General features: G+C 31.4%; 105 protein-coding genes and 1 pseudogene (2 of these 106 running past the window's edge). 76 read left to right on the top strand and 30 right to left on the bottom strand.

Annotation, left to right across the window (positions count from 1 at the left end; genetic code table 11):
* The 3 genes from J3477_RS15620 to J3477_RS15610 form a co-directional block, all read left to right on the top strand.
* Positions 1–760: the final stretch of an EAL domain-containing protein gene (locus J3477_RS15620; protein ID WP_206870896.1), read on the top strand. It extends 2,204 nt beyond the left edge of the window; 760 of the gene's 2,964 nt are visible here — the last part of the coding sequence; its start codon lies beyond the left edge, outside the window; the stop codon is at positions 758–760.
* A 413-nt stretch (positions 761–1,173) separates the two neighbouring features.
* Complete coding sequence (locus J3477_RS15615) at positions 1,174–2,223, top strand: DNA polymerase IV (RefSeq protein WP_206870895.1); 1,050 nt, start codon at positions 1,174–1,176, stop codon at positions 2,221–2,223.
* Between the two features lie 96 nt (positions 2,224–2,319).
* The gene (locus J3477_RS15610; protein WP_206870894.1) at positions 2,320–2,892 is read left to right on the top strand and encodes a class I SAM-dependent methyltransferase; all 573 of its coding nucleotides are present in this window, start codon (positions 2,320–2,322) and stop codon (positions 2,890–2,892) included.
* 100 nt (positions 2,893–2,992) lie between these two features.
* On the opposite strand, the gene J3477_RS15605 is transcribed toward J3477_RS15610, so the two are convergent.
* The 3 genes from J3477_RS15605 to J3477_RS15595 all read right to left on the bottom strand — a co-directional run bounded on the left by J3477_RS15605 (position 2,993) and on the right by J3477_RS15595 (position 6,185).
* On the bottom strand, positions 2,993–4,294 hold the full coding sequence (locus tag J3477_RS15605) for a transglutaminase domain-containing protein (protein ID WP_206870893.1): 1,302 nt from the start codon (positions 4,292–4,294) through the stop codon (positions 2,993–2,995).
* A gap of 32 nt (positions 4,295–4,326) precedes the next feature.
* On the bottom strand, positions 4,327–5,199 hold the full coding sequence (locus J3477_RS15600) for a magnesium transporter CorA family protein (protein WP_206870892.1): 873 nt from the start codon (positions 5,197–5,199) through the stop codon (positions 4,327–4,329).
* A 275-nt stretch (positions 5,200–5,474) separates the two neighbouring features.
* A complete protein-coding gene (locus J3477_RS15595) occupies positions 5,475–6,185 on the bottom strand; it encodes an HAD family hydrolase (RefSeq protein WP_206870891.1) in 711 nt (236 codons plus the stop codon).
* A 280-nt stretch (positions 6,186–6,465) separates the two neighbouring features.
* Between J3477_RS15595 and J3477_RS15590 the strand changes: the two genes are divergently transcribed.
* The 6 genes from J3477_RS15590 (at position 6,466) to J3477_RS15565 (ending at position 15,013) form a co-directional block, all read left to right on the top strand.
* Positions 6,466–7,902 (top strand): glycoside hydrolase family 1 protein, encoded by a 1,437-nt coding sequence (locus J3477_RS15590; protein WP_206870890.1) that lies wholly within the window; start codon positions 6,466–6,468, stop codon positions 7,900–7,902.
* Between the two features lie 480 nt (positions 7,903–8,382).
* The gene (locus J3477_RS15585; RefSeq protein WP_206870889.1) at positions 8,383–9,699 is read left to right on the top strand and encodes a hemolysin family protein; all 1,317 of its coding nucleotides are present in this window, start codon (positions 8,383–8,385) and stop codon (positions 9,697–9,699) included.
* Positions 9,700–9,892: 193 nt separating this feature from the next.
* Positions 9,893–12,028: a family 2 glycosyl transferase gene (locus tag J3477_RS15580; RefSeq protein WP_206870888.1), complete on the top strand. Its 2,136-nt coding sequence runs from the start codon at positions 9,893–9,895 to the stop codon at positions 12,026–12,028.
* 1 nt (position 12,029) lies between these two features.
* Complete coding sequence (locus J3477_RS15575; RefSeq protein ID WP_206870887.1) at positions 12,030–12,437, top strand: response regulator transcription factor; 408 nt, start codon at positions 12,030–12,032, stop codon at positions 12,435–12,437.
* Between the two features lie 10 nt (positions 12,438–12,447).
* Positions 12,448–13,614, top strand: a complete 1,167-nt coding sequence (locus J3477_RS15570) for a HEAT repeat domain-containing protein (RefSeq protein WP_206870886.1) — start codon at positions 12,448–12,450, stop codon at positions 13,612–13,614.
* A complete protein-coding gene (locus J3477_RS15565) occupies positions 13,607–15,013 on the top strand; it encodes a glycosyltransferase family 2 protein (protein WP_228731292.1) in 1,407 nt (468 codons plus the stop codon). Before J3477_RS15570 ends, J3477_RS15565 begins: the two co-directional genes overlap by 8 nt.
* 116 nt (positions 15,014–15,129) lie before the next feature.
* On the opposite strand, the gene J3477_RS15560 is transcribed toward J3477_RS15565, so the two are convergent.
* From J3477_RS15560 to J3477_RS15545, 4 genes are all read right to left on the bottom strand, one after another.
* Positions 15,130–16,968 (bottom strand): urease accessory protein UreH domain-containing protein, encoded by a 1,839-nt coding sequence (locus J3477_RS15560; RefSeq protein WP_206870884.1) that lies wholly within the window; start codon positions 16,966–16,968, stop codon positions 15,130–15,132.
* A 177-nt stretch (positions 16,969–17,145) separates the two neighbouring features.
* Entirely contained in the window at positions 17,146–17,589 is a 444-nt protein-coding gene (locus tag J3477_RS15555) for a MarR family winged helix-turn-helix transcriptional regulator (RefSeq protein ID WP_206870883.1), read from the bottom strand.
* Positions 17,590–17,592: 3 nt separating this feature from the next.
* Positions 17,593–18,075, bottom strand: coding sequence for a glutathione peroxidase (locus tag J3477_RS15550; RefSeq protein ID WP_206870882.1), 483 nt, complete (start codon positions 18,073–18,075; stop codon positions 17,593–17,595).
* A gap of 166 nt (positions 18,076–18,241) precedes the next feature.
* The gene (locus J3477_RS15545; protein ID WP_206870881.1) at positions 18,242–18,787 is read right to left on the bottom strand and encodes a glutathione peroxidase; all 546 of its coding nucleotides are present in this window, start codon (positions 18,785–18,787) and stop codon (positions 18,242–18,244) included.
* Positions 18,788–19,048: 261 nt separating this feature from the next.
* On the opposite strand from J3477_RS15545, the gene J3477_RS15540 reads away from it, so the two are divergent.
* The 12 genes from J3477_RS15540 (at position 19,049) to J3477_RS15485 (ending at position 34,099) form a co-directional block, all read left to right on the top strand.
* Positions 19,049–19,465, top strand: coding sequence for an RrF2 family transcriptional regulator (locus J3477_RS15540; protein WP_206870880.1), 417 nt, complete (start codon positions 19,049–19,051; stop codon positions 19,463–19,465).
* Between the two features lie 253 nt (positions 19,466–19,718).
* Positions 19,719–21,014, top strand: a complete 1,296-nt coding sequence (locus tag J3477_RS15535) for a hemolysin family protein (RefSeq protein WP_206870879.1) — start codon at positions 19,719–19,721, stop codon at positions 21,012–21,014.
* Positions 21,015–21,470: 456 nt separating this feature from the next.
* Positions 21,471–22,676, top strand: a complete 1,206-nt coding sequence (locus tag J3477_RS15530) for an argininosuccinate synthase (RefSeq protein ID WP_206870878.1) — start codon at positions 21,471–21,473, stop codon at positions 22,674–22,676.
* Between the two features lie 10 nt (positions 22,677–22,686).
* On the top strand, positions 22,687–24,069 hold the full coding sequence (gene argH, locus J3477_RS15525) for an argininosuccinate lyase (RefSeq protein ID WP_206870877.1): 1,383 nt from the start codon (positions 22,687–22,689) through the stop codon (positions 24,067–24,069).
* 119 nt (positions 24,070–24,188) lie between these two features.
* The gene (gene argC / locus J3477_RS15520) at positions 24,189–25,232 is read left to right on the top strand and encodes an N-acetyl-gamma-glutamyl-phosphate reductase (RefSeq protein WP_206870876.1); all 1,044 of its coding nucleotides are present in this window, start codon (positions 24,189–24,191) and stop codon (positions 25,230–25,232) included.
* 86 nt (positions 25,233–25,318) lie between these two features.
* A complete protein-coding gene (gene argJ, locus J3477_RS15515) occupies positions 25,319–26,542 on the top strand; it encodes a bifunctional glutamate N-acetyltransferase/amino-acid acetyltransferase ArgJ (RefSeq protein ID WP_371876607.1) in 1,224 nt (407 codons plus the stop codon).
* A gap of 120 nt (positions 26,543–26,662) precedes the next feature.
* A complete protein-coding gene (gene argB / locus J3477_RS15510) occupies positions 26,663–27,520 on the top strand; it encodes an acetylglutamate kinase (protein ID WP_371876603.1) in 858 nt (285 codons plus the stop codon).
* 232 nt (positions 27,521–27,752) lie between these two features.
* Positions 27,753–28,925, top strand: a complete 1,173-nt coding sequence (locus J3477_RS15505) for an aspartate aminotransferase family protein (protein ID WP_371876606.1) — start codon at positions 27,753–27,755, stop codon at positions 28,923–28,925.
* Between the two features lie 115 nt (positions 28,926–29,040).
* On the top strand, positions 29,041–29,973 hold the full coding sequence (gene argF / locus J3477_RS15500; protein ID WP_206870873.1) for an ornithine carbamoyltransferase: 933 nt from the start codon (positions 29,041–29,043) through the stop codon (positions 29,971–29,973).
* 219 nt (positions 29,974–30,192) lie between these two features.
* Complete coding sequence (locus J3477_RS15495; protein WP_206870872.1) at positions 30,193–31,773, top strand: spore germination protein; 1,581 nt, start codon at positions 30,193–30,195, stop codon at positions 31,771–31,773.
* Positions 31,774–31,785: 12 nt separating this feature from the next.
* Positions 31,786–32,973: a Ger(x)C family spore germination protein gene (locus tag J3477_RS15490; protein ID WP_206870871.1), complete on the top strand. Its 1,188-nt coding sequence runs from the start codon at positions 31,786–31,788 to the stop codon at positions 32,971–32,973.
* 16 nt (positions 32,974–32,989) lie between these two features.
* A complete protein-coding gene (locus tag J3477_RS15485) occupies positions 32,990–34,099 on the top strand; it encodes a GerAB/ArcD/ProY family transporter (protein ID WP_206870870.1) in 1,110 nt (369 codons plus the stop codon).
* 282 nt (positions 34,100–34,381) lie between these two features.
* On the opposite strand, the gene namA is transcribed toward J3477_RS15485, so the two are convergent.
* Positions 34,382–35,395: an NADPH dehydrogenase NamA gene (gene namA, locus J3477_RS15480; protein ID WP_206870869.1), complete on the bottom strand. Its 1,014-nt coding sequence runs from the start codon at positions 35,393–35,395 to the stop codon at positions 34,382–34,384.
* A 145-nt stretch (positions 35,396–35,540) separates the two neighbouring features.
* On the opposite strand from namA, the gene J3477_RS15475 reads away from it, so the two are divergent.
* On the top strand, positions 35,541–35,876 hold the full coding sequence (locus tag J3477_RS15475) for a winged helix-turn-helix transcriptional regulator (RefSeq protein WP_206870868.1): 336 nt from the start codon (positions 35,541–35,543) through the stop codon (positions 35,874–35,876).
* Between the two features lie 87 nt (positions 35,877–35,963).
* On the opposite strand, the gene J3477_RS15470 is transcribed toward J3477_RS15475, so the two are convergent.
* The 12 genes from J3477_RS15470 to J3477_RS15415 form a co-directional block, all read right to left on the bottom strand.
* Entirely contained in the window at positions 35,964–37,142 is a 1,179-nt protein-coding gene (locus J3477_RS15470) for an acetyl-CoA C-acetyltransferase (protein ID WP_206870867.1), read from the bottom strand.
* A gap of 172 nt (positions 37,143–37,314) precedes the next feature.
* The gene (locus tag J3477_RS15465) at positions 37,315–37,893 is read right to left on the bottom strand and encodes a TetR/AcrR family transcriptional regulator (protein ID WP_206870866.1); all 579 of its coding nucleotides are present in this window, start codon (positions 37,891–37,893) and stop codon (positions 37,315–37,317) included.
* A gap of 105 nt (positions 37,894–37,998) precedes the next feature.
* Positions 37,999–38,841 carry an alpha/beta fold hydrolase gene (locus tag J3477_RS15460; protein ID WP_228731291.1) on the bottom strand — a complete coding sequence of 281 codons (843 nt, stop codon included), beginning with the start codon at positions 38,839–38,841 and terminating at the stop codon, positions 37,999–38,001.
* Positions 38,842–38,843: 2 nt separating this feature from the next.
* Positions 38,844–39,320 carry a helix-turn-helix domain-containing protein gene (locus tag J3477_RS15455; protein ID WP_206870865.1) on the bottom strand — a complete coding sequence of 159 codons (477 nt, stop codon included), beginning with the start codon at positions 39,318–39,320 and terminating at the stop codon, positions 38,844–38,846.
* Between the two features lie 624 nt (positions 39,321–39,944).
* Complete coding sequence (gene queC / locus J3477_RS15450) at positions 39,945–40,601, bottom strand: 7-cyano-7-deazaguanine synthase QueC (RefSeq protein ID WP_206870864.1); 657 nt, start codon at positions 40,599–40,601, stop codon at positions 39,945–39,947.
* Positions 40,602–40,630: 29 nt separating this feature from the next.
* Entirely contained in the window at positions 40,631–41,221 is a 591-nt protein-coding gene (gene folE / locus J3477_RS15445) for a GTP cyclohydrolase I FolE (RefSeq protein WP_206870863.1), read from the bottom strand.
* A gap of 3 nt (positions 41,222–41,224) precedes the next feature.
* The gene (gene queE / locus J3477_RS15440; RefSeq protein ID WP_206870862.1) at positions 41,225–41,890 is read right to left on the bottom strand and encodes a putative 7-carboxy-7-deazaguanine synthase QueE; all 666 of its coding nucleotides are present in this window, start codon (positions 41,888–41,890) and stop codon (positions 41,225–41,227) included.
* 1 nt (position 41,891) lies between these two features.
* Positions 41,892–42,323, bottom strand: coding sequence for a 6-carboxytetrahydropterin synthase QueD (gene queD, locus J3477_RS15435; protein WP_206870861.1), 432 nt, complete (start codon positions 42,321–42,323; stop codon positions 41,892–41,894).
* Positions 42,324–42,338: 15 nt separating this feature from the next.
* Entirely contained in the window at positions 42,339–43,100 is a 762-nt protein-coding gene (locus tag J3477_RS15430) for an acyl-CoA dehydratase activase (protein ID WP_206870860.1), read from the bottom strand.
* A complete protein-coding gene (locus J3477_RS15425) occupies positions 43,100–44,098 on the bottom strand; it encodes a 2-hydroxyacyl-CoA dehydratase family protein (protein ID WP_206871156.1) in 999 nt (332 codons plus the stop codon). Before J3477_RS15425 ends, J3477_RS15430 begins: the two co-directional genes overlap by 1 nt.
* Positions 44,099–44,496: 398 nt before the next feature.
* A complete protein-coding gene (locus tag J3477_RS15420; RefSeq protein ID WP_206870859.1) occupies positions 44,497–44,949 on the bottom strand; it encodes an ImmA/IrrE family metallo-endopeptidase in 453 nt (150 codons plus the stop codon).
* An 11-nt stretch (positions 44,950–44,960) separates the two neighbouring features.
* A complete protein-coding gene (locus J3477_RS15415) occupies positions 44,961–45,401 on the bottom strand; it encodes a helix-turn-helix domain-containing protein (RefSeq protein ID WP_206870858.1) in 441 nt (146 codons plus the stop codon).
* 224 nt (positions 45,402–45,625) lie between these two features.
* Between J3477_RS15415 and J3477_RS15410 the strand changes: the two genes are divergently transcribed.
* The 17 genes and pseudogenes from J3477_RS15410 (at position 45,626) to J3477_RS15335 (ending at position 59,668) form a co-directional block, all read left to right on the top strand.
* Complete coding sequence (locus J3477_RS15410; RefSeq protein WP_206870857.1) at positions 45,626–45,808, top strand: sporulation protein Cse60; 183 nt, start codon at positions 45,626–45,628, stop codon at positions 45,806–45,808.
* A 226-nt stretch (positions 45,809–46,034) separates the two neighbouring features.
* Complete coding sequence (locus tag J3477_RS15405) at positions 46,035–46,469, top strand: sigma-70 RNA polymerase sigma factor region 4 domain-containing protein (RefSeq protein WP_206870856.1); 435 nt, start codon at positions 46,035–46,037, stop codon at positions 46,467–46,469.
* 228 nt (positions 46,470–46,697) lie between these two features.
* Positions 46,698–47,069 (top strand): ribosomal maturation YjgA family protein, encoded by a 372-nt coding sequence (locus J3477_RS15400; protein WP_206870855.1) that lies wholly within the window; start codon positions 46,698–46,700, stop codon positions 47,067–47,069.
* 562 nt (positions 47,070–47,631) lie between these two features.
* Positions 47,632–48,117, top strand: coding sequence for a hypothetical protein (locus J3477_RS15395; RefSeq protein ID WP_206870854.1), 486 nt, complete (start codon positions 47,632–47,634; stop codon positions 48,115–48,117).
* 19 nt (positions 48,118–48,136) lie between these two features.
* Entirely contained in the window at positions 48,137–48,478 is a 342-nt protein-coding gene (locus J3477_RS15390; protein WP_206870853.1) for a DUF6673 family protein, read from the top strand.
* The gene (locus J3477_RS15385) at positions 48,478–49,077 is read left to right on the top strand and encodes a bacteriophage Gp15 family protein (RefSeq protein ID WP_206870852.1); all 600 of its coding nucleotides are present in this window, start codon (positions 48,478–48,480) and stop codon (positions 49,075–49,077) included. The genes J3477_RS15390 and J3477_RS15385 overlap by 1 nt, the downstream gene beginning before the upstream one ends.
* Before the next feature lie 30 nt (positions 49,078–49,107).
* Positions 49,108–51,828, top strand: a complete 2,721-nt coding sequence (locus J3477_RS15380; protein WP_206870851.1) for a phage tail tape measure protein — start codon at positions 49,108–49,110, stop codon at positions 51,826–51,828.
* On the top strand, positions 51,821–52,669 hold the full coding sequence (locus tag J3477_RS15375; RefSeq protein ID WP_206870850.1) for a phage distal tail protein: 849 nt from the start codon (positions 51,821–51,823) through the stop codon (positions 52,667–52,669). The genes J3477_RS15380 and J3477_RS15375 overlap by 8 nt, the downstream gene beginning before the upstream one ends.
* Positions 52,670–52,682: 13 nt before the next feature.
* Positions 52,683–53,339, top strand: coding sequence for a hypothetical protein (locus J3477_RS15370; protein ID WP_206870849.1), 657 nt, complete (start codon positions 52,683–52,685; stop codon positions 53,337–53,339).
* A gap of 13 nt (positions 53,340–53,352) precedes the next feature.
* Complete coding sequence (locus tag J3477_RS15365) at positions 53,353–54,696, top strand: siphovirus ReqiPepy6 Gp37-like family protein (protein WP_206870848.1); 1,344 nt, start codon at positions 53,353–53,355, stop codon at positions 54,694–54,696.
* A gap of 117 nt (positions 54,697–54,813) precedes the next feature.
* On the top strand, positions 54,814–56,379 hold the full coding sequence (locus J3477_RS15360; RefSeq protein WP_206870847.1) for a hypothetical protein: 1,566 nt from the start codon (positions 54,814–54,816) through the stop codon (positions 56,377–56,379).
* Entirely contained in the window at positions 56,379–56,591 is a 213-nt protein-coding gene (locus tag J3477_RS15355; RefSeq protein ID WP_206870846.1) for a hypothetical protein, read from the top strand. Before J3477_RS15360 ends, J3477_RS15355 begins: the two co-directional genes overlap by 1 nt.
* 13 nt (positions 56,592–56,604) lie before the next feature.
* Entirely contained in the window at positions 56,605–57,582 is a 978-nt protein-coding gene (locus tag J3477_RS15350; protein WP_206870845.1) for a hypothetical protein, read from the top strand.
* A 124-nt stretch (positions 57,583–57,706) separates the two neighbouring features.
* A complete protein-coding gene (locus J3477_RS15345; RefSeq protein ID WP_206870844.1) occupies positions 57,707–57,889 on the top strand; it encodes a hypothetical protein in 183 nt (60 codons plus the stop codon).
* Positions 57,890–57,894: 5 nt separating this feature from the next.
* A complete protein-coding gene (locus tag J3477_RS26325) occupies positions 57,895–58,011 on the top strand; it encodes a CD1375 family protein (protein ID WP_284692001.1) in 117 nt (38 codons plus the stop codon).
* Positions 58,012–58,057: 46 nt separating this feature from the next.
* A complete protein-coding gene (locus J3477_RS15340; RefSeq protein WP_206871155.1) occupies positions 58,058–58,489 on the top strand; it encodes a phage holin family protein in 432 nt (143 codons plus the stop codon).
* Between the two features lie 139 nt (positions 58,490–58,628).
* A pseudogene (locus J3477_RS15335) lies at positions 58,629–59,668 on the top strand (N-acetylmuramoyl-L-alanine amidase).
* 15 nt (positions 59,669–59,683) lie between these two features.
* Here the strand turns inward: J3477_RS15335 and J3477_RS15330 are convergent.
* From J3477_RS15330 to J3477_RS15310, 5 genes are all read right to left on the bottom strand, one after another.
* Complete coding sequence (locus J3477_RS15330) at positions 59,684–60,115, bottom strand: hypothetical protein (RefSeq protein WP_206870843.1); 432 nt, start codon at positions 60,113–60,115, stop codon at positions 59,684–59,686.
* A gap of 30 nt (positions 60,116–60,145) precedes the next feature.
* Positions 60,146–60,781, bottom strand: coding sequence for a hypothetical protein (locus tag J3477_RS15325; protein WP_206870842.1), 636 nt, complete (start codon positions 60,779–60,781; stop codon positions 60,146–60,148).
* 92 nt (positions 60,782–60,873) lie between these two features.
* Complete coding sequence (locus J3477_RS15320) at positions 60,874–61,515, bottom strand: hypothetical protein (RefSeq protein WP_206870841.1); 642 nt, start codon at positions 61,513–61,515, stop codon at positions 60,874–60,876.
* Between the two features lie 129 nt (positions 61,516–61,644).
* Positions 61,645–62,046, bottom strand: coding sequence for a DUF5412 family protein (locus J3477_RS15315; protein ID WP_206870840.1), 402 nt, complete (start codon positions 62,044–62,046; stop codon positions 61,645–61,647).
* A gap of 183 nt (positions 62,047–62,229) precedes the next feature.
* Positions 62,230–63,462 carry a chitosanase gene (locus J3477_RS15310; RefSeq protein WP_206870839.1) on the bottom strand — a complete coding sequence of 411 codons (1,233 nt, stop codon included), beginning with the start codon at positions 63,460–63,462 and terminating at the stop codon, positions 62,230–62,232.
* A 1,021-nt stretch (positions 63,463–64,483) separates the two neighbouring features.
* Between J3477_RS15310 and J3477_RS15305 the strand changes: the two genes are divergently transcribed.
* The 4 genes from J3477_RS15305 to hisJ all read left to right on the top strand — a co-directional run bounded on the left by J3477_RS15305 (position 64,484) and on the right by hisJ (position 67,816).
* Positions 64,484–64,642 (top strand): hypothetical protein, encoded by a 159-nt coding sequence (locus tag J3477_RS15305; RefSeq protein ID WP_206870838.1) that lies wholly within the window; start codon positions 64,484–64,486, stop codon positions 64,640–64,642.
* Positions 64,643–65,134: 492 nt separating this feature from the next.
* On the top strand, positions 65,135–66,415 hold the full coding sequence (locus J3477_RS15300; protein ID WP_206870837.1) for a helix-turn-helix domain-containing protein: 1,281 nt from the start codon (positions 65,135–65,137) through the stop codon (positions 66,413–66,415).
* Positions 66,416–66,501: 86 nt separating this feature from the next.
* On the top strand, positions 66,502–66,645 hold the full coding sequence (locus J3477_RS15295; protein WP_206870836.1) for a hypothetical protein: 144 nt from the start codon (positions 66,502–66,504) through the stop codon (positions 66,643–66,645).
* Between the two features lie 328 nt (positions 66,646–66,973).
* Positions 66,974–67,816, top strand: coding sequence for a histidinol-phosphatase HisJ (hisJ, locus tag J3477_RS15290; RefSeq protein WP_206870835.1), 843 nt, complete (start codon positions 66,974–66,976; stop codon positions 67,814–67,816).
* Between the two features lie 117 nt (positions 67,817–67,933).
* On the opposite strand, the gene J3477_RS15285 is transcribed toward hisJ, so the two are convergent.
* Complete coding sequence (locus J3477_RS15285) at positions 67,934–68,779, bottom strand: tetratricopeptide repeat protein (protein ID WP_206870834.1); 846 nt, start codon at positions 68,777–68,779, stop codon at positions 67,934–67,936.
* A gap of 503 nt (positions 68,780–69,282) precedes the next feature.
* Here J3477_RS15285 and J3477_RS15280 point away from each other — a divergent pair.
* The 12 genes from J3477_RS15280 (at position 69,283) to J3477_RS15225 (ending at position 85,083) form a co-directional block, all read left to right on the top strand.
* Positions 69,283–69,645: an ArsR/SmtB family transcription factor gene (locus J3477_RS15280; RefSeq protein WP_206870833.1), complete on the top strand. Its 363-nt coding sequence runs from the start codon at positions 69,283–69,285 to the stop codon at positions 69,643–69,645.
* A gap of 122 nt (positions 69,646–69,767) precedes the next feature.
* Positions 69,768–72,131 (top strand): heavy metal translocating P-type ATPase, encoded by a 2,364-nt coding sequence (locus tag J3477_RS15275; protein WP_206870832.1) that lies wholly within the window; start codon positions 69,768–69,770, stop codon positions 72,129–72,131.
* 490 nt (positions 72,132–72,621) lie between these two features.
* The gene (gene ilvN, locus J3477_RS15270; RefSeq protein WP_206870831.1) at positions 72,622–73,149 is read left to right on the top strand and encodes an acetolactate synthase small subunit; all 528 of its coding nucleotides are present in this window, start codon (positions 72,622–72,624) and stop codon (positions 73,147–73,149) included.
* A gap of 270 nt (positions 73,150–73,419) precedes the next feature.
* Entirely contained in the window at positions 73,420–75,015 is a 1,596-nt protein-coding gene (gene cimA, locus J3477_RS15265; RefSeq protein WP_206871154.1) for a citramalate synthase, read from the top strand.
* 14 nt (positions 75,016–75,029) lie between these two features.
* The gene (leuC, locus tag J3477_RS15260; RefSeq protein ID WP_206870830.1) at positions 75,030–76,289 is read left to right on the top strand and encodes a 3-isopropylmalate dehydratase large subunit; all 1,260 of its coding nucleotides are present in this window, start codon (positions 75,030–75,032) and stop codon (positions 76,287–76,289) included.
* A 14-nt stretch (positions 76,290–76,303) separates the two neighbouring features.
* Complete coding sequence (leuD, locus tag J3477_RS15255) at positions 76,304–76,792, top strand: 3-isopropylmalate dehydratase small subunit (RefSeq protein WP_206870829.1); 489 nt, start codon at positions 76,304–76,306, stop codon at positions 76,790–76,792.
* Positions 76,793–76,870: 78 nt separating this feature from the next.
* A complete protein-coding gene (leuB, locus tag J3477_RS15250; RefSeq protein WP_206870828.1) occupies positions 76,871–77,950 on the top strand; it encodes a 3-isopropylmalate dehydrogenase in 1,080 nt (359 codons plus the stop codon).
* Between the two features lie 38 nt (positions 77,951–77,988).
* On the top strand, positions 77,989–79,647 hold the full coding sequence (gene ilvD / locus J3477_RS15245; RefSeq protein ID WP_206870827.1) for a dihydroxy-acid dehydratase: 1,659 nt from the start codon (positions 77,989–77,991) through the stop codon (positions 79,645–79,647).
* Positions 79,648–79,656: 9 nt separating this feature from the next.
* The gene (gene ilvB / locus J3477_RS15240; protein ID WP_206870826.1) at positions 79,657–81,318 is read left to right on the top strand and encodes a biosynthetic-type acetolactate synthase large subunit; all 1,662 of its coding nucleotides are present in this window, start codon (positions 79,657–79,659) and stop codon (positions 81,316–81,318) included.
* A 164-nt stretch (positions 81,319–81,482) separates the two neighbouring features.
* Entirely contained in the window at positions 81,483–83,009 is a 1,527-nt protein-coding gene (locus tag J3477_RS15235) for a 2-isopropylmalate synthase (RefSeq protein WP_206871153.1), read from the top strand.
* A 1-nt stretch (position 83,010) separates the two neighbouring features.
* Entirely contained in the window at positions 83,011–84,012 is a 1,002-nt protein-coding gene (gene ilvC / locus J3477_RS15230; protein ID WP_206870825.1) for a ketol-acid reductoisomerase, read from the top strand.
* Positions 84,013–84,510: 498 nt separating this feature from the next.
* Positions 84,511–85,083 carry a manganese efflux pump MntP gene (locus J3477_RS15225; protein WP_206870824.1) on the top strand — a complete coding sequence of 191 codons (573 nt, stop codon included), beginning with the start codon at positions 84,511–84,513 and terminating at the stop codon, positions 85,081–85,083.
* Between the two features lie 460 nt (positions 85,084–85,543).
* Here J3477_RS15225 and J3477_RS15220 read toward each other — a convergent pair whose 3' ends face one another.
* Positions 85,544–86,065, bottom strand: a complete 522-nt coding sequence (locus tag J3477_RS15220; RefSeq protein WP_206870823.1) for a ferritin — start codon at positions 86,063–86,065, stop codon at positions 85,544–85,546.
* A gap of 473 nt (positions 86,066–86,538) precedes the next feature.
* Here J3477_RS15220 and J3477_RS15215 point away from each other — a divergent pair, with 473 nt between their 5' ends.
* The 6 genes from J3477_RS15215 (at position 86,539) to J3477_RS15190 (ending at position 92,285) form a co-directional block, all read left to right on the top strand.
* Complete coding sequence (locus J3477_RS15215; protein WP_206870822.1) at positions 86,539–87,174, top strand: redox-sensing transcriptional repressor Rex; 636 nt, start codon at positions 86,539–86,541, stop codon at positions 87,172–87,174.
* Between the two features lie 253 nt (positions 87,175–87,427).
* On the top strand, positions 87,428–88,210 hold the full coding sequence (locus J3477_RS15210; RefSeq protein WP_206870821.1) for a short-chain-enoyl-CoA hydratase: 783 nt from the start codon (positions 87,428–87,430) through the stop codon (positions 88,208–88,210).
* Positions 88,211–88,376: 166 nt separating this feature from the next.
* Entirely contained in the window at positions 88,377–89,516 is a 1,140-nt protein-coding gene (locus J3477_RS15205; RefSeq protein WP_206870820.1) for an acyl-CoA dehydrogenase, read from the top strand.
* Between the two features lie 21 nt (positions 89,517–89,537).
* A complete protein-coding gene (locus J3477_RS15200) occupies positions 89,538–90,317 on the top strand; it encodes an electron transfer flavoprotein subunit beta/FixA family protein (protein WP_206870819.1) in 780 nt (259 codons plus the stop codon).
* Between the two features lie 20 nt (positions 90,318–90,337).
* Entirely contained in the window at positions 90,338–91,342 is a 1,005-nt protein-coding gene (locus tag J3477_RS15195; protein WP_206870818.1) for an electron transfer flavoprotein subunit alpha/FixB family protein, read from the top strand.
* A 94-nt stretch (positions 91,343–91,436) separates the two neighbouring features.
* Positions 91,437–92,285: a 3-hydroxybutyryl-CoA dehydrogenase gene (locus tag J3477_RS15190; RefSeq protein ID WP_183278948.1), complete on the top strand. Its 849-nt coding sequence runs from the start codon at positions 91,437–91,439 to the stop codon at positions 92,283–92,285.
* A 702-nt stretch (positions 92,286–92,987) separates the two neighbouring features.
* Here the strand turns inward: J3477_RS15190 and J3477_RS15185 are convergent.
* Entirely contained in the window at positions 92,988–93,878 is an 891-nt protein-coding gene (locus J3477_RS15185; RefSeq protein WP_206870817.1) for an IS1/IS1595 family N-terminal zinc-binding domain-containing protein, read from the bottom strand.
* A 624-nt stretch (positions 93,879–94,502) separates the two neighbouring features.
* Here J3477_RS15185 and J3477_RS15180 point away from each other — a divergent pair.
* Both J3477_RS15180 and J3477_RS15175 read left to right on the top strand, forming a co-directional pair.
* Positions 94,503–95,669 carry an iron-containing alcohol dehydrogenase gene (locus J3477_RS15180; RefSeq protein WP_206870816.1) on the top strand — a complete coding sequence of 389 codons (1,167 nt, stop codon included), beginning with the start codon at positions 94,503–94,505 and terminating at the stop codon, positions 95,667–95,669.
* A 250-nt stretch (positions 95,670–95,919) separates the two neighbouring features.
* Complete coding sequence (locus J3477_RS15175; protein WP_206870815.1) at positions 95,920–96,861, top strand: DNA-3-methyladenine glycosylase family protein; 942 nt, start codon at positions 95,920–95,922, stop codon at positions 96,859–96,861.
* Positions 96,862–96,981: 120 nt separating this feature from the next.
* Here J3477_RS15175 and J3477_RS15170 read toward each other — a convergent pair whose 3' ends face one another.
* Positions 96,982–97,278, bottom strand: a complete 297-nt coding sequence (locus J3477_RS15170; RefSeq protein ID WP_206870814.1) for an HNH endonuclease — start codon at positions 97,276–97,278, stop codon at positions 96,982–96,984.
* Between the two features lie 710 nt (positions 97,279–97,988).
* Between J3477_RS15170 and J3477_RS15165 the strand changes: the two genes are divergently transcribed.
* On the top strand, positions 97,989–98,720 hold the full coding sequence (locus J3477_RS15165) for a TVP38/TMEM64 family protein (protein WP_206870813.1): 732 nt from the start codon (positions 97,989–97,991) through the stop codon (positions 98,718–98,720).
* 23 nt (positions 98,721–98,743) lie between these two features.
* Positions 98,744–101,347, top strand: coding sequence for an O-antigen ligase family protein (locus J3477_RS15160; RefSeq protein WP_206870812.1), 2,604 nt, complete (start codon positions 98,744–98,746; stop codon positions 101,345–101,347).
* Positions 101,348–101,528: 181 nt separating this feature from the next.
* Here J3477_RS15160 and J3477_RS15155 read toward each other — a convergent pair whose 3' ends face one another.
* The gene (locus J3477_RS15155) at positions 101,529–102,221 is read right to left on the bottom strand and encodes a TIGR01906 family membrane protein (protein WP_206870811.1); all 693 of its coding nucleotides are present in this window, start codon (positions 102,219–102,221) and stop codon (positions 101,529–101,531) included.
* A gap of 409 nt (positions 102,222–102,630) precedes the next feature.
* Here J3477_RS15155 and groES point away from each other — a divergent pair, with 409 nt between their 5' ends.
* From groES to J3477_RS15100, 11 genes are all read left to right on the top strand, one after another.
* On the top strand, positions 102,631–102,915 hold the full coding sequence (groES, locus tag J3477_RS15150; RefSeq protein WP_200267758.1) for a co-chaperone GroES: 285 nt from the start codon (positions 102,631–102,633) through the stop codon (positions 102,913–102,915).
* A 20-nt stretch (positions 102,916–102,935) separates the two neighbouring features.
* Positions 102,936–104,558: a chaperonin GroEL gene (gene groL, locus J3477_RS15145; protein ID WP_206870810.1), complete on the top strand. Its 1,623-nt coding sequence runs from the start codon at positions 102,936–102,938 to the stop codon at positions 104,556–104,558.
* A gap of 670 nt (positions 104,559–105,228) precedes the next feature.
* Positions 105,229–105,972: a prepilin peptidase gene (locus tag J3477_RS15140; protein ID WP_371876605.1), complete on the top strand. Its 744-nt coding sequence runs from the start codon at positions 105,229–105,231 to the stop codon at positions 105,970–105,972.
* A gap of 330 nt (positions 105,973–106,302) precedes the next feature.
* Positions 106,303–107,994, top strand: coding sequence for a GspE/PulE family protein (locus tag J3477_RS15135; protein WP_206870808.1), 1,692 nt, complete (start codon positions 106,303–106,305; stop codon positions 107,992–107,994).
* Positions 107,995–108,027: 33 nt separating this feature from the next.
* A complete protein-coding gene (locus tag J3477_RS15130; RefSeq protein ID WP_206870807.1) occupies positions 108,028–109,230 on the top strand; it encodes a type II secretion system F family protein in 1,203 nt (400 codons plus the stop codon).
* A gap of 41 nt (positions 109,231–109,271) precedes the next feature.
* Positions 109,272–109,706, top strand: a complete 435-nt coding sequence (locus J3477_RS26320) for a prepilin-type N-terminal cleavage/methylation domain-containing protein (RefSeq protein ID WP_206870806.1) — start codon at positions 109,272–109,274, stop codon at positions 109,704–109,706.
* A 225-nt stretch (positions 109,707–109,931) separates the two neighbouring features.
* Positions 109,932–111,083 carry a type IV pilus assembly protein PilM gene (gene pilM / locus J3477_RS15120; protein ID WP_206870805.1) on the top strand — a complete coding sequence of 384 codons (1,152 nt, stop codon included), beginning with the start codon at positions 109,932–109,934 and terminating at the stop codon, positions 111,081–111,083.
* 13 nt (positions 111,084–111,096) lie between these two features.
* On the top strand, positions 111,097–111,660 hold the full coding sequence (locus tag J3477_RS15115) for a PilN domain-containing protein (RefSeq protein ID WP_206870804.1): 564 nt from the start codon (positions 111,097–111,099) through the stop codon (positions 111,658–111,660).
* Entirely contained in the window at positions 111,657–112,910 is a 1,254-nt protein-coding gene (locus tag J3477_RS15110) for a hypothetical protein (protein WP_206870803.1), read from the top strand. The genes J3477_RS15115 and J3477_RS15110 overlap by 4 nt, the downstream gene beginning before the upstream one ends.
* An 11-nt stretch (positions 112,911–112,921) precedes the next feature.
* Positions 112,922–113,788, top strand: coding sequence for a prepilin-type N-terminal cleavage/methylation domain-containing protein (locus J3477_RS15105; RefSeq protein WP_206870802.1), 867 nt, complete (start codon positions 112,922–112,924; stop codon positions 113,786–113,788).
* 17 nt (positions 113,789–113,805) lie between these two features.
* Positions 113,806–115,343, top strand: the 5' portion of a protein-coding gene (locus J3477_RS15100) for a hypothetical protein (protein ID WP_206870801.1). The gene runs 691 nt beyond the window's last position; 1,538 of the gene's 2,229 nt are visible here — the first part of the coding sequence; its start codon is at positions 113,806–113,808; its stop codon lies off the right edge, out of view.

Genomic DNA, 115,343 nt, shown 5'->3' with positions numbered 1-115,343 from the left:
ATTGAGATTGGCACTAAATAAGGATGAATTTGTACTTCATTTTCAACCTAAAATATCATTAAAAGATTCACGAATAGAAGGCTTTGAAGCTTTAATAAGGTGGAACAGTGAAACTTTAGGGTTTGTCTCACCTTATAGATTTATAACATTAGCTGAAAAAACGGGTATAATCATACAAATTGGTAAATGGGTATTAGAGAAGTCCTGTGAGTTTATAACAAAAATTCATAATCTAGGCTACAAGGATATAAATATATCATTAAACGTATCAGTAGTTCAGCTTCTGCAAGATGATTTCTTAAACATGGTAGAAGGTATTATTGCTAAGTCGATGGTTGATTCTCAATTTATTAATTTAGAAATTACAGAAACTATACTAATGGAATCTATAGATAAAAATATAACTAAGTTAAATAAGCTTAAAGAAAAATCAATAAAGATATCTTTAGATGATTTTGGAAAGGGATACTCCTCCTTAACTTATTTAAAAGATATGCCTTTTGATACTTTAAAGATAGACAAGGTGTTTATAGATGAATTATGTTCAGAAGATGCAAGTAAAACAAATGAAAGTATAGTTGGTGTAATAATACAACTTGCTCATCAAATGGGATTAACTGTAGTGGCTGAAGGCGTAGAGACAGAAGAACAATATAATTACCTGATGAATAATAAATGTGATATTGTACAAGGTTATTATATATCCAAGCCAGTACCTGAAGAGCAAGCACTAGAACTTTTAAAGAAATATAATTCTTAGTAAAGCTAAAAAGTTCCTATATTTGGTCTGTTTTGTATATGTAAATGTACAAAATATAGATTAATATAGGAACTTATATCTATTTAAAAAAGGCTATGTTAAATAATATTGTTCAAATTAAATGGTAAACTATTTAATTTCAGCACATTACTTTAATAGACTAAAAAAAATTAAAATTATGTGGAAACATGTGTTCTTTTTGGTATAATAGTTATGTTATGAAATGAAAAATTCGATAAAGCGAACTTCTTTAGTGAATTTTTTGCGCATCTGCCTTTTCTGAACGAAGTGAAGAAATTCTGGCAGGCGATATATTATTGTTTTTTATTCTTTAACTTATATTATGTTTTAAGTCGTTACACATATTATCTACAGATATAATTACCTAAAGAATAAAAAAAGGGAGTGTTTAAGTGGATACTGTAATAATTCACGTAGATATGGATGCTTTTTTTGCTTCAGTAGAAGTGTTAGATAATCCTAGTTTAAAAGGTAAGCCAGTTATTGTGGGAGGAACGTCAAATAGAGGAGTAGTGGCTACATGCTCTTATGAAGCAAGACGGTTTGGTGTCAGAAGCGCTATGCCTATATTTATAGCAAAGGAATTGTGTCCTAATGCAGTGTTTGTTAAACCAAGATTTTGGAGATACAAAGAAATCTCTAATAAGATATTTGATATATTTCGTGATATTACTCCTTACGTGGAACCATTAAGCATAGATGAAGCTTATTTAGATATAAGCTATATAAATAAAAATCCTATAGATATAGCAAATTATATAAAAAATAAAGTTAAAAATGACATTGGACTTACTTTATCTGTTGGTATATCCTACAATAAGTTTTTGGCTAAACTTGCATCTGATTGGAATAAGCCTAATGGTCTTAAAATCATAAATAAAGAAATGGTACCAAAAATCTTGTTTCCGCTATCTATAAACAAGATATATGGTCTCGGATCAAAGTCTGTTAAAAAGCTAAATAATATAGGGATTTTTACTGTGGAGGAATTATATAAACTCCCTGAGAATATATTTATAGAATACTTCGGTAAGTTTGGACATGATATCTATGATAGAATAAGAGGTATAGACAATAGAAAGGTAATAACGTCTAGAGAGAGAAAGTCTATAGGAAAAGAGACTACACTTAGAGTTGACACAGATGAGATAGAGGAACTTAAAGAATATATAAAAGAGTTTTCTTTAGATATAAGTTCTATACTTAAAAATAAGAATGTTAGTGGAAAGACTATAACACTTAAGATAAAAACAGCATCATTCGTTAACCATACCAAAAGCAGAACTCTAAACAGCTATATAAGGGAAGAAAATGATTTGTATAACGAAGCTATAGATATATTAGAAAATCTACAATTAGAAGAGAAAATAAGGTTAATAGGATTATCAATATCATCCTTGAAAGAGGATACAATCGAGCAAATGTCTTTTTGGAGTAAATAAAATTATATTTAGTCTATAAATATGAAAAGATGGAGATAATCGTTATAGGATATTTGCATCAGAAATTATAAACTTCTTGGGAAGGGGATTTTATATATGGAACATAAATTAAATATAGAAAGCGGTGTTACACATCAAAATGATTTGACAAAGCTTGAAGCTTCGCCTTTTGAGATTTTGATGAAATTCGGTGTAAGTGAAGAAGATGTTATTGCGGATATAGGTTGTGGAAGAGGGAATTTCACTATACCTCTAGGAAAAATAATAAATAGAAATAAAATTTATGCTTTAGATAACTCAGAAAAGATGTTAGATGAAGTTGACAAAAGAGCTATGTTAAGTGAGTTGAATAATATAATAACAATAAAAACTGATCATAACGATCTTAAACTTGAATCTTCTTCGATTACTTTCGCATTAGCCTGTAATGTAATTCACGAAGTAGAAGATAAGCAAGCTTTCTTAGATGAGATTAATAGGATGCTAAAGAGAGAGGGGAAACTTGCTCTTTTAAATCATTCAATTCAATGTGAAGAACACCAAATTACAGCTAAAGATCTAATATCAATAGAAGTAATAAAAGAGTTATTAGCTATGACTGGGTTTAAAGTTCAAGAAGTTTTTAATTTCGATGGAACGAGTTATGGAATACTGGCAACAAAGCTATAAAACAGAGAGACTGAAGTCATAAAGATTTCAGTCTCTTTTCATATTATGAATTTAATTTCATAATATAGAGGTTTATCTATTTACTACAACAAATCATTCATTATTTATAGCTTACGAAAAACTCCATTACAAAGGCATTTTGATCGTAACTGTAAGAAAAGCCTTTAGAATTGTTTATATAATTTAATTCAGGGTGTTTAGATATTACATCTACTAATGCATTTGGTGAGAAAGTATTAGTATCATAGCTACTTGTCTTACACATTATTGTAGTTTGTTTTTTTGATAGTCCGTTATAAATTATATTATAAAAGTCATTTTGATTATTAGCGAGTAGGTTATTAACTTTAAAGTAGTTTGCGGCTGTATTATTGCAAGCAGGGTAATTGTTTTTAGTCCAACTGTGATCTCTAGATATCTGAGTATCTGTTACGTTAAAGTAGTTATAGCTTAAGAGATTTCCAGATTGGGATATTGGATCATCAAAGGTTGCATCCAGGTGATAGTAAGCTCCGTTTATACTAACAAGATTCCACGCATGGGGCACACCATTGGCAGTTCCAGTAATGATTTTATTACTTACTCCTGCTGCACTTAAAAGTCTATACATAGCCTCAGAGTAACCTTCGCATACTGCAACCTTTTTAAGGAATACTCCATAGGCTGTAAAAGAATCGTCAGGAAGAGAATTAAGTTCAAGATTTTTATAGTCATAAACAGTGTTATTTACTACATAATTATGAAGAGCTAATTCTTTTTCATAATCATTCATTCCTTGTTTTATAACTGAAGAAACTATGGATTGAACCTTTGAATTAACAGAGTTTATTTGCGAAGTAAAACCATCTTTTCCTGCTTTATAGTTGAAGTGTAAAACTATATTATTTCCATTAGTATTATACTGAACATTTTCAAGATAACCTGCATAACCTGTTTCACTAGCAACCTTTAAAGCAAAGTCAACAATACTTCCGTTTATTGAAAGCTTAGATAAATCAACCGATATATCAGTTCCAGTTTCAATACCTTTTTTTATAGCATCATATAGAGCTGATTCTGTTGAAACATTAACTTTTGAAGCATTATTAGCATTAATATTAGACGACTTGCTTGAAGTTACTGATTTTACAGCTGATGCAGAAGTATTTTTATCAACTGGCGGTTGAGCAGTATTAGTTGAATTATTTACATTTGAATTGCCATTTTTATTAGAAGTTGCAGAATTATTTGTAGTTGTACTTGTTTTTGAAGAATTATCCTCAGGTGGATCGTACTTTATGATGTTAGGTTCGTTGCTTGTATTAGTACTTGTTGCTACAACTTGATTTTTTGTACAACCATATAATAGAGCATTTAATGTTAATAAAGTGCAAAATATTAAAGATAATTTTTTTATATTCATCTACAGTTCACCTCTTTAATACCTATATTTAGTTATAGATATTTCTTTTTTTTAAAATATAAAAATTCAAGGATAGCTATAACAACTGCTAATAAGGAGGCAAGTAAAAGACCAAACTTATTTGAAAGCAAAGGCATATTCTCGAAATTCATCCCAAAGACTCCGGTAATTATGGTCAATGGAAGAGTAAATACTGTTATAAAGGTTAAAAGCTCCATGGTTTTATTCATTTTGTTAGCAGAAATAGAGTTGTATATATCAATGCAAGAATATATAGAACTTTCAACGTCTTCTACTATTTGAAGGGTATGATCGAAAGAAAAAAATACTTTATTAAACATTAGTTCTTCAGAAAGCTCGTCCTCTAAATAATTGACCATAGATTTATAATAAGTGGTGTATCGCTTAATAAGTGATACAATCTTTTTTTTCTTAAGAATTTGCTCCATTTCTATTGTTTTATCTGAAATTGCATTTTCAAAAAGTTCCTCTATAGCTTCATTTAATTTCATTAACTTATCGCTATAAACAAATGATAGATATTCAAATAAATGAAGTAATAGCGACTTAGAATTTATATTTATGTCAGTAACCAATTTTTCTTTTAAAAATTCAATACAAGACTTGTCTTTTACATTTAAAATCAAAGTGTTTTTATATAACACAGCTTCTAATATGTATTTACTATGTGTATTCAAATATGGAATACTTAAGAATATGGTATTTTTATCTTTATGAATTATATCTCTACTTATTGTGTTTGTATTATTTTTATGAGGACTCCTAAAAAAGGCCTCACTTTTATCTTGTGATATATATAAAAGTATATTTTCATCAATATCTTTTAGATTATCTATTGTTGTATTATCTACGGCATGTCCATCTATATAAAAAATATGAGCCATTGTAAGCCTCCCAAAAGAGAATGTGTCCACTATCAGATTTTCCTCAGGTACATTCGGAAAGTCAGATGCGTAAAAAAACTCACTGAAGAAAATCGCTTCAGAGACTTTTTTATGTGGTATCTCTATAGATAATTATATGATAAATATAATTTAGTAACAACTATGATTATTATGGGAGTTAAGGATATAAAACAAAAAAGTTTTTTTATTAAATAATTAAAAATCCTCACAGGATAATATGCTCTATTAATCATGTGAGGATTTCAATATATAAGTTAAATTAAGTTTGGAAGACTTGCAGAAAATTTATAAAAGTCTTCGTAAGTACCTTTATGGTCTGCATTAGCTTCGTCTTCAGACCTTTGTAGTAAGTTATCAGTTATTAGATAAGTCTTAATTCCTAACTTACCAGCAACCATATCTTCTTCTACGTCATTACCTACCATCATGCAGTCACTAGCCTTTTTTCCTAAATCATTTAATATTTCTTCATAAAATTTAACTTGTGGTTTACAGTAATGATTTTTCTCATATGAAGATATATAGATAAAGTCACTGGCATTTAAGCCTGCCCATCTTATTCTATGAAGTATTGCCTTAAGAGGAAAAAGTGGGTTTGTTGCGATAACCAGTTCATAGCCTTTTTCCTTTAGTAATGCCACGCTTTTTTGTATATAATTATTCTCATATACAGCTTTTTTTACATTTAAAAAACCTGTATCATAAAAACTATAAAATCTTTCTTTATATGTATTTATGTCTGTATCTATTCTAGCTGCAAAGTCTTCCATAAATACTTCTTCATTAGTTTTGAAATCTAAATTCCTTACCATAGCTTCAGTAGAGGCCCATATATTTTTAGCTAGAGTTTTTCCATCAATAAGATCTGAAAGGTATATAGCCATTTCAGTAAAGTATATTTTGGTAAATTCATCTGTATCCATAGGTAGTAAAGTTCCATCTAAGTCAAATAATATAGTATTCATAAAATTCTCCCATCTAACCTTTATTTATTTATGTGTTGAAATTAAGGCGTAAAAAATCAAACGCTTTAATAAAGCTTATAAATAGCAATATATGCTTGTATAAACTAAAAGAAAGCATAATAAATATTATAATAAAATAATTTTATTAATACAATCTTTTGTAACAGCTTGTTTTTAGAAAAAACAAAATGTCTATACTAGTTAACATGTTACTATTGTCTGTGCAAATGTTTACTGATAAATTTTTTAATTATAAAATGAGGTAAAAGGAGTGGTGATTGTGATATACGAAAAATTAAGTAAATTTCCAGATAATTTTCTTTGGGGATCAGCTTCAGCAGCATATCAAGTAGAAGGTGCATGGGATAAAGATGGCAAAGGACCTTCTGTGTGGGATATATATACTAAACTACCTGGAACTACATATATGGGAACAAATGGTGATGTTGCAGTAGATCATTATCACAGATATAAAGAAGATGTTGCCCTGATGAAAGAAATGGGATTAAAAGCCTACAGATTTTCTATAGCTTGGAGCAGAATTTATCCAAATGGAAAAGGCGAAGTTAATGAAGCAGGCTTAAAATTCTATGATGATCTTATAAATGAATTGATTGAAAATGATATAGTGCCTCTTGTAACTATATACCATTGGGATGTTCCTCAAGCATTAATGGATGCATATGGTGCATGGGAATCAAGAGAAATAATAGATGATTTTAATGAATATTGCGTTACTTTATTCAAGGCTTATGGAGATAGAGTAAAACATTGGGTTACTTTAAATGAACAAAATGTATTTATAGGTCTAGGATATGGTACAGCTTTACATCCACCTGGAGTAAAGGATCAAAAGAGACTTTATGCAGCAAATCATATTGCATTTTTAGCAAACGCTAAAGCAATACAATCTTTTAGAAAAATAGTTCCAGATGGAAAGATTGGACCAAGTTTTGCTTATTCACCAACATATCCAGCAAGCAGTAAACCAGAAGATATATTAGCTTTTGAAAACCATGAAGAGCTAACTAGTCATTGGTGGATGGATGTATATGTTAAGGGAGAATATCCAAAGGCTGCATATAAATATTTAGCAAGCAAAGGCTTAGCACCAAAAATAGAAGAAGGAGATATAGAACTTCTTAAGAGTGGTACTCCTGATTTTATGGGTGTTAATTACTATAGAACAGCTACTGTGGAAATGAATCCACTTGATGGTGTTGGAGAAGCTAAGATGAATACTTCAGGTAAAAAAGGAACTACTCAAGATAGTGGTATCCCAGGAGTATTCAAAACTAAGAGAAATGAGCATTTAGAAGCTACTAACTGGGATTGGGAAATAGATCCACAGGGCTTAAGAATAGGACTTAGAAGAATAACTAATAGATATGGATTGCCTATATTGATAACAGAAAATGGACTTGGGGAATTTGACAAGTTAGAAGAAAATGATGTTATTAATGATGATTATAGAATAGCTTATTTAGAGGCACATGTTAAAGCTTGCAAAGAAGCAATAACTGATGGGGTAGATCTTATAGGTTACTGCACTTGGTCTTTTACAGATCTTTTAAGCTGGCTTAATGGGTATCAAAAACGTTATGGTTTTGTCTATGTAAATAAGGATGAAACTGGAGACAAAGATTTAAGAAGAATCAAGAAGAAGAGTTACTATTGGTATAAAGGAATAATAGAAGCCAATGGTGAGAATGTATAAAAGTATCACTTCACAATTAGAGAAAGGTTTTTAAATTCTTTCATATGAATTTGTGAAAGATTAGAAAGTACTATATCTATGAAGTGAAAAATTATAAATAGCAAACCCTTATAGTTAATATATAATAAGTTCCAAACTTGAACTTGCACCTATTAGAGGTAGTCTAAGAATACTATATTCTTATCTACATCTAGTAGGTGATTTTTTCGTTTATGGATGTACAACTTCGTATTAGAATTTATATTTTAAAACTCTATCACCAGAAACTGTGAGAGTTTTAAAAATAGGTTTCGGTCCGAACTGGTACATATATAGTACCTACTTGAATTATGAACTAGATTTAGAAAGTGTAAGCAGGATAAATTGTATAGTAGGCTTTTAAGATAAATTATTAGACAATTCTAAGAATTTTTCGAATTTGAAAGATTTTATTAGCTATGATATCATTATAGTTATAATGTTTTAGGAGGTATTAAAAGTATGGACCCGAGCCCGTATGGTAGTATTTTGTTTCAATTATTATTAATAGTGTTTTTAACACTTATAAATGCATTTTTCTCATCTGCAGAAATGGCTATAATTTCTTTGAATAAGAACAAGGTTAGAAATCTTGCTGAAAAAGGAAATAAAAAAGCCGTATCTTTAATAAAACTTTTGGACGAACCTAGTAACTTTTTGGCAACTATACAAGTGGGTATAACCCTTGCAAGCTTTTTTGCTAGTGCATCTGCTGCTACAGGAATAAGTGGTGAGTTTTCTGTATTCTTAGATAAGTTTAATATACCATATAGCAGCCAAATATCTTTAGTGGTAATAACTATTTTATTATCATATTTCACACTAGTATTTGGAGAACTGTTCCCAAAAAGAGTTGCGCTTCAGAACTCAGAAGCAATAGCTATGTTTTCTGTAATGCCGATTGTATTTGTTTCAAAGATAAGTAGTCCTTTTGTAAAATTCCTTTCAGGATCCACCAATTTATTGCTAAGACTTGTTGGAATTGATGGTAAAAACTTAGAGGAAAAGGTTTCTAAAGAAGAGATAAAGTCCTTAGTTCAAGTTGGACAAGAGCATGGTGTTATAAATGAGACCGAAAAGGAAATGATAGAAAGTATAATAGAATTTGATGATAAGCTTGCAAAAGAAGTAATGACTCCAAGAACGGAAGTATTTTTATTAAATATAAATACTCCTATAAGAGAAATATCTTCTAAGCTATTAAATGAAAACTTTTCTAGAGTTCCAGTTTATGAAGGTCATATTGATAATATAATAGGTATACTATATATGAAGGATTTCTTCTTCCAGGCAAATAAGACAGGTATAGATAAGATCAACATAAGAAGTATCTTAAGAACTCCTTATTTTGTTCCTGAAACTAATAATATAGATACACTATTTAAAGAACTGCAAGACTCTAAAAATCATATGGCTATCCTTATAGATGAATATGGTGGATTCTCAGGAATAGTATCTATAGAAGACTTAATAGAAGAAGTTATGGGAAATATCTTCGATGAGTATGATGAGAATGATAATGAAAGTGAAATTAAAAAGTTAGATAATGACACTTATTTAATAGATGGACTTCTATCAATAAATGATGTTAATGAACATCTTCATTTAGATATAGCAACTGACAACTTTGATACAATTGGTGGATTTCTTGTAAGTATGATAGGGAAAATACCTAAAAGTGACGAAGAAAAAATAGTTGAATACAAAAATGTAATGTTTAAGGTAGAAGAAGTTGGAGATAAAAGAATTAAAAAGATAAAAGCATGCATGACAAGATAATATAGATTTTTTAAATTAGTTAAAAACCTTTGTTGAAAAACAAAGGTTTTTTTATTTTTTATTATCATTACATGGACTAATATGCTTTAGAACATAATAATATTAGCTCTGTTAAAGTACGGAGCTTGTATAAAGAAGTTTATCTATATTTAAACGCAGTGCTTTAACAGTAGAGGTATAAGGGGGATTTGGAATGAAGAAATTTTTAGCAGTAGTGATAACCTTAGCGATTCTTAGTTTTTCAATATGGAAGTTTGGATATATAGTTAGAAATAAGTTCTCTGTATATAAAGAAGAGGATATCAAATTCATTACTAAGGTAGATACTAAAGATTTCTATATCTATGAACTAGGAAAGTGGAAAAAAAGCTTTATTAAAGGCGTCAATATAGGTGCAGCTAAGCCTGGTAGCTTTCCAGGAGAACTTGCAATAACTAAGGAAGAATATAAAAGGTGGTTTAAATATATAAGTGAAATGAATGCTAGTAGTATAAGAGTATATACTATTCTAAAACCAGATTTTTATGAAGCACTTTATGAATACAATAAGGAATCTATTAAGCCATTATATCTATTTCAAGGTGTTTGGGTTAATGAAGAAGATATTTCAAATATAAAAAATGCAGAAGATCAGAAAATAAAAAAGCAAGTGAAAGCAGATATAAAAACATTAGTAGATATAATTCATGGTAAGGCAGAATTGCCAGAAAAAAAAGGCTATGCCAGTGGTATCTATAAAAAAGATATTTCTGATTATGTAGCAGGATGGATACTTGGCATAGAGTGGGATCCAGAGTTTGTATTAAATACAAATGCAATTAATAAGGATAATGCTAGTTATGATGGGAAGTACCTATATACAAGTAATGCATCTCCTTTTGAAAAGTTTCTTTGTGAGTTAGGGGATTATGCTATAGAGTATGAGTCAATAAACTATAAGATGCAAAGACCAACTAGCTTTACAAATTGGGTGACTACAGATATGTTATCGCATCCAAATGAACCATTGGCAAAAGAAGATATAGTAACTGTAAATACAGAGCATATAAAAGCGAAACAATCTTTTAAGCCAGGTTTATTTGCATCATATCATATATACCCTTATTATCCAGATTTTATGAATTACCAACATGAATATGCACAGTATAAAGACCAAAGTGGAATAATAAATACTTATAGAGCTTATTTAAAGGATCTCAAAAAGCAACATACAACTCCAGTTCTTGTAGCTGAGTTTGGTATTCCTGCATCTAGAGGAAAGGCTCATGAAAATATACATATGGGATTTAATCAAGGATATATTGATGAAAAAAGCCAAGGAGAAATGGATAAGTTTATGCTGCAAAATATATATGATGAAGGATATTGTGGAGGATTGGTATTTACCTGGCAAGATGAGTGGTTTAAGCGAACTTGGAATACCATGGATTTTGATATACCGGAGAGAAGAGCTTATTGGTCAAACCCTCAAACTAATGAGCAGGAATTTGGAGTTTTAGCCTTTGATCCTGGAAAGAAGGACAGTGTATGTTATGTTGATGGCAAGCCCGATGAATGGGAAAATAGCAAGCTTTTAGCTAAAGGGAGTGATTTTAGCGTATATGCTAAGCAGGATGAGAAATATTTATACCTATATGTAAAAGTTGATAATTTTAATTTAGAAAAAGATAAGTTTATTATTCCGATAGATGTAACTCCTAGTTCAGGGAGCTTATCACTTAAAGATACTGATATAAGCTTTCAAAGACCAGTAGACTTTATTGTAAATATTGACGGTAAAGGTAATTCTAGAATCTTGGTACATAGCTATTACGATTCTTTTTATTATCTTTATGCAAAACAGTTGAAGATGATTGAGAGAAATACAGTATTTGAAAATAAAGATAACAATATATTTAATCCAATGTATCTATGCCTTAATAAGGAATTATTTCTTCCTCAAGATAAAGTTGTTATACCTCTGTCAAAGTATGAAACTGGAAGACTAATTTTTGGTGATGGAAATCCGAAACACGATACATTTAATTCATTAACAGATTTTAATGTTAATGGAGATAATATAGAAATAAGAATTCCATGGCAATTATTAAACTTTATGGATCCATCTACAAAAAGTATAATGAATGACTTTAATATTTATGGAATAAAGGCTCTAAAAGTTGATGGGATATATTTAGGAGGAACTCATATAACCAATAAGAGAGTAATAAATAGCAATGAGATGGGATATTTCAGCTTAAGTGAGTGGAATAATCCAAGTTTTCATGAGAGACTTAAGCCTTCCTATTACATATTAAAAGAGGCATTTAAAGTTATAGGAGGACAATAGATTGAAGAATAAATCACTTTTAATGGCCGGCAAAGATGACAAAATGACCAAAGGAAGAATTTTAATTGTGGATGATGATGCATCCTTAACCTCAATATTGGTTAGTAGATATAAGAATAAGAATTATTCTGTTGCAGTTGCTGATGAGGCAAATGAAGCTTTAGTATTAATGAAGTATGCCGTGTTTAATCTTCTTATAATCGATTTTTATATGGATACAATGTATGCAGATGAATTTATAAAAAAAATTAAAAGGCTAGATAATAATATTAACATAATAGTCTTGTCTGCTCAGAAATCAACTGAAAATATAACTTACCTTTTAGAGATAGGAGCAAATGAAATTGTGAAAAAACCATTTTCACCAAAAGAGATGGATGAAATCATAAAAAAGTATATAAAAGAATGATGGTGAATTCATGGAACAGTATATATATTATTCTATAATTTTTTTTAGCACTATAGTGGCATTTCTTTATGTGTATATAATAGTAGAAAAAAGTATAGAAAAAATAGCTAAAAGGCAGAGAGCTAGATATGAAAGACAATTAATTCCTGAGATAGATTCTATAATTAATAAGATAATAGATACTGGAAATGCAGATGATATTAGTATTGATAGAAAGAAACTAAAAAAAATACTAAGGAATAGTATAAGAAGGGACATAGTAGAAGAAAGAATAAGCTATTATCTTGAAAACTTCACAGGAGAGTTTAGGGAAATCTTAATACAATTTTGTGAAAATTACAAGATTGTAGAAGACGAATTGAAACACTTAAATACAAAAAATATATATAAGAAAGCATTGTGCTGTAAGAAGTTAGGGGAATTAAGAAGCAAAAAGTCTATAAAAGATTTATTAGAGCAAATTCCAATATCTATACAAGATATAAAATATAATGCTCTTTTAGCTTTAGCTAAAATAGGGGATGAACAAAGTTTTATAGATGCTTTCTCAAGGATAAATGGATCAATTCTTCTAAGTGAAAGGAGTCTCATTGAAATAATAGATAGCTTTGAAGGTAATAAAAGTTTTGTATATTCAAAAATGATAGATTCAGAAGATGAATTTATAAGTTCGTTATTTATAAAATCTGCTGGAAATTCATTAGAGTATACTTTGATAGAACCAATAGCAAGATATTTAGACAGTAGTTCTAAAGAGAGAAAGATATCAGCTATTAAGGCTTTAGGTAATATGAAGGATACACGTTATATAGATAAAATTTCTAATCTGTTAAATGATGAAAGCTGGGAAGTCAGAGCTTTAGCTGCTAAAACTTTAGGAAGATATAGTGATACGAATATTATATCTAAATTAATTGATAAGCTATCTGATAGGCAATGGTTTGTAAGATATAATTCTGCTGTTTCTATACTTAAGTTAGATGAAAGTTTAAAGTATGTGCACAAAGTATTTGAAGGTCAAGATAGATTTGCTAAAGATATAATAATATCTGCTATGGAAGATATGGATTTAATGTCAAGGATATTTGATGATGAAAACCATAAATACCATGATGAAAAATTAGCTATGTTTATAAAAAACTATATCGATAATGGTGGTGAAACAAAAGATGGGTAATATTTTAAGGGAAGTAATTTTGGCCTTCAACCACTTTATCTTATATTATGTCCTTATTGTTAATGGAGTCTATTTTATTCAGCTTATATTATCGAGCTTTAACTTATATGATTATATAAGAAAGATGAGATATTCTAACCATAAAAAATATACTGAATCAGATAACATGATTCCTATATCGGTATTAGTGCCAGGCTATAATGAGCAAGAAACTATAGTAGACAATATAAAATCTCTTCTAGCTTTGAATTATCCTACATTTGAAATAGTAGTCATTAATGATGGTTCTAAAGATGAAACTCTAGAAAGAGTAATAGAAGCATTTGAGCTTAGAAAAGTGTATCAACCTGTAAGATATAGAGTTGCTACTAATGAAATCAAAGCAGTATATAAAAATATAGATATACCTAAGCTAGTAGTGGTAGATAAGGTAAATGGAGGAAAGGCTGATGCCTTAAATGCAGGAATAAATATATCTAGATATCCAGTATTTGCATCTATCGATGCTGATTCAATATTAGAAAGTGACTCTTTAGTAAGAGTAATAATGCCTTTTGTAGAAGATAAGCTCACAATAGCTGTAGGGGGAATAGTGAGGATCGCAAATGGAAGCACAATAGATAATGGTAAGATAAAAGACATAAGATTGCCTAAAAATAGGGTAGCTATGTTTCAGATAGTTGAGTATCTAAGAGCATTTTTAACTGGTAGAATGGGGTGGGATGCAATTGATGCTTTACTTATTATATCAGGAGCTTTTGGAGCATTTAAAAAAGAGAGCGTTATAGAAGTTGGTGGGTACACTGTTAAAACTATAGGTGAAGATATGGAACTCGTAGTAAGGCTTCATAGAATTATGAGAGAAAGAAAGGAGAAGTATAGAATAAAGTTTATACCAGACCCAGTCTGCTGGACACAAGCTCCTGAGAAATTTAAAGATTTAAGGGTACAGCGAAGAAGATGGCAGATTGGACTTATGGATAGTTTGTTCAAACATAAGCGGTTACTTCTTAATGCTAGATATGGAAAGATAGGTATATTAGCAGCTCCTTATTTCTGGGTGTTTGAGATGATTGGACCTGTAGTGGAAGTAGTAGGGTACGTATTCATTCCATTATCGTATTTTTTCGGAGTACTTAATGTTAGGTATTTCCTGCTTTTTTTAGCATCATCCATACTATATGGAGTTATACTTTCTATAGGAGCTATACTACTGGAGGAATACACTTTTAATAAGTATCCATCAATATGGCAGTTAATAAAGCTAACTTTCTATGGAATAATAGAGAATTTTGGATATAGACAGATGACTATGTTATATAGATTAGAAGGTATAATAAAATTTAGAAAGCTAAAGGGAAGTTGGGGGAGTATAAAAAGAAAAAAGTTTCAAGGATAAAACCATACATAAAGATGTACCACTTCGCATTTGAATTTATGTTTTAAATCTTTTCACTAAAAACTGTGAGAGAGCTAAAAATAGATTCCGCATTGAAGTGGTACATTTTTAGGTGATTATTGGTTTATAGTTTCAGTTCTTATTTGTTCTAAGTCAGCATTATCAAAGTCAGAAACAACTTTAATAACTCCGTAAATGTTATTATCCTTTTCTATAAAATAAGTTTCCTCTTTATCAAATTTCATATCTAATTTTCCGAGATAATTACTTATAGTAAAGCTATTAACTTTAGTATTTGTAGTAAAACCTATAAGATCATATTTACCATCGGCGTTATTCATACCATCTAAATTAAAAGAAACATTAGCTGTGAGACCTTTTTTAAATACCCACACTAAAGGTTCGAACTCGTTACTATTAGCTTTAATCGAAAGCTTTTGTGTTACACCATCAATTTTAGCTTTTACAACTATTTTATTAGTAGGTACCTTAGAAATAGGTTGACCATATAATTGTGCTTCTTGAGCAGTTCCTCCGGTAGGAGAGCAGCAACTTGCTCCAGCAGCAGATTGTTGTTGGTCTGATTGAGCCTTAGAAACGTCTTCCTGAGACACATTGCCTAAGTCATCAACAACTTTGATTTTACCGGTGATCATACCCATCCAACAGCTGTAATCAATATCTTTGTCTGTAGGAGTAAACTCTATTACATTTTCACCTGATTTTAGTTTTTTACTTATGTTTAGACTAGGAAACACAATTTCGTTATTACAGGAAGTTATAAGTTTTCCATCGATAACTATCTTTGCCGGTACATTTTTTTGAAGAAATACTACATTAGGAGAATAGCCTTTGCTATCTGCAGTTAAGTTGATAACTTGTTTTCCATCAACTAATTTTCCTTTGTTATCATCAGACATCTTAACATTAGAAGCCACGGTTTTACCACTTAGTATAGACATAGGTGATATATTAAAGCCCATTAGAGTAAATCCTCTATTAGCCATGATAAATCCTAATAATATAACTACAATTCCGCTTACTTTTAAAAGCTTTTTAGTTTTACCACTGTTAAGAAAACTTGCAGCAACTCCAAATATAAGCATAAGTGGAATAGTACCTAATGCGAATATGAACATAGAAATTGCGCCTTTAATTGGACTACCAGTAGCAAGGGCGTATAATTGCATTGTTTGAAGAGGGCCACAAGGCATCAAACCATTTAAAAGACCTACAATTAATGGCTTACCTGTTAGTGATTTTTTTGTATTACAGTTTGACCAAGGAAGTTTGATGTTAATAGATCTAAAAAATTTAAATCCGGCTAAATTAAATCCCATTATCACCATAAAAACTCCGGCAATTATAGATATTAAGGCTTGAGTTCCTATAGTTATGCTAAATACAGAGCCTATAGCACCAACTATTCCACCTAATAATGTATAAGATATTAACCTTCCAAAGTTATAAAAAAGTGAAGGTTTTAGGTTTGAAAATTTATTTACACCTTTTATGGAGATACTTTGAGAAAGCATTATGCCTCCACACATACCAACGCAATGTAGTGATGTGAAAATACCTATTACAAATAGCATAACGTATGTAGTATTTGTTCCTAGTTTAGAACTCATATCAAAGCCAATAGAATTCTGACCTAATTTTATAAATACAAATGCTATAAGTATTATTGCAATTATAGGTAGTATTTCAGTTTTAGCAGTATTACTTTGGGATAAAGTATTTCCTGTGACTGTATAACCTATCTCTTCTATTGCTCTGCATATTTTCCCATAAGAGCATTTTTCATTGTCGAACTTAACATAAACAGATGAATTCTTATAACTGGCCTTTACTTCTAATATACCAGAAAGAGTTTTCAAAGAATTAGATATTCTATTTTCGCAAGAAGTACAGGTCATGTCGTTAACGCTAAGGTTTATACTTTTTATTGCCATTTTTATCACCCCTATAACATTTTACACCTCAAATTATTTTATCTTATGGATTAATTGTTCGTGAAAAATATCAGCATACTATTAATGATATCCATTTTATATGAATTCTTTATGAAGAAACAGAGAAAAGTTAATATAAAATAAAAACTACCAGAAATATTTCTGGTAGTTTTTATACTATCTCATTGATTCCAGTAAAGCTTTCATGCTTTCTCTTATGCTTAAAAGTTTTTCTGGTGATAGCTTAGTATTTTCCAATAACTTTTGAGGAATGCATTCAGCTGACAGTTTTTTATTCTTGCCTTCTTCAGTAAGCTTTATTATAACGTTTCTTTCATCTTCCTTATCTCTAATTCTTTCTATTAAATTAGAAGCTTCTAACTTTTTTAATAATGGTGTTAAAGTACCAGAATCAAGATATAATTTGTTTCCTAATTCTTTTACTGTTACATCATCTTTTTCCCAAAGTGAAAGTAGAGTTATATATTGTGTATAAGTAAGACCTAACTCATCAAGATAAGGTCTATATCCTTTAATTATCTCTTTGGAACAAGCATAAATAGCAAAGCACAGCTGATTATCTAATTTTAACATTTCATCTTTTAATTCGTTATTTTCCATTTGTTACACGTCCTTTAAAAGTTTATTTATATCCTCCTCAATCTTTGAAGGTGATGTAGTTGGAGCAAATCTGTCTACTACATTTCCGTTTGAATCAACTAAGAATTTTGTGAAATTCCACTTAACGGCCTTGTTCAAAAGTCCACCTTTTTGAGAAGTCAAATATTTGTAGATAGGATGTGCATTTTCTCCGTTTACATCAACCTTCTCAAACATCTTAAAAGTTACTCCATAGTTTAGAAGACAAAAACTTTTTATTTCTTCACTGTTTCCTGGATCTTGGCTAGCGAATTGGTTACAAGGGAATCCAAGAATCTCAAAGTTTTTACTTCTAAGTTTATTATACAAAGCCTCTAATTCTTTAAATTGAGGTGTAAGACCACACTTACTTGCAGTGTTTACTATAAGTAATACTTTACCCTTATAATCAGAAAAGTCAACCTCTCTACCATCTATATCTATAGCTTTAAAATCATATATATTCATTTTTAATACCTCCAAAAATATTGAGTTTAATTAAATTGCATAAAATTGAATTGATAATATAAATATATCATTTATATATTTAAATGTAAATAGTTCTTCTTTAAACGAATTAAAATTAGAAACTTTATTAGCGATACTGAAATTGGAATCATCGACAATATATAAATTATAATAAAGCTTCAATATAGCTTTCCATGCTTAAGGGATCAACAGGAGATTCAAATCTTCCAATTATCTTACCATTCCTATCAACAAGGAATTTAGTGAAGTTCCATTTTATAGAATCATCGATTAAAGATTCAGGAAAGTTTTCTTCTAAAAATGCATTGAAAAATTTTTGCTGAGGATCATTTAAGTTAAAACCTCTAAAGGGTTTTTGCGATACAAGATAATTAAACAATGGAAGAGAATCTTTACCACGAACATCAGCTTTCTCAAACATATTAAATGTTACTCCGTAGTTTATTGAACAAACTTTTTTTACATCTTCATTTGAGCCGGGTTCTTGGTTCTCAAATTGATTTGAAGGGAAACCTAAAATTTCTAACCCTGCATTTTTATATTTTTCGTATAACTTTTGTAGATCTTCAAGTTGTGGAGCGAATCCACATTTAGTTGCAGTGTTAGCAATGATTAAAACTTTACCTTTGTACTGAGATAATTCTATTTCCTTTCCATCAATGTTGTTCACCTTAAAATCATAAATAGACATTTTAAACATCTCCTAATTATATATTATAAAATTAAATTGTACAAAACCGAATTGTATACATTCATAATATCATGGAAAGTTTTCGTTGTAAATATAAAAATGAAAAATTATCATCTCAAAACTCAAATGAGTTTTAAAAGTAGATTTTGAAGTGAAGTGATACATAGTTAGTGACTGTGGCAAATCAAGTGAAACGTTGACATTTCAATGGATTAGTGCTATATTTAGTCATGTATTTAAAACCTTATAAGGGGTAATATTATGAAGATAACACAAGAAGTAGATTATGCTTTAAGAGTCGTTTTATATTTTTGTAAATTAGATTACGGCACCAAGATAGAAGCAAGATCCATATCAGAACATGAAAAAGTTCCTATAAGATTTTTGCTTAAGATACTTAGAAAGTTGACACATGCGAAGATCGTTAGTTCTTATAGAGGTGTTAATGGTGGTTATTCATTAGCAAGGCTTCCGCAAGAGATACATTTGAATGATGTTATAGAAGCAATAGATGGACCTACTTATGTTGCTAAATGTATAGGTGAGCCTGAAATATGTAATGCAAATAGATCTGGAAGATGTCAATTGCATAATGCTTTGAATAGAATTCAAAATATAGTAAATGAACAACTCAATGGTATAACCTTTGATGATATAATGAATAATAGATTTAATTAGGGATGAATATTCCCTAATTTTTTTATTTTCTAGAAGTTTTTAGTAAGGTTAAATACTTGGATATGTAAAGTTTATGTTTTTATTAATGCTATTGGGCTTTTTGCTCAATAGCATTTTTTACTGTCGAGATTAATATAAATTTTTTTGGTAACTAAACCCAGAAAAATCAATAGGATAATAGTAAATGTTTTAAGAAATAATAAGCATAGTTAAGTTCAAAAAAACTTTTATCTTAGTACTAAAGGAGAATACTATGGAAGAAAATTTAATCACAAGCATTTTATTAGTAGTAGTATTAATTGCTATAAATGCATTTCTTGTAGCAGCTGAGATGTCCATAGTCTCTTTAAATAAAAATAGGATAGGAATTTTAGCTGATAAGGGAGATAAAAAAGCTATATTGCTTAGGAATCTTACCAAAGAGCCAAGTAGATTTTTAGCTACTATTCAAGTTGGAATAACTCTTGCAGGATTTTTTGCTAGTGCATCTGCAGCAACAAGTTTATCTAATAGCTTTGCAAGATTTTTATCCAAGAATAATGTGCCATATAGCGATCAGATTGCATTGGTGATTATAACAATTGTAATATCATATTTCACATTAGTGCTAGGTGAACTATTTCCTAAAAGAGTAGCTTTAAAAAAATCTGAATCTGTAGCGATGTTTACAGTAAAGCCTGTAGTTATGATATCTAAGATTACAGTACCATTTGTGAAATTTCTTTCTTTCTCAACCAATCTTTTAATAAGGTTATTTGGAATAGATATGAATAACATGGAAGAGAGGGTATCAGAAGAAGAAATAAAATCAATGATAGAAGTAGGGAAAGAACATGGAGTAATAAATGAAACAGAAAGAGAAATGATAAATGGGATATTTAGGTTTGATGACAAGCTAGCGAAAGAGGTAATGATACCTAGGACTGAAGTATTCATGTTAGACGGTGATGAGAAAATCGCAGATGTTATAGAAGAAATAGTACATGAGAAGTTTTCTAGAATACCTATCTATGAAGATGAAGTGGATAATATAATTGGAATTTTATATACTAAGGATATTTTTAGTCAATTTATAACTAAAGACATAGAGGATATAGAGCTTAATAAATTAGTTAGAGAGCCTTATTTTGTACCTGAAACAAAACATATTGATGAACTTTTTAAGGATATAAAGGAAACCAAAAGTCATATGGCTATATTGATAGATGAATATGGAGGTTTCTCAGGGATAGTGACCTTAGAGGACTTAGTGGAAGAAGTGATGGGAAATATATCAGATGAATATGACGAAGATGAACAAGAGATAAGAAAGATCGATGACAATACCTATAGTGTGGATGGACTTTTATCAATATACAGGGTTAATGAAATACTTAATTTGAATATTAATTCTGAGGACACTGATACTATCGGTGGATTTGTTCTTGAGATGCTTGGAACGATTCCTAAAAATATAGAAAATTCAATAGTGAATTACCATAATATAACCTTAAAGATAGAAGAAATGAGTGAAAAAAGAGTAGAAAGAGTGAAGATATTTATACAATGACAGATGCAAAGGTTTTTTAAATCTTTGCATTTGTTATTGAACAGGAAAGTATTTAATTCTTGCACTAGCCAAACCTGGTAATGTCTATTGATTTGAATAATTTTTTAGGTCATATAGTAAAAAATAAATATTATTAATTTGACACAGTTTCCACAGACACATTAGGTGTTTTTCAAAATTATATATTATAAATATGCATTAACTAATAATGAAAATGAATTCTAAATTATGATTTTTATGCATATATAACTCATGTCTATGCACAAATAATATAAAACTGAATATTTAGAATATTGAATGAATAGCTATATAAGTGCAAGCTTTTAGCAAATATTATAGAAAAGAGTATTTGCAAAAAAATATGAATAAAAATTTATTCAAAAGTATTGCATAATTATAAAGAATGAATGTATAATTATAACATGTTTTAAATGAAGAAATTGGAGGGTGTTTTTAATGGCGAAATTAAATAAGGTTGTTTTAGCATATTCAGGTGGACTTGATACATCTATAATAATAACTTGGCTTAAGGAAAACTACGGTTGTGAAGTTGTAGCTGTAGTAGGTGATGTTGGCCAAGGAGATGAATTAGAAGGATTAAGAGATAGAGCTATCAATACTGGTGCTTCAGAATTTTATGTGGCTGATTTAAAAGAAGAATTAGTTAATGACTTTATTTTTCCTTGTTTGAAGGCAAATGCAATATACGAGGGAAAGTATCTTTTAGGAACATCTTTTGCAAGACCTATAATAGCTAAAAGACTTGTAGAAATAGCAAAAAATGTAGGGGCAGATGCTATAGCTCACGGTTGTACAGGAAAAGGAAACGACCAAGTGAGATTTGAACTTGGAATTAAAGCATATGCACCAGATATGAAGATAATAGCTCCTTGGAGAGAATGGAATATAAAATCTAGGGATGAAGAGATAGATTATGCTATAGAAAAAAATATTCCTATAACTTTAACAAGAGAAACAAACTATAGTAAGGATAAAAACTTATGGCATTTAAGCCATGAAGGTTTAGATTTAGAAAATCCGGAAAATGAACCAGACTATGATAAAATACTAGAACTTTCAGTATCTCCTGAAAAGGCTCCAGATGTGCCTACATATGTAACTCTATCCTTTGAACAAGGTATTCCTAAGAAGATAGATGGAGTTGAATATGGTCCTGTTGAACTTATCAAAAAGCTTAATGAGATAGGTGGCAAAAATGGAATTGGTATCATTGATCTTGTTGAGAATAGATTAGTTGGTATGAAATCAAGAGGAGTATATGAAACTCCAGGTGGAACGATTTTATATTATGCACATAAAGAATTGGAAACATTATGTTTAGATAGAGAAACATCACACTATAAAGAATTAGTTGCAACTAAGTTTGGAGAATTGGTTTACTTTGGTCTATGGTTTACTCCTTTAAGAGAAGCACTAAGTGCCTTTGTAGATAAAACACAAGAAACAGTTACTGGAGATGTTAAGTTAAAGCTTTATAAAGGAAATATAATAAATGCTGGAATAACATCACCATATTCTCTTTACAGTGAAGAAATAGCAACCTTTGGAGAAGATCAAGTTTATAACCAAAAGGATGCAGAAGGCTTTATAAATCTATTTGGATTACCAATTACAGTTAAGTCAATGCTTTCAAAAAAATAGGAGGGAATTTATGAAACTTTGGGGTGGAAGATTTCAAAAGGAAACAAACAGTTTAGTCAATGCATTTCATTCTTCTATATCCTTTGATTACAGATTATATGAAGAAGATATAAAGGGAAGTATAGCTCATGCAAAAATGCTTGCAAGCTGCAATGTTATTTCTTTTGATGATATGGAGAAGATAGTTGAAGGGCTTAAAAATATTTTAGCAAACATAGAAAATGGAGAAGTTAATTTTTCAGAATATGCTGAAGATATACACATGAATGTAGAAACAATGCTTATAAATAGCATAGGTGAAGTTGGTAAAAAGCTTCACACTGGAAGAAGTAGAAATGATCAAGTAGCATTGGATTTAAGAATGTATGTAAAAAAAGAAATAGATAAATTGAAGAACTTAATATTGAAGCTTGAAAATTCAATATATAAGGTAGCATCTGAAAATGTTGACACCATAATGCCTGGATATACACATCTTCAAAAGGCACAGCCCATAACCTTTTGTCATCATTTGTTAGCTTATGGAGAGATGTTTAAAAGAGACTATTCTAGACTTGTAGATTGTTATAAGAGGATGAATGTATCTCCGCTTGGAAGTGGGGCATTAGCAACTACTACTTATCCTCTTGATAGATATATGGTAATGGAAGAATTGGGGTTCGAAGATATTACCATGAATAGTCTAGACGGTGTATCTGACAGAGATTACGTAATAGAACTTAATAGCGCTTTAGCAATAATAATGATGCATTTATCGAGGTTTTCCGAGGAAATAATTCTTTGGTGCACTGGAGAATTTGGTTTTATAGAGCTTGATGATGGATTTTCTACAGGTTCCAGCATAATGCCACAAAAGAAAAATCCTGATGTAGCAGAACTTGTTAGAGGAAAAACAGGAAGAGTATATGGGGGGCTTATAACTCTACTTACAATGATGAAGGGGCTTCCTCTAGCTTATAACAAGGATATGCAAGAAGATAAAGAGGCTATTTTTGATAGTTTAGATACAGTTAAATTATGCATAGATGTATTTAGTGATATGCTTTCAACGGTGAAGGTTAATAAGGGAAGAATGAGAGATGCAGCTGGTGAAGGATTTACCAATGCTACCGATGGAGCAGATTATTTAGTTAAAAAAGGGATGCCTTTTAGGGATGCTCATAAGGTGATTGGACAGCTGGTTTTTTATTGCATTGAAAAGAAAACAAAATTGGAAGATTTAACTTTAGAGCAATTCAAGGAGTTTTCAAGTTTATTTGACAAGGATATTTATGAAGCTTTAGATCTTAAAAATTGTGTTGAAAGAAGAGAAGTTGTAGGAGGACCAAGCAAGTCATCCGTGGATATACAATTAGACAATTTAAAGTATTTCATTAAAAAAGAGCAGAAGTAATGATGCTGCATTTCAATGGGAAATTTATTTTTTAAACTCCTCTTAGTTTTAGGAAGAGGAGTTTCTAAAAATACAAACTTATATGAAGTGCTACATCTATAGATAAAGGGGGATGTTAGGTGAAAAAGTTAAGGGTTGGAATAATAGGTGCCACTGGTTATGTTGGTATAGAGCTTTTAAGATTATTGCTTACTCATAATGAGGTTGAGGTTACAGCAATAAGTTCTTCCTCTTTCGAGGGTATGAATATAGCTGATGTATATCCAAATCTATTAGGATATACTAATTTAAAATGTGAAAATACTGATGAGGTTTTAGAAAAGAGTGATCTACTTTTCTTGGCACTTCCTCATGGGTTAAGTGAAGAAATAGCAAATACTGCAGTAGCAAAAGGTAAGAAGGTAATTGATTTAGGTGCAGATTTCAGACTTGAAGATGAGAAAGAATACGAAAAATGGTACGGAAAAAAATATTTATATGGAAGTCTTCATGAAAAATCTGTTTATGGACTTTGTGAAGTAAATAGAGAACTTATAAAAAAATCACCTATAATAGCTAATCCAGGATGCTTTCCAACATCCATAGCATTAGCTCTAACTCCATTACTAAAGCATAAGCTTATTAAAAAAGATGGAATAATAATTGATTCCAAATCAGGAGTAACTGGAGCAGGAAGAGGCCTTTCATTAACTTCTCATTATCCAGAAAGTAATGAAAACATATCTCCTTACAAGGTTGGAGGAGTTCATAGACATATTCCTGAGATAGAGCAGAGCTTAGGTAAAGCCTATGGTGAAGAAATAAGGATTGTATTTACACCACATCTTATACCAGTAAATAGAGGAATACTTTCAACTATATACTGTGAATTAAATGAAGAAGTGAGCTATGAAAAAGCTTATGACACTTTAGTGGAAACTTATGAAAGTGAGAAGTTCGTTAATATAGTACCTAAAGGACAGACAGCTTCGATAAAGTCAGTGACCTTATCAAATAACTGTCAAATATCAGTTCATTTTGATGAGAGAGCAAATAAGCTTATTCTATGCTCTGTGATAGACAATATGCTAAAGGGAGCTGCAGGTCAGGCTATACAAAATATGAATATAATGATGGGCTATGAAGAAAATAAAGGGCTTGAATTTTTGGCACCAGCTTTTTAGCTTTTTAAGAAGATATATTCTAGATGAATTTGTAGATAAGTATACTTTACAATGAAAGTTTGTTAGTTATTTTTTAAAGAGGAGGAATAGAAATGGATATATTAAAGGGTGGAGTTACAGCACCGAAAGGTTTTGTTGCTTCAGGAATACATTGCGGATTAAAGAAGAAAAAAGAAAAAAAGGATTTAGCACTTATATATTCAGAAAAGATATGCGATGCAGCAGCAGTTTATACTCAAAATAAAGTTAAAGGAAGTCCTATACTAGTTACTGAAAAAAATCTACTAGATTATAAGGCTCAAGCGATTATAGTAAATAGCGGTAATGCAAATACTTGTACAGGAGAAGACGGAATAATAAAAGCTAATAGAATGGCTGAAGTAACAGGTGAAAGACTTGGAATAGACAAAGAAAATGTTATTGTTGCATCTACTGGAGTTATCGGTGTTCCACTTAATATAGAAGCAATTGAAAATGGAATGGATGAGCTTGTAAACAGCATAAATAGGAACGGAAATATAGATGCTAGGGAAGCTATAATGACTACTGATACTATAAAGAAGGAAGTAGCAGTGTCAATAAAAGTTGGGGATAAAAAAGTTACCATAGGAGCTATGGCAAAGGGGTCAGGAATGATTCATCCGAATATGGCTACTATGTTAGGGTTTGTAACTACTGATGTTAGCATAGATGGAAAGCTGTTAAAAGAAGCTATTCTACATGCTACCAACAAAAGCTTTAATAGAGTAAGTGTTGATGGCGATACAAGTACAAACGATATGGTAGCGGTGCTTGCAAATGGTATGGCAGGAAATGAAAAGATAACGGATAAAGATGACAGTTATTATAAATTTTTAAATGCATTGACTTTTGTATGCACAGAACTTGCTAAGCTTATTGCTAAAGACGGTGAAGGTGCAACTAAGATGATAGAATGCTATGTTAAAGGTGCTTTAAATGAAGAGCATGCTGTAGCTTTAGCAAAATCAGTAATTCAATCAAGTTTAGTTAAGACTGCTGTATTCGGTGCAGATGCAAACTGGGGAAGAATACTATGCGCTCTTGGATATTCAGATGAACCTTTAGAGGTAGAAAAGGTTGATGTTTCTTTTGACAGTATAAAGGGATATTTAGAAGTTTGCAAAAATGGTATGCCAGTACCTTTCAGCGAAGAAAAAGCAAAATTAGTACTTGGAGAAAGTGAAATATCTATAATAATTGACTTAAAAATGGGCGAAGAAGAAGCTGTCGCTTGGGGTTGTGACCTAAGTTATGAATACGTAAGAATTAATGGAGATTATAGAACTTAAAGATAACAGTATATGCTTAGTATCTTGTTGAAATTAAGGGGGACACTTTATTGGATACCTTAATTTCAATAATAAATACTAAGCATAGTTAGAACTTAATATTATAAAGAGGTGACAACTTTGAGTAGTATAGATTTTAAGAAGGCCAATACGCTTATCGAAGCTCTTCCATATATAAAAGAATATTATGGCAAGACTATAGTAATAAAATATGGCGGAAGTGCAATGAAGAACAAAACTCTTAAAGAAGCAGTTATAAATGACTTGATACTTATGAGTTGTGTTGGAATAAATGTTGTTTTAGTACATGGCGGTGGTCCAGAGATAAATATATTCCTAGAAAAAATGGGGAAAAAGCCAAAGTTTATAAATGGTTTAAGATACACTGATGAAGAGACAATGGACATAGTACAAATGGTGCTGGCAGGTAAAGTAAACAAGGAGCTTGTATTCCTTATAAATTCTTTAGGTGGAAAAGCTATTGGATTATGCGGTATAGACGGAAATATGCTTATAACTGAAAAGGTAAAAAGCGAAGAGGATTTAGGTTTCGTAGGAGAAGTAAAAAAGGTAAATACAGATGTGATAGACAACAGTTTAAAACAAGGATATATATCTGTAATAGCAACTGTTGGTATAGGTGAAGATGGAAAAGCCTATAACATAAATGGTGATATAGCTGCAGCTAAAGTGGCTTCAGCTCTAAAAGCAGAAAAACTTATACTTCTTACTGATGTACCTGGACTTTTAAGAGATCCAAGTTCAGAAGAAACGCTTATTTCAGATATAAGAGTAGGGGAAATTCCAGAGCTTATGGAAGAAAAGGTGATAAGCGGAGGAATGATACCTAAGATAAACAGTTGCGTTGAGAGTATTAGAAATGGAGTTAAGAGAGTCCATATACTAGATGGAAGAATGCCACATTCTGTTCTTATAGAGTTATTCTCAGATGAAGGTATAGGTACCATGATTCACTAATATAGATGTAACACTTTAAACAGAAATCTATTTTTAAAACTCTCACGGCTTCTAGTGAGAGAATTTAAAAATAATATATTTTATTATGAAGTGGTACATCTATATAACAGATCACTGATATTTAACAACGGTGAATATTACTAATTAATAATATAGTAGGTTTAAGTTTTCTAAGACTTATTGGATTAAAGTAATTTTGGTTAATAGAGTCTTAAAGTAAATAGGAGGTGTAATAAAAATGGATTTTAAAGAGAAATGGAATGAGTTTTTCATGGATACTTATGGACAATTACCTATAGCGCTTGTTAAAGGTGAAGGTAATTATCTAATAGATTCTAATGGAAAAAAGTATCTAGATTTTACTAGTGGTATAGGGGTATCTTCTCTAGGTTATGGGAATGAACAATTAATAAAGGGTTTAAAGGATCAAATTGATTTACTTTTGCATACTTCAAATATATTTTTCAACCCAGTAGCTATTGAAGCTGGAGAAAAGTTAATAAACGCAAGTAAGTTAAAGAAAGTTTTCTTTGCTAACTCTGGAGCAGAAGCGAATGAAGGTGCTATAAAGCTTGCAAGAAAATATAGTTTTGATAAATATGGAGAAGGAAGAGGAAAGATAATTTCTCTAAAGCAATCTTTTCATGGAAGAACTCTTGCTGCATTAAAGGCAACAGGACAAGAGAAATTTCATAATTATTTCTTCCCATTTCCTGAAGGTTTCGTATATATAGAAAAAAATAATATAGAAGCCCTAAAAGAACAACTTGATGGAACTGTATGTGCTGTAATGATGGAAGCTATACAAGGTGAAGGCGGAGTATATCCTTTGGATGAAACCTTTGTAAAAGAAGCTGTTGCATTATGTAAGGAAAAAGATGTATTAGTGATATTTGATGAGGTTCAGTGTGGTGTAGGAAGAACAGGGAAGTTCTTTGGATTTGAGCATTTTAATGTTGAACCAGACATAGTAACCCTAGCTAAGGGATTAGGCGGCGGACTTCCTATCGGAGCAATCTTAGCTGGTGAAAAAACTGCTAGTGTATTTAAGAAGGGAGATCATGGATCAACCTTTGGTGGTAATCCAGTAGCACTTAAAGGCGCAAGCGTAGTTCTAGATGTTGTAACTAGTGACGGCTTTATAGATGAAGTTACTAAAAAGGGTGAACTTATAAAGAATATAATAGAAGGCTTTAATATTCCATCAGTAAAAGAGGTTAGAGGAAAAGGTCTTATGTTAGGTATTGAACTTGAAGGCGAGAGCAAAGATGTTCAAGAAAAGGCTTTAGCTAAAGGAATATTGACTCTTACTGCAGGAGCAAAGGTTCTAAGACTTCTTCCGCCATTAACAATAACTGAAGAAGAAATAAAAGCTGGATTAGAAGTTCTTAAAGAATGTTTTTAGTACAAAATTAAGATTACTTAGAAATTTAGGTGTCATACATCCGATACTTTAATGAGCTTTGCAAAGAATGATTAAATTATTGATATATAAATAAAATATCTTGGGGGGAAGAGTTATGGAAAATAAGCATTTACTAAAGCTAAATGATTATACAAAAGAAGAAATAATGGAAATACTGGAACTTGGGGAACAGCTTAAGTACGAAACAAAGCATGGTATACCTCATGATCATCTGTTAAAAGGAAAGACTTTAGGAATGATATTTGAAAAATCCTCTACAAGAACTCGTGTATCCTTTGAGGTAGGTATGTATCAATTAGGTGGGTCAGCCTTATTCCTAAGTTCTAATGACATACAACTTGGAAGAGGAGAACCAATCAAGGATACGGCTAGAGTTTTATCAAGATATGTAGATGGAATAATGATAAGAACTTTCTCCCAAAAAGATGTTGAGGATCTTGCAGAGTATTCAAGAGTTCCAGTTATTAATGGACTTACAGATGAAGAGCATCCATGTCAAGTCTTAGCGGATTTACTTACAATAAAAGAGTTTAAAAGGAAACTTGAAGGTCTTAAGGTTGCTTTTATAGGAGACGGAAATAACATGGCAAACTCTTTAATGGTTGGATGTTTAAAAGTAGGGATGAGTATAGGAATTGCAACCCCAAATGGCTATGAACCACCTGAGCACGTAATAAAAGGTGTAAAAGAAATAGAAGAGATCTCAAAAGGAACTGTAACTTTCGCAAGTAACCCATTGGATGTAGTTAAAGATGCTGATGTAGTAATTACAGATGTTTGGACTAGTATGGGGCAAGAAGAAGAAACTAACAAAAGAAAAGAAGCATTTAAGGGCTATCAGGTGAATAGTGATCTTATGGGAATAGCTAAAAAAGATGCTATGGTTCTTCACTGTCTTCCGGCTCATAGGGGTGAGGAGATAACAGAAGATATATTAGAGCTTCATGAGAAAGAGATATTTGAAGAGGCTGAAAATAGACTTCATGCTCAAAAAGCTGTTATGGTTAAATTGATGAGTAACAAATAGATTATATAATAGAACTTTGAGATTAATTTAAATTAGTCACAAGGTTCTATTTTTATTTACATTATAGTGGATTATATTTCCATAGCTGTGGATAAATTTTATATTTATAAAGTTATATAAATCTTTGTCATATTTAATATATGGAGAAAAGCGTACATACTTTATTTTTTTTATGAAACAATAAAGTAAAGCATGTATTTTAAATTAGAGGTAAATATTATGAATGACTTTATAAGAAAAGTATTTTCTTTTAGTGATGAAAATAATAACTGCAATACCATAAATGAAGAAAGCACTGAGAGTAAAAAAGAAAATAAGATTTTAACTGTTATATCTAAAAGTATCGAAGAGAATAGAAAGAATGTTGAGATATATTTTTCAAATTGCTTCGATGTTGTGTTAAGAGAAATAACTGCTTTTAACCCTCAGAAAAAGGTCCTAATTGTATACTTAGATGGGTTATCAGAAAAAAATATTATAGAAGATTTGCTCATATCAAAGCTTACTTCTGAGTGTGGTGTAAAAAATGAGTCTTTTACGGAAGAAGCGATAAAATTTAATTTAGGACTAAAGGATACAGAGATTAAGAATGATATGGAAAAGTCATTTGAAGCAATTATTTCTGGAAATCCAGTTGTTTTTATTGATGGAATAGATAAATCCTTTGAAATAAATATAAGTAGTCCACCTGGCAGAGATGTAAATGAACCTTCTTCGGAAGTAGTGTTAAGAGGCCCAAGGGAAGGGTTCACTGAGTCACTTACACAAAATGTTAGTTTATTAAGGAAAAAGATAAAAAACTCAAATTTAAAAACCGAAAAATTTGTAATAGGAAAAAAGACAAATACAAATGTAGCAATAATCTATCTCTCCGATATGGCTAATGAAAAAATAGTAAATGAAGTAAGAAGAAGAGTAAAAGATATAGATATTGAATCAGTGTTAGACTCAAATTATGTTGAAGAGTATATATCAGATTCGCCACTTAGCATAGTACCAATAGTATTTCGTACTGAAAAACCAGATATAGCAGCCTCTAAAATTTTGGAAGGGAAAGTTGTGTTAATTGTGGATGGCTCGCCTGTAGCACTATCTGTACCGGCTATATTTATAGAGTTTTTACATTCAGGTGAAGATCATTATTTAAAGTATACTTCTGCTTTGCTAAATAGGATAGTAAGGTTTAGTGCTTTAATAATTACTTTAACACTTCCGTCAATCTATGTGGCATTGACAAACTTTCATCAAGAGCTTATACCTACTAAGCTTGCAATTAGTATTATAAATGCTAGAGAAGGTGTGCCTTTTCCAGTATTCTGGGAGTGTATTTTTATGCTTTCAACCTTTGAAATAATAAGAGAAGCAGGTGTTAGAATGCCCAAAGCTATGGGAACTTCAATCAGTATAGTAGGAGGTTTGGTATTAGGTGATGCAGCGGTAAAAGCAGGACTTGTAGGTACTCCAATGGTGGGAATAGTATCCTTAACTGCAATTACTAAATTTACAATTTCATCTATAGAACTAGAGCTTCCTATTGTGTATATAAGATTTATATTTATGGTATTAAGTGGAAGTTTGGGATTGGCTGGATTAACTTGTGGGTTTTTGCTAGTCAGTATGAGATTGGTTTCAATAAGGTCTTTTGGGGTTCCTTATATGTATCCTATTTGTCCTTTTAATATGAAATTAGAAGAAGACGTAATATTTAGAGCGCCAATATATAAGTTAAACGTGAATCAAAAATTATTAAATATAAAAATGAATCTTAAGAGAGGTTCAGTTCATAAAGGTTCAAAGTAAGAAGGAATTATTATGAATAAAATAAAAAAACATTTTAAAGGGTTTAATATAATATTGTTAATGTTGTCTGTCTTTGTATCAGTTTTTTGCTTAACAGGATGTTCAGATAAAAATGAAATTGAAGACATAGGATTGGTAGTAGCTTTAGGTGTAGATTTAAATGAAAACAACGAGGTTGTAGCAAGCGTGCAAATTCTTAAATCTGGTAAAAAAAGTGAGGGGGCTAATGAAACTTCTAAGACTGAGGTTTATGTTGGCTCTGGGGATACAATTTCCGATGCACTATATAAGTTGTCAAAAAAAGCAAGTAAACTAATTAAGTTCTCTAATGAGAAATGTATCATAGTAGGAGAAAAGTTTGCCAGAGAAGGTATAGAGCCAGTAATCGATTTATCTTTGCGATTTGCTGATATGAGGTCTACAGACCCGATACTAGTAACTAAGGGAGAAGCTTCAGATTTAATTAAATTTAAAAGCGATGAAATTCCTATTTCGGCGTTTGAGATTGATGCATTGATTAGAAGACAGGAAAATTTATGCTATACTTCGAAGGCTACTAATAGGGACTTTATAAATAATATGAGAGGAGAAAGTGGCATTTCGACATGTGGAGTTATAGGCATTGGAAAAAGTGAAGATGATGAGAAAAATACTCTAATACTGTCAGGAAGTGCGGTATTCAAAAAAGATAAGCTTATTGGGTATATGGATGCTAAAGAAACAAGAGGGATGCAGTGGATAAAAGGAAAGGTGAAAGCTGGGGGTATAGTTGCAAGGAATGCTAATGGAAGCAAAATCGGATTTCATATATTAAGAAGTGCTAGCAAATATACCCCATCAATTATTGATAAAACAGCAAAAATTAAGGTCGATATAAAAAATCAGACCATTATAGATGAAATATACGAGGCTACAACTGAAAATATGGATTTTAACAGGGATCCTCGTATAATAACTGCACTTTCAAAAAATGTAAACTTTGCTATAGAGGAAGAAATAAACTCTGCTATAGATGTAGCACAGAGAGTTCTTCATGCAGATATATTCGATTTTGGGGGAATACTTTACAGAGAAAAACCTAATGAGTGGAAAGTTATAAGAGATAAATGGAATGAAATATTTCCAAAGATAAGTATTGAAGTCAATGTGTCATCGCAAATTAGGCAAACAGGTGGAATGTCGAAGTCTATAAATAATTAAATAGAGAGGTAAAATTATGAAGAAAAAAATATCTATATATCAATTCTTCGTATTAATGACACTTGTGCCATATGGAAGTGCATCATTATTCTTTTTAGCACCTGAGGCAAAGCAGGATGCATGGATAGCTTTGCTAGTATATTCGCTTGCTGGTATAGCACTGCAAGCAATATATATAAGCATATATAAAAAATATCCTCAAGATACTCTTGTTGTAATTCTACAAAAGCTATATGGTAAGTTCATTGGTAAGATTTTAGGATTTTTATATATTATCTATTTTACATATATAGCATCACGTGTATTTAGGGATTATAGTGAAGTGATTTCTGCTTTTTCTTTAAAGAGTACTCCAAGAGTGGTTTTTGGTTCTTTATTTATATTGGTTATAATTTTTTCAGTATATAATGGCATAGATAATGTGGCTAGCTTAGCTCAACTCTTTTTTTTGGTATTAATCCTTGCGAAAATATGTGGATTTTTATTGATTTTTTGGCGACATGAAACCTTTGAATTTTATAATTTAAAGCCAATTTTGAATGAAGGAATTGTAAAAGTTTTAAGCGAATCATGGCAACTTATTTTGTTCCCATACGGAGAAACAGTAGTATTTACAATGATATATCCATTGATTATAGAAAATAGTAAACTAAAGAAAGTAGCAATATTTTCAATAATTACAGAAGCAATAATATTGTCATTTAATTGTATTTTATTTATTTGTACATTAGGTGTTAATTTTGCAACCCTTACTAATTTCCCGCTATTTGAAGCTTATAGGCTAGTAAAAATAAGTGAGGTTTTAAGTAGGATGGATATATTATTTTTGCTTATCTTTATGATTGAAGGATTTTTTAAGATAAGTATTTTTTTATATGCAGCAGTTCTTGGGGCTTATGATATGCTCAAATTTAAAAACAGTACCTTATTAATATTAATATTTGGGGTAAGTATACTTGTAACTTCTTTACTTATGTCTGAAAATTATCCTCAGCATGTTAGAACTGGTTTAGTTGATGTATTATATTATGTTCATATGCCAATGGAAGTAATAATTCCCATAATAACATTGATTATTGTTATTATAAAAAAATTAATAACTAAGAAGCCTAATATAGGTAATTGATAAAATATTTTGATTGCTATTTGTCAAATGAACAATTTAATAGATATTAAGTGTTTTTATTCCATGAATATAAGCTTATATAATTAAATATGAGAAAAAGATTATCTATAATCTATTTTCAAACCCCCTCTGGGGTCTGTGAGGAGGTTTGAAGAATATAAACTATCTCATCAGAACTGGTGAGAGTTTTTTAAATAAATACTTAACCTCTGAAGTTAGAAAATTAAATATTTGATAAAGCCTAATATTGAATGTTGACAGAGCTAATAAGTTCAAGTTTTATTAGAAAGCACCTTTATATTGTGTAGGGTATTCGATGTCTAGATTTCTGTCTTTTGCTTCTTTTAATACAAAGTAAGGGCTCCTTAAAAGCTCCCTACCTATTGCTACTAAGTCTGCTCTTCCATTTGATATAATTTCTTCAGCAATATTTAAATCTGTTATTAATCCAACAGCTATAGTAGGGATATTACATTTGCTTCTAATCTCATTGGAATAATTGATTTGATATCCAGGATATACGTCTATTTTAGCAGGAATTAAACCACCAGTACTTACGTGAACCATATCTATATAATCTTTAACTTCATTTATAATTTCAATCATGTCGTCTAAAGTTATTCCACCTTCTTTATAATCATAAGAAGATACTCTAAGCAAGATTGGTTTGTCTTTAGGCCATACCTCTTTAACAGATTGAAGAATTTCTTTAAGGAATCTAGTTCTATTCTTAATATTTCCACCATATTCATCTGTTCTTAGGTTTGAGAGCGGCGATAAAAATTGATGTATTAAATAACCATGAGCTCCGTGTATCTCAATAGAATCAAAACCAGCCTTATCAGCTCTTTTTGCAGCTTCAGTAAAATCTAAAACTATTTTTTTGATTTCATCCTTAGTTAGTTCTCTAGGTAATAAGCTAGAGTCATCAAATTTTAAAGCACTTGGAGCAACAGCTTCGCTGTAATTTCCAGTGTATTTTCTTCCGCCATGATTTAGTTGAATAGCAATGCTAGAGCCATATTTTTTTACTCCGTCAACAATTCTCTTTAGACCATCTATATGTGAATCATCCCAAATTCCTAGATCATTATCAGTTGTTCTGCCGTTTTCAGTAACACCAGTAGACTCAACAATTATAAGACCAACTCCACCGATAGCTCTAGTTAGATAATGATTATAGTGGAAATCATTTGCTTTACCAGTGGCATCAGCTGAGTACATGCACATAGGTGGCATAACTATTCTGTTTTTTAAAGTAGTGCTTTTTAAAGTATAATTACTAAATGCTTTCATAATTTTTATCTCCTTTAACATGAAATGTATTGATTAATGTAAGTATATTTTATAAACTATATTTAGGGAAGTAGTGATATTTATATCATATAATTTCAAAAAAGTAAGTAATGCGATAAATCAATGAATAAGAGGAGAAAAAAATATGTCTGAGATAAAATTGGAGAGAGGAAGTTCTTCAGAAATATGTCCAATAGAAGTAGCAATAGATATAATAGGCAGCAAATGGACATTTTTGATATTAAGAGATTTATTAATAGATGGCACAGTAAGATTTGGTGATTTACTGCGCTCGTTAGAGGGAATTAGTCCAAAAACTTTATCGGTTAGATTAAGAGAATTAGAAAAAGCGAAGATAGTTCATAGAATAGTGTACCCTGAGATTCCTCCAAGGGTAGAGTACAAACTCACTGAAAAGGGAAAAGAATTGGAAAAAGTATTTATAGAACTAAAAAGATGGGGAATTACAATAATGGAGTAGTTTGGTGAAATAAAAAAATGGGCAAGTAGTCATTAATGATTACTTGCCTTCACAATTTACTATTCAAATGACTTAATATAAATTGCTTTAGTCTCTTTCTACAATCATTGCTGTTCCTTGTCCACCACCTATACATAAGGTTGCTAGACCTCTTTTTGCATCTCTGTTTTTCATGGCATGTAATAAGGTAACTAGTATTCTTGCACCTGAAGCTCCAATTGGATGGCCTAGAGCTATAGCACCACCGTTGACATTTACTTTATTCATATCAAGATTTAAATCTTTAGCTATAGCAATACTTTGTGATGCATAAGCTTCATTGGCTTCAATTAAATCTAGGTCTTCTGGTTTTAAGTTAACTTTATCTAAAGCAGCTTTAGTTGCATAGAAAGCACCATAACCCATTATTGCTGGATCAAGTCCTGCAGAGCCATAAGATGCAATTTTAGCAAGAGGTTTTATTCCTAATTCTTTAGCTTTATCAGCACTCATTATAACTAGTGCTGCAGCTCCATCATTAAGCCCAGATGCATTACCAGCAGTTACAGTTCCATTTTCCTTAAAAATAGGTTTTAGTTTAGCTAGTGCTTCAATAGTGTTACCGAATCTAGGAAATTCATCTGTATCAAATACGATTTCACCTTTTTTAGTTTTTATAACAACTGGAACTATTTCTTCCTTAAATTGACCGCTCTTAATAGCTTCTTCAGCCTTTTTCTGAGAAGAAAGTGAAAACTCATCTTGTTCTTCTCTAGTTACCTTCCATTGTTCTGCCACATTTTCAGCTGTTACTCCCATATGATAATCATTGAAGGCATCCCATAACCCATCTCTGATCATTTCATCTACTAAGTTATTGTGTCCCATTCTGTAACCCCATCTTGCATTTTCAAGTAGGAATGGAGCAGCAGACATGTTTTCCATACCACCAGCGACGATAACATCAGCGTCACCAGCCTTAATTATTTGTGCTGCAAGGCTTACGCTTCTTAGCCCAGAACCACAAACTTTATTAAGAGTTAAAGCTGGGATTTCTACTGGTAAACCAGCTTTTACAGCCGCTTGTCTTGCTGGATTTTGGCCAAGACCAGCTTGAAGAACATTACCAAATATAACTTCACTAATTGATTCAGGCTTTATTCCAGCTCTTTTAACAGCTTCTTTTATTACAACTGCACCTAAGTCAACAGCTGGAACATCTTTAAGAGTTTTTCCATATGCTCCTATAGCAGTTCTTACAGCACTAACTATTACTACATCTTTCATAACAAATTACCTCCAAAATTTTATTTTTTATTAAATATTTAGAATAAGAGGGTATGGTGGTATTCATAACAGACCAGTCTGTCTATTAAAATTTATTAAGTAATCTCTCACATAAATGAGAGATTAGAGTCGGATTTTTAGTGGATTTATCTAAGGTGCAAAGGATAATCCTTTAACCTTTATAGTCTTTATAAATTGAAATCAAATCATCAGCCATTCGTCTTAATGTGTCTATATCCTTACTTAAGCGATAATAGACTAAATATCCTTCGTACGCTGCAAACGCACGGTTAGCAAGGGTGGGTATTTTATCCTCTTTAACCTTTGAAAATCTAAGGACATCAGCAAATATACCATTTAATCTATCCATTGAGCGAGTATAGTATTCTGCAAGATCAGGTTCAGAAAAGGCTATTTCAAGTCCAAGTACTGCAAAAGGACATCCAAAATGTTTATTGATTTCAGCACCAGCTATCATTGTATCAGATAAAGATTTTATGAAGGCTTCCCATTCTTTATCCTTAGCAGAAACCAATGCCATTTCAATAATCTTTCTTTCAAAATAATCGGAAACGCTAATAGCTAAATCCTTTTTGCTTTTAAAGTGAAAATAGAAGGAGCCTTTAGGAAGTCCTGTACATTGCAAGATATCATTTATGCCAGTTGCATTATATCCCTTTTGTATAAATAAATTGGCTGCGCATTCTATTAAGTTATTTTTTGATTGTTCACCTTTTGTAACCTTAACCATGGTTTTGTCTCCTAATTAGAAATATATCTTACAATTAAATAATAGACCAATCTGTCTATTGTGTCAAGTTAAAATTTTAACAATTAAAGCACTAACCAAAATGGGTTAGTGCTTTAATGATAAAAAGTTCATTATATCTGATTTGATATTGATTATAGCATGACCAGTATCTTTTAAAATATTTATTTTTGCTGAAGGAATAAGTTTTTTTAAACGGTCAGCGGTTTTAATTGAATGTAGCATTATATCTTTATCTCCTACGAATAGAGCAATTGGCATCTTTAGTTTTCTCAGCTCTTCGTCAGAAAATATAGGTATTGGCTCATAACGAAAATTAAAGCTTTTCCTAATTGCTTTTTGATACTGAAGCATTATAGGTGGAATTGGCTTATTTCCACTTACTTTAGTATATAATTTTTCAATACCTCTTTCACCTTGAAGACTGTATATAAGCGCTTTGAATATAAAAGATGTCTTTTGAGGACCTATTCCTGAAGGCGATATTAAGATAAGTTTATCAACTCTGTTTGGGTAACTTATTGAAAACTTTACTGATAACCAAGCGCCTAAAGAAATTCCAATGATACTTGTAGTACTTATATAAAGGGCGTTAAGGACCTCATTAAGCCAATCTGCATAAGCTGAGCTTTTTAAAGAAAACTGTCTTTCATCGCTTTTGCCAGGATCTCCAGGTATATCTATTGCATACACTCTATAATTCTTTGAGTATTCTCCTATACCACCTACCCACATAGCTGAATTCATGCCGGCCCCGTGAAGTAATATAAGGGGAGGGGAGTCGTTTTTTCCTGAGGCTATTATAAAAGTATTACCATAGGTAGTATCGATATAAAGCTCTTCGTAAGTCAAATGAGAAGCTTTTAATATTTTATCATACTGCTCAATAACTGATTTTTTCATGATAGCTGATTTAAATGCCGTTTTCATTTTCATCTCTCCATTAATAGTTCTATGAATTTCAATATTTCTTCTGTAAATTTGATATCTCCCCATAATAATACTCTTAATCTGTTTTCTTTTTCGGAATACTGCATTTTTATAGTTGAAAGCCCTAAATTAGGGTCTTTGCTGTTCATTATAGCTAAAAGAGAATTTGATATTCGATTATATTCATCAATATTCAATTGATTTATGTCAACAACTGAAGATACATTAATCTTGTTTTGATTATCAGACTTATTTATTTTATCTGTAGAGAATTCTATAAGGCTTTCTTCTTCTTTTTTCTTCTCTACTTGAATATCACTATTTTCCATAAACAAGCTTAGATCATGACCAGAAATCCGCCATTGCTTACCAACCTTACTAGCTCTAAGTTTTCCTTCAGTTATAAACTTTCTTATTGTTTTATGATGCATACCAAGTATTTCAGCAACCTGATCAATGGTATAAAGTTTTTCTTCCATAATAATCATTCCTTTACTTATTGAGTATGCCTTAATTATAAAGTGATTGAATATAGAAGTCAATGAAAATATTGTGTTTTATTATACTTTATTGCTATTTGTTTAACTTTATGGAGTGGATTTTGAATTCTATACATTATTACTTGTAGAAGCTAGATATTAAAACTTTGTATGGTAAACATCTACAAATAATATTGAAAAGTATTATATATAAGTTGCAGAATAATGAGATTCATTGAAGGCTAGAACAGTGATGTTTTAGTTTTATTGAAGTATATAGAATGTGCCAAAATAATAGGCTCACACTAAAGCTATAATAGTGTAAGCCTATTGTTGTATATTTGATTTTCGCTTACTACAATGTTAGGTTCAAGTAGATTATTAAAATTAAGTGGTTATGCAGGAGATGCTATATGAGTGAGCTATTAGAATTAAATGATTTTTTTAGATGGAATGGCGTTAATAAACTGTACTGTTCGAACGTAGAGAGTTTACAGTTTTAGCCATGTAATATGACAAAATCATATTAATTCTTTGCGAATACTCATTAAAGCATCGGATGAATAACCACTTAATTTCACTATAGTACATTATTAGTATCCGGACTGCTGTGAAGGGAGATTTTTATAAAAAGTTATTTTTAAACTCTAAATATCCATTTTTTCTAAGTTTGCAAGCAGGGCACTCTCCGCAGCCATTTCCTATAACTCCGTTATAGCAAGTTAAGGTTTCATTCTTTACTATATCTAGAACCCCTAAGTCATAAGCCATTTTCCAAGTCTCAGCTTTATTTATCCACATCAAAGGTGTAAAGATCTCAAATTGATAATCCATTGCTAAGTTTAAAGTAACATTTAGAGACTTTATAAATACATCTCTGCAGTCAGGATATCCACTGAAATCACTTTGAGAAACACCAGTTATAATAGTGTTTATTCCTCTTTGTTTTGCGAATACAGCTACAAATGTTAAGAACAATAAGTTTCTTCCATCCACAAAGGAATTAGGAAGTCCTTCTGTAGGTGCATTTTTATCAACAGTTATATCTTGTCTAGTTAATGAATTAGGAGCCAATTGATTTAATAGGTTTAGATCTAAAATGTGATGTTCGATGCCATGTTTTTTACATATATCCTTTGCACATTCTAATTCTAATTTGTGCTTTTGATTGTAATCAAAAGAAACTGCGATAACTTCTTTGAATTTTCTCTTTGCCCAAAATAAACAAGTTGTACTATCTTGTCCACCACTGAATACTACTACTGCTTTTTGCTTATTCATAATTGCACCATCCTCTTAAATTCATATTTTTACTTAGTATAAAGCATCATAAGCTTATTATTTAAAATTGGATCAGTATTAAATCTACCTCGTAGGGTAGTGGTTATAGTTTTTGTTCCAGGTTTTTCTATTCCTCTAGTAGTCATGCAGCCATGCTCACCTTGAATTATTACAGCTACATCTTCTGATTCAGTTATTTTTTGAAGAATTTCAGCTATATCAGTTCCGATTCTTTCTTGAAGTTGTAGGCGTCTTCCTACCATATCAGCTATTCTCGCTATTTTACTTAAACCTATCACTTTTTTGTTAGGAACATAAGCTACTGCAACTTTCATGTTGTACATTAAAGCTAAGTGGTGCTCGCAGTGACTAAAGATTTCTATGTCTTTCATAAATACTAAGTCATTATCGTTGTTCTTTATATCTAAATCATCTTCGAAAGTAACGTTGAACATAGATGCAATATCATCATTGGTATAGTTCATACCATTAAAAACTTCTTCATACATTTTAGCCACACGTTTTGGTGTATCCTTTAAGCCTTCTCTTTCAGGATTATCACCTAGAGCGATTAAAATACCTCTTATATGTTCTTCAATTGCTTTTATATCAATTGCCATATGTTATACCCCTCTCTTTGATGGCTCCCAAATTATTTTGTGAAGCTGAACTTGAAGATTAACATCATTCATTTTGTTGTTCTTCATAAACTCTACAATACTATCTAAGGAAATCTGCCCAAATACAGGACTGATATATACGCTTGTTTTTTCAACTAAATCATATCTATCAATTATTTCTTTAACCTTTTCTAAATCTTCAGAACTTCCAGAAACAAACTTAACAGTATCGTTTTTAGTTAAAAATTTAAAATTATCTAGGTTCATTTTCTTTTCCATATTGCTTGATGGAAGCTTGTAATCCATAGTAAAACTAGGTGGATTTTCGATTTTTGAGAAAGTATCAAGCAGTACACTACCATTGGTTTCGATCTCAACATGAAGTTCCTTATCTTTAGCTAGTAATTGTAGTAATTCAATTATTCCTTCTTGAAGAAGTGGTTCACCACCAGTTAGAGTTATATTATTAACCTCTGTGGATTTTATATAGTTATATATTTCTTCTGAAGACATAAGATCATAAGGAGCATTTTTTTCATTAGCCCAAGTTGTATCACAATAACTGCAATTTAAATTACAGCCTGCAAATCTTATAAAAATAGCTAATTGTCCACATCTACGGCCTTCTCCATTTATACTTACAAACTTTTCAACAACTTTAAAATCCATATTAGTTAACCCCACTTTCTTCATATCTAGCACTATTTGTAGGTGTTTCGTAAACTGTAGAACTTCTTACGTTGTAGCCTTTTTCCTTCATTGTTCTATAAAAGAAGGCTGCAAAGTTTTCTGCTGTTGTTCTAAAATTCATCTCTATTATCTTAAAACCGTCTTCCTTTAGACAACATAAGCTTTCTTCTCTCATAGATCCTTTTTCTATAATCAACGCATGGTCGTAATAATCAACCATAGCTTTAACATCTTTTTTTAAATCTCCAAAATCAATTACCATTCCTTTAAGTTGACCTTCAGCCACTAGAGTTTCAGTCTGAACTTCAATTTCAACCTTCCATCTATGACCGTGAATATTTGCACATTTTCCTTCGTACCTTGAAAGAAAGTGAGCACTATCAAAGCTGTGTTCTGCTTTTAAAGTATACATGTTCTTCCTCCTAATCTATTTCAAAAACTTACTTCCATAGTAACAACAGCCAATAGCTCCATTAAACTGAGGCTCTTCTACAGAAATTATTTCTTCGTAATCATTCTTTAGATAACCTTTTATAGCAGAGTTGTTAGCAACACCGCCTGTTAAAACTAATTTATCACCTCTAAAGTTACTCAAAAGAGGACGCAATCTTTTATACATAGAGTAGTTAACTCCAGCACATAATCTTTCTACTGCAACACCTTCAGCAATTTTTCCTATAAGCTCTGACTCTGAAAATACTGCACAAGTGGAATTAAGATCTACAGGATTTTCGGAATACTTACTCATTTCTTCAAAGGAAATTTCAAGAACATTCGCCATGTTTTCTAAGTATCTTCCGCAGGAGGCAGCACATTTTTCATTAAGCTCTAAATCAGTAGTTAAGCCTTTTTCTATTTTGACAATCTTAACATCTTGGCCGCCAACATCTAAAAGTATAAAATCCTTCAAAGAACTCTGATATATTGCTCCGTATGCATGAGCTTTTATTTCGTTTATTTGAGTAAATAGTTTTAAATCTGTGTTATTCTTTCCGTAACCAGTGGATACAGCCTTATCAAAATGGCCAACCTCTAGTTTATCTAAATCAACCACTATTTTACCGTCCATGTGGCAATAATCTCTATAAAATCTCATGGTACTGATTTTCTTCTTTATTACTAAGGTATTGTCTTCCATTACTACGATCTTAACCTCTCTGCTGCCAAGATCTATACCTAGAATTCTCATTAGTTAGCCTCCTTTAAATCCAATAGCATATCAAGAAAAGCCTCTAATCTAAGCTTGGTTCTTGCATCTAAAGTATTTAATTTATCACCTTCAATATTTAATATAGGAATATCAAGTTTATTTTTTATGATTATATCTTCAACAGCTCTATAGCAGAAAGCTTGAGTGTAGTGAATTATTCCATCTAGCTTCCTTTCTTCTATTTGCTTTTTCAGTTCTAAGATTCTAAAGTCAGTGTTATAAGGATAAGTATAGTCATAATATTGCTCATATATATTTTTTGCTTCTGTTCCCCTAGGGAAAGCAAATTCTCTTTGAACCTCATTATATACAAAATGAGCATTGAAGTTTTCAACAAAACCATATATATCAGCAGTCATTGGCGGCACCCCTATATAGCCTAAACGAAGCTTTTTATTTATTGGTTCTCTTGCTCTTATTTCATCTATCGCTTTCTTTAAATCACTCTCAAAAACATTAATATCTGAATTGAAATCACTTAAACTTACTTGGTACAAATGATTTTCAAAGCCGTTGGCTTTGTTATCTATATAAGTTAATTCGTCTACTTTTTTTCCAAGAGCTCTAACTTCATTTAGTCTTTTTCTAATAGCTTCAACTTCAGCCTCTTCAACCTGGAAGTGCTCCATTAGTTTCTTTATTTCTCTTTCAACATCTTCTAAGGTATGGCTGTGTGGAAAAGAAAAAGGGTGTACCTTTATTCCTTTTAACTGAAGAACCTCAATCAAGGCTTTAGTATTGGAGCAGTCACCTTCCATAACTCCCACTATTTCTTCGATATCATTTTCTATACATGCGCCATAAAGACCTTTAATCCAAGCGCATAGGCTTTTTGGAAAACCATCTTTTTCAGCTATATCTATATATTTTAAATAGTTATCAGAAACTACAAAAATGTTATTTAAATCTACTGGCGTGTATCCAGCAGCAATAAGAACTTCCACAGGAACTGTTGTTGTTAAACCTATCTTTTTAATTTTAAATCCCCCTTAACTTGTACAACTCGAACCATATTACTAAAGGCGCTGTTAAAGCTTTGTGTTGAACATAGCCTTTCTAAACAATAAAAAAAGGATTTTACTAAACTTTATTAACTTATACATATTGATTCAGAATTTAAAAATCCTAGAATGCAACATATATAAGCTAAGTTTTTCGTAAAATCCTATGACATACTTTTTAGTTTAAAAAAGGGCGCAAAAAGCCCATAAACAAAAACACTACCTAGACGGGTAGTATACGTCCTAGTTTTGTTTATAGACAGGATGGTTACGAACTGTCTTTATTAAATTATATAATTACGTACTTTACTATAATATACGATATGCAACAAGTCAAGATAAAAGTATAACTAAGCGCAGTAGTATTAAACTGATTATTTTTCATAATCAGTTATTAAATAGGATAGTTCAGGGGAAATACCGATACAGCTTGCTATTTGGTCTATAGACATTGAGTCTAATTCAATCTTATCAAAACTTACATTAAGCATCTTAAAAGCAAAGTAATTAGCTTGTTTTTCAAATTTACCAAGGTTTATAAAGTTTTTATTAAAGGCAGCTTGGTAGATTTGAGTATGGAGTAGAGCATGGGCTAACTCGTGGAATAATATAAAAGCTTCCATAGTATCTTTTATATCATTTCTAATAAATACAATTTCCTTATCATTAAAATCACGATAATAAAAGCTATCATTACCACTGAGTAAAATATTAGCTGCTTCAATTTTATGTATTTTTATTTCTAGATAGTCATATAACTCATAAACATTATCAGTATTATAATTTTCTCTAATTCCTGAAATTATATCATCGATCCAAGAATACATATGATCACCCTTTATTTCTTATATTTAAGCCCCAATAATTGCAATTGATTTAATAGTTCATTTGCAAATTGTACCATTTCCTCATCTGATAGTTTTTTAATATCAAACCCGCCATAGCCCATAATAGCTGGTTGTTTTAGCACAAATTTCATTGCTTCTTCAGCGGTCTTAAATTCTCCAGTTTCATATAATGAAGCTTCTTCTTTACTATTTGAATTTTTATTTTCTGAGTCAGATGCTTCAGCGCTTTGAGTAGAGTGAGGCTTCATAATTTCATCTATGCTTACCTCAAGTGCAGCAGCTAGTTTCTCTAAGGTATTAACTGAAGGGTTTTTTTTCTCATCTCTTTCTAGGGCACTAATATAGCTTGCATTAACCCCACTTAACCTAGATAATTCATTAACCCCAATCTTTTTAGCTTCTCGTATAGCCTTTATGTTCTTGCCGAACACAGTAATCACTCCTTTATACATATTAGTACAATATATGCTTATAGAATATATTATATCCTATGAGAACATGAAGTCAATAGAAAAACAGAGAAAAATCGAACATGTGTTCTAAAAACTTGATATAAATTCCAAAAATCATGCTTTTTTAGGAAATAACCAATTAGTATATTCTGATAGAACATGATATTATATTCTCAAAGAATACAGAAAGGGTGGATAATTTAATGACTAAAGTTTTAGAATTAAAGAGAACAAGAAATTTATCAGAGGAGATTAATCAATTTATTGTAGATAATCCGAGTATTAAGATTATTGACATCAAGTACTCTATAAGCAGTTATATTGAAGCTGGCAGCATTAAGAGTTGCAGTGGAGCTTTGGTAGTTTATGAAGAAAGTAATATTTAAGGTGCTCCTTCAAGATACTTATTTAATATTTAAGTAAGTTAAGATAAATGGAAGGGTAAGTACTACTAAAGATGTACCACTCCGATCCGAAATCTATTTTTATAACTCTCACGGCTTCTGGAGAGAGGATTTAAAAATATAAATTTTAATATGAAGAGGTACATTCATAGGTTTAATCAATCATATAATCTATAATTTTGAGAATTTATAAGTAAGAGGTGATGATATGGGAACAAGTGATAAGTTTAAAAAGATAGAGGCAATGCTTTATAGCTACAAGCAAACTGTAGTTGAGATAAAAAATATTGATTTAGATATAGAGGAAGTAAGAAATGAGTATAGGGGAGTTGGAGCAATGGTATACGGTGAGAGGACAAGCTCAACTAACAAGATTTCATCCTCTGTGGAAAATGAAATAGAGTATAAGGAAAACAGGATAAATTATCTAACTTCACAAAAGAGAAAAAAAGAAATCGAAATTGAGAGATTAAATAATATACTAAGTATATTGAGTGAAGATGAGTATAAACTTATAGAACTTAGATATTTTAAAAAGCTGCAATATAAGCAAATTGCAGATATTATCTGTATGAATGATATATATATAATCGACAAAAAGAAGAAAATAATAAATAAGCTTATTCCACTAATGAATATTTAATATAATAGTGGCTATTATCAGGGAGCATACATAAGTTTGGTTAATACAAATTTATGTATGCTCCTTTATTGTTTAAGTAAGTTATAGTAATTGATGTTATCATATTTAAAGTGTACCATAGTATATGGAATCGCTTAAGTTAGGGTGTATGTAAATTTATGGTATAATAATATTTAAAGTAAGCTATGCATAATTTATATAGTAATTTATTGAGAGTAGGTAGTAGTAATGAAGATAAATATAAGATACATGCTAAGTTTTATTATTTTATTTATGGTAGAAACCTTTATTGCACTTTATGTGCACGATGCGATAATTAGGCCATATATAGGGGATATACTTGTAGTTATTCTAATGTATACCTTCATTAGAGGAATAGTTAAAAAGAAAATAAGATTTTTACCAGTGTATCTATTTTTATTCGCATCAGCAGTTGAGATAATGCAATATTTTAAAGTTATAGATTTACTACATTTAAGAAGTAATAGGATAGCTTCAGTTGTCCTAGGAACATCTTTTGATATAAAGGATATTTTGTGTTACTTAGCTGGAAGTATAATTTTGATTATGTGGGAGAGGTTTATAGATAAAAATGTATAAGTATTAGGTTGAAATATATGAGAAAATAAATGTTTTGGATATATCTAATAAAAATCTAATATTATTCTTATAAACAGCTTATTACATACCTTAGTTTCCATGTGTTAGTATTACATCATAGAAATTGTTTAAGAGCAAAGCACTTAGTTAATCACTAGGTGCTTTTTATTATGTAGATAAAAAATCAACATAATGATTAAGCAATTAAAAATAAATGAAGGGAGATTGTAATTATGCTTTTAAAGAAATGACATAAGTATTAACTTAAAGTTGACAAACTGATGATTAATATGAATTACATGTTTATGTTAAACCAAAAAGAAATGCTAAGTGCTGAAAGATGATTATGTAACATAGGAACATGGTTGAAGGATGTTGATACAAGGTGGTCAAGCTGATAAGTTTTGAAGCTTTAGATTAATAATTTCAATAAACAAAGTTAAGCAGTAATAAATTGAGCTGAAATATTAAGTAGGCTTTTATTATTGAGGTAGATCAAGAAACAAAAAATAAAATTAGAAATCAAAAAAATTTAAGATGATTAAATAGGAGGAATATAAAAATGGCAGTAAGACAAAGAAATATACAAGCAAATTATTTAAATGTAGGTTCAGGTGCAGAAGAATATGTATTAATGGGAGCAGGGTTCACTGATTTAAATGAAACTCCAGCAGCTCAAACAACTTCAAAGAAATATGTAAATGATAAGAGTGCAACAAAATCAATTGCGGGATATGATTGGAGCACTCCATACACTACAGATCAAATAAGAGAACAAAAGGCAATTGATTTTATATGTAATATAGGAGAAATGCAGCTTACAGGTTCAAAAGCAGAAACTGATTATATAATAGTTGATCTAGATAAAACAGCTGGCTCTACAGCAAATGTATTTAAAGCTAGAAAGTTTAGAGTGGCTATTGAAGTTGCTGAGTTTGGAAGTGAAGATGGAGTAATGACAGCAAGCGGAAATCTATTAGGTATAGGTGATTTAGTTGCTGGTACTTTTGATACAGCAACAAAGAAGTTCACAGCTGAAGCAGTATAACAATTAGGAGGGATAATAAATGATTATCAATAATGTTGAATTGCAAGATTTAGATATATTTGATGCTGATATAGCTGAAAAGTATGAAAATATGCTTGAGAAGGTTGTGGAGGAAGCTAAAGCTACCGAAGAGTTAAAAACTTCAGAAGCTATAAGAAAGCAATGTTCTTTGGTATTTGAATGCTTTAATTATTTATTTGGAGAAGGTACCGATAAGAAGGTCTTTGGAGAAAAAGCTAATCTTATAATTTGTCTCAAAGCTTTTGAAGAATTGGTTGAAAGCGTAAATGAGCAAAAACAAGAAGTAGAAAAGATTACAAGCAAGTATTCACCAAGCAGGGCCCAAAGGCGTGCTAAGTAATGAACATATTGATAGATTTATTACCAACTAGTGTTGAAGTTAATAGCATAGAGTACGAAATCAACTCAGACTTTCGTACTTCTATGCTTTTTGAACTTATGATGCAGGAGAGCGAGCTTGAGGATAAGGAGAAAATTCTTCAAGCTCTAAATTTATATTTCCCAAATGTGCCTAAAGATATAGACATGGCAATAAATAAAATTCTGTGGTTTTATAGCTGTGGAAAAAGTACTGAGAGTAAAAAAGGTGTAGGTAAGGGAAAAGCAGTTCAAATATATAGTTTTGAATATGATGATGATTATATATATTCTGCATTTTTAGATCAATATGGAGTAGATCTTCAAGATATTCAGTATATGCATTGGTGGAAGTTTAAAGCTATGTTCAAGGCACTAAAGGAAGATAATGAACTAGTAAAAATAATGGGATATAGGGCTATGGATTTATCGAAGATGAAGGATAAAGAGCAGAAAGCCTATTATAAGAGAATGAAGGATATGTACAAAATTCCTAATAACATCAATAAAGATGAAAAGGAAAAGATAAATAATATTGAGGCTATCCTTATTGGGGATGGTGACTTAGACAAGCTGTTATAGAAAAAATTTAATAGAAAGGTAGGTGAAATTATGGCAAATAAATTAGAAGAAGCTAAGAAACATTTGAAGGAGATAAGTGAGGCCGCTGTAAAAGCTTTTAGTGATGCTATACCTAAGTTAGAGGATAGTTTGAAAAATGCAGCTAAGTATTCCGTAGATGTTGGCTCAAAGTTTGAAGAAAGTATGAGTAAGGTACAAGCTTTATCTGGAGCAGCTAGTGACGAAATCATTAAACTATCAGATAAAGCTAAGGATATGGGGACTAATACTAAATTTAGTGCAAATGAAGTATCAGAAGCTTTTTCAGATTTAGCTAAACAGGGATGGAATGCCTCAGATATGTTTGATAGTATCGATGGAGCTATGAATATAGCTACTGTAACTGGTGAAGGATTAGCGGATACGGCAGAAATGGTATCCGATTCCCTAAGTGATTTTGGACTTAACGTTAAGGATAGCAGTCATTTTGCTGACATACTGGCTAGTTCTAGCAACGCAAGCAATGCAAGTATAAATTTGATGAGTGAAGCCTTTAAAGCTGTTAGTCCTACAGCTGGGGCGCTAAAGTACAGTATTGAAGATACCGCATTAGCTATCGGACTAATGGCTGATGCAGGGATAAAAGGAGAGGATGCAGGTAAATCTTTAACCTCCATATTAACTAGTTTATCCAATCCTCCAAAGGAAGCAACAAAAGCTCTTAATGATTTAGGAATTTCCTTGAAGAATGCTGATGGAACCATGAAGCCCTTAAGCGGAGTATTACAAGAGCTTAGAGGAAAATTCTCTAACTTAAGTGATAGTCAAAAGGAAAGTTATGCTGCTGCTATTGCAGGAAAAAATGGAATGGATGGATTTCTAGGAATAATAAATGCAAGCGATGGAGATTTTAATAAATTAACTGAATCTATAAATAATGCAAATGGATCAGCAGAAAAAATGGGATCAGTTATGAATGATAATTTAAATAGTAAGGTGAAGATATTACACAATTCCTTAGAAACGCTAGGAGTTGCAGCTTATCAAAAGTTTCAAGGTCCTATGAAAGAGGCTGTTGATGCTGCAAATAATGTAGTAGGGCAATTAGCTAAAAGTATGTCTGATGGAAAATTATCTTCTGGAGTGGATAAAATTGCAGAAGCCTTTTCTAAGTTAGTAAAATCACTTTCAGAACTTATAATAAAATGGGCACCCGAATTGATAAATTGCCTAGGCTGGTTATTAGATCATAGCAGTGAGATTGCAGCCGGATTTGTAGCGATAAAAGCTGGAATATATGGTTTCAAAGCAGTTTCAGTCGTTCAAGATTTTGTAAAAGTGATAAAAGGCGCTCCTGCTGAGATAAAAGCAGTTTCTGATGCAATGAAGGTTTTGGGAGCAATATCAAATATGGGCACATTAGGAATTATTGTTACAGTTATAGCAGCATTAGTAGCAGGATTTATAGTTCTCTGGAATACTAATGAAGGCTTTAGAGATTTTATAATAAGCGCATGGACAGCTATATATGACACTGCAATGTCAGTATGGGGAGCGATATGTACATTCTTTACTGAGACTATACCAGCTTCATTTCAGGCAGTAGTAGATTTTTTTGCTCAGATTCCTCAGTTTTTTAGTGATTTGTGGAATGGTATCTTAACAACAATCCTAGCTTGGGGAGATAGTGTTAGTAATTTCTTTACTACAACGATTCCGTTGTGGATAAATAATATAATCACATGGTTTGGTCAATTGCCATATAACATAGGTTTTGCTATTGGCTCTGTTTTAGGAATTATTGTTCAATGGGGCATAGATACAGTGAATTATTTAGTAACTAATGTTCCAGTATGGATAAATAATATAATTACATGGTTTAGTCAGTTGCCTTATAACATTGGTTATGCTTTTGGTTGTGTTTTAGGTACTATTGTTCAATGGGGAGCAGATACAGTTAATTATCTAGTAAATAATGTTCCTATATGGGTAAACAATATAATAGCTTGGTTTGCACAATTACCTGGTTCTATATGGGCATGGCTAGTGAGTGCTTTTAATAATATAGCAGCCTGGGGATTAAATGTATATAACAGTGTCACAAGTAATATAAGCAGTGCAGTAAATTCAATCATAGCATGGTTTGCTCAGCTTCCAGGAAGCATTTGGAACTGGTTAGTCAGTACAATTAATAATTTAGTTGTATGGGGTGCTAATATGATATCTCAAGGAGAAAAAGCCGCAAGTGATTTGGTGGATTCTATCGAGAACATCATAGCATCATTACCCGATAAGATGCTTAGCATAGGTGAAAATATAGTTAAAGGTATATGGGATGGTATCAGTGGAATGGCTGGATGGATTGCAGGTAAGGTTGGAAGCTTTGCAAGTGGAGTTATAGATGGATTTAAAAGTGCGCTAGGTATACATTCACCATCAAGAGTTATGAGAGATATTGTCGGCATAAATATAGTAAAAGGTATTGGAGTAGGTATAGATTATCAAATGCCTGATTTAAACAAAAATATATCAAGCAATTTAGATTCTCTTACTAATAGAATGAGAGCTGTAGTAAGTCTAGAAACCTATAGAAATTCAGCTAATGCCATAAATTCTTCAGACTATAAGGTTAGCAGTGAAGCAGGTCAAGGTGTAACTAATAACAATGATAATGGAGTAACTCAAAATATTACCTTTAATAATCCTGTAAGTACTCCAAGTGAAACTGCTAGAGCGATTAAGAGAGTTGGGAGGGAACTAGCTTTTGGATAATGTATTTTTTATTATTAAATTACAATGTGATGGCAACTCCTTAGATATAGGAAAAGATACTGACTATAGGCTTATTGATATAGAAGGAATTGATCACTCAGATTATGAACTTAATATATCAAATAATACTCAAGCTGATGGTGGTTTTGTTACCAATAAAAGAGTTCAAACCAGACCTATTTCCATGAGTGTAGTTTATGTTGGTTCTGAAAAAGAGGAAGAGAGAAAGAGACTTATTTCCTTCTTCAACCCAAAAAAGCCAGGTGTAATGATTGCTAATTATAATGGTATAGAGCGAGCTATAGAATACGAGATAGAAAGTTTTAAAGCTAAGCTTACAAATATATATGAAGATTTAACTTTTACAGTGGATTTTATATGCCCTAACCCATTTTGGAAGGACCTGTTAGATTCGGGAGAAGAAATAATAAGCTGGATTGGTGGTATAAGCTTTCCTTTCAGCTTTAATGCGATGTTTTCAACAAAAGGGGATACAAGTAAAAAAGTAATAAATTACGGAGATGTTGAGACTCCAGTAGAGATAACTTTTAGAGGCCCAGCAATAAATCCTAAGATAGTGAATAATACCACAGGAGAATTTATCAGAGTGAAAAAACAATTAAGTTCTGATGATACTTTAGTTATAAATACTGAAATAGGAAATAAAAAGGTTGAGATTATAGAACTTGATGGAAGCAGGCAAAATGCTTTCAATTATATAGATTTAAATTCTACTTTTCTTCAGCTGAAAGCGGGGGATAACCTTTTTGAGTACAGCACTGAGGGCTTGGAACCTTCTAGTGTTAGCATAAGATATAAAAATAGATATTTAGGAGTTTAGGAGGTGATTAATTATGGCTCAAACGTATGGATTTTTTAATAGTGCAACAGGAGACACAAGGCAGTATAGAGCAGAAGAGTTCGCAGAGCTATTCAGCTCTTTTTTTAATTCCGGTTTAGCCAATACGGGCAGTGGTATAGGTCTTAAAGTTAATGCCGGAACTGGAATGGTGGTGAATATAGATTCTGGTTATAGTGTTTTAAAAGGATACTATTATAAGAATGATACAAGTCTTAGCCTTAGTATTGATGCAGCTGATAGCGTATTAAATAGGATTGATAGAGTAGTACTAAGGCTGGATTTTGTAGCTAGAACTATTAAAGCAGTTGTTAAAAAAGGAAGTTTAGCAAGTACACCAGTAGCCCCTGTATTGCAAAGAGATAGTTCTGTATATGAATTAAGTCTTGCTCAAGTAAAAGTAAATGCAAAAGCTACTACTGTAGTGATAGTAGACGAAAGGCTTGATAAAAATGTCTGTGGACTTGTTTCAATTGCAGCAGAGGTTCCAGATCAAGAGATGTGGGATAAGTTTAATTTAGATTGGAGTAATATCCAAAACCAATGGAATAATTGGTTTAACAATCAATATAACAAGGTTGGATCTAAGATTTTTGTAAGTACTACTCAGCCTACAGCAGTTGCTACAAATGATATATGGGTAGATATATAGAGGTGAGAAGCTAATGATAAAAATAATGGATATAGATTTTAATCTCCTTGGAGAAATAGACAACTTTTCTTCTCTACAGTTTACAAGAAAGTACTATAAATATGGAGAGTTCGAACTACATCTACCTGTAAAAGCACAAGATGCAGATAAGCTTAATATCGGGAATATTATCTTCTATGATACTGGAAGAAAAGCAGGAATAATTGAGTACAGAGAACTTTCTCAAGAAGACAATGAAAACTTAGTTGTTAAAGGTTATACCTTGGGAAGCATAATTAATAGAAGAATTACATTACCACCAGAGGGGCAAGCCTATGATCAGATAAATGCAGTTGGAGAAACAGCAATTAAACATTATGTAGGAGTAAACTGTATTAATTCTACTGATGTTAATAGAAATATTAATAGGTTAGTTTTAGAAAAAGATTTAGGAAGAGGATTTTCAGTAAGCTGGCAAAGTAGATTTAAACAATTAGATGAGGATGTTATAGGGATAGCACAGGCAAGTGGCTTAGGTTGGGATATTAATCTGGATTTTGAAAATGAGCATCTTATTTTTTCTGTTATAGAAGGTAGAGATTTAACTGCTAATCAAGAACAAAATCCACCTGTGATATTTTCTGTAGATTTCGATAATGTTACAAAGCAAGAATTCACTGATAGTAATGTAGGTTCCAAGAATTTTGCTTTTGTAGGTGGAAAAGGTGAAGGCAGCGAAAGAAAAATAATAACTGTAGGTGATAATGCCAGCGGTTTTGATAGAGTTGAAACCTTTGTAGATGCTAGAGATATAGATAACGTAGAAAACTTAGCAACGCAAGGAAGGCAAAAGCTTTTTGAACTGCAACCAGTGATGTCTTTTACTAATGAGATAATGAATAATACTTTTAAGTATCAAGAAGATTGGGAAGTAGGAGATATAGTAACCTGCCAAAATAAAGAGTGGGGCATCACTATGGATACTAGGATAACAGAGGTTAAAGAAATATATGAAGGCAATGAAAGTAGATTAGAAGTAACCTTTGGAAACAGTGTTCCTACTCTGACTGATAAGCTAAAGAAAGCATTAGATTCTCCTATTGTAGAAACTGCGTCAGAAACTAAATATGATGATAGATACTATACTAAGTCTGAAATAAATGACAAGTTAGGTGAAGCCGGAGTTTCAACCTATATTTTTACTCAAATGACCCCTTCAGCAGTATGGAATATTAATCATAACTTAAGCAAAAGACCTTCAGTATCTATAGTTGATAGCGCTGGTAGTTTAGTGGTAGGTGAAGTTAAGTACGTAGATGATAACAATATTAAAATTACTTTTTCAGCAGCCTTTTCAGGTTATGCGTATATTAATTAAAGATGAGTCACTTCAATTTGAAACATATTTTCATGACTCCAATGGTCTCTGGTGAGAAAAGTTGAAAATATGAATTAAAGTATGAAGTGCTCACCTATATAGAAAGGAGAGAACTAATTGAAACAGTTAACCAATTTAGATTTAGCACAGAACGAGCTACAAAACTTTAGAATTCAAAACCTAGCAAGTGCACCAACCTCCCCAGTTACAGGACAAGTTTACTACAATTCTACTGATAATAAGTATTACGGTTATAACGGTTCTGCATGGATAGATATAAGTATGGTACTCAGTACTACAACAATCTCAAATGCCTTAGGTTTCGCACCAAAGAAAATAACTCAAGGTGTTGAAGCTTCAAGGCCAGCTGCTACTGGCAGTTTAGCTGTATATATTGCTACAGATACTAAAAAGATATACTTTGATCAAGCTGCTAATACTTGGCTTCAAATAGGAGGGCAGGATACGATTGCGTGGGGAAATGTTACTGGAAAGCCTGTGGAATATACGCCACCTATGGCGACGACCTCAATTCTTGGAGGAGTAAAGATTGGAGCTAATCTTACTGTTGATGCAAATGGAGTGTTAAATGCTAATGATAATCCAGCAAATTACTTAATAAAGCAGGAGAAGTTTGTGGCAACAGAAGGTCAAACGGCATTTAATTTAACAAAAGGAAGTTATAGACAAGGCTTAGGAGCTTTGTCTATTTATCTTTATGGTACTAAATTAAGCTCAGATGCTTTTTCTGAGACCTCTACAACAAGCTTTACTTTAAAGACAGGAGTTAGTGCAGGGGATGTGGTTTTGGCAGAGTATGTTCAGCTTATAAATGTAGTGCCATATCCAGTGCATGGAAATGAGCATCTTACAGGAGGAGCAGATCCCATACCATTAGTTACAGGAACTACCCCTGGTTTAATGGCATCCGTTGATAAAAGTAAATTAGACAATTCATACACAAAGCCTCAAGTAGATACTGCAATTTCAACTGCAGTTAATAACTTGATTAATGGAGCCCCGGGAGCATTAGATACTATAAAGGAATTAGCAGATGCCATGGGCGATGACCCAAGTTTTGCAACTACAATTACTAATACTCTAGCAACTAAGGTTGATAAGGTCACTGGAAAGCAGCTAAGTACAGAAGATTTTACAACAGCATTATTAACTAAACTTAATGGAATAACAGCAGGAGCTCAACCTAACCAAAATGCAGTACAAAGTATTCAGGTAGTAACTTCTACAGGTACAGCTGTAGGGACATCAACAGCTACAACCACAACAGATACCTTGCAGCTTAAAGAAGGTACCAATATAGATATTACTACTAGCGGGAAGATTATAACTATAAACAACACCTATAGCTATACACATCCTGCGAATCATCCGCCTTCAATAATAACTCAGGATGCAAGTAATAGATTTGTCACAGATACAGAGAAAGCTTCATGGAACAGCAGAACTAAAAAATATGCTGCGAATGTAGGAGATGGAACATCAACAGCAATAACTGTAACTCATAGCTTAGGAACTATGGATGTATCTGTAACTATAAGAGAAAGTGCCACTCCGTATAATGTAGTAATTACAGACGTTCAAATAGTTGATAATAATTCAATTAAGCTTCTATTTGCTACTGCACCAACTAGTGGTCAATATAGAGTGGTGGTGGTTGGATAATGAAATATCTAAACACTCTGCAAGACATAAATGGCAAAAGTGTAGATGTAGATGGACATACTCACACTAAAGCCGAAATCACGGATATGCCTACAAAACTTTCACAATTTACAAACGATGTAGGCTTTACAAAGAACTCATTAATTCAGACAGTGAGTTCAACAGCACCTACTGGTCCAGTACTTGGGCAAGTATGGATTCAATTAATATAAAGGAGATGAAATTATGGGAATTACAAAAAGAGCACAATATAAAGTATTTAATGGTACTGATTTTGATACTATAAATTTTCAATCAGAAGCAGAAAATCATAGTTTGTATAGACAGGCTATAATAAATGGTAACTTTGATGTTTGGCAAAGGGGAACTGCATTTAATTTTGTAGCAAATGTGACCCCAGCAAGTCCGTATACTGCAGATCGATGGTTCATGACAAAAGTATACGGTGATACACTTTCTGTAACAAGACAGGCATTTGCAGTAGGGCAAATAGCTGTGCCTAACAACCCAAGATTTTTTTTAAGATCAACCTATGGTAGCGGTACTGGGAAAAGTGTAAATATAGTGCAAAGGATAGAAGGGTTGCCATTTAGTGGTATGCCGATAACTATATCATTCTGGGCAAAATCAAATACATCTAATCAATTAAATATATTATTTGAGCAATATTATTCAAGTGGAGTAGAGGATGGATGGTCAACAAAGTCAGTGACACTTACTACAACCTGGACTCAATATACTTATACATTAAATGCAGCATCATCTATTGGAAGAGTAATTGATGATAATATATGTAACTCCACGCTAATACTACAAGCAGGATTCGCTAATGCAAATGACTATGTAGATATAGCTCAAGTACAGCTTAATGCAGGAACAACAGCATTGCCTTTTTCGCCAAAGAGCTATGCACAAGAATTACTGGATTGTCAAAGATATTACGAGTTAGCATCAATAAATACATTAGTTGGAAATACTCAAGTGAATGGAATTACATTACCTTTGATGTATATGTTTAAAGCTAGAAAAAGAGTAAATCCTACGATATCTTTTTCTTCAACTGGTGGTAGTAATGTAGATTCAACTGCACCGATTGTATATGCTGTAACCCAGGATATGGCCACTTGTTATAAGACAAATACTAACAATGTAAACGGATGGTCAAGCTGGTACTCAACTATGTCAGTTGATGCAGAGTTATAGTGGATATTAATATGATTAGTCATTATATAAAAACAGATGAAAACAGATGAAAACAGATGAAAACAGATGAAAACAGATAGAATAATTAGCAGATTTTCGGATGGTTTTGAGGAACCTATAAAAAGTGATCTATGTATATAATGAAGATAGAGAAGTATTGCCAATGACTGAAAATGAAATTGAACAAGATTTAGCTAGCAGGACTAAGGTTTCTTCAAATTCATCTACACTAACAAGACAGTTACAAGAAGAAAATACAAACCCAACTAGCTATAGCATAGCTTGCAAACTCCTTATTAGGAGGTGAGTAGTATGGTTAAACTTTACGTGGATTTAATAACAGCTGGAATTTGGACAATAGAAAAGGTACCAAATGTATGGAAATCTCAAGTTCAAGAAGAATTAGATAAAACCAATCAAGGAGCATAAAGCTCCTTTTTTTATTTCTAAAATTCAAGAAAGGAGGTATACAAAAATAGATAAACAAAATATAATAACTTCAATTATTGCAGCCATCGGAACAGTAGCAACCTGGATTTTTGGAGTATGGGATACTGCACTGATGGTACTTATTGCTTTTATGGTTTTAGACTATACTACAGGAATAATAAAAGCTTATATAAATAAGATAATTTCTAGTGATGTAGGTCTAAAAGGAATAGCTAGAAAGTCAGTTATATTCATAGTCCTTATTGTAGCAGTTCTTTTAGACAAGCTTCTGAATACTGGGACATGGGTATTTAGAACCTTAGTATGTTATTTTTATATAGCAAACGAAGGGATAAGTCTACTAGAAAACTGCGTGGAACTTGGACTGCCTGTACCAGATCAACTACAAGATGCTTTGGTTCAGCTTAAAGATGGTAATAGAAAAGAAATGAAAGATAATAATGAAGAGGCTCACTAGAGTCTCTTTTTATTATCTTAGAAATTTATAACTCAATTATTCAAACTGACTTAAGAAATAATATAAGTCAAAGAACAAAAAAAGAAGAATATGCATTAAAATCAAAAAATGATATTTAAATAAAAGGAGGCAGTGATAAATGAAGATAGCAATAAGAGCTGGTCACAACTTTCAAGCAGTAGGTGCTTCAGCCATTATTGATGAGACTACAGAAGACAGAAAGGTTAAAGATGCGGTTATAAAATATTTAAGAGCAGCAGGACAAAATGTTTTGGATGTGACTCCAGGAGACTGTGATGAAAATACAGATTTATCCTATGGAGTAAATAGTGCAAATAATTTTGGAGCAGAACTTTTTGCATCAATACATTTTAACAAAGCTTATGATAATTATAGTGGAGCTATTGGTACAGAAGTTTGGATTTACTCTACCGGGGAAAATCAGAGCCTATAGCTGAAAGAGTTGTAAACAAAATATCTTCGAAAACAGGTTTGAAGAATAGAGGTGTAAAAGCATCTACTAGTTTGTATGAATTAAGAAGAACTACTATGCCTGCTATGATAATTGAGGTGTGTTTTGTAGAAGCTACAGAAGATGTTAACATATATAAAGAAAAAGGACCTGATTTTATCGGAAAATGTATAGCTGAGGCTATAACTGATAACACAATAGTTGAAGTTAAATCCGATATAAAACCAGATCTTCAAGGTATTCAGCCTAATGTTACGAATAGTATAAGAAATCAAAGCGGTTTTAGCACTAACGCAACTGCGCTAGTTGCTCTAGATGCGAGAGATAAAGGAGAATCTTCTTATATTGATATAGGAGAGATATACGCTAGTGAAAGAATTCAGATATTAGATGAAGTTTGTGATAAAGAGTATTTTCTACCAGTTATTTATTGGAAGGATGCCTTAAGCAAGAAATCAGAAAAAGTATGGGTAAATTCAAAACAAGAGGTATTAGCTATAGATACAAATGCTAGAGTTATTAACGTAGTGACCGAACTAGATGCTAGGTATGAACCTTCAAGAGAAAGTACAAGAATGGGATATGTAAATAACGGTGAAAGATTACTTGTTCATAAATTAGAAGGAGATTATGTGCTAGCTACTTACTTCGCAGGTCTAGGATATAAAACAGCTTATTTTACAAGAGAGTATGTAAAAGTGGATTAATATATTAATATAAAATTAGCTGAGTTTTTTTGAAATAGATAAAAAACTCATAATAAAATATATTAAGTTTGATATTAACATTAATGATGTAGATATAGAAAATAATATATTTTGAGGATTTGTAAATAATTCTGATACCATTGTTAAAAAAAACTTGAAGCCTTCATGCGTATGGAAAAAAACTGATACAAATGGAGGAATTAATAATGGTAATAAAGTTAAGATAAATAATAAAAAGCTATATTTAAAGCTTAGTGTTGATTTTTTTAATAATCTTATAGTTAGTACATTTAATACAAGAGGCAATATATTTACTGTTAGTAAATCAAATAAATAAGACATATTAAAATCTTGTATAAACATAAAAGCCCACATAAGCAATACTAATCTTATACAAATCTGGATAATAGCGCCCACATATCCAAACAAATTTGCTAATTTAGTCATAGTTAACTCCTTGTAAGTTAGATTTAATCATTATAAAAATTTACAAATAATATTTCCATCCTTATCAAAAACATAAGTAATATTTGCTAATGCCTCAATCCTTAAGATAGTTAATACATTCTCTTTTAGATTCATTGATGGAATCTTATATATTCCATTATTTAAAGAAATTATTTTTTTCGATAATAGATTTACAAAATAGGAACTTTCTTGAGCTTTAATAAATAATTTGTTAGTATCCTTAAAAGGGAACACCATAATACTCGTTGTTCTTCCTTTGATAAATGAGTTTACTAAAAAGGATCTTAAATCTTCAGATAAAGGAGCCTTGATTTTAAACATAGCTCTCTCCTCATCTATATAAGTGAAGATATAATCTTGATCTTTAGTAATTTGGTAACTACAGTAATTTAATTTACTATTTTTTACTTCTATATTTTTATCCCCTATTATATTGTCTTTTCCGTACTCTATCCCAAATATCCTAACATTTTGATAATCATATGATTTATTCTCAACACTCATCTCTAAGCTACAATTGTATTTAATTAATTCATTGGTATTAGAAAATGTATATTTATTTTTATTTAGTTGGTTTTTCACACTGATAATTGCACATATTACAATTATCAGTGTGAAAAGGGTTAATATTATTTTCTTAAACATTAACGAGCCTCCTAATTTACTAAAGACACTTATTTTTTTGTGAGATCTTAATAACAAAGCTTGTATATAAATCTAATGAAAACATGTAAAAGTTACCTAAAGTGTGAACTACGCCTCTTTTTCATGATTAAATAGAATTTATGGAATCCCGATATTGTTGGAATAAGTAGGTACGACAATATTAAAATTATTATACCAAGGGGCACACTTCTAAATGTTATATGCTTTGAAATAACAATTCCAATTGCTGTACCTAAGGAAACGATTAATCCTGCAAAAGTTTTGTTGTAAGTTTTTCTAACGTAAATATTTTTAATTTTAATTCTTATGTTTGAGATTACTACAACAATAATGATTATATATAGTAACAGTCCTATCCCAATAGTGGTACAAGCTAAATCACTGCCTAATTCATAAATGAAAATTTTCGAAGACATAAAGAAGTAAAAAAATGAACTTCCTGTTAGTGAGATGGCTGTATACAGATGGAATAAGAAGTTTATTCTATTTACCATAAGATAAAATACAAAAGAAAATAAATCAAAAATTATAAGGGATATAATAAGGAAGGTTGTAAGATTTTTTGAAGGAGCAATTCCTGTTGTGTTATAAAGAGAAAAAACAGCATAATTAAAGACATTTATAAGCAGAGCAATACCTCTTATTAAACTTCTTATTGAAGCTTTGTCTGGTATTTCTGTATAAATATTAATAAACTTATTTTTATTTCTCATAATGTTCTCCTTGCCAAATATAATAAATTAAATTCACATGTTTCTACTGTACAATCTATCTAGATATCAATTCGGGTATTCATTAGCTTCAATAAATCTTTGTTTTATAAAGCATAGAAGCACATCATCTTACTTAGCTTTTTTCTCATACTTCACCTTTATTCCATGTATTATATCTACCTTAAGATCTATATCTTCATCATCATTTGAATAAGTAACCGTTAAATTTTCATCATCTTCCCATTTAACATCTATATCTTTACTATGATGGGCAGAATATACATTAGAACCTTGAAGAAGAAGCTTTTTTATCTCCTTTTTATCGGCTTTAGAATCTAATATTGATACTCTAGGACTAAAATCAGTTGTGGCTCCACCTGAGTATACAAAAGCAAAGGCTGTATAATATCCGTTAGGGGAGGAGGCTTCCTTTAAAATTTCTATATTAGATTCACTAGAGCAGCCTATAAAGAATACTAGAAAACTTAATAGAATAATACATACAAAACTTTTTTTAAAAGCTCTAAACATTATTAACTCCTTGTTATTTGTAATTAATTGTTATATTAATTATAAGCAATAGCTATTTCTATGTCTAATTACATATTGGTTTCAGTGAACGACTAAAAATAAAAATACACCTCTAATGTTGGGCAAATTCAGCTAACATTTGGAGGTGTATTTTTTATTTATTCAATTAATTTTATGATTATATTACTGAGCTGCTTTTATGGAGAAAGTTTCCCAGCCGCTTATAGAATCTCTATTAGCATATAAAACTCCTCCATTATTATAATCAGCAGATACATATTTATTATTTGCCATAGCTTGAAGTCCAACATTTCCATCACTTAAGGTTACAAGTTTGAACTTTTCCCATCCATCTATAGTTGTGCTTCTTGCTACTAGTTTTGTACCGTTATTTAAATCTGCACAAACATATTTATTGTTGATTTTTGATAGTAGAGATATTGTTCCATCACCGTTTTGTATTACCTGAAACTTTTCCCAATCTCCAACGCTTGTTTTATTTGCAACTAGAGGGTTATTGCCATAGTTGTCAGCAGATATATAATTTCCGTTATATACTGAAGTTATTGAAGACCATTGAGTTGATACTGGTGGAGTTGTAGTAGAAGTGGTAATTGTGAAAGTATCACCATAACAAGTAACGGTTAAAGGTGCAGTAAGATTTACGTTATTATTTGCTAAAAGTGTTTGATAAACCTTAACTCTGTCTTCAGATCCGTTCCAAGCTGGATCTGATACAAGTATATTGTATCTTATGCTTAAGAATTTGCTTAACCATGTTTTTTCTGAAACTCCTGTCTTAGGTGTTCCACCAACTGCTTTAGTTGTTTGGTTCATTATATCTCTTGCGCCATCTTCACCATGATTTATAAATGCATCGTAAAGTTCACCCTTTGTTATTGGTAAAGTCGCACCTATTTCTGAAGCTGCTGCTTGTGCTGGATTCCAGTATAAAGTATCTACTAGATTATGCTGAGCTGTTTGGAAGGCAGGGTCACTTGCACAAGATGCAAAATCAGCAGGAAAACCTGAAAGTCCAGCAGTACTGCTTTGCATACCATCTGGATGAGGCATAGCATCTATGGCTTGAAAAGCAGGTATATATTTAACTAATTTATTACTAGGATTAAGTCTCTTATATTCTTGTAAGAACATTGTACCATCATAGGTACCACTACAGAATCCTGGGAAACCGAAAGTATATCCTCTTCCGTCACCTATATTTTCACAATAATTATATTTTAGAGTTGTAGTACTATTTTCAAAGATAGAGGTAAGCTTGTACATTACTTCTACAGAAGGGCTTGAAAAAGTATAAGCTTTAGCTGGTATAACTGAAGCCAATACAAAAAGAAAAGATAAAACTAGGGTAGCTAGAGTCTTTTTGGAACTTGTCCATTTTTTTAATGCTTCCATTTATAAATCACCTCGTATTTTATTTGATCACAACATCTTCCTCTGAATTAAATTTTAATCAATCTTTTAATTTCATAAAATTAGAATTTGGGTTGGAAATTCTAATTTGGAAAACTATAGTTAATATAGTAAAGTAACTAAGTTTAATATATTTACTCGCAACTCTCTCTACCTGTAAAACATAATATTTCGACAAAACATATCATATTTTTTAAAAGTTCAAAATTTTGTTATATTTTAAATGATTATATGAAAATTTGTAGAAAATATAGTTTTATTTATAGATGGTGAAAAATGCTGTATATTTTAGTAAAAGCTTGCAAATTTTAATCTAAAAATTAAAATTTTATTATTTTATTGTAGATATATAAGAAATATGCAAGGTTACAAGTGTTATAAACTATAGTATATTTTGACAAAAAGATTAAGTGATAGAAATATAAAACTCCCTCCTTTTATGTTTTAAAATCATTACGTGAAGAATAAACCAGATGCAAAATTGAAAAAAATAGGTAAAAAGGCTTGAATAAAAATTTATATTAACAGAAGTGACAATGTTGTGTATCATTACAAATATAATTATATCAATCCATATTTTTCTAGTCAATATGCATATAAATATATTAATTTATTACAAAATATAAAGTGTGTACTTATATTTTCGCAGTGTAAAAAGACAATTTTTATTATAAATAGATAAAAAAAGAATTAATAAAGTATTGATTTACTACATTGCTAGCATGTGGAGTTTTTAATTAAAAGTAATCATTATAATACTTTTAATCTGTAGCATAATATATATATAACATTTCAGAAGCATTTTAAAATTCAATGCTTTCAATAATAATTTCGTATATTGAAGGTTATGAAGATCTGGAGTGTAGTATATTTCTAAAGCCAAAGGTGCATTTTTGATTTAACTTTATTGTATAGTAGAAGTTTTTGTGTGTTCTCAACATAAAATTTCATCTTAAGATGCATCTAGACACCATAAACTAAAAAATTTGTGGAGGTGCTCGTAATGAATAGTAAACATAGAAGAGAGTATACAGAAAAAAACTTTAAAAAAAATGGTACAAAAACACAGAACCAATGGGCTAAAAGTAGATTTCCTACCACAATAGAAGAACCAAGCAAAAACAAAAGTGGAGTAATGGCGGAAGAGCAAGGTTGGACATAATCTACTAGGTTGTTTAAAAGTTCTAGCTATATTTACATATAGCTAGAACTTTTTTGCTGTGTAGAAAAGTGTAAAATTTTCAACCTAACTAAATCTAAATATTTAAATGCTTTTAGAAGTTTTTAAAGCTATACAGTAAAAAACAAAAATAATTCACCAGACAAATTTTCGGCATATGCATTCGCAAAGGCAGATGTGCAAAAAAAGTTCACTGAAGAAGATCGCTTCAACGAATTTCTAAATTTAAAAATAATAGCGCTAAAAAGATTACGGTTCTTGTTAAGTTTAGTAACAAAGAGGTTGTTAATAACTATATTTTACAATTATTATAAGATAATAGAAAATCATATTACAAAAAAATACAAATGAATGAATAATATATCCCCAAAAAATTAACATTTTTTCATATATTTCTATGATTTTTTATTAAAAAGCAGTTATAATTAATAGTATATAAGTGATTAAGCAATTGTTGGCTAAGGGGGGATTAATTTGGAGTTTTACAATCCAAGTGAAAAGATAAGACGCATGAGAAAAAAGTTCAGGGTTAATCAAGCCGCACTAGAGGGGATTAACATGACTAGAGCCTTCATCAGTATGATGGAGAGCGGTAAGAGAAACGTAAGTAAGGCAAGTTCTAAGCATCTTGCAGAAAGATTTAATGAAATAGCAAAAAGAATTTCTGTAAATTTAAATTTAGACGACGAGTATTTTTCAAGACAACCAGAGGAAGATGCTAGATATTATATTGAAAATGAATTGAAAGAGGAAAATAATCATAAAAAGCTTGAAGAGCTCATAGATGTAGCTAGAGGATATGAACTGAATGATTTGTTAGCTAAGTTATATAGATTAGATGCTGATAAGTATGTTAATGAAAAAAACTATGGCAATGCTTTTAAATCTTTTAGTAACGCATTAGGGAAATACAAGGAATTGAAAGATGAAGAAGCTCAGCCTTATATTTACAATGCTATTGGAGTATGCAAATCAAGAAGAAATGAACATGAAGAAGCTATTTTTTATTTTAAACAAGCGTTATTATATGCTAGAGAAAAAAAAGATTCAATATACTACTTTAGAGCGAATCTTAATTTAGCTATATCGTATTTTCATTCAAAACAATATGAAAAGTCTATAAATATTCTAAATGATAATATAATAGCGAATAAAGAAGAAGTTGAGTATAGTATATTAACAGATGCTAGGATAATAAGAGCTAATGTGCTTCATGAAACTGATAGAAAGAATGAAGCTATTAATGAATATCTTAAATTGGTTGAAGATATAAAAGGCAAAGATGATATAATGCTAGCTTATTCTTATAACAACTTAGGTGAGTACTATTATAATATCGGAAAGTATCAAGAAAGCCTGCATTATATTAGTGAAGCGCAAAGATTAAAGAATAAAGTTAGCAAAGATACTTTGGCTAATACATTAAATACTAAAGGTAAGGTGTTTTATAAACAAGGAATGTATGATGAAAGCATAATGATATTTGAGTTAGCTATAAGTATGGCAGAACAATATCAGCAATTTGATATGCTTTTGATGAATTATAGAGATTTAATAAAAGTTTATGAGTCTAATGATGATTTTGTTAAAATAGAAGAGCATATGAATAGACTTCTTGAGACTTTAGATGATAATAAGATAGAAATCGGCAAGAGTTACGCACTTTATAAGCTAATAGAGGTTGCTGTTAAACAAAATGATAGTAACAAAGCTATTACTTTCTTGAATAGATTGCAAACATTACTTGTAAATTAAATATTGTTAAATTTATCAAAATATAATGCAAAATGATATGGATTGTATTATAATAGTAACATAGTTAATAAATGGGGGTAATGGGAATGAAAAATAAAGTTGCAAAAATTATTTTTAGTGTTATTTTATTAGGAGCTATTTTAATTCCTTCTGTAGGGAGCACTAGCATTGGTGTTCACGGTGGCACTTTTACAACACAAGGCTTAGATACACCGTATACAGGAATGTAAGCAGGTAAACAACAAGGCTAGAAAGAGTTCTTATGAATCTTTTTCTAGCCTTATTTAATTTATCTTTTCAGAAAGGCAATATAAACAATTATAGATAATGTAAAACTTTTTACTGCCATTAAAATAATACAATCCACAGAGTTAGTTGAAGTCTTTTGTAAGTGACATTAATTAACAGTAAATAGTTAAAAGGTGAAATATAAAAGATACTACAAATAAAAATTTATAGCTAACCAATCTTTTTGTATTCTATAATATAATAAACATAAGTCTTATTATCGGCAAAATATAATGAACTTTTAGAAGTAAGCATAAAGGAGTGAGAATGATGGATCTATTTAATTACCACATGCACAACCACTATTGTGATGGAAAAGGTGAGCCAGAGGATTATGTTAAAAGAGCTATTGAATTAGGTTTTAAGGCTATAGGTTTTTCTAGTCATGCACCTGTAGCTATAGCTAACGAATGGACGATGAAGCAAGAAGACTTATCTAAATATGTTGAAGAAATACTGGGATTAAAAGAGAAATATAAAGATAAGATTGAAATTTACCTTGGACTAGAGATTGATTATATAAAGAATCTTATGGGACCAGGAGATGAAGTATATAAGACTATTCCGCTGGATTATTGTATAGGATCCGTTCATTTCATGCCTATAAAGGGCACAGGAGAATATTTAACTGTAGATTACAACGAAGATGAACTAAGAAGTATAATCGAAAAAGGGTATGATGGAGATTCTTATAAATTTGTTGAAGCTTATTATGGCTTTATTAGAGAAATGGCAGCTAACAGTAAACCAGATATAGTTGGACATCTGGATTTAATAAAGAAGTTTAATAAAAATAATTTATTCTTTAGAGAAGATGATCCAAGATATGTAGAACAAGTTGAAAAGACCTTAGAGGTAATAAAAGAAAATGACCTCATTGTTGAGGTAAATACTGGTGGAGTAACTAGGGGATATATCTCAGAGTACTATCCAAGTGAATGGATTATAAAAAGGTGTAAGGAACTTGATATTCCAATGAACATAAATAGTGATGCTCATGTGGTTGATAATTTAGCTGGATGCTTTAAAGAATCAGCAGAACAGCTGAAGAAAAATAGTATAAATGAGCAAAAGGTTCTTTTTGGTAATACATGGGTATATAGCAAACTGTAATATATGAGATTGTTCTAAAGCTATTTAGATAGTTTTTAGTACAATCTTTTTTTTGATGTATTTGCAAAGATAGATACGCAAAAAAACTCACTGAAGAAGGTAACTTCAGCGACTTTATTACTTGCTTAAAATATTGGAATAATATGTTGAATCGGTGCATTTATCTATTGTTTTATAATCATTATGGCAAACAGCGCTGTGGTAAGTTTGTTTGTAGAATTTTATGGCTTTATCCTGGTCATTAATAAAATCATAGCTTTTAAAAAGAGTAAAATATATCTCTGTTTCGTAGGATTTATTGTCTAAGTTTATATATTCCTGTACTAGAGTTTCATATTTATCTAAAAGTTCTTTAATTTTTATTAAGTCACCACATTCCATATATATATCAAGAATATTACATGAAGCAACAAGTTTATTTTCTAATTTATCACTTGAGGCTACAAGAAGCTTGTGTATACTTACAGCATTATCTAAAAGTCCTTTTTCCTTAAGTATATTGGCCTTTAAGGTTATTAAACTAAAGGAATTAAAGTCATTTATGTCGAAATTACTCTCGAATAAAAGGATGTTTTCTAGTGCAGCATCAAGATTTCCTTCAATTTTTAGAGCTAAGATATAATTTAAAAGTAGTTTGCCTTTCTTAGAACTACAGATATTTAAATCGTTATTTAGGATTTCTGAAAGTATTCTCCTGGCTTCACATATCTTATTAAGTTTCAATGCTAAAGTACTTAAGCATATCGCAATCTTTGCCTTTAGATTATCATCACAGTTACTTTCTAGTTCATAGGCCTTAGAAAAGCATATATAGGAGTGATAGATCTTTCCTTTTGAGTTAAGTTCGTCTCCTAGATTTACATAAAAGGACAGAGAATCCTCTTCACCTTCTACCAAGTATGCTAAATCATCATTTTCTATTAAAATTTCATCAATTTTAGAATCATATAATTTAAAACGCATTTTATATCTTCCTTTAGAATATATTTAGGTTAGAAATATATGACCAGATTAGTGGTTTTATTCGAAAAAACAGCCGCTAATAGAAATTTTACCATAAAAATACAATTTTATGAACACCTATTTACAAAATATGTAAAAATTATTATTATTAAATTAAGGGTAATGAGGAGGGGATTGTATGATAGATCCAATAGGTGAATGGGATTAGTGTAGTATTTTAGTTATTTTTAATTTTTTATTTGTATTTACATCTTTAAAAGAGATTTCAAAATAGTATAGGGAACTATTTTGAAATCTCTTTTATTGTTAGTTATATTAGAAGGTCTTTAGAAGTTTTTGTATTCTTCATATGCAAAGCAACTTATTTGGTCCGCATTCACAGTATTATAAAAAATAGAAAAATTACTATTTTTCATTGACCATTATTGAAGTAAGTCATATAATGATATTAACATATGAACAATTGCTCATATGTTTGTTGGAAACTATTATGAGGTGATTATATGATAAATGAAAAAATTGAAAGTTGTAATTGTACCATAATACATGAAGATGTTATAAGGGAAGTAAATAATAAAATACCACAAGAAGAGACTTTGTATGATTTATCAGAACTTTTTAAAGTTTTTGGAGATAGTACAAGAATAAAAATAATTTGTGCACTTTTCGAAGCTGAGATGTGCGTATGTGATATAGCCGCTTTATTAAGGATGACTCAATCAGCGGTTTCACATCAGCTTAGGGTACTAAAAAATGCAAGATTAGTTAAGCCTAGAAGAGATGGAAAAGTAGTTTATTACTCCTTAGATGATGAGCATGTAAAGAATATCTTCAACCAAGGATTAGAACATATTACTGAAAGATAAATTAAAATGAACATAACTATAAAGATGCTGCTTCAGTATATTTGAAAGAGTTATAGTTATTAAAATATAGTATTTGAAACTTATATGAAAAAGCACAAGTTCTACAAAGGGGGATAAACCAAATGGAAAAAGTAAAGCTCTATCTGGATGGACTGGATTGTGCAAATTGCGCAGCTAAGATAGAAGACAAGATTAATAAATTAGATGAGGTGAAGGAAGCAAGTGTTAACTTTGCTAACGGAACTTTAGTTATGACAGTAAATGAAGACCAAAAAGAAAGTATAATCTCAAAGGTTACAGATATAGTAATAGCTCAAGAACCTCATGTTAAAGTAAGAAAAGCTACTAAAGCAAAGGTTAGTAAACCAGCTAAAACTATATCAGTATGCAATGATGGTTGCTGTGAAGAGCATCATCATGATGAAATTAATAAGGCAGATAACCTAAGTGCTAAACTTAAGCATAAAGAACCTATTAATAATCATCAAAATCACTCCTCTTCTCATGGACATGATCATAAAACAAAGGGACACACTCATAGTCATTCAGCACATAGTCATGGACATGAAGAACATGAGCATAGTCATGAAGCTGAAGAAGATGGACATCATGGACATGATCACGAGCATGGTGGAGAGTTATCTAAGTTTAGAGTTGGAAGAATAGTAGCTGCTATAGTTTTATACGCTATAGGAATGATATTTGATTTTGGATTTTATGGTGAACTTGGAATTTTCTTAGTCAGCTATGTGTTAGCTGGAGGAGATATAGTTTTATCGGCTCTAAAAAATATTAAAAGAGGCGAGATATTTGATGAAAACTTCCTAATGGTGCTTGCAACTGTTGGTGCTTTTGCAATAAAAGAGTTTCCTGAAGCAGTAGCAGTTATGCTGTTCTATCAAATAGGAGAAGCTTTTCAGGATATGGCTGTTGATAGATCAAGAAAATCTATACAAGGACTTATGGACATAAGACCTGATTATGCAAATTTAAAGTTGCCTACAGGAGAAGAAAAAGTTGATCCTGAAAGCATAGAAGTTGGAGAGATAATTATAATAAAAGCAGGAGAAAGAGTGCCTTTAGATGGAATCATATTAAAAGGAGAAGCATCTATTGATACCTCAGCATTAACTGGTGAGTCAATACCTAGAGAAGTAAAGCTAGGAGATGACATTCTTTCTGGTGCTATAAATAAAAATGGTCTTTTAGAAGTTAAAGTTACAAAAATTTATGGTGAATCAACTGTAGCTAAGATATTAGATCTTGTAGAAAATGCAGGAAATAAAAAGGCACCAACAGAAAAATTTATAACTAAATTTGCTAGATATTACACACCAGCAGTGGTTTTTGCTGCATTAGCTTTAGCATTTATACCTCCAATAGTTACTGGAAGTCATAGTTTCTCACAATGGATTTATAGAGCGCTTGTATTTTTAGTTGTTTCTTGTCCTTGTGCTTTGGTTATTTCGATACCTTTAACTTTCTTTGGAGGAATAGGAGCAGCTTCTAAGCAAGGGATACTAATTAAGGGTGGAAACTATCTTGAAGCATTAAACAGAGTAAAGACAGTAGTTTTTGATAAAACAGGTACTTTAACAAAAGGTGTATTTAAGGTTTCAGCTTTAGAAAATAGAAATGATTTTACTAAAGATCAATTGCTTGAATTTGCTGCCTATGCAGAATTCTATTCAAATCATCCAATTGCAGTATCTATAGTTAGAGAATATGAAAAAACTATTGATAAAAGTAAAATAGATTCCTTTGAAGAAATATCAGGAAGAGGAATAAAGATAAAGTTTGATGGACAAGAGGTTTTAGCAGGAAACGGTAAACTCATGGAGGATTTCTCTATTAAAACCGAAGTTCAAGATGTTGTAGGAACGGTAATTCATGTTGCTGTAAATAAAAAATATGCAGGTTATATATTGATTGCAGATGAAGTAAAACAGGACGCTAAAGAAGCTATTGATAAGCTAAGAGAAATTGGAATTGATGATATTGTGATGCTAACTGGTGACAACAAAAAGGTAGCAGAAGCAGTAGCAGGGAAATTATCAATAAAAAAGGTATACTCAGAGCTTCTTCCAGCTGATAAAGTAGAAAAATTAGAAAGTATATTTAGTTCTAAGCAAGAAAAAGACGCTATAGTATTTGTAGGTGATGGAATAAATGATGCACCGGTTCTTGCAAGGGCTGATATCGGAATAGCAATGGGTGGAGTTGGCTCAGATGCTGCTATTGAAGCTGCTGACGTTGTAATAATGACAGATGAACCTTCAAAAATAGCAATGGGTATAAATATTGCAAAAAGAACTAATGTGATAGTTTGGCAAAATATAATATTTGCATTAGGAGTAAAGCTTGTAATTTTAGTACTTGGAGCTCTTGGATATGCCAATATGTGGGAAGCTGTTTTTGGTGATGTTGGTGTAGCTCTTATCGCAGTACTAAATGCTATGAGAATATTAAAGGTTGAAAATAATTAACTGAATTGCTTTTTAAAACCTATTCATTTATAAAAATGGCAATATAATATGCAAATAAATATTATATTGCCATTTAACTTTTAAAAGTATTGACATATTGTAAGTTGGCAAATAAAATCATAATTAATAATAAATTCAGAAAACAATTTGATAATATGCCCGTTAAAAAAAATGCGTTGACGGAGACAGTCATTTAGTTATTAAAAGCCACAGAGAGTCGAGGTTAGGTGAGAATCGATGTTTTTTCTAGGTGACAATCACTCTTGAGCAGAAACCTGAAAGCAATGGCGCAAGTAAGGAACTTCCGGTAAGCCCCGTTATAGGCAAGGGTTTGATTGAACCTGGTGATATTTTTTTATAAGCGGAGATAACATATCCCACTTTAAATGATTCATATCATTGGAGTGGGATTTTTTTAACCTTTTTTAATGGGAAAACCTATAAGATATAACTTAATAATTGAAAATAAGATATATAATGGGAGGTTGCGATGGAAAGACATGTATTATCTGTTTTGGTAAGGAATACATCTGGAGTGCTAAGTAGAGTTTCAGGATTGTTTATGAGAAGAGGTTTTAATATTGATAGTTTATCTGTAGGTAAAACAGAAAATCCGGACTTTGCAAGAATGACAATAACGCTTATGGGAGGAGAAGAAATTTTAGATCAATTCATAAAGCAGTTAAACAAGCTTCAGGAAGTTATTAAAGTTATAAAACTCACACCTGATAATTCAGTTGTCAGAGAACTTGTGCTTATAAAGGTCAAAGCTGATGCAGCGCAAAGAGCAGCGATAAATGATGTTGTTAAAATCTTTAGATGTAAGGTTATTGATTTGGACACAGAAACCTTGACCATAGAACTTACCGGAGATGATAGTAAGATCTCTGCTTTATTAAAGCTAATGGAAGAGTATGGTGTAAAGGAAATTGTAAGAACGGGGCTAACGGCTATTGAAAGAGGAAGTAAAGATATTAATTCCTATGGAGACTACTTTGAAGAAGAGTATGTAGGTTAAAGATTTATATGTATTAGTGTATTAGAACTACTACTGAAGGCATGGGAAATATATCTCAATAAGGATTCTATTTGTGGGGAACTTTAAGAATTTTGTGTCAGAAAATTATTTATAGTGAGAATTTTCAGTAAAATATTGAGACGTAAATAATGAAAAATAAATGATAAGCAATAAGCAGTAAAAAGGGGATTTTATATAAGGGGCTTTAATTAATGATAGTTAGTGGTTCGAGTTTGAATTAAGTCTTATAGATATCAAATGGAGGAGTGAATTTTGAATAAAAAAATCTATATCTTAGATTCTACCTTAAGAGATGGGGCACAAGGACAAGGGATTTCATTTTCTCTAGAAGATAAAATCAAGATATGTAAATGCTTAGATGATTTAGGCATAGATTTTATTGAAGCAGGAAATCCCGGATCAAATCCAAAGGATTTAGAATTATTTAAGTCTATGAAAAATATTAAACTAAATCATGCAAAGCTTGTGGCCTTTGGAAGTACAAGAAGAGCTGGAACAAAGGCAGAAGATGATAAAAACTTAAAAGATCTACTGGACGCAGGAGTAGATACTATAGTACTTTTTGGTAAGTCATGGGACTTTCAAGTGAAGGATATACTAAAAACTACCTTAGAAGAAAACTTAGCTATGATATATGATTCTATAAAGTTTTTAGTTGATAAAGGAAAAAAAGTGTTTTTTGACTCTGAGCATTTTTTTGATGGGTTTAAGAGTAGTGAAGAATATGCTTTAGAGACTTTAAGGATTGCAAAGGAAGCTGGGGCGGAAGTAGTAGTTTTATGTGATACAAATGGAGGAACCTTACCTTCTGAGATATCTAAGATTGTAAGTAAAACTAATAAAGTTTTAGGAGATAACTTGGGGATACATTGTCACAATGATATGGGGATGGCAGTGGCGAATTCAGTAATGGCAGTTGAAGAGGGGGCCAGTCACATACAAGGAACTTTCATAGGTATAGGTGAGAGATGCGGGAATGCTAATTTATCTACAATTTTACCCACACTGATTTGCAAATATAACTATGAACTTAATGCAGGCAAGAGTCTAGATAAGCTAACAAAAATCTCAAGATACATTTCTGAAATATCCAATATAACGCTAAGTGATGATACCCCTTATGTAGGAGCTTCTGCTTTTGCTCATAAAGGTGGTATGCATATAGATGCAGTAGCTAAGGATCCAAAATCTTATGAACATATAAAGCCTGAGCTTGTAGGGAATAAGAGAAGATTTTTAGTTTCAGAGGTTAGTGGAAAAAGTACCATATGGAAAGAGGTTCAAAAGATCTTCCCAAATATAAAAAAGGATAGTGAAGAAGTAAAAATAATAACTGATAAGCTAAAGGAGTTAGAGTTTGATGGTTATCAGTTTGAGGGAGCAGAAGGAACTGTTGAGCTAGTTATGAGAAAGGTTATAGGTAAGTATGAGCCCTTCTTTAAACTAAATCATTTTAAGATAATAGGTGAACAACCTTCCTTAAAAGGAACCTTCAGTTCAACAGCTTTAATAAATATAACAGTTGATGGTAAAACTGAGATAACTGCAGCTGAAGGGGATGGACCTGTAAATGCGTTAGATAAAGCTCTTAGAAAAGCCTTAGAAGTTTTTTACCCTCAGCTAAGAAGCGTACGACTTGTAGACTATAAGGTCAGGGTCTTAGATTCAGAGAGTAATACAGGGGCAAAGGTTAGAGTTCTTATAGAATCTACTGATGGAGTAGAAAAATGGAGTAATGTTGGAGTATCAAAGGATATTATTGAAGCTAGCTGGATAGCTCTAGTTGATTCAATAGAATATAAACTAATAAAAGATATAGAAAGAAAAGTAAGAACTTATTTTTAGGAGGTATTTTTAAAATGGGGATGACGATGACTCAAAAAATATTAGCAAGCCATGCAGGTCTTGAAGCAGTAAAGGCGGGACAACTTATACAGGCAAAGCTTGATTTGGTTTTAGGTAATGATATAACTTCACCTGTGGCTATAAAGGAATTTAAAAAACTTGGTGATTCAGAAGTTTTTGATAAAGATAAAATTGCAATAGTACCAGATCATTTTACGCCAAATAAAGATATAAAAGCAGCAGAGCAATGTAAGTTCATAAGAGAATTTGCACAGCAAAAGGAAATAACAAACTTCTTTGATATCGGTGAGATGGGAATAGAGCATGTTCTAATACCTGAAAAAGGTTTAGTTGTAGCTGGAGATGTGGTTATAGGAGCTGATTCACATACTTGTACTTATGGAGCCTTAGGTGCATTTTCAACAGGAATAGGTTCTACTGATATGGGAGCAGGAATGGCTACAGGAGAATGTTGGTTCAAGGTTCCTTCAGCTTTAAAGTTTGTATTGAAGAATAAACCGGCTAAGTGGATAAGCGGTAAGGATGTAATTCTTCATATCATAGGTCTTATAGGTGTTGATGGAGCTTTATATAAATCAATGGAATTCACAGGAGATGGACTTAAGTATCTTTCAATGGATAGTAGATTCACAATGGCAAACATGGCGATTGAAGCAGGAGCTAAGAATGGTATATTCCCAGTAGATGAAAAAACCGTTGAGTATATGAAAGAACATTCTACAAGAGAATATAAAGTTTATGAACCAGATGAAGATGCTGAATATGATGAGGTTTATGAGATAGATTTATCTACTCTAAGACCAACAGTTGCTTTCCCTCATCTACCTGAAAATACAAAGACAGTGGATGAAGCTGGTGAAGTTAAAATAAACCAAGTGGTTATTGGGTCTTGTACAAATGGAAGACTAGAGGATTTAAGAGTTGCAGCTTCAATACTTAGAGGCAAAAAGGTTGCTAAGTATGTAAGAACTATAGTTTTCCCAGGAACTCAAAAGATTTATTTGCAGGCTATGGAAGAAGGATTATTAAAAGATTTCATTGAAGCTGGAGCAATTGTTTCTACTCCTACTTGTGGACCTTGTCTTGGTGGACACATGGGAATACTAGCAGCAGGTGAAAGAGCAGTTTCCACTACAAATAGAAACTTTGTTGGAAGAATGGGACATGTAGAGTCAGAAGTTTATCTAGCAAGTCCAGCAGTAGCGGCAGCTTCAGCATTGACTGGAGTAATAACTGACCCAGAATTAGTTTAGGAGGAGTAGCTAAAATGAAAGCAAAAGGAAGAGTTTTTAAATACGGAGATAATGTTGATACAGATGTAATAATACCAGCAAGATACCTAAATACTTCAGACTTTAAGGAACTTGCAGCTCATTGTATGGAAGATATAGATGCGGACTTTGTTAATAAGGTAAACCAAGGAGATATAATGGTTGCGAGCAAAAATTTTGGATGTGGTTCTTCTAGAGAACATGCACCTATAGCAATAAGAGAAAGTGGAATAAGCTGTGTTATAGCTTCTACCTTTGCAAGAATCTTCTACAGAAATGCTATAAATATAGGACTACCAATCTTAGAGTGCGACGAAGCTGTAGCAGGTATAGATGCAGGTGATGAAGTAGAGATAGATTTTAATGATGGAGTAATTAAAAATCTTACAAAGCAAGAAGAATACAAAGCAGAGCCGTTCCCTGAGTTTATGCAAGAGATAATAAAGAACAACGGGTTAGTAGGTTATATAAAGAATAAGGCATAGTGTTAAGTGCATTGAAATGAAAATAAAAAACGAAAAAGGTTTTAGCAATAGGCGTGAATGTAAAAAGGGGGATTTAAATTGACATATAAAGTGGCTGTAATAAAGGGTGACGGAATAGGACCAGAAGTTGTAGATGAGGCTTTAAAGATATTAGAGGTAGTTGGGGAAAAGTATAATCATAAATTTGAATATAAATTTTTGCTTGCTGGAGGTTGTGCTATGGATGAAAAGGGCACTCCACTTCCAGAAGAAACTTTAGAAGAATGTAAAAAAAGTGATGCTGTGCTTTTAGGAGCGGTTGGTGGTCCTAAGTGGGATGATCCAAATGCAAAACAAAGACCAGAACAAGCTCTTTTAGGGCTTAGAGGAGGTTTAGGACTTTACTGTAACCTAAGACCAGCACTGCTTTATTCACCACTAAGAGCTGCATCACCTTTAAAAGATGAAGTTATTGGTGAAGGAATAGATTTTTCAGTGGTAAGAGAACTTACTGGAGGAATCTACTTCGGTGATAGAGGAAGATTTGAAGAAAATAATGAGCAATATGCTTATGATACCGAAAAGTATTCAGTAACTGAAATAAGAAGAATAGTAAAAACAGCTTTTGATATAGCTTTAAAGAGAAACAAGCTTTTGACCAGCGTAGACAAAGCTAATATATTAGAAAGTTCTAGACTATGGAGAACCGTTGTTGAAGAAGTTGCAAAGGACTATCCGGAAGTTACTGTAAATCACATGTATGTTGATAATGCAGCTATGCAGATTGTTAGAAATCCAAGACAATTTGATGTGATAGTAACTAGTAACTTATTTGGAGACATATTATCAGATGAAGCTTCGATGATAACAGGATCTATAGGAATGCTTCCTTCTGCTAGTATTGGAGAAAACAACATGGGAATGTATGAACCTATACATGGAAGTGCTCCTGATATAGCAGGAAAAGGACTAGCGAATCCACTTGCAACAATTCTTTCTACAGCAATGATGCTTAGATTCAGCTTTAATCTTCAAGAAGAGGCTGATGCAATCGAAAAGGCTGTACTAAATGTGCTTGAAGCTGGTTATAGAACAGGAGACATATTCAGTGAAGGTATGAAAAAAGTTGGTACAAAGGAAATGGGAAGCTTAGTAATTGAAGAGCTAAAAAATAATTAAGTTTCAAAACAAATTAATTAAGCAATGGAGGAAGCGAAATGAGAAGTGATTTAGTTAAAAAAGGAGTAGAAAGAACTCCTCATAGATCTCTGTTTAAAGCAGCAGGCTTTACTGATGAGGAGCTAGATAGACCGTTAATAGGAATTGTAACTTCACATAATGAAATAATTCCAGGACACACTCACCTAGATAAAGTGGTAGAGGCTGTGAAAAAAGGAGTGCTTCTTGCAGGGGGAACTCCAATAGAATTTCCTGTTATAGGAGTATGTGATGGTATTGCTATGGGTCATATAGGAATGAAATATTCCTTAGCTTCAAGAGAACTCATAGCTGACTCCGTAGAATGTATGACAAATGCACATGGTTTTGATGGTCTAGTACTTATACCAAACTGTGACAAAATCGTTCCAGGTGTAATTATGGGTGCACTAAGACTAAATGTACCTTCAGTAGTTGTAAGTGGAGGTCCAATGCTTGCTGGGAAGTTCAAAGGCAAGGATGTAAGTCTTTCAACTGTTTTTGAAGCAGTCGGTGCACATAGCAGTGGAAAGATGAGTACTTGTGATCTTAAGGAATTAGAAGAGAAAGCGTGTCCAACTTGTGGCTCATGTTCAGGAATGTATACAGCAAATTCAATGAATTGCTTAAGTGAAGTACTTGGTTTAGCTCTTCCTGGTAATGGGACAATACCAGCTGTTTATTCAGAAAGATTGAGGCTAGCAAAGCATGCAGGCATGAAGATATTAGACTTAGTTAAAGCTGATATAAAGCCTAGAGATATTGTAAATGAAAGAAGTATAAGAAATGCTTTAACTGTAGATATGGCCTTAGGATGTTCAACTAATAGTGTACTTCACTTAGCGGCCATAGCTAATGAAGCTAAAGTAGAATTCGATTTAGATAAAGTAAATGAAATAAGTAGTATAACACCTAATCTTTGTAAACTAGCACCAGCAGGTGGACATCACATAGAAGATTTATACTGGGCAGGTGGAATAAAATCTGTAATGAAGGAACTTGCAAAACTTGATTTATTAGATTTAAGCTGTATAACTGCTAGTGGCCTTACTCAAGGGCAGATAGTTGAAGCAGCCTCAGAAGCAGATCACTCTGTTGTAAAGTCAGCAGAAAATCCATACAGCAAAACTGGTGGAATAGCTGTACTAAAAGGAAATATAGCACTAGACGGAGCTGTAGTTAAGAGATCTGCAGTAGTTGAAGAAATGATGATTCATCAGGGTCCAGCAAGAGTGTTCAATTCGGAAGAGGATACCATAGATGCTATACTCGGTGGAAAGATAAATAAAGGTGATGTAGTTGTAATAAGATATGAAGGTCCAAAAGGCGGTCCTGGAATGAGAGAGATGCTGTCTCCAACCTCAGCACTTGCTGGAATGGGACTTGATAAGAGCGTTGCATTAATCACTGATGGAAGATTCTCTGGTGCAACTCGTGGAGCTGCTATAGGACATGTATCTCCAGAAGCTTATGAAGGCGGACTTATCGCTTTAGTAGAAGAGGGAGATAAGATTTTAGTAGATATACCAAATGGTAAGTTAGAACTTCAGGTAAGTGCTGAAGAAATAGAGACAAGAAGAGAGAAGTGGGTTTTACCTGAACCAAAAATAAAAGAAGGCTATCTCAGTCGTTATGCTAGACTTGTAAGCTCTGCTAGTGCTGGGGCAGTACTAAGATAGGAGGATCCTATGAGAATAAACGGCTCAGAAATATTAATCAATACTTTAATAGATGAAGGGGTAGATATAATCTTCGGATATCCTGGTGGAGCTGTACTTAATATATATGATGCTATCTACAAGAATGAAAATAGGATAAAACATGTGCTTTCATGCCATGAACAAGGTGCTGCTCATGCTGCTGATGGATACTCAAGAGCTACTGGCAAGGTTGGTGTATGTCTTGCAACTTCTGGGCCAGGTGCCACAAATTTAGTTACTGGTATAGCAACTGCTTATATGGATTCTGTGCCAATGGTTGCTATAACAGGAAATGTTACAACGCCATTACTTGGAAGAGATAGCTTTCAGGAAGTGGATATTGTAGGCATAACAATGCCAGTAACTAAACATAACTTCATAGTAAGAGATGTAGAGGAGTTACAAGAAACTATAAGAAAGGCATTTTATATAGCTAAAGAAGGTAGACCAGGACCAGTTCTTATAGATATACCAAAGGACATAACAGCCAAGTTATGTGAATATGAAAGCAAAGCTCCTATTGAAGTTAAGAAAGAGTACAAATTTGTAACAGATAAAGCCTTAGCAAACTTTGCAGAGTTTATAAATAAAGCAAAGAAACCTTTGATATTTGCTGGTGGTGGGGTTATAAGTTCAGGAGCTACAGAGATATTAAAAGAATTAGCTTTGAAGATAAATGCACCAGTAACAACTTCTTTAATGGCAATGGGAGCTTTTCCAGGAGATCATGAACTTTATACCGGTATGATCGGAATGCATGGCACTAAAGCTTCAAATCTTTTGGCAACTAAAGCTGATTTGATAATTGCAATAGGAACTAGATTTTCTGATAGAGTTGTAGGAAGCAGAGATCATATAAAAAATGCGAAAATTATACAGATAGATATTGACCCAGCAGAGTTAGATAAGAATATTAAAACAGATGCAAATATTGTTGGAGATGTTAAATATACTTTGGAAAAGCTCATTGATTTTATAGATGAAAAAAGAAATGATCAATGGCTAGAGCTTATGAGGGAGTACAAAGCTCTAAAAGCTCATAAAGAAGATAATGATAACTTAACGCCGGAACTACTATTTAGCAGTTTATATAATAACTTTGGAGAAGAGCTTGTTATGACTACCGAAGTAGGTCAGCATCAGATGTGGGCTGCACTTCATTATACTTTTTTAACACCAAGAACCCTTATAACCTCAGGAGGACTTGGTACTATGGGATATGGCCTTGGAGCTTCAATTGGGGCACAGCTAGGTCTACCACATAAGAAGGTTGTAAATATAGCTGGTGATGGCAGTTTTTCTATGAACGCTATAGAACTTGCAACAGCAGTTAGCAATAGAGTACCGGTGGTAATAATTATATTAAACAACGGCTGCCTTGGAATGGTTAGACAGTGGCAAAACTTCTTCTATGAAAGCAGATACTCATATACAACACTTAACAGAGGAACAGACTATGTTAAGCTTGCAGAAGCTTATGGAGCAAAAGGTTTTAGAGTAACCGAACCTTCACAGCTTAATGAGGTTTTAGAGAAATCCTTTAACTCAGAAGTTCCTGTAGTTATAGATTATGTAATTAATATAGATAAAAAGGTATTTCCTATGGTTGCTCCAGGAGCACCTATAGATGACATAATATCTGAAGCGTAGGATGCAGATAGCAATAGTACTTTGTTTGTGAGTATTTTGAAATTAATATGTTCCTACAGGAGATACTATATGATTAATTCTTTGCGAAGATCATTAAAGTATCGGAGGTAGGAGCATATTAATTTCAGTACAATACCTAAACAAAAAATAAAATAGGGGGTGGAATAGTGAAGAGAATCAAGATTTTTGATACTACTCTAAGAGATGGGGAGCAGACGCCAGGGGTAAATTTAAATCTAAAAGAAAAACTGATTATAGCAAAAAATCTAGAAGCTCTAGGTGTTGATGTAATAGAAGCTGGATTTCCTACAGCCTCCATTGGGGATTTTGAAAGTGTTGCTTCTATAGCTAAAACTATCAAAAATTCTACGGTGGCAGCTCTTGCGAGAGCAACTAAAGGAGATATTGATAGAGCCTATGAGGCAATAAGGGATGCAGAAAGTCCAAGAATACACACTTTTATTGCGACTTCGCCAATTCACCTAAAATATAAGCTTAATATGACTGAAGATCAAGTTTTAGAAAGAGCTGTGAGTATGGTTAAGTATGCTTCAAGCTTATGTTCTGATGTTGAGTTTTCAGCTGAGGATGCTTATAGAAGTAATCCTGAATATCTAATTAGGCTTTTTACTGAGGTCATAAAAGCAGGAGCTAAGGTTATAAATATACCTGATACCGTTGGGTATGCATTGCCAAATGACTATGGAAGTTTCATTAAGCATATAGTTGAGAATGTTAAAGGTATAGAAAACATAGATGTATCAGTTCACTGTCATGATGATTTAGGAATGGCCGTGGCTAATTCCTTAAGTGGTATCATGAATGGCGCAACTCAAGTGGAATGTGCCATAAATGGACTTGGTGAAAGAGCAGGAAATGCATCGCTTGAAGAAATAGTTATGGCTATTGAAACAAGAAAAAATTACTTAGACATGGAAACAGGAATAAAGATCAATGGAATATGGAGAAGCAGTAAACTTGTTTCTTCCTTAACTGGGATTGTAGTTCAGCCTAACAAGGCCATCGTAGGTGAAAATGCTTTTGCTCATGAATCTGGAATACATCAAGATGGGGTTTTAAAGGAAAAGTCAACCTATGAGATAATCACCCCTGAATCCATAGGAAAGGTTCAAAATAACAATATAGTTCTTGGTAAACATTCAGGTAGACATGCTTTCTCAAGCTATTTAAAAGAAAATGGCATTGAGATGGATGAAGAGGCTATAAACGATGCTTTTGACAAATTTAAAAAGCTTACAGATAGAAAGAAGAATATTACTTGGAAGGATATAGAGGCAATTATAAATAACAATGCCAATATAGCTGAAGAAACCTATAAGTTAGTTTCCTTCCAGACTCTTGGAGGTAATAGAAGTATACCTACAACTACTGTGGAAATTGAGTTTAATGGGGAAATTTTGAGAGAAAGTTCAGTGGGAGATGGTACTGTCGCTTCAGCATTTAAAGCAGTTGAGAGGGCTATTAATATACCAATAAAGCTTAAAGATTATACTATACAATCAGTTAGTGATGGGGAAGATGCACTGGGAGAAGTTACTGTAAAGATTGAAGAGGCTAACAATATATTTGTAGGTAAGGCGCTCTCAGGCGATATTATTGAAGCAAGCATAAATGCATTAATAAATGCAGTAAATAAAATGATAGAAAAAATAGAAAAGGATGGGGAATAGAATGGTAAAAATGTATTATGAAAAAGATGGAGATTTAAGTTTATTAAAAGGCAAAAAGGTTGCTGTAATTGGATATGGAAGTCAAGGACATGCTCATGCACTTAACTTACATGAAAGTGGAGTAGATGTTACTGTAGGATTATATAATGGAAGTAAGTCCTTTGAAAAGGCTCAAGCAGCAGGACTTAAAGTAGCTACTGTTAAAGAAGCTACAGAAAACTGCGATATAATTATGATATTAGTTCCTGATGAAAAACAAGCAAAACTATATAAGGAAGAAATAGAACCAGCTTTAACAGAAGGTAAGGCATTAGTGTTTGCACATGGTTTCAATATTCACTATGGACAAATTGTTCCTCCTGCCTTCGTTGATGTTTTCATGGTAGCTCCTAAAGGTCCAGGGCATATGGTAAGAAGAACTTATACTGAAGGTTCTGGTGTTCCATGTCTTATAGCTGTACAACAAGATTATTCAGGAAAAGCAAAGGATTATGCTTTGGCTTACACAATAGGTATAGGGGGAGCAAGAGCTGGTGTTCTTGAAACTACTTTTAAAGATGAAACAGAAACAGACTTATTTGGAGAGCAAGCTGTACTTTGTGGGGGTGTTACTGAGCTTATAAAAGCTGGATTTGATACTTTAGTTGAGGCTGGTTATTCTCCAGAAAATGCTTACTTTGAATGTCTTCATGAAATGAAGCTAATAGTTGATTTAATGTATCAAGGCGGAATGAGCACTATGAGATATTCAATAAGTGATACTGCTGAGTATGGTGACTACGTAACTGGAACAAAGATAGTTACTGAAGATACAAGAAAAGCTATGAGAGATGTACTTAAAGACATACAAGATGGAACTTTTGCAAGAAACTGGTTAGTTGAAAATGCAGTAAATAGACCTTACTTTAACGCTAAGAGAAGAATGGAAAAAGAGCACCCAATTGAAAAGGTTGGAAAAGAATTAAGGGGCATGATGAGCTGGATAAAGACTGATTTAGACTAGTTTTAGAGTTTGCCATAAATTACTACGGCTTTTATTTGACAAAAAAACAAAAAAAACTACAAATCGTGTTGACATTAAGGCGATAATTAAATATAATTGTCTTCGTTGAGAATACTTTCAGGCATAAGGGAGTAGCATACAACATTTAATGTTGTTGCAGAGTCAACGTACTGATGCTTTTCATCTGGCTTTGTATTAAATTGTGAGACTTATGTATAACGAGGGTTGCGTTATACATAAGTCTCATTTTCCTTTTATTCTTTAGGAAATTATAATTCAATTACATCTATGAATAAGTATGTGTAAAAAGCTCAAAACGTAATGTTGTTAAAGAATAAAAAAGAAAAATCATATCTATAAATCTAAATGAATTGTTCTAAGAATTAAAGTAGAAATAGAATTTTCCATATTTTTACGGAATTTTTATTTTTATATATTAAAGTCTTAATAACCTATGAATAAGATTTCCATTAAAGACTAATTAATTTAGGGGGACATATGAACGTATTATCAATTTTTCTAACTGGACTAGCTTTATCAATGGATGCTTTTGCTGTATCTCTTACTCTAGGAATAAAAGCAACAAACAAAGATAAAAAAAATATAGCCTTAAAGGCAGCACTATATTTTGGAGGGTTCCAGGGGGCTATGCCTCTTTTGGGATGGATACTAGGAATAAATTTTACACAGTACATAGAGAAGTTCGATCATTGGATTGCATTTGCCTTACTTTCAATAATTGGTGGGAAAATGATTCTAGATGTTATAAGAGATGAGGAAGATGAAGAAAAAGAACAATCAGCTACAACTAGTAACAAAGAATTCGTACTGCTCGCAATTGCAACAAGTATTGATGCATTAGCTGTTGGAATAGGATTTGCTTTTTTAAAGGTTAATATCCTAGAATCTGTCTTAATAATAGCATTTACAACTTTTGTGTTTTGTTTTATTGCAGTGTATATAGGAAAGAAGTTTGGAGAGCTACTAAAGTCCAAGGCAGAGTTATTTGGAGGAGTAATACTAGTAGTAATAGGTACTAGCATATTACTTGAGCATTTACATATATATTAAAAAATTCGTTATAGTATACAAATAAAGATTGATAGTATCTTAACACAATTTTAACAGTTATATTTTTAACAGTGTAAGTAATGGATATATTTTAAGGGGAGATAACTCTAAGGTTAAAACTATATTTAAAAATTCTGCTGAGTTATTAGCAGAATTTTTAAATATATAAGTTTAATTATAGAGTTAGCCTAGCCATCTACATATAATAGAAGCAGCTGAAACTAAATTTAGATCAGCTGCTTTTAGTTTTAAAGTATGTTTAAGAATAAATATTTTTACTGTATAGGAAGTTGTAAGCTTTAAAAGCTAGTTAAACCTAGATATTTAAATGATTTTGTAAGATTTCTATGGCTATACAGTAAAAAATAAAACTTATTCGCCTGCCAAATTTTCCTCATTTACATTCGGAAAGGCAGATGCGAAAAAAAACTCACTGAAGAAAGTCGCTTCAGCGACTTTTTTATTGAGCAGATGCACCTGTTGCAGGGGCAACATAAACTCTTTGCGCTAATTCGTCATCTAGCATATAAAGAGCTGCAGGATTTGATTCTGCTCTTCTAAGTTTTTTAATTATCTTATTGAAATTATCTTCTTCTTCTACTTGTTCATCTATAAACCATTTTAATAGGGATATAGTAGAATGTTCTTTTTCTTCATTTGCTATATCAGCAAGATTATATATTCTTCTCGTAACTTCTTGCTCATGCTCATAGCCTCTTTCGAAAACATCAATCATATTTTCAAATTTTAGTTGTGGTTTATGTATTGCTTCAAGGGTTACGTCACCATTTTTTTGATATACATAATCATAAAATTTCATAGCATGGAAGAGCTCTTCTTGAGCCTGAACTCTAAAGAAATTTGCAAAACCATCTAAATCCTCTGATTGGGCAAAGGCAGCCATTGCGAGATAAGTATAAGATGAATAAAACTCATAATTTATTTGTTCATTTAAAGCCTCAATTAATCTTTCGCTTAACATTTTTTATCTTCCTCCTAAATATGTTTATATAGTAGACTATTTATATTATTTGTAGTTATTATAAATTTATATGGTAAAATAATCAATATTTAACATAAGATATTCTTAAATAATAAATATTTTTTGTTGAATAAATGATAATATTCAGATAAATTACTAGCATAGAGTATTAATATGATTTTATATAAAAACAATTTCATATTAAAACAATTTTATAACTAATATATAGATAAGTTTAAGTTAAATGTGGTAATATATATAAGGAATAGAGTAGTATAGTGGATTTTATTACTCTTTAGCTAATTAAAAGTTTTTAATTTGTGGGTAAATTGAAAATGAAATAATAGAATTTATTAGCCTGACAGATGAACAAATTTCAGAAAAGCAGGTGTACAAAAAATATACGGCTAAGTTTTTTAGCGATCTTATAGAATTTAATAACTTATTTGTTAATTTAAGAAGAGGTGACATAAATGGAAAAGAAGAAAAATATATCTATGGCTGTCATAAAGAGACTACCAAAATATCATAGATATCTATTAGAATTATTAAAAAATGATGTTGATAGAATTTCATCTAAAGAATTAAGTGAGAAGATAGGATTTACAGCATCGCAGATAAGACAAGATTTAAACTGCTTTGGTGATTTTGGTCAACAAGGCTATGGTTATAATGTAAGAGATTTGTACAATCAAATAATTGCTATTCTTGGCCTTCAGAGAGATTACAATACTATAATAATTGGTGCTGGTAATATAGGTCAAGCGCTTGCAAACTACACTCAATTTGAAAAACTAGGGTTCAATCTTCTTGGAATGTTTGATGCAAATCCAAGATTGACAGGCATTAGAATAAAAGACGTAGAAATAAAAGATATAGACGGAATTAAAGATTTTCTAAAAGAAAATCACGTTGATATAGCTATTCTTTGTGTTCCTGACAACAATGCTCAAAAGGTTTGTGACGAACTAGTGGAAAATGGAGTAAAGGGTATATGGAACTTTGCGCCTATAGATTTAGTAGCTCCTAAAGATGTAATTGTAGAAAATGTTCACTTAAGTGAAAGTTTACTAACTTTGGCATATTTAATTAATGAGTCCCAAAATTAAATAATAAATACAAATACTAGTTTAAAAATTGTTAAAAAAGACACAAAATATATTGCAAATATATTCTTAAACAAGTATAATCATAATTGAAGTTTACGAGCTTCAATTATTTTTTTGTCTGTGCTTGTTATAATATTAACAAGCGTCGAAAAAAATTAACAAATTTAGTAAGCTTTTTATTGTAATATAAGATTATGCAAATAAAACTTATATGCTTTGTTAAGAATATAACTACTTTAAGGAGGCCAAAACAATGGAATTAAAAAATGTTATCCTTGAAAAAGAAGGAAATATTGCTATTGTGACAATAAACAGACCAAAGGCTTTAAACGCACTTAACTCAGAGACATTAAAGGACATAGACACAGTTGTATCAGAGCTTGAAAAAGACAAGGAAGTTTACGCTGTTATATTAACAGGAGCTGGCGAAAAATCATTTGTAGCTGGTGCTGATATATCTGAAATGAAAGACTTAAATGAAGAGCAAGGTAGAGAATTCGGAGCTTTAGGAAATAAAGTTTTCAGAAGGTTAGAAGTACTGGACAAACCAGTTATTGCAGCAATTTCAGGTTTTGCATTAGGCGGAGGCTGTGAACTTGCTATGGCATGTGACATAAGAATAGCTTCGGTAAAAGCAAAATTCGCTCAACCAGAGAGTGGACTTGGAATAACTCCAGGATTTGGTGGAACACAAAGACTTCCTAGAATAGTTGGACTTGGTAAAGCAAAAGAATTAATATATACTGGAGACATAATTAATGCAGAAGAAGCATTAAGAATAGGTCTAGTTAATAAAGTTGTAGCTCTAGAAAGCTTAATGGATGAAGCTAAAGCTCTTGCAAACAAGATAGCTCAAAACGCTCCAATCGCTGTTAAGTTATGTAAAGATGCTATAGATAGAGGAATGCAAGTAAGCATTGATGAAGCTATAGTTATAGAAGCAGAAGACTTTGGTAAGTGTTTTGCAACTGAAGATCAAAAAGAAGGTATGACTGCATTCGTTGAAAGAAGAGAAAAGAACTTCAAAAACCAATAATTAAATTTATGACTTTTTGAAAATTTCTTTAATTCATATTTAAATTTAAAAATATTAGTAAATACTAGACGGAGCAAGTAAAATTGCTCCGTGAAAAATGAACATATATAAAAGAGTAATTAATAGTTGCTCTATACTTAAATAAATAGCAGGAGGGAATAAATAAATGGATTTCCAATTAACAAGAGAACAAGAATTAGTAAGACAAATGGTTAGAGATTTTGCTCAAAATGAAGTTAAGCCAATAGCAGGTGAAATTGACGAGACTGAAGAATTCCCAATGGAAAATGCGAAGAAAATGGCTGCTTTAGGTATGCTAGGAATTCCTTTTGATAAGAAATATGAAGGTGCTGGCGGAGATGTTTTATCATACATCCTAACAGTTGAAGAATTATCAAAAGTTTGTGGTACTCACGGTGTTATAGTATCAGCTCATACATCACTTTGTGGATCAGTAGTTAATGAATTTGGTACTGAAGCTCAAAAACAAAAGTACCTACCAGATCTTGCTAGTGGAAGAAAATTAGGTGCATTCGGATTAACTGAACCAGGTGCTGGAACAGATGCTGCTGGACAACAAACAGTTGCAGTATTAGATGGAGATAACTACATCCTTAACGGATCTAAGATATTCATAACAAATGGTGGAGTTGCTGAAACTTTCATAATATTTGCTATGACAGACAAGAGCAAGGGAACAAAAGGAATATCAGCTTTCATAGTTGAAAAATCATTCCCAGGATTCTCAATAGGTAAAGTTGAAAACAAGATGGGTATCAGAGCTTCATCAACAACTGAACTTGTAATGCAAAACTGTGTAGTTCCAAAGGAAAACTTACTAGGTCAAGAAGGTAAGGGATTTGGTATAGCTATGAAGACTCTTGATGGAGGAAGAATAGGTATAGCTGCTCAAGCATTAGGACTTGCTGGTGGTGCATTAGAAGAAGCTAAGAATTACATGATGGAAAGAAAGCAATTCGGAAGACCACTTGCTGCATTCCAAGGTTTACAATGGTATATAGCTGAAATGGATGTTAAGGTTGAAGCTGCTAGATACTTAGTATATAGAGCTGCATGGCTTAAGCAAAATAAACTTCCTTATACAGTAGATGCTGCTAGAGCTAAACTATTTGCTGCAGAAGTAGCTATGGAAGTAACAACTAAGGCTGTTCAAATATTCGGTGGATACGGATATACTAAAGAATACCCAGTTGAAAGATTAATGAGAGATGCTAAGATAACTGAACTTTACGAAGGAACTTCAGAAGTTCAAAAGATGGTTATATCAGCAAACATTTTAAAATAGTTTTAGGGAGGACAGAAAAAGATGAAAATAGTAGTTTGTTTAAAGCAAGTACCAGATACTACAGCTGTTAAAATAGATCCAAAGACTGGAACTCTTATAAGAGAAGGTGTTCCTTCAATCATAAACCCAGAAGATAAGCATGCTTTAGAAGCAGCTTTAAGAATAAAAGAAGAAAAAGGTGCTCATATAACTATAGTAAGTATGGGACCTCCTCAAGCACAAACAGCTTTAAGAGAAGCATTATGTATGGGTGCTGATGAAGCTATACTAATAACTGATAGAGCATTTGCTGGAGCTGATACTCTTGCAACTTCAAACGCTTTAGCAGGAGCTATAAGAAAATTAGATTATGATATAATATTTGCTGGAAGACAGGCTATCGATGGAGATACTGCACAAGTAGGACCAGAAATAGCTGAACATTTAAATATACCTCAAGTAACTTATGTTCAAGGTGTTACTGTTGAAGAAGACGGTCTTTTAGTTAACAGAGCATTAGAAGATGGTTATGAATTAATAAAGGTTCAAACACCAGTGCTTTTAACAGCAATTAAAGAATTAAACGAACCAAGATATATGAACGTAGGTTTAATCTTCGAAACTGCTGGTAAAGAAATTCAAATATGGTCAGCAGACGATATAGATGTAGATAAGAGTGTATTAGGACTAAAAGGTTCTCCAACAAAAGTTAAAAAATCAATGACTAAGGAAACTAAGGGAGCTGGAGAATTAGTTCAATTACCAGCAAACGAAGCAGCAGAGTACGTATTAAGAAAATTGATCGAAAAACACTACATCTAAGATTTGGGAGGTAAAATATTATGAATATAGCAGATTTTAAAGGCGTATGGGTATTCGCTGAACAAAGAAACGGCGAACTTCAAAAAGTTTCATTAGAACTTTTAGGAGAAGGAAGAACAATTGCTGATAAGCTAGGAGTTAAGCTAACAGCTTTATTAATAGGAAACAACGTTAAAGGATTAGCTGAAACACTAGGAGCTCACGGAGCTGATGAAGTTTTAGTTGTAGAAAATGAATTATTAGAAAACTACACAACTGATGGATACACTAAGGTTATCTGTGACCTTGCTACAGAAAGAAAGCCAGAAATACTATTTATAGGAGCAACATTCATAGGAAGAGATTTAGGTCCTAGAGTTGCAGCTAGACTTACAACTGGTTTAACAGCTGACTGTACATCACTTGATATAGATGCAGAAGGAAAATACCTTCTTGCTACAAGACCAGCATTTGGTGGTAACCTAATGGCTACTATCGCTTGTACTGATCACAGACCACAAATGGCTACTGTAAGACCAGGTGTATTCTCAAAGATAGACACTGAAAACAAAGCAGTAGTTGAAGAAGTTAAGATTAGCTTAACTGATGCTGATGTTAGAACTAAGGTTGTTAAAGTAGTTAAAGAAGCTAAAGATATAGTTGATATAAGTGAAGCAAACATCATCGTTTCAGGTGGTAGAGGAGTTGGAAACAAAGAAAACTTCGCGCTTCTAAAAGATTTAGCAGATGCTTTAGGTGGAACAGTTGCTGGTTCAAGAGCTGCTACTGAAGCTGGATGGCTTGAAGCTGCTTACCAAGTAGGTCAAACTGGTAAGACTGTTAAGCCAACAATATATATAGCTTGTGGTATATCAGGAGCTATCCAACATACAGCTGGTATGCAAGATTCTGATATGATCATAGCAATCAATAAGGATGCTACTGCTCCTATCATGAAGATGGCTGACTATGCTATAGTTGGAGACTTAAACAAAGTTATTCCAGAACTTATTGCTAAAGCTAAAGCTAGAAAAGAAGAAGCATAAAATTATTCAATTAGTTAAACATAATTCTTGAATATAATTATAAGTCCTACCTAAAAAGGTAGGACTAAATATATAAATCTTAGGAGGTATACCCATGGAAAAGATATTTGTTCTTGGTGCTGGTACAATGGGAGCTGGTATAGTTCAAGCTTTCGCTCAAAAAGGATATGAAGTTATAGTTAGAGATATAAAGGAAGAATTTGTTGATAAAGGAATAACTGGAATCAGCAATGGTTTAAGCAAATTAGTTGCTAAAGGAAAGATGACTGAAGAAGTTAGAGAAGAAATACTTTCAAGAATATCAGGAACTACTGATATGAACTTAGCTGCTGACTGTGATCTAGTTATAGAAGCTGCAGTAGAAAACATGGCTATAAAGAAGCAAATATTTGCTGAATTAGATAAGATATGTAAGCCAGAAACTATATTAGCTTCAAACACTTCATCTTTATCAATAACTGAAGTTGCTGCTGCAACTGGAAGACCTGATAAAGTTATAGGAATGCATTTCTTCAACCCAGCTCCAGTAATGAAGCTAGTTGAAATAATCAGAGGAATGGCTACATCACAAGAAGCTTTTGATGCAGTTAAAGAAGTTTCAATAGCTATAGGCAAGGAACCAGTAGAAGTTGCTGAAGCACCTGGTTTCGTAGTTAACAGAATACTTATACCAATGATCAACGAAGCTGTAGGAATACTTGCAGAAGACATAGCTTCAGCAGTTGATATAGATAAGTCAATGATGTTAGGTGCAAACCACCCAATGGGACCTCTAGCTTTAGGAGATCTTATAGGATTAGACGTATGTCTAGCTATCATGGATGTTCTTTACAATGAAACTGGAGATACTAAGTACAGAGCTCATAGCTTACTAAGAAAGTATGTTAGAGCTGGTTGGTTAGGAAGAAAGTCAGGTAGAGGATTCCACAACTACGCAAAATAATAATTCATAAAATGAATTTTGAACACAGTCCTTAATAGGACTGTGTTTTTTGTGTTTAAATATCGATGAGAAATTAATTGATTATGCATCCGATGCTCTTTAGATGAACTACTCTATAATTAAACTAATACTCTTAGTCTTAGAGTTGTTCGTTCTTAACGAGCTTACGCAAAGAATTAATATGAGTTTGTCATATTTAATAGCTAAAACTGTAAACTCACTATGCTCTAACAGTACATCTTAATCTAATAATTCGTATGTTTTGATAATATAGAAGCTAATATTTTCCTCTGCTATATGGTAATAGTCTACTTTTTCTATATACAACTATTTGTTAATTAAATGTTGTTAAATATTTATATATGTAGATGGACAACCATATAATCAACTTTACACTTTAAAGATAGTTCTTTAAAATTAGCACGGTATTAAAAACAGACTTCGGACAAAACTATATCATTTTGCAATTACTTTTGAGTAACATTAGTTGTCTTACTGGCTTAGTAATTTCTCCAAAATAATATTGACCACTCCATAACCTTGTTAATGTTTTTAGAGTTTCATTAACCATTAATAGTCTTATTAATTCGAAGTAGTATCTGGGAGCTATTTCTAAGTATGTTAAATGATAATCTAATAAAAAACTAAATTATCAATATAAATATCATGTAGTATTTAGAGTTATATTAACTTATAAGTTCTTTAAAAAGGTGAATTTGTAATTCTTATTTCATCAGTTTTTATAAATCTGTTTCCTTCAAATAATCTATCATATATTAAATCCATATAGTCGAGTACCTTATCTAAATTCATAATTATGAAAAAACTAATGTATCTTTGGAGATACTTTGAGGCCACTCCATGAAAGATTGATAGCCACTTTTTCAAATTTGGCCAAAGATATCTTATCCTATACTCAGTCTCTACCTTAATTGATTTTTTCCTATTATGTCTCGTCGCTACTGAATTTATATATCTGTCCCCGTATGGAGCAATGTATGAATTTTTTTCTATTTTAGAATAGACTTTTTCATTAAAAGCTCTTCGATCCCATTGATGCTTAAATATTGGTTTTATAAACATAGAGTCTTCTTGTCCTTTTGCACCAATAACCCAAATGTTTTCTCTTGGGGTAGATGAAGCAATTATTTCTGCATCTCTACACCCTTTAAAGTTTTCTTTTATAATAACTTTTCCTACATGTACAATTCCTGATAAGTTATCTGGAATTGAGTCTATACTCAAGGCTTGAAGTATTTTATGTCTCCAATAAAAAGCTGTGCCAATGCTTATATTTAGTTTCTCTGCGCAAAATTCCAAAGTTTTATTTTCAGTCATTAATTCAGTAAACTCCATCCAGGTTCTAGTATTCTTTTTTGAATAGCTCCACAATGAATTAGTAGTACGTGAAAAAGTTTTTTGACAAACCTTACATTTATATCTTTGAATTCCGTTATAAAAACCATATTTAATATACCAAGTTGATTCACAAATTGGACAAACATCTACAATTCTATCTTTATAAAAATCTCTTTTTAGAACATCATTAGTATGCAGATCAAATTTTTTCAATTCAACATCGTGCTGTATCAAAAGGAACACCTCTCTAAGAAAAATTAATAATTAAGCTATCCTCTTAATACTTGCCGTATATTAATTTTTTAATCATTACCAACATTTATTTAATAAATACAATCATGATAGAAAAACTGATTGAAGCTATCTTCTTCAGTGAGTCTTTTTGACCAGAAGCTTTTTCAAAAGATAAATTAAGAAATTCTTGCAGTAGAATAAGTTTTGGTTTATTACTGTGGTTATAAAAAGCTTAGCTTTAATACTAAATCTATTTTTAAAACTCCTTTTATGCCTAATGAGATAATTTTAAAATATAAATTTTATCACTAAGTGATTTGTAAATATATGTAAGTTCTAATAAGTTTTATTTATAAAAATATTGAAGTAATGATATTCTATATGATTAATTGATGAAGCGAATTAAATAGAACGTATAAGTTAGCTAAATGATTTTATATATTAACGTAAATAAAATTAACACTTATTACTAATAATATCCTAAAGACATTATATAGATGTACAACTTCGAGCGGAAATCTATTTTATAAATACATAGAAGTTAAAAAAGCGAGATTGTAATTTAATTGGTACATCATTAATAGTCTTGTACAATTATTATAGATAGAATTAGGAGGCACTTTAATGGGCAGATTTACTTTACCTAGAGATATATACTATGGAAAAGGAACTATAGAGCAATTAAAGGAATTAGAAGGAAAGAGGGCAGTCATAGTTACGGGTGGAGGGTCTATGAGGAAGTTTGGCTTTCTGGATAAGGCTATAAGTTATCTAAAAGAGGCCAACATTGAGGTTAACTTAATAGAAGGTGTTGAACCAGATCCATCAGTTGAGACAGTAATTGAAGGCTCTAAGAAGATGCTTGAATATAAACCGGATTGGATAGTAGCAATTGGAGGAGGGTCAGCTATAGATGCAGCTAAGGCAATGTGGGTTTTTTATGAATATCCAGATGAAAAATTTGAAAATATAAAGAAGCCTTTTTCTATACCTAAGCTTAGGAACAAAGCTAAATTTGTAGCTATCCCTTCTACCTCTGGAACGGCAACTGAAGTAACAGCATTTACAGTTATAACAGATTATAAAACTAAAATAAAATATCCTCTAGCTGATTATGATATAACACCAGATGTGGCTATAGTGGACTCAGAGCTTGCAGAAACAATGCCTGCTAAACTTACAGCACATACTGGAATGGATGCATTAACTCATGGTATAGAGGCTTATGTTGCGTCACAGCATACCTGTTTTACAGACCCACTAGCATTGCAGTCCATTGAAATGGTTAGAGATAATTTATTAATCTCATATCAAGGAGATAAAGAAGCTAGAGAGAAGATGCATTATGCTCAGTGTTTGGCTGGAATGGCCTTTAGTAATGCATTACTTGGTATAACCCATAGTATGGCTCATAAGACTGGTGCGATATTTAATATTCCACATGGTTGTGCTAATGCAATATATTTACCATATGTCATAGATTTTAATAAAAAGACTTGTTTAGAAAGATATGCAGATATAAGTAAAAGGTTAAAGCTTCAAGGAGAAACTGATGATGAATTAGTAGAAGCACTTAGAGAGCTTATAAGATCTTTTAATGAAAAGCTTGGAATACCTAATAGTTTAAAGGAATACGGAGTTAAAGAAGAAACATTTAATAGTAACCTAGAACGTATAGCAGAGAATGCAGTGGAAGATGCATGCACGGGCTCTAATCCAAGAAAAATAACAAAAGAAGAGATGGAGAAACTATTCGTTTGTAGTTTCCATGGAACGAAGGTTTTTATATAGAAAATAGCATGGACTAATTTTTTGGACATTTAGTGGATTTCTTAAGTAATTAAAGTATTATAAAAAGCTTTTGCTATAAATAATTTTAATTATTAAATGAAAATTTGTATTTGGTGGTAAAGATTTTACTTAAGTAATTGTAAAAAACTAAATATAAAAGTATAATTATATTTAAGTAAAATATGTAAGTTGTGATAATGCTTGTTAAAGGAAATAACAACTTATAGACGAGTAGGAAAAGGTGATAAAAATGGATTATAGAGATGTGGAATACTATGATGATAAAGTAATTCTAAAAGATGTAGAAAACTTCAATATAAAGCAGGTTTTTGAATGTGGTCAATGCTTTAGATGGATAAGGCAAGAAGGTGGCACTTACATAGGGGTAGCTCATGAGAGAGTAATAGAGGTAGAAGAAAGCGGAAAAGATATAATAATACATAATGCGAATAGAGATGATTTTAATAACATATGGATGGAATATTTTGATTTAGAAAGAGATTATACAGCTATAAAGGAAAAGTTTTCAGGAGATCCTTTATTAGAAAAAGCAGTGGATTTTGGATATGGTATAAGAATATTAAAGCAAGATCCTTTTGAAATACTTATAAGTTTTATAATATCTGCAAGAAATTCTATACCAGTAATCAGCAAGACAATAAATAAAATAAGTGAGAAGTGGGGCTCTGCCATTGAATATAAAGGAAAGACTTATTATGCTTTCCCTACAATAGAGCAGTTTTCAAAGGCATCCTTAGAGGAAATAAACACTACAGGAGCGTCTTTTAGAAGTAAGTATATTTATGATTCTGTAGAAAAGGTAAAAAGTTGTAATGAGCTTTTAAGTAGTAAAAAGGCTATAGAAACAATGACTGATGAAGAAAAAGAATTACTTAAATATGATTTAAAAATGATTTCAGAACTAGATGATGATCAGTGTCATGAAGCTCTTCAAAATTTTAAAGGTGTTGGTGCGAAAGTAGCTGATTGTGTAATGTTATTTTCAATGAAAAAATACTCAGCTTTTCCAGTGGATGTATGGGTGAAAAGAGCTATGGCTCATTTCTACTTGGCTCCTGATGTATCGCTTAATAAGATAAGAATTTTTGGAAGAGATAAGTTTGGTGAGCTTTCAGGTTTTGCTCAGCAGTATTTCTTTTACTATGCTAGGGAAAACAATATAAAGGTCTAATGTGGATAAGATAAGGGCGGTAGAGGCATACTAGATTTGTATAAACTAAAGACAATATAAACCATCGTAAGTAGGCAACAAGATAGTATTTAAGTTAAATAACTTTTATTATCTTGTTGCCTATTTTTTTCTCACATTTTTAGATTTTTTTACTGAAATGTGAGAATCACCAGGATGCTTTGTTATAAATTTAAGGTACTTTATTATCTTAGCATCATTTTTGAGTCTTGCTATAGTATAAAGTTTTACTGACAACTCTTTGTTAGAATAAAGTGCGTGAATTTGTTTGTGACAAGGGATGCATAGCAATGCAGTAGCTAAATCTTTGCCGCCCTCTTCTCTTGGAATTAAATGATGAACTGTTACTTTTGAAACTTCCCTTCCGCATAAATCGCAAATATATTTCTCGTTGTACATAATATCACCCACAAATTAAAAGTTTTTATTATATTTAAGAAATTAGTCGAAATTATGGATGTACCACTTCTTAATAAAATTTATATTTTCAAACTCTTCTACTAAAGTCAGAGGAGTTTTGAAAATAGATTTTGAATTGAACTGGTACATCTTTAATCACAATATAATTATATTATCTGAATTCTTAGTCTAGATAATTCTTAGAGATTAATAAACCGATAATATTAAGCAAGATTAATATTTTAAATGCGAAAGAATTAAAAATATGACAATTATTGTATGAAGATAGTGAGATAGATGTTATAATAATGTGGAATATAGAAAAATCACATATTTTGTAAAACTAAATAAATGACTTATCTACAAAAACTTAATTTATACCTGTGGAAAAGTCAGAATTTATAGTTTTAAATGTGCATAATTTAAGTTTTCGTAATGTACTCCTTTATATCAAATATTAATAAAAAATTAAGGTAATACTAAGAAAATATCTAGTGTATAGATATATTTCGTATATTATACTATAGATACGGGCTTTTAATGAAAAAGTATTAGAAGTTGATAGTTCTGATAAACGAAAATTGTAGGAATATGTAGAACTATATAAGGTAACATTGGGGTATATTTATAAAATTGGACTTAAAATATAAGTTTAATTTTAAAGTGTTACATCAATGTGTAATATACTTAATTTATGAGGATATGTGATTATGAAAGAAAAATTGAGAAAGTATAAATATCATATTATAACAGCTATTTCTGTGATAGTATTGATAGCCGTATTTTATAAATATCTTGGTGACTATGTATATATATTTACCGATATAAAAAAGATGAAAGAAAGAATATTAGGCTATGGACCTTATTCATGGTTAGCATTTTTAGGTATGCAGATACTTCAAATAGTAATATTTATAATACCTGGAGAAATAGTTCAAGTAGCTGCAGGGTATATTTTTGGTCCTTGGATAGGCTTTGCTTTATCTATTCTAGGAGCAATAATAGGAAGTGCTATAACCTTTATATTATCTAGGAAACTAGGAAAACCTTTTGTACAAAAGTTAGTAAGTGAAAAAGACTTATGGTTATTAAAGAAAATTGAACATTTTAAAGAAGAGCATAAAGGAAAGCGAGATTCTTCTAAAAGTGTGGAGGATAAGCACAAATCTCTTAGAAGGATAGTTTGGCTTTTATATCTAATACCAGGAATACCAAAGGATGTTTTAGGATATATATGTGGAATATCCAGTCTCTCCTTAAAGGAATTCCTTGTTATATCTAATCTGGCAAGAGCTCCAATGCTTTTTGTATCCATATTTTTTGGACATAACCTTTCATTAGATAAGATATCAATATTAGTAGTTGTTTTAGTAGTTATGACTTTGATTCTTTTTATAGGAGTATTAAAGGGGAAAAAGCTAATCAATAGAGAAGAGAACTAAACTTAAAATTTTAGGGGGACTAAATGAGGGGGAAAATACATTTTAAAGAAGAAGCGTTTGTGAACTTAATTGCGGTGTTACTCATGGGAGTGACTCCGCTTATAATGGTTCCAGGAGCAGCAGATGTTTACTATACACCGAAATTATACTTTATTTATTTTATATCAGTGATATCGTTAATTTATTTATATGTAAAAAAAGATACCTTAACCTTCAACTGGATCGATAAATTATTACTACTTTTTATAGGGATTCTTTTTATTTCAAGTTTAATGGGAGTAGATATACAAAATTCATTTATAGGTAAGGTAACAGATAGAGAACCATTTTTATTATATCTATGCTATTTTATTAATTTTTTACTGTTATCAAAAAAATTTAAGTTATCCAAAGGCTTTATAAATATTTTATTGATTTTTGCATCAATTGTTTCTTTATATAGTTTCATTCAATTTTTTGGTATCAATCCTATACCTCTTGATAAGGTAAGAAAAACTATGGCTTATCAACCTTTTAGTACTATAGGCTATAGAAATGCCATAGGTGCTTATATAAGTCTATTTTTACCAATAGCTACTGCTTTGTTTATGTATAAAGGTGAGAAAAAATATATTCTTGCTACTGCAATTTTATTTTTGGGATTAGTAAGTAGTACCACTAGAAGTAGTTGGGTAGCTTTAATTGTCTGTATAGCAATACTATTTGTTCTATCTCTTAAGAATAAAAAGAGGTTACTAAATTTAGGTATAGTTTTGATTACTATGTTTGTGATATTCTTTGGTATAAATTACTTGAAAAGTGGTGCTATTAATGCAAGACTACTGTCAATAAGTGATGATGCTATGTCACTGAAACAGTCAGGAAATGAGATGGCTGGTTCTGGAAGAATATATATATGGAAGAATGGTATAAAATTGTTGTGGGATAAGCCTGTATTAGGATATGGTGTAGATAATTTTAGTACTGCTTTCTTAGGTGCGCATAAATCTGAAACAGAGTTTATGGTGAAAAGCTTAGGTGGAGTTGTTACAAAAGCTCATAATGAGTATTTACAGATACTTATATGCAATGGAATATTTGCATTGTTACTTTACTTATGGATTTTAGCTGCAATAGTACTTAAAGCAGGGGCTAAGGCAGTAAAGGAAGGAAATATACATCTAATAGCTATCACGCTTGGTATAATGGGTTATTGTGTACAAGCTTTTCTTAATATAAGTATAGTGAGTGTGGCTCCGATATTTTGGGCAATGCTCGGTATAGGTTGTGGAATGGCTATGCAAGAAGAATATGACTTTGGGTTAGCTAAATTATCCATATTAAAAAGCTTTAAAAGACTTGAACCTATTAAAATATTTACATTTTTAATTATGGGGCTTATTCCGTTTGTAATAATTCCATCTTCATATGATAGGTTTTATGAACCTAAAATACTACTTGTTTACGTTGTTGTTATGGTAACCATGATGTTTGTATATGATAGAAAGAGATGGTCCCAGAATACAATAATAGATTATCTTATAGCAGGTTTTATATTATGGCTTTTACTATCAACTGTATTTTCTGTTTATGTACCTATTTCTATAACTGGTAGGGAAACTAGAAGAGAAGGTTTTGTAGCTATAGTATTCTATTGTTTGATATTTTTGATAATGTATAAACATTTTAAGTATTCTAAAAAGATATTTAAATTAATTAATATCTTCATATGCATGATAGCTCTATATGGTGCAGCACAATATTTGGGATTAGATTTTATACCTCATGATGCTATTAGAAAGAACTGGGGAAATCATGCTTATTCTACAATTGGTAACAAAAACTTTTTTGCGACTTTAATGACTTTGTATTTACCGTTGAACATAACCTACTATTTAAGAACATCAGAAAAGAAATATTTATTAAGTTCTTCAATAATATTTTCAGGACTAGTAGCGTCAATTACAAGAAGCAACTATATGACTTTTGGCATTTATTCAGTAATCATCTTGTATTACTGTTTTAAGAATAAAAAGTATATGAAACGCTACCTTATATCTTTAGGAATTTTTGCTGTAATATTTATTACCATAAATTCTTTAACTAATAGCAATGTATTATCAAGACTTAGCTCCATTGGAATAGATATTACAAAAATATCAGCTAAGGATAATGATAATGTTGGAAGTTCAAGACTTTATATATGGAAAAGAGGTATTACTTTTATTCCAGAACATCCTATACTAGGTAGTGGACCTGATACCTTTGGGGTTGTATTTTTACAAAAGTATTTTGATGAGCTTGAGTATATGCAAAAGATAACTGGAGGTATAGTGGATAAGGCTCATAATGAGTACTTACAGTTAACAGTAACTAGCGGCATACCTGCGCTTATAATATATCTTTCCTTAATTACCTTGGTAACTTTAAGGCTTATAAAGAAGTTTAGAGAAAGCACTAATAATTATCAATTATTGTATTTAGGATTGCTTATGTCTATAGTAGGATATCTATTGCAAGCATTCTTTAATATAAGTGTAGTAAGTGTTGCACCTGTATTTTGGGCTATGCTTGGAATAGCTGCTAATGTAGGTGAGAATAATAAACCTAAAATAAATGAAACAGAAACAATATGTGAAGGATTGTAACTAAAAAGAGCTAATAATTAGCTCTTTTTTAGTTGTTTTTTTGAGACAACTCCATCTGAAAAAATCATTTAGTTTTAATAGTTCGTTCATATAGCATCTCATTTATAACTGCTTAATTTCAACTATACTCTTAAACATATACTGAAATAAAAACACTTATATAAAATAACAATAGAAGTTATTAGTGAAAAATGTTAGTCTTTGAAGTCTTTAATAGCTTTTTATGTCTGTGATAAATAATCTTAAATATTATTACTTGAATAAGAGTTAAAGCTATGATTGTTATTCCACAGACCATAAAAAAGTTCTCTGGCAAAGCATTTATAACTGGATCGGTATTTGGGTCAAATAACCATAAATCATTGCTGAAAAATAGCTTGTGAAAGTTTTCAAAGGTTTTATCGAAATTATTTAATACTAAAATAAGTATAGATATTGAAAAAACAGATAGAATATAAAAAGTATGGTTAAATATATTAAAAATTTCCTTTGAAAGATATTTTTTCTTAAATATAAATAATAATACAAATATTATGGCAGTAGACCAAGTTATGATATGAAGATATATAAATATATTTTTCACATCAACGAAATGTGTTTCGCCACCAGCACTCATTATGAAGTTTGGGAACTTCAATTTATTTATAAAAGGTGATTGAAGATATTTAATAAGTACTTTGTAGTTTGTCATAAGTTGTCCTTCTGAAAGAGAAGTAGCGCTTGTGATATCAAAAGCTTTAATGCCTATCTTGTATAATGGTGTAAAGTTTAAGGTTGCAATTGACCACAAACCAATTGAAGCAACAGTTAAAATAAGAGAGAGAATGAAATTTGCAATCTTAGTTAAGTAACTATAATTTTTAGAAATCATCATAACGTCCTTTCACGTAGCATAGAATATAAAGTTTCATATCTAATTATTATCATTTTTTATGAAAAATAAATAGCTTTATAAAAAATAATATAATAAAATTATGAATTATTTATGTTTTTATATGAAAATTAACTGATACATTTAAAAAAATATTAAATATATCAGTTAATTTTCATAAAGTCTATAATTATTGAGAAAATAAAAGAAATAATTAGAAAAAGAGAGATAATTTCGTAAAATTGAGTAATTCAGTCTGAGAAAATGGATAAAAATATCAATTAGTTGTTGAATTATTAAATAGTATTGTCTATTATAATAATTGTATTAGCACTCGATATTAATGAGTGCTAACAAATAAGTTAAATATTAAATTATATATACTCTAAAAAGCATAAGGAGGGTTTAGGAAATGAGAATTAAACCACTTGGTGACAGAGTTGTTATCAAAAGATTAGAAGCAGAAGAAAAAACAAAAAGCGGTATAGTTTTAACAGGAGCAGCAAAGGAAAAACCACAAGAAGCTGAAGTTGTAGCTGTTGGACCTGGAGCTATTGTTGATGGAACTAGAATTGAATTAGAAGTTAAAGTTGGGGATAAGGTATTATTCTCAAAATATGCTGGTACAGAAGTTAAAATTGATGGTGAAGAATACACCATACTAAAGCAAGAAGATATACTAGCAATAGTAGAATAATAGACAGGAGGTAGAATTTAATGGCTAAGCAAATAAAGTTTGGTGAAGAAGCAAGAAGAGCTATGCAAGCAGGTGTAGATAAGCTTGCTGATACTGTAAAAGTAACTTTAGGACCTAAGGGAAGAAATGTTGTTTTAGACAAAAAGTTTGGTGCACCACTTATAACAAATGATGGTGTGTCAATTGCAAGAGAAATAGAATTAGAAGATCCATTTGAAAACATGGGTGCTCAATTAGTAAAAGAAGTTGCAACAAAGACAAATGATGTTGCAGGAGATGGTACAACAACTGCTACATTACTTGCTCAAGCAATAATTAGAGAAGGTTTGAAGAATGTAACTGCTGGTGCTAATCCTATACTTCTTAGAACTGGTATAAGAACTGCAGTTGAAACTGCTGTAGATGAAATCAAGAAGATATCAAAACCAGTTGAAGGTAAAGAAGACATAGCTAGAGTTGCTGCTATATCAGCAGGCGATGAAGAAATAGGTAAGCTTATAGCTGATGCTATGGAAAGAGTAGGCAACGAAGGCGTTATAACTGTTGAAGAATCAAGATCAATGGGTACAGAACTTGATGTTGTTGAAGGTATGCAATTTGACAGAGGATATGTATCACATTACATGGTTACAGATACAGAAAAGATGGAAGCTGTTTTAGACAATGCTTTAATACTTATAACTGATAAGAAGATAAGCAATATTCAAGAAATTCTTCCAGTACTTGAGCAAATAGTTCAAACTGGTAAGAAACTTCTTATAATTGCTGAAGATATAGAAACAGAAGCAATGGCTACTCTTATAGTTAATAAGGTAAGAGGAACCTTTAACTGTGTTGCTGTAAAGGCACCAGGTTTTGGCGATAGAAGAAAAGAAATGCTTGAAGACATAGCAATACTTACTGGTGGTATAGTTATATCTGAAGAGCTTGGAAGAGACTTAAAGGAAGCTACTCTTGATATGTTAGGTCAAGCTGAAGTTATAAAGGTAACTAAGGAAAACACTACTATCGTTGGTGGTAGAGGAGACAAGGAAGCTATCATTAGTAGAGTAGCACAACTAAGAACTCAATTAGAAGAAACTACTTCTGAATTTGATAGAGAAAAACTTCAAGAAAGATTAGCTAAGCTTGCTGGAGGAGTTGCTGTTATAAAGGTTGGAGCAGCTACTGAAACAGAATTAAAAGAAAAGAAATTAAGACTTGAAGACGCTTTAGCAGCTACAAAAGCAGCTGTTGAAGAAGGTATAGTACCTGGTGGTGGAACAGCTTACGTAAATGTTATAAGACAAGTTGCTGAATTAACATCAGAAGTTGCTGATACTCAAGTTGGTATAGATATAATAGTTAGAGCTTTAGAGGAACCAATGAGACAAATAGCTACTAACGCTGGAGTTGAAGCTTCAGTTATAATAGAAAAAGTTAAGCACAGTGAAGTTGGAGTAGGTTACGATGCATTACTAGGTGACTACAAGAACATGATAAAAGCAGGAATTGTTGATCCAACTAAGGTTACAAGATCAGCTCTTCAAAATGCTGCATCAGTTGCATCAACTTTCTTAACAACTGAATCAGCTGTAGCTGACATTCCTGAAAAAACTCCTGCAATGCCAAATCCAGGAATGGGAATGGACGGAATGTACTAAGATTAACAACTTAAAGCTAGAATGCTTATGCATTCTAGCTTTTTTACTGTAAAGAAAATCATAAAGTTTTATACCATTCAACGTATATATTTCAATGATTTTACAAGTCTTTTATGGATATACAGTAAAAAATAAAACTTAATCGACTTTTAGACTTTCCTCAGATATATAAGGAAAGGTAGATAAACAATAACATGAATTAAAGTTACGTTAATTGTATGCTTTTGTTAATTTAATGATTATAATTAATAAAATCGGATATAATTAAAAAAGGAATTAACTTATATAAGTACATAACGACAATGTGTACATGCTGTTTTACGATTGGTATAACTGGAAGTTAATAAATGAATACAAAGATTGTTACATATTTGGTGTTTTTTAAAATATAGAATTATATGGATATATAGAAAAATAGGAGCTATGGATGTACCACTTCTTAATAAAATTTATATTTTTAAATTCCCTCACCAGAAGCCGTGAGAGTTTTAAAATAGATTTCGTATCGAAGTGTTAAATCTATATAAGAGAATATTATAATTAGATTAGTAAATTTAATGCAAAATTTACTTGCAATATATGGATTGTAAAGATGATAATTGATATGAATTCAAATTAAATAGATCAAATTTGAATTTAATTCTAGAAGGTTTAGGAGTAATACATGGAGATTGGAATTTTAATTTTTATTTTAGGATTAGTTATTGGAAGCTTTTTGAATGTATGTATTTATAGAATACCAAGGGGAGAATCAATTTCTTTTCCTCCTTCACATTGTACTGATTGTAAGACTCAAATTAAAGCTTATGATTTGATACCTGTAATAAGCTATTTATTTTTAGGAGGAAAATGCAGGCACTGTGGTAGCAAGATATCTATTAAGTATCCTGCTCTGGAATTATTCACTGCAATAATATTCTTATTAATATATAACCAGTACGGACTATCAATTGAACTCATAAAGTTTTTAATATTAGCTTTATTTTTAATTGTTATAGCATTTATTGATTTTAATACCCAGGATGTATACGCAGTAACAACATATCCATGCCTTTTTATTGGAGTGGTATTTATATTGATAGACAAGTTCTATTTACATAGCGATATAATGACTTACTTAATTGGCCTTGTAGTTGGAGCCGGTGTAATTGGACTTATAGTTATACTTACAGGGGCTATGGGGACAGGGGATATAGAGATAGCGGCCATATGTGGTATATATTTAGGCTGGAGCAACACGCTGATTACAATATTTTTTGCCTTTATAATAGGCGCGATTATAGGTGTGTCACTTATAGCTCTAAAAAAGAAAGGAAGAAAAGACCCAATAGCATTTGGTCCATTTTTAGCTATTGGTACAATGATAGCTATGTTATATGGCGATAGAATAATAAAAATTTACCTTAATTTATAAATATATAATTATATAATTTGGAACTTTTAGATTAAATTTTACATTTTATATTTAATATACTTATATTTTTTGTCGAAAAATATGAGATGTTATGTAAAAATAACTAAATATAAACTTTAAAAGTCGGTTTTTAAGATGAATTCAGAATGTTTAAGTTTATGTTTAATGGTAAGTTTAATGCATATAAAAAGTAACCAAGAAATTATGGACTTAGTTACCATATCATGGCAGAATTTTTGGGTTGCTTTATTAAACTTCACTTTGTATACTTATTATTATATGAAGTAGAATTATAATTTATTCAACCAATTTGGTTGGAAGGAGATGCCAATGGAGGGAGTAATTAAGAGAAGACTGGGTGACATGCTTGTGGAATCTGGTAAGATATCTATGCCTCAACTTCAGGAAGCTCTTAAGAAACAAAGGATAACTGGTAAGAAGTTGGGTGAAATGCTTATAGAACTAAGTATGGTAACTTCAGAAGATATCATGGAGGTTTTAGAAAAGCAAACAGGAATAAAGAGGATAAACCTTAACATTACAACCTTTGACAAAAGAGCTCTTAAGGTAGTACCGGAAAGCGTTTGTGATAAGCATGAATTAATACCTTTTGGTTTCAATGATAATAGAATAATGGTAGCGATGTGGGATCCACTTAATATATTTGCTATCGATGACGTTTCAATTTCCTCTGGATTTGAAGTTGAAACTTATATATGTACAAGAGAAGAAATTAAAAAACATATAGAAATGGAATATTCAAGTCAGAAGGTTACAAAAGCTGCTGAAGAGCTTTCCAAGGGTAAGCTTGAAGCTAAAACAATTCAAGTTCAGGAAGAAGAGCAGTTTGATGATATAAAGAATGCGCCTGTCGTAAAAATGGTTGAATATCTATTTAAAAATGCTGTTGAGATGAGAGCGTCAGATATACACATAGAGCCATTCGAGGATGAAATAAGAATAAGATATAGAATAGATGGACAGCTGCAGACTACGAATTCTTTAGAGCCTGAAAGCCAAGCTGCACTTGTCACAAGAATAAAGATACTTGCAGGACTTAATATAGCAGAAAAAAGAATACCTCAAGACGGAAGAATCATAACTAAAGTAGGTCATAAGGATGTTGACTTAAGAGTTTCAATCTTGCCTGTGGTAGCAGGTGAAAAGGTTGTAATAAGAATACTAGATAGAGAAAGCTATCAAATAGGAAAAGAAAGACTTGGAATGAAGAATGATGATTTAGAGGTTTTAGATAGAATAATAAAATCTCCACATGGAATTGTTCTTGTTACAGGACCTACTGGAAGCGGAAAATCAACTACCCTCTATACAGTACTTAGTGAGTTAAATACTGGTGATGTTAACATAGTAACTGTTGAAGATCCAGTTGAATATACCTTAAAGGGTGTAAATCAAGTTAATGTAAACACCAAAGCTGGACTTACCTTTGCAAACGGTCTTAGATCTATATTAAGACAGGACCCTGACGTTGTAATGATAGGTGAGATAAGAGATAGTGAAACAGCAGAGATAGCTATAAGAGCTGCCATAACTGGACATTTAGTATTAAGTACACTACATACTAATGATGCTCCTTCATCTGTATTAAGATTAGTAGATATGGGAATTCAACCTTATTTGGTTTCTACATCTTTAGCTGGTATAGTTGCTCAAAGACTAGTAAAAAAAATATGCCCTAACTGTAGACAAGCCCATGAAGCTTCTGCTTATGAAAAGGCAATCTTAGGAGAAAAGCATAATGAACCTATTACTATTTATAAGGGGGTAGGCTGTGGCTATTGTAATAACACAGGTTATTCAGGTAGAGTAGGTGTTTATGAGATAATGGAGATAACTAGAGATCATAGAGATATGATTTTAGAGACTAGAGATTCTAATCAACTAATGGATTTATCAATAAAAAATGGGATGAAAACTCTTGGTATGTCATGTAAAGAGCTTGTTTTAGAAGGTGTGACAACAGTAGAAGAAATGGCTTCCATTGCGTTCTTAAAAGAGTAGAAGTTTCTTTAAGAAGAGAGGTGTTTAACTTACATGCCTAATTTTAAATATAAAGCAATGAATGAAAATGGTGATAGACTTCAAGGAACCTACTCTGCAGATTCTAGAGATGAAGTTATGGATATGATAAGTGCGAATAATTATTATCCGCTTCTAGTAGAAGAAATACAGCAGGGAACAACTATAAACTTGAGTATTTTTGATAGAGTTAGTACTAAAGATATTGCTATTTTTTGTAGGCAATTTTATACCATGCTAGATGCTGGTGTATCAATAAATAGTTCCCTTAACATTCTTGCAAGGCAGCTTCCTAATAAAAAGCTTAAAGAAGTACTTTCAAAGGTTGAGGATAATGTTAAAAAGGGTGAAACCCTATCTGAATCGATGAAGCTTCAAGGAAAAGTGTTTCCAGACTTACTTATAAGTATGGTAGAAACAGGAGAGATGAGTGGTAATCTAGATAGCGTAATGCTTAGAATGTCTACTCATTTTGAGAAGGAAAATAAGATTAACAATAAGATAAAAGGTGCAATGGTTTATCCTGCTGTACTAAGTGTACTTGCAGTCAGTGTTGTAACTGTACTTTTAACTTTTGTTTTACCTACATTTATAGATATGTTTACACAGAGTGGAGTAGAACTTCCTGTACCTACAAAAATTTTACTTGCTATCAGTGGTGCTTTGAGCAAACATGGATTTTTAATACTTTTAATAATTGTATTAATTGTATTAGGATTAAGATATTATTTTAAAAGCGATAGTGGGCAGTTATTTATAAGTAAATTTAAGCTTACATTTCCTATTGTAAAAGGACTAAATCAAAAGATTATTGTTTCTAGGTTTACTAGAACCTTATCTACTATGCTATCTAGTGGTGTAAGTTTAGTGCAAGCTTTAGAGACTGTATCAGAGGTAGTTGGAAATAAAATAGCTCAAAATAAACTGTTAGAAATAAGAGAAGAACTTATCAAAGGTGAAGGGTTATCTAAACCTATCGAAGAAAGTAAAATATTTCCCCCAATGCTGGCTTCTATGATAAAAATAGGAGAAGAGTCGGGGTCATTGGATGAAATCTTAAATAAAACTGCTGATTTTTATGATGAAGAAGTAGAAACAACTATACAAACGACCACGGCTTTGATAGAACCTTTACTTTTAATAGTGATGGGTGGGATAGTTGGGTTTATCGTAATATCGATAATGATGCCAATGTTTACTATGTATAACAATATGTAGTGGCTAAAATATATAATAAAAGATTCAAGGAGGAATAATTTATGTCAAACGTATTAAATACGAGACTAAACAAGAAAAAGAAAGGATTTACTTTAATTGAACTTATTATAGTTATAGCTATAATAGCAATTATTGCAGCGATCGCTATACCTAACTTTGCGAAGGTTAGAAATGATTCCAAATATAAGGCTGATGTACAAAGTTGTGAAACAATTAAGAGGACTGTTTTAACTAAGATTGCTGATGGTAGCATAACTGTTGATCCGGCTCAAACAACAACTAAAGTAATTACTATAACTTTCCCAAGTGGAACTCTTACATTTTCTGATTCATCACTTTCTGATACATTAAGCACAGTTAAAAAGCCTCAAGAAGATGGCGCAACAGGTTATACAATTTGGGTTAGTAAAACTGGAGAAGTTGAAGTTTTGACTACTAGTGGAACTGCTAAAACAGATACTATAACAACTCCATAATACAATTATTTAATAGTATTAATATAAAGTGTAAAGTTATCTTCATAACTTTACACTTTAAACTATATCTATTCATAACTTAGCTTATATATGCCTAAAACCCAATATACATACAGTTTTAAGTATATATAAACTAAAGTTAAATTGAACTCAATGAGAAACATATTTTATTAAAATATAGATATGAGTAGCAAAACTAAAACAGAAAATCGGAGGTTCAAGTAAATGGATTTCAGTAAAGTAAAAGACTTAATGAATGTAGATATAAGTGATCTTAAAAATAAAATAAGAAATAAACCTATTGAAAAGAAACCGATTAAAAAGAAAGAACTGAATAGAAAAGTAGTTTCTTTTGATTTTGGAAGTGACACTACTAAGGTAGTAGTTGGTAAGTACTATAAAGATCAATTAGAGATAGAAAGACTTATCACGGCTAAAACTCCTGTAGATGCGGTTGGAGATGGAAATATATTAAATCAAGAAGTTATGACTGTTTTTTTAGAGCAGCTTCTTAATAATAACAAAATCAATATAAAAGAGGCCATTTGTACAAATAACTCTACTAGTGTAATTAATAGAGAAGTTGTTATACCTGCTGTACAAGAGGATGAACTTAGTACAGTGGTTAAGTATGAAATCCAGCAGTATCTTCCTATAAACATGGATGATTATGTGATACAGCAAAGTATACTGGATAGATTTCAAGTGGAATCAAAGCTTAAGTTTAAGACTTTAGTTATTACATATCCAGAAAAATTAGCTATGAAGTATTATAAGCTTTTAACTAACTCAAATTTAAAACCTTTAGCTTTAGATATATCTTATAACTCCTTAAACAAACTTGTAAACTACAGTAATAAAGTAAATGATGAAGCTTATGGCACAGAAGAGACTTTAGCTTTTATAGATATGGGGGCAAGTACTCTTAGTGTAAGTATATACAAGGATGGTAAGTTTGAATTTACTAGAATTATAAAGTCTGGTGGAGCCAATATTGATGGAGCACTTAGTAGAGCAATGGGAATATCTTTAGAGGCTGCTGAAGAGATAAAGAAAAACAAAGGTGATTTATCAATTTCAAGTGATAATGAGGATTCTTCTAATAGAATAATAAGAGATGTAGTAAATGAATGGAGTATGGAACTCGAAAGAATAATTCAATTCTACAGAAACAAAAAGGTTGGAAATAGTATAGATAAGATATTCTTATATGGAGGAAGTTCTAACTTAAAAGGAGTAGAAAGATATATATTTAATAGATTTTCAATACCTACTTCAAAGGTTAGAACCATGGATAATGTAAATCTAAATTTAAAAATAGCCACTGAGACTATAGAACAATACCTTAATGCAATTGGTTCTATAATAAGACTGTAAGGGGGATATGAGTATGAATGATTTTAATTTTTTCGCCCCTTATCAAGGGAAGCAAAAGCAGGTAGTAAATAAGAAGATATATATTTATACAGTTTCAGCAGTAGTTTTATTATTTATTGTAGGAACTTTTGTATGGAACAGTATAAATGTTTATATGCTTAATAGAGATATAGACAAGTTTCAAAGCTCTATAAATTCTCCAAAGGTGCAAGATAAGGTAAAAAAAGCTGAAGAAGTTAACAAGAAAATAGATGTACTTAATAAATATGATGATGGTCTTACTAAGATTAACGAAGGTATAAACAGCAGAAATACTATATCATCAAGTCTGCTTAATAAAATCAATTCTACACTTCCAGCAGATGTTTATTTTAAGAGTATAACTGTTGATGGAAGTAGTCTTAGTATACAAGGAGTTTCTAAAACAAGAACAGCTATTGGTGAAGTTCAACACAATATGAAAGTCCTAGATATAATAGCAGATGCCCAAATAGGAAATATAAGCGGAGATGATTCTAATGATGGGAATTATACCTTTGACTTAAAATGTACATTAAAGGATGTTGATGTGAAATGAAGATAAGTGAAAGAGAAAAATATTTACTAGGTATTCTGCTAGCGGTTCTGGTAGTTGTGGGCTACTATCAATTCGTTTATACAAAACAAGTAGAGAAAATAGCTGGGCTAAAGACTCAAAGAGCTGCAGCTGAAACAAAATATAACACAATAATGAACACAATAAACTCCTTAGATAAAAAAGAAGCAGATTTAAAGATATTAAATGCAAAAATCATAGATAAATCAAAAAATATTTATCCTGAGCTTATTCAAGAAAAACTAATATTAGAATTAGATGATCTTCTTAAAGGAGCTAATTTAAAGGGTAATATAAGCTTTTCAAATATACAAGTTCAAGGAGTAGAAGGTAAAAAGAGTACTTACCAGCCGTTACCTTCTTCGTCACTTCAAGGTTTAGCAGATCAATACAACAACAGTACTAGCAATAATAACAATAAGACAAATAATAGTGGCACACAGGTAACTCAACAAAATAATGGACAAGCTGTTCAAGCAAAAGATGGTGGTGGAAATACTGCCGAGCAAATGAAGGTTACGTTAAACTTTAGAGGAAGCTATCAAAACTTAACTACCTTTATAAAAAACATAGAAGAAAGAATCAAAAGAATAGTATTATCTAATCTATCTATGGCTCAAAGTACTCAAACTGGTATAACTGGAACTTTAACTTTAGAATTTTATGCAGTTCCTAAGGTTGGAGATGAAGATAGTGATTATTCAAAATGGCTTTTAACAAATAAATATGGAAAAGATACACCTTTTGGCGGAGGTCAACTTACCTTGGCTTCAACCATAGAAGATGCAGCTAAGCCACAAGAAGTAAAGAATGATTTTTCAATGGTTTCAAAGCCTATTAGTTCTGATTTACCTACAGTTATAATTGGTAGAGACAATGATCAAAGCAGGACAAGTTATCTTTATGCTGATAACCCAGGTATTGAAAATATAGAAATGGTAGTTACTAAGGACAAAAATGGTAGTTACTATTATAAATATAAGACAAGTAAAAATAGTTATCCTCTTCAGTATGATTCTAATGGGGTAGAGTTTAAGCCTAATGCAGGAGATATTAAATTTGAAATTTTCTCAACGCCTAGACAGGGTGTGGGTGATAAATCTGGTGTAAATATGAAGATTATCAATAACACTGATAAAGTTATTTCAGTTGCTATAAGTGGTGATGATGGCGCTAATCCGAGAATAAAGATTACTGGTGAAGGAAAAGCAGTAAATGTCACCAAAAATTAGAGGTGATGCTTATGAGTATTAAATCGAAAAAGAAAAAAGGTATGACTCTATTAGAGGTAATCATAAGTATAGCAATAATAGGTATTATGATTGTTCCAATAGGAAATATGATTTTGACATCGGTAAAAATAAATAAGAATGGTGAAGACAAGCAACAAGCTGTTTATTTATCACAGCAAGTATTGGATGGATTAAAGAGTATTGGTTCTTTTGAAAATGCTACAATAGTTTTAAATAATGATAGTTCTAACCCATTATTAATCAATGCTTTAGGCACTGCAGGAAGTTTAAATTTGGGAGATTATAGAGTCGATGTAACTATTAATAGAAAAAATCAAGACGTAAGTTATAATAACAATGATACTAGCACTTCGTATGATGAAAAAGTTGAAGTTAGTAGAGATGACGACAACAGAACCTTTACACTTGATGGTACAGTTAAAACAATATCAAATAATAAAAATGATTTGTATATAACAGTAAATAGTTCCGTAAGTGGAGGTGTCACTCAGTATAATTTGACTTTTAATAACACTACTACTAATAATATATTTACCATAACAAAAAATACATTCACAAATAAGATAAATGTAAAATTTAGTGATTTATATGAAAGCGGCAGTAACTTTAATATACATGTAACTAATGGACTTACAAGTGAATTAAAAGTTTACGTTACAGTTCCTATTGATAGAGTGTTTAGAGAAGATAATAGTCGCACTATAAAATATTCTAGTGTTAATGAAGGCGGTCTAGTTAGCTTTTACAATGCATCAGAAGGTAATGCAGACACGTTTAGTAAAAATTATGATGCTAAAGTAGAGATTTTTAAACACAATGATTTAATTTATTCGGTAAATTCAAATATAGCTAAGTGATGGGAGGAATTTGTTCAATGAAAAAGAAAAAAGGCAGTACATTAATAACTGTAGTAGCTATATTTGCAATATTAACTACTGTGGGAGTTTCTGTTTTAGCGTTGACAACCTCAAGCTATAAATCAAGGATAATTGAAAGCAAAAGAATTGAGAATTTATATTCTACTGAGTCAGGCTTGGATATTGCTTATGCTATCACAGGAAAGGTAGTGGAGCAATCATCAAGAGCTGGAAATGATAGCGTAAGTAACTTTATAAGTAACCAATTGAATGGACAGATAGCTAGCGAAAAAGTGAAAATGCAGAGCAGTAATGTTTGTGATTATCCAAGAACTGATAATGAGAGAAAAAGCAGACTCTTAAAAGATGATTATTCTATAAATGTAGATGAAGTAAAAAAGGTGTTAGACAATAAGTTTTTAGAAGCTTTTAACAATGTAATAAGAAATGAATTGAGATATTGCTTGGAACATAAGGTATATATAAATAATTATTCGGCAACAGTAGATAAATATACAGCTGTAACTTTTACAGAAAATAAAAATCCAGATTTTACAGCAGAGGTAAAAGGAATAGATGATACCAATGCACAAAATGATACTAATCCAACTAAATTTTCTTTAAAGATAATTTCTAGTTATGAAGAAGACTCTAATACAGGAAATCATCAAAGGCAAATAGAGGCTAATTATAAGATTACTCCTAAGTATTTAGGTGGATACGGCTTAAAAACTAACAAAGCTGCTGTTGGCGTTAATCCAGTCATTCAAAGAGCTATAGCAGCTGACGGAGATTTGAATGTAAAAAATACTGGGGATTTTATAGTAAATGGTCAAATATTTATTAAAGGAAATGATTATGAGAGTGTTGGATCAATTGCTTACTATAAATATAAAGGCGGTATAAGTATAGATAATTCTACGGCACGGCTTAATGGAGAAGTAGTAACTTCTAAAACATTAAATTTGATAAATAATGCAACTTCAAATATACCTAATCTTTATGCAAATAACATTTATGTTGGTAATACAGAAGGAAATACCTCTAATTCGAATAATCTTCAAATAAGTTATGCGGTATTGGATAATGATTTAGCTATAAATTCTACCAACAGTACAGTGACAATAAATAATGGGTTATATGCAATAAGTGATATTTCAGATAATAGTGATATCTTGCATTCAGCTGATAAGCTTGCTGCGAAAGAGAGATCATCTAGTAGTATTATTGTAAATTCAAATGATGATTCATCCTCAATATTAGTTAATGGTGAAGCTTATATTATGGGTACTGCTTATATAAATACAAGTGGGGTAAATGGCAGTTATCAGACTGGAGAGTCTGTGGCTGTAAAAGGATATTATAACGCATATACTACCATGCTACCTAGGGAGGAAAATAGTGGCTATTATTACTCATATTATCCTCCGCTACAATTGATTGATAAGGATAAGATAACGGTATTTGATAAAAGCGCACATTTCTACGATTATTACAATACGAAAATTAGTAATGGTGAGAGTGTTAATATTACTAAACAAATTCAATTACCTGA

The organism is Clostridium zeae (assembly GCF_017312485.1).
Lineage (GTDB): Bacteria > Bacillota > Clostridia > Clostridiales > Clostridiaceae > Clostridium_AR > Clostridium_AR zeae.
The sequence above is the reverse complement of the archived record's forward strand: the minus strand, read 5'-3'. Positions and strand labels throughout refer to the sequence as shown.

Bases quoted from the DNA above. Each gene is read 5' to 3' on its own strand.
- J3477_RS15585 (WP_206870889.1), top strand. From the start codon at position 8,383: ATGGACCCGAGCCCGTATGGTAGTATTTTGTTTCAATTATTATTAATA.
- J3477_RS15320 (WP_206870841.1), bottom strand. From the start codon at position 61,515: ATGAGAAATAAAAATAAGTTTATTAATATTTATACAGAAATACCAGAC.
- J3477_RS15160 (WP_206870812.1), top strand. From the start codon at position 98,744: ATGAGGGGGAAAATACATTTTAAAGAAGAAGCGTTTGTGAACTTAATT.
- J3477_RS15530 (WP_206870878.1), top strand. From the start codon at position 21,471: ATGGCGAAATTAAATAAGGTTGTTTTAGCATATTCAGGTGGACTTGAT.
- J3477_RS15385 (WP_206870852.1), top strand. From the start codon at position 48,478: ATGAACATATTGATAGATTTATTACCAACTAGTGTTGAAGTTAATAGC.
- J3477_RS15325 (WP_206870842.1), bottom strand. From the start codon at position 60,781: ATGTTTAAGAAAATAATATTAACCCTTTTCACACTGATAATTGTAATA.
- J3477_RS15110 (WP_206870803.1), top strand. From the start codon at position 111,657: ATGAAGATAAGTGAAAGAGAAAAATATTTACTAGGTATTCTGCTAGCG.
- J3477_RS15355 (WP_206870846.1), top strand. From the start codon at position 56,379: ATGAAATATCTAAACACTCTGCAAGACATAAATGGCAAAAGTGTAGAT.
- pilM (WP_206870805.1), top strand. From the start codon at position 109,932: ATGGATTTCAGTAAAGTAAAAGACTTAATGAATGTAGATATAAGTGAT.
- J3477_RS15550 (WP_206870882.1), bottom strand. From the start codon at position 18,075: ATGAATATATATGATTTTAAAGCTATAGATATAGATGGTAGAGAGGTT.
- J3477_RS15430 (WP_206870860.1), bottom strand. From the start codon at position 43,100: ATGAGAATTCTAGGTATAGATCTTGGCAGCAGAGAGGTTAAGATCGTA.
- J3477_RS15225 (WP_206870824.1), top strand. From the start codon at position 84,511: ATGAACGTATTATCAATTTTTCTAACTGGACTAGCTTTATCAATGGAT.
- J3477_RS15410 (WP_206870857.1), top strand. From the start codon at position 45,626: ATGACTAAAGTTTTAGAATTAAAGAGAACAAGAAATTTATCAGAGGAG.
- J3477_RS15400 (WP_206870855.1), top strand. From the start codon at position 46,698: ATGAAGATAAATATAAGATACATGCTAAGTTTTATTATTTTATTTATG.
- J3477_RS15155 (WP_206870811.1), bottom strand. From the start codon at position 102,221: ATGATGATTTCTAAAAATTATAGTTACTTAACTAAGATTGCAAATTTC.
- J3477_RS15370 (WP_206870849.1), top strand. From the start codon at position 52,683: ATGGCTCAAACGTATGGATTTTTTAATAGTGCAACAGGAGACACAAGG.
- J3477_RS15175 (WP_206870815.1), top strand. From the start codon at position 95,920: ATGGATTATAGAGATGTGGAATACTATGATGATAAAGTAATTCTAAAA.
- J3477_RS15180 (WP_206870816.1), top strand. From the start codon at position 94,503: ATGGGCAGATTTACTTTACCTAGAGATATATACTATGGAAAAGGAACT.
- ilvC (WP_206870825.1), top strand. From the start codon at position 83,011: ATGGTAAAAATGTATTATGAAAAAGATGGAGATTTAAGTTTATTAAAA.
- J3477_RS15405 (WP_206870856.1), top strand. From the start codon at position 46,035: ATGGGAACAAGTGATAAGTTTAAAAAGATAGAGGCAATGCTTTATAGC.
- ilvD (WP_206870827.1), top strand. From the start codon at position 77,989: ATGAGAAGTGATTTAGTTAAAAAAGGAGTAGAAAGAACTCCTCATAGA.
- J3477_RS15490 (WP_206870871.1), top strand. From the start codon at position 31,786: ATGAATAAAATAAAAAAACATTTTAAAGGGTTTAATATAATATTGTTA.
- J3477_RS15580 (WP_206870888.1), top strand. From the start codon at position 9,893: ATGAAGAAATTTTTAGCAGTAGTGATAACCTTAGCGATTCTTAGTTTT.
- folE (WP_206870863.1), bottom strand. From the start codon at position 41,221: ATGGCAATTGATATAAAAGCAATTGAAGAACATATAAGAGGTATTTTA.
- groL (WP_206870810.1), top strand. From the start codon at position 102,936: ATGGCTAAGCAAATAAAGTTTGGTGAAGAAGCAAGAAGAGCTATGCAA.
- J3477_RS26325 (WP_284692001.1), top strand. From the start codon at position 57,895: ATGGTTAAACTTTACGTGGATTTAATAACAGCTGGAATTTGGACAATA.
- J3477_RS15485 (WP_206870870.1), top strand. From the start codon at position 32,990: ATGAAGAAAAAAATATCTATATATCAATTCTTCGTATTAATGACACTT.
- J3477_RS15390 (WP_206870853.1), top strand. From the start codon at position 48,137: ATGATTATCAATAATGTTGAATTGCAAGATTTAGATATATTTGATGCT.
- J3477_RS15395 (WP_206870854.1), top strand. From the start codon at position 47,632: ATGGCAGTAAGACAAAGAAATATACAAGCAAATTATTTAAATGTAGGT.
- J3477_RS15540 (WP_206870880.1), top strand. From the start codon at position 19,049: ATGAAGATAACACAAGAAGTAGATTATGCTTTAAGAGTCGTTTTATAT.
- J3477_RS15560 (WP_206870884.1), bottom strand. From the start codon at position 16,968: ATGGCAATAAAAAGTATAAACCTTAGCGTTAACGACATGACCTGTACT.
- J3477_RS15295 (WP_206870836.1), top strand. From the start codon at position 66,502: ATGAAAAATAAAGTTGCAAAAATTATTTTTAGTGTTATTTTATTAGGA.
- J3477_RS15275 (WP_206870832.1), top strand. From the start codon at position 69,768: ATGGAAAAAGTAAAGCTCTATCTGGATGGACTGGATTGTGCAAATTGC.
- J3477_RS15380 (WP_206870851.1), top strand. From the start codon at position 49,108: ATGGCAAATAAATTAGAAGAAGCTAAGAAACATTTGAAGGAGATAAGT.
- J3477_RS15205 (WP_206870820.1), top strand. From the start codon at position 88,377: ATGGATTTCCAATTAACAAGAGAACAAGAATTAGTAAGACAAATGGTT.
- J3477_RS15350 (WP_206870845.1), top strand. From the start codon at position 56,605: ATGGGAATTACAAAAAGAGCACAATATAAAGTATTTAATGGTACTGAT.
- J3477_RS15130 (WP_206870807.1), top strand. From the start codon at position 108,028: ATGCCTAATTTTAAATATAAAGCAATGAATGAAAATGGTGATAGACTT.
- J3477_RS15495 (WP_206870872.1), top strand. From the start codon at position 30,193: ATGAATGACTTTATAAGAAAAGTATTTTCTTTTAGTGATGAAAATAAT.
- queD (WP_206870861.1), bottom strand. From the start codon at position 42,323: ATGTATACTTTAAAAGCAGAACACAGCTTTGATAGTGCTCACTTTCTT.
- J3477_RS15570 (WP_206870886.1), top strand. From the start codon at position 12,448: ATGGAACAGTATATATATTATTCTATAATTTTTTTTAGCACTATAGTG.
- J3477_RS15190 (WP_183278948.1), top strand. From the start codon at position 91,437: ATGGAAAAGATATTTGTTCTTGGTGCTGGTACAATGGGAGCTGGTATA.
- J3477_RS15605 (WP_206870893.1), bottom strand. From the start codon at position 4,294: ATGAATATAAAAAAATTATCTTTAATATTTTGCACTTTATTAACATTA.
- J3477_RS15465 (WP_206870866.1), bottom strand. From the start codon at position 37,893: ATGGTTAAGGTTACAAAAGGTGAACAATCAAAAAATAACTTAATAGAA.
- J3477_RS15215 (WP_206870822.1), top strand. From the start codon at position 86,539: ATGGAAAAGAAGAAAAATATATCTATGGCTGTCATAAAGAGACTACCA.
- J3477_RS15195 (WP_206870818.1), top strand. From the start codon at position 90,338: ATGAATATAGCAGATTTTAAAGGCGTATGGGTATTCGCTGAACAAAGA.
- J3477_RS15365 (WP_206870848.1), top strand. From the start codon at position 53,353: ATGATAAAAATAATGGATATAGATTTTAATCTCCTTGGAGAAATAGAC.
- ilvB (WP_206870826.1), top strand. From the start codon at position 79,657: ATGAGAATAAACGGCTCAGAAATATTAATCAATACTTTAATAGATGAA.
- namA (WP_206870869.1), bottom strand. From the start codon at position 35,395: ATGAAAGCATTTAGTAATTATACTTTAAAAAGCACTACTTTAAAAAAC.
- J3477_RS15330 (WP_206870843.1), bottom strand. From the start codon at position 60,115: ATGACTAAATTAGCAAATTTGTTTGGATATGTGGGCGCTATTATCCAG.
- J3477_RS15115 (WP_206870804.1), top strand. From the start codon at position 111,097: ATGAATGATTTTAATTTTTTCGCCCCTTATCAAGGGAAGCAAAAGCAG.
- leuD (WP_206870829.1), top strand. From the start codon at position 76,304: ATGAAAGCAAAAGGAAGAGTTTTTAAATACGGAGATAATGTTGATACA.
- J3477_RS15455 (WP_206870865.1), bottom strand. From the start codon at position 39,320: ATGGAAGAAAAACTTTATACCATTGATCAGGTTGCTGAAATACTTGGT.
- groES (WP_200267758.1), top strand. From the start codon at position 102,631: ATGAGAATTAAACCACTTGGTGACAGAGTTGTTATCAAAAGATTAGAA.
- J3477_RS15420 (WP_206870859.1), bottom strand. From the start codon at position 44,949: ATGTATTCTTGGATCGATGATATAATTTCAGGAATTAGAGAAAATTAT.
- J3477_RS15535 (WP_206870879.1), top strand. From the start codon at position 19,719: ATGGAAGAAAATTTAATCACAAGCATTTTATTAGTAGTAGTATTAATT.
- J3477_RS15280 (WP_206870833.1), top strand. From the start codon at position 69,283: ATGATAAATGAAAAAATTGAAAGTTGTAATTGTACCATAATACATGAA.
- J3477_RS15475 (WP_206870868.1), top strand. From the start codon at position 35,541: ATGTCTGAGATAAAATTGGAGAGAGGAAGTTCTTCAGAAATATGTCCA.
- J3477_RS15305 (WP_206870838.1), top strand. From the start codon at position 64,484: ATGAATAGTAAACATAGAAGAGAGTATACAGAAAAAAACTTTAAAAAA.
- J3477_RS15595 (WP_206870891.1), bottom strand. From the start codon at position 6,185: ATGAATACTATATTATTTGACTTAGATGGAACTTTACTACCTATGGAT.
- J3477_RS15315 (WP_206870840.1), bottom strand. From the start codon at position 62,046: ATGTTTAGAGCTTTTAAAAAAAGTTTTGTATGTATTATTCTATTAAGT.
- J3477_RS15285 (WP_206870834.1), bottom strand. From the start codon at position 68,779: ATGCGTTTTAAATTATATGATTCTAAAATTGATGAAATTTTAATAGAA.
- J3477_RS15200 (WP_206870819.1), top strand. From the start codon at position 89,538: ATGAAAATAGTAGTTTGTTTAAAGCAAGTACCAGATACTACAGCTGTT.
- J3477_RS15170 (WP_206870814.1), bottom strand. From the start codon at position 97,278: ATGTACAACGAGAAATATATTTGCGATTTATGCGGAAGGGAAGTTTCA.
- ilvN (WP_206870831.1), top strand. From the start codon at position 72,622: ATGGAAAGACATGTATTATCTGTTTTGGTAAGGAATACATCTGGAGTG.
- leuC (WP_206870830.1), top strand. From the start codon at position 75,030: ATGGGGATGACGATGACTCAAAAAATATTAGCAAGCCATGCAGGTCTT.
- J3477_RS15310 (WP_206870839.1), bottom strand. From the start codon at position 63,462: ATGGAAGCATTAAAAAAATGGACAAGTTCCAAAAAGACTCTAGCTACC.
- J3477_RS15470 (WP_206870867.1), bottom strand. From the start codon at position 37,142: ATGAAAGATGTAGTAATAGTTAGTGCTGTAAGAACTGCTATAGGAGCA.
- J3477_RS15210 (WP_206870821.1), top strand. From the start codon at position 87,428: ATGGAATTAAAAAATGTTATCCTTGAAAAAGAAGGAAATATTGCTATT.
- queE (WP_206870862.1), bottom strand. From the start codon at position 41,890: ATGGATTTTAAAGTTGTTGAAAAGTTTGTAAGTATAAATGGAGAAGGC.
- J3477_RS15220 (WP_206870823.1), bottom strand. From the start codon at position 86,065: ATGTTAAGCGAAAGATTAATTGAGGCTTTAAATGAACAAATAAATTAT.
- J3477_RS15600 (WP_206870892.1), bottom strand. From the start codon at position 5,199: ATGGCTCATATTTTTTATATAGATGGACATGCCGTAGATAATACAACA.
- argF (WP_206870873.1), top strand. From the start codon at position 29,041: ATGGAAAATAAGCATTTACTAAAGCTAAATGATTATACAAAAGAAGAA.
- J3477_RS26320 (WP_206870806.1), top strand. From the start codon at position 109,272: ATGTCAAACGTATTAAATACGAGACTAAACAAGAAAAAGAAAGGATTT.
- J3477_RS15610 (WP_206870894.1), top strand. From the start codon at position 2,320: ATGGAACATAAATTAAATATAGAAAGCGGTGTTACACATCAAAATGAT.
- J3477_RS15165 (WP_206870813.1), top strand. From the start codon at position 97,989: ATGAAAGAAAAATTGAGAAAGTATAAATATCATATTATAACAGCTATT.
- J3477_RS15105 (WP_206870802.1), top strand. From the start codon at position 112,922: ATGAGTATTAAATCGAAAAAGAAAAAAGGTATGACTCTATTAGAGGTA.
- argH (WP_206870877.1), top strand. From the start codon at position 22,687: ATGAAACTTTGGGGTGGAAGATTTCAAAAGGAAACAAACAGTTTAGTC.
- queC (WP_206870864.1), bottom strand. From the start codon at position 40,601: ATGAATAAGCAAAAAGCAGTAGTAGTATTCAGTGGTGGACAAGATAGT.
- J3477_RS15460 (WP_228731291.1), bottom strand. From the start codon at position 38,841: ATGAAAACGGCATTTAAATCAGCTATCATGAAAAAATCAGTTATTGAG.
- J3477_RS15135 (WP_206870808.1), top strand. From the start codon at position 106,303: ATGGAGGGAGTAATTAAGAGAAGACTGGGTGACATGCTTGTGGAATCT.
- J3477_RS15565 (WP_228731292.1), top strand. From the start codon at position 13,607: ATGGGTAATATTTTAAGGGAAGTAATTTTGGCCTTCAACCACTTTATC.
- J3477_RS15555 (WP_206870883.1), bottom strand. From the start codon at position 17,589: ATGGAAAATAACGAATTAAAAGATGAAATGTTAAAATTAGATAATCAG.
- hisJ (WP_206870835.1), top strand. From the start codon at position 66,974: ATGGATCTATTTAATTACCACATGCACAACCACTATTGTGATGGAAAA.
- J3477_RS15545 (WP_206870881.1), bottom strand. From the start codon at position 18,787: ATGTCTATTTATGATTTTAAGGTGAACAACATTGATGGAAAGGAAATA.